Genomic DNA, 111295 nt, shown 5'->3' with positions numbered 1-111295 from the left:
CCAGCGTCAGCCCGGCACAACTGGCCAATTGGCAGGTGCAGATGCAGCAGTCGTTTATCGACGTGCAGGCCGGCACGCGCATAACCGGCGTATATTTGCCGGGGCAGGGCGCGCGGTTTTTTGTCGGGCAGAAATTGCAACATGAGATCGAGGATCCGCAGTTTGCCAAGGCGTTTTTCGATATCTGGCTGGATCCGCGAACACGCAGTCCCGAGTTGCGCGAGCAGTTGTTGGGGGCGAGTCAATAAGATCAGCAGATCGCGTTCCAAATGCAGGAGCTGCTGCAGGCTGCGATCTTTGCTCTTCAAGGCTTCTGGCGAAACGTCTAAGCTGCCGGGTTCCCGTTTTTGTTTCTGGATGTGTGCGTGAAATTCAGTTTGCCCAAAATCGCCACCGCGCCGTTTTGCCCGCCGGAAGTGGCCGGCAGTGTCGCGGTCGATCCGACTGCGTCGTTCTTCAAACGCGTGCTGCGTTTTGCCGGTCCCGGTTTGCTGGTGTCGATCGGCTACATGGATCCGGGCAACTGGGCCACTGCGATCGAGGCCGGTTCGCGTTTTGGCTACAGCCTGTTGTTCGTGGTGTTGCTGGCGAGTCTGGCCGGCATGGTCGTGCAGTGCCTGTGCTCGCGGCTGGGCATCGCCACTGGTCGCGATCTGGCGCAGTTGTCCCGCGAGCGCTACAGCACGCCGACCGCACGCCTGCAATGGGGGCTGGCGGAAATTTCGATCATCGCCACCGACCTCGCCGAAGTGCTTGGCTGTGCATTGGCGTTTCACTTGCTGCTCGGGTGTTCGCTGACGTTCGGCATTGCCTTGACGGCGTTCGACACTCTCCTCGTATTGGCCCTGCAAAACCGTGGCTTCCGCCGCCTGGAAGCGATCATGCTGGTGCTGGTCGCGACCATCGGTGTGTGTTTCTTCGTCGAGTTATTGTTGATCAAGCCGTACTGGCCGGACGTGGCGCAGGGCTTCAAACCTTCGCTGTCGGCCATTGGCGATGCTGCGCCGTTGTATCTGGCGATTGGCATCCTCGGCGCCACGGTGATGCCGCATAACCTTTATCTGCACACCTCGATCGTGCAGACGCGGATGATCGGCAAGGACTTGGCGAGCAAGCAGGACGCAGTGAAGCTGGCGCGCATCGATACGATCGGGTCGCTGGCCCTGGCGCTGCTGGTCAACGCGGCAATTCTGATTCTCGCAGCGGCAGCGTTCCACCAGTCCGGGCACACCGATGTGGTCGACATTCAGGACGCCTATCACCTGCTCGATCCGCTGGTTGGCGGTGCGCTGGCAAGCGTGCTGTTTGGCGTAGCGCTGCTCGCGTCCGGGCAAAGTTCCACATTCACCGGGACCATCGCCGGGCAGGTGATCATGGAGGGCTATCTGAATCTGCGGATCCCGTGCTGGCAGCGGCGTTTGATCACTCGCGGGCTGGCGCTGATTCCGGCGTTCATCGGCGTCTGGCTGCTCGGTGACGGCGCGATTGGCAAGTTGCTGGTGTTGAGCCAGGTCGTGCTCAGCCTGCAACTGCCGTTCGCCTTGTATCCGTTGATCCGCATGACCAACGACCGGCAATTGATGGGGCCGTTCGTCAATCGCTGGCCGACCCGGGTGCTGGCCTGGGGGCTGTTTGTGTTGATCAGCGGGGCGAACAGTTGGTTGATATTGCAGTGGGCGGTTTGATCACTGTGTTGCGGTGACTGGCAGGGCCTATTCGCGAGCAGGCTCGCTCCCACTGGTTGCGCGGGTGATGGCAATCCAGGTGATCAGCCGACGAGGGGTCATCCATCAACTTGTTTCGCAGCGGGCGAGCCTATACTGTATATGCACACAGTAAAGAGCCCGCGCCATGCAAATCATCGACAAGCTGAGCATCCTCGCCGACGCCGCCAAGTACGACGCCTCCTGCGCCAGCAGTGGTGCGCCCAAGCGCAGCTCCGAGGGCAAGAGCGGGCTCGGTTCGACGGACGGCATGGGCATTTGCCACAGCTACACGCCGGACGGGCGTTGTGTGTCGTTGTTGAAAATCCTGCTGACCAACTTCTGCCTTTACGATTGCCAATACTGCGTCAACCGCCGTTCCAGCGACGTGCCGCGTGCACGGTTCACCCCGGAAGAAGTCGTCACGCTGACCATGGATTTCTACCGGCGCAACTGCGTTAGCGGGCTGTTTCTCAGCTCCGGGATCATCCGCTCGGCAGACTACACCATGGAGCAACTGGTGCGCGTCGCCAAGTTGCTCCGCGAAGAGCACGAATTTCGCGGCTACATCCATCTCAAGACCATTCCAGAAGCCGATCCTGCTTTGATCGAAGAAGCGGGGCGTTACGCCGACCGCCTCAGCGTCAACATAGAATTGCCCACCGATGCGAGCCTGCAAACGCTCGCACCGGAGAAGGACATCACCTCGATCAAGCAAGCGATGAACACCATCTACACCGGTGTGCAGACCGTGTTGAACGAGCCGCGCTCGGCGAAGTTCGCCCCGGCCGGGCAAAGCACGCAGTTGATCGTCGGTGCCGATGACACCGATGACAGCACCATCCTGCACAGCGCCCAATCCTTGTACGGCAACTTCCGCCTGCGCCGGGTCTATTACTCGGCATTCAGTCCGATCCCCGACAGCCCGAAAAGCGTACCGCTCGCCGCGCCACCGCTGATGCGCGAGCATCGTTTGTATCAGGCCGATTTCCTCCTGCGCAGCTACGGCTACAGCGCAGACGAATTGCTCAAGGGGCCGGGCAATCTGGCGCTTGATATCGATCCGAAACTGGCGTGGGCGCTGGAAAACCGCGAAGTGTTCCCCTTGGACCTGAATCGTGCCGACGCGGCATTGATCTCGCGCATTCCCGGCATCGGCTTGCGCACTACCGAGCGCCTGGTCGAGCTGCGTCGCCAGCGCCGCATCCGTTACGAAGACGTTGCGCGGATGCGCTGCGTGCTGGCCAAGGCCAAGCCGTTCATCATCACCAGCGATTACCACCCGCAACAGGCTGAAGTCACCAGCCACATGCTCTATCAGCAATTGCGCGACCGGCCGATGCCGCAGCAGATGGGGTTGTGGGGATGATCAGTCTTGATTGCGATGACCTGTTCGACAACTGGCGCCAGCAAGCACGCTGGTTGCTCAGCCATGAAATCGATCCAAGTCTGGTGAGCTGGGCGGTGGAAGGGGTGGGGGATCTGTTTGCCGGTGACGATCACGTGCCCGCTGGGCTGGGACCCTTTCAGGCGCGTATCCCGCGCGCGCTGCTCGACACCCTCGAACAAGCGGCGCGTTATCGCGGCGAGCAACGCTGGAGCCTGTTGTATGAAGTGCTGTGGCGCGTCAGCCATGGCGACCGCACGGCGATGATGGCCGGCGATAAACTCGGCAGCGAACTGCAGCGTCGAATCAAACAGGTCAGCCGCGAAGCCCATCATCTGCATGCGTTTGTGCGCTTTATCGAGCGCCCGAAGGGTCTGCCCGGCCCGCAATATGTGGCGTGGCACGAACCGGCGCATGACATTCTGCACAGCGCCAGCGAGCACTTCATCGGGCGTATGGGCCAGCATCGCTGGTTGATCGCCACGCCACGCGACGGTGTTTATTACGACGGCGAGCAATTGATTCACGAGCGTCAGTGCCCAATTGAATGGCAGCAACTGGCGCAGAACGTTGATGATCCGCATGGCGATTTGTGGTTGACCTACTACAGCCACATCTTCAACCCGGCGCGGTTGAACCCCAGGGTCATGCAAGGACACTTGCCGGTGAGATTCTGGAAGAACCTGCCGGAGGGTGAGTTGATTCCCGGATTGATTACCCAGGCGCGGATGGGCAAACAGCAGAACGGGCAGGCGAGCGGGATTGCCAGTCGAGCCGGAAAGCGGATTGCTTTGAAATAGAAGATCAAAAGATCACAGCCTTCGGCAGCTCCTACAGAGACCGTGTAGGAGCTGCCGAAGGCTGTGATCTTTTGATTTTTTGATTTTCTGTACCCCAACAGAAAAGCCCTCCATCAATCGCTCAATGGAGGGCTTCTTTTCAACATCAAAAACCGTCAGTTCAAACCTTGACGATCCAGCCCGCTGGCGCTTCGATGTCGCCGGTTTGCACTCCAGTCAGCTCCTTGTAGAGCTGCTGGGTCACCGGACCCACCTCGGTTTCGCTATGGAACACATGCAGATGATCGTTGTAGCTGATGCCGCCGATCGGCGTGATCACGGCAGCAGTGCCGCAGGCACCGGCTTCCTTGAAGTCCGCCAGTTTGTCGATCAGCACGTCGCCTTCGACCACTTCCAGACCCAGACGCGATTTGGCCAATTCGATGAGCGACAGGCGGGTGATGCCTGGCAGGACCGATGGCGAGTTCGGGGTGACGAACTTGTTGTCGTGAGTGATCCCGAAGAAGTTGGCCGAGCCCACCTCTTCGATTTTGGTGTGAGTCATCGGATCGAGGTAGATCGCGTCGGCAAAGTTGGCTTTCTTGGCTTTCGAGCCCGGCATCAGGCTGGCCGCGTAGTTGCCACCGACCTTGGCGGCGCCGGTGCCTTGCGGGGCGGCGCGGTCGTAGCTGGAAATCTGGAAGTTGTGCGGAGTCAGGCCGCCCTTGAAGTAGGCGCCGACCGGAATGCAGAAGATCGAGAAGATGAACTCGGGCGCGGTGCGCACGCCGATGTTGTCACCGACGCCGATCACGAACGGGCGCAGGTACAGCGCGCCGCCGGTGCCGTAAGGCGGGATGAAACGCTCGTTGGCGCGAACCACGGCTTTACAGGCTTCGATGAACTGCTCGGTGTCCACGGTCGGCATCAGCAGACGTGCGCAGCTGCGTTGCATGCGCAGGGCGTTCTGGTCCGGGCGGAACAGGTTGATCGAGCCGTCCTTGCAACGATAGGCCTTCATGCCTTCGAAGCACTGCTGGCCATAGTGAAGAGCCGTCGAGCCTTCGCTGATGTGCAGGACGTTATCTTCGGTCAGGGTGCCTTTGTCCCACTCGCCATCGCGAAAGTACGACAGATAGCGTTTGTCGGTCTTGATGTAGTCAAAACCCAGCTTGTCCCAATTGATGCTCTCGTTACCCATGACACCCTCTATCACTGAACAACCGCCGAAACGGTTCAAGGCTTCTGACGTTTTTTTGGATGGGCACAACAATACTTCATTCTTGAGCGGTTTCGCAGCCGGAATTCGCTCCGCTGATCGTTCCCTCGACTGATCGTTCCCACGCTCTGCGTGGGAATGCCTCATCGGACGCTCCGCGTTCGGCTGTTGGGACGCAGAGCGTCCCGGGCTGCATTCCCACGCGGAGCGTGGGAACGATCAATTTGACGGATTTACAGATGCAGCGCATGCCCCAGGGCCCGCAACGCCGCCTCCTGCACCGCTTCGCCCAAGGTCGGATGAGCATGAACGGTGCCGCCGATGTCTTCCAGCCGCGCGCCCATTTCCAGGCTTTGCGCAAACGCCGTGGACAATTCGGAAACCCCGACGCCCACGGCTTGCCATCCGACAATCACATGATTGTCGCGACGCGCGACCACACGGACGAAGCCACTTTTCGATTCCAGGGTCATCGCCCGGCCGTTGGCGGCGAACGGGAAATTTGAAACGATGCAGTCCAGCCCGGCAGCCTTGGCCTCGTCCGGGGTGTTGCCGACCACCACCAGTTCCGGGTCGGTAAAGCACACGGCGGCGATGGCGGTCGGGTTGAATTCACGGCGCTTGCCGCTGATCAGCTCGGCAACCATCTCGCCCTGTGCCATGGCGCGGTGAGCGAGCATCGGTTCGCCGCTGACATCGCCGATAGCGTAGACATTGCGCATGCTGGTCTGGCAATGGCTGTCGATCCTGATTGCCGAGCCGTTCATGTCCAGATTCAGCGCTTCGAGATTGAAGCCTTGAGTGTTGGGTTTGCGCCCGACCGCGACCAGCACCTGATCGGTTTCCAGGTTCAAGGTTTCGCCTTCAGGATCGCGCACCTGCAACGTGCCGTCGAAGCCCAGCACGCTGTGCTTGAGGTAAAGCTTCACACCCAATTGCTTCAACGCGTCGTGCACCGGTTGGGTCAGCTCAGCGTCGTAAGCGGGCAAGATGCGATCCTGCGCCTCGACCACGCTGACCTCGGCGCCGAGCTTGCGGTAGGCGATGCCCAGCTCCAGGCCGATGTATCCACCGCCGACCACGACCAGACGTTTCGGTACAGAGGTTGGCGCCAGCGCTTCGGTGGAGGAAATGATCGGCCCACCGATTGGCAGGATCGGCAGGTTGACGCTGGTCGAACCGGTGGCCAGTACCAGATGCTCGCACTGGATGCGCGTATCGCCGACTTCTACGGTTTTGCCGTCGATGATTTTTGCCCAGCCGTTGACGACCTGAACCTTGTTTTTCTTCAGCAGTGCGGCGACGCCAGTGGTCAGACGATCAACGATACCGTCCTTCCACTCGACGCTTTTAGTGATATCAAGACTCGGCGCGGAAACGCTGATGCCCAGCGCCGAACGCTGATGGTGATGCTGCGTCTGATGGAACTGCTCAGCGACATGGATCAGCGCTTTCGAGGGGATGCAGCCAATGTTCAGGCAGGTGCCGCCCAGAGATTGGCCCTCCACCAGAATGGTCTGGATGCCCAATTGCCCAGCGCGAATCGCTGTTACATACCCGCCGGGGCCACCGCCAATAATCAGCAGCGTGGTGTTCAGAGTCTGCATTGCGTTACTCCACAAACAAAGTGGCAGGTTGTTCGAGCAAGCCCCGAATGGCCTGGATGAAGAGCGCCGCGTCCATGCCGTCGACCACGCGGTGATCGAATGAGCTGGAGAGGTTCATCATCTTGCGAATCACCACTTGGCCTTTGACCACCATTGGCCGTTCGACGATTTTGTTCACGCCGACAATCGCCACTTCCGGCAGGTTCAGCACCGGCGTACTGACGATGCCGCCCAGCGCACCGAGGCTGGTCAGGGTGATGGTCGAACCGGACAATTCATCGCGGCTGGCCTTGCCATTGCGCGCGGCATTGGCCAGGCGCGAGATCTCTGCGGCGCTGTCCCACAGGCTGCGCGCTTCGGCGTGACGCACCACCGGCACCATCAGGCCGACATCGCTTTGCGTGGCGACGCCGACATGCACCGCGCCGAGGCGGGTGATGACTTGCGCTTCGTCGTCATAACGCGCGTTCATTTGCGGGAAGTCGCGCAGGGCGACGACCAGCGCGCGAACGAGGAACGGCAGCAAGGTCAACTTGCCTCGGCTGGCGCCATGTTTTTCATTCAGATGCGCGCGCAGTTCTTCGATCGCGGTGACATCGATCTCCTCGACATAGCTGAAATGCGCGGCACGCTGAGTGGCATCCTGCATGCGCTGGGCGATCTTGCGGCGCATGCCGATCACGGGGATCTGTTCTTCGTCGTTGCGCTGGGCATAAGCGGCACCTGCCGGCGCCGAGGCATTGGACTGACCTTGCGCCAGATAAGCTTCAAGGTCTTCATGCAACACCCGACCGGCCGGGCCGGTGCCGCGCACCAGACGCAGTTGAATACCCAGATCCAGCGCATGTTTGCGCACGGCTGGCGAGGCCAGCGGACGCTCATCGGCTTCACGGGCAACCATCGGGCCTTGGCAAACCGCCGCCGGACGCGGGGCCGCTGGAGCAGGTTTGCTCTCGACAACAGCTTCCACTTTCGGCGCAACGGACTCTTGGGTAGCTACAGAAGTGGCGGACTCTTTGAGGTTGCCAGCCCCTTCAACCTCGATGCTGATCAGCACACTGCCGACCGCCATCACTTCGCCCGGCTGACCGCCGAGGGCGATGACCTTGCCGTGCACCGGCGATGGAATATCGACCATCGCCTTGTCGGTCATCACATCCGCCAGCACCTGATCTTCTACGACCAGATCGCCGACCTTGACGTGCCACTGCGACAGTTCTACTTCTGCGATGCCTTCGCCGATGTCTGGCATCTTGATAACGTGCGTGCCCATTCAGACCTCCATGACCCGTTTCAACGCCGCGCCCACTCGGGACGGCCCTGGGAAATACGCCCACTCCTGCGCGTGCGGGTAGGGAGTGTCCCAACCTGTGACGCGCTCGATCGGCGCTTCCAGGTGATGGAAGCAATGCTCTTGCACCAGCGACACCAGTTCGGCGCCGAAACCGCAGGTGCGCGTGGCTTCATGAACCACCACGCAACGGCCGGTTTTTTTCACCGATTTGACGATGGTGTCCAGATCCAGTGGCCACAGACTGCGCAGGTCGATGACTTCGGCATCCACCCCGGACTCCTCGGCAGCGACTTGCGATACATAGACGGTGGTGCCGTAGGTCAGCACCGTCACGTCCTTGCCCGGACGAGTGATCGCGGCGACGTCCAGCGGCACGGTGTAATAACCGTCCGGCACCTGGGCTTGCGGGTGTTTCGACCACGGGGTTACCGGGCGGTCGTGATGGCCATCGAACGGGCCGTTGTACAGGCGTTTCGGCTCAAGGAAGATCACCGGGTCATCGTTTTCGATGGAGGCGATCAGCAGGCCTTTGGCGTCGTACGGGTTGGACGGCATCACCGTACGCAAACCGCAGACCTGAGTGAACATCGCCTCGATGCTCTGGCTGTGGGTCTGGCCGCCGTAGATGCCGCCGCCGCATGGCATGCGCAAGGTCATCGGTGCGGTGAACTCGCCGGCCGAGCGATAACGCAGACGCGCGGCTTCGGAAATGATCTGGTCGGAGGCGGGGTAGACGTAGTCGGCGAACTGGATTTCGGCGACCGGGCGCAGTCCGTAAGCACCCATGCCGACAGCCACGCCGACGATGCCGCTTTCCGAAATGGGGGCGTCGAACACGCGCGAGGTGCCGTACTTGGTCTGCAGGCCTTCGGTGCAGCGGAACACACCGCCGAAGTAGCCGACGTCCTGACCGAAGACCACGACATTGTCATCGCGCTCAAGCATCACATCCATGGCCGAGCGCAGGGCCTGGATCATGGTCATGGTGGTCGTGGTCATGGCGGTTTCCAGCTGAATATTGTTGTTGTGATCGTTCATGTCAGATCCCCAACTGCTGACGCTGGCGCTTCAAGTGCTCCGGCATCTCTTTGTAGACGTCTTCGAACATGGTCGCGGCGCTCGGAATCTGCCCGCCGGCGAGGGTGCCGTACTGTTCGGCCTGTTTCTGCGCGGCGATGACTTCAGCTTCGAGCTCGGCGCTCACGGCGGCGTGCTCTTCTTCGGACCAGTGGCCGGCCTTGATCAGGTGCTGTTTCAGGCGCTCGATCGGATCGCCGAGGGGGAAGTGGCTCCAGTCATCGGCGGGGCGGTATTTGGATGGATCGTCGGAAGTCGAGTGCGGGCCCGCGCGGTAGGTGACCCATTCGATCATGGTCGGGCCGAGGTTGCGGCGGGCGCGTTCGGCAGCCCAGGCGGAAGCGGCGTAGACCGCGTAAAAGTCGTTGCCATCGACGCGCAGCGAGGCGATGCCGCAACCAACGCCGCGTCCGGCGAAAGTCGTGGCTTCACCGCCAGCAATGGCCTGGAAGGTGGAAATCGCCCATTGGTTGTTGACCACGTTGAGGATCACTGGCGCGCGATAAACGTGAGCGAAGGTGAGGGCGGTGTGGAAGTCCGATTCGGCAGTGGCGCCGTCACCGATCCACGCTGAAGCGATTTTGGTGTCGCCCTTGATCGCCGAGGCCATGCCCCAGCCGACGCCCTGAATGAATTGGGTGGCGAGGTTGCCGGAAATGGTGAAGAACCCGGCGTCCTTGACCGAGTACATGATCGGCAATTGCCGGCCCTTGAGCGGATCGCGCTCGTTGGACAGCAACTGGCAAATCAGGTCGACCAGCGGAACGTCGCGGGCCATCAGAATGCTCTGCTGGCGGTAGGTCGGGAAGCACATGTCATCGATGTTCAATGCCAGGGCCTGGGCGCTGCCAATGGCTTCTTCGCCAAGGCTCTGCATGTAGAACGACATCTTTTTCTGGCGCTGCGCGACGACCATGCGGTTGTCGTAGATGCGCGTCTTGAGCATCGCGCGCATGCCTTTGCGCAGGATCTCGACCGGCACGTTTTCAGCCCACGGGCCGAGCGCATTGCCCTGATCGTCGAGCACGCGAATCAGACCGCGCGCCAGGTCGGCCGTGTCGGCAGGTTCTACATCGATGGGAGGTTTGCGCACCGTACCGGCATCGGTCAGATGCAGGTAGGAAAAATCGGTTTTACAGCCGGGACGGCCCGAGGGTTCAGGGACGTGCAGGCGCAGCGGTTCATACGCTTGGGTCATGGCTTCTACGCTCGATCTTGTGAATTTCTTGTAGTGAGCTGGCAGTCATTCCTCGGTAGAAGAAATCTTGTCCTACAACAATCATAGGCGCGGCCAGGAAGAATATTTCTCTCTGTTTTGTTGCGCTGGCGACCATTTGCAGATAGAAAATCTGCACAAGCATAAAAAACAGGTGATTTTGTCTCATGCGCAAACTGGACCGCACCGATATCGGCATTCTCAATAGCCTTCAGGAGAACGCGCGCATCACCAACGCCGACCTCGCCCGCTCGGTGAACCTGTCGCCCACGCCATGCTTCAACCGGGTCAAGGCAATGGAAGAATTGGGCCTGATTCGTGAACAGGTAACGCTGCTCGACGCGGACTTGTTGGGGCTGCACGTCAACGTATTCATTCACGTCAGCCTGGAGAAACAGGTTGAAGAAGCGCTGCAGCATTTCGAGGAAGCGATCTCGGATCGCCCCGAGGTCATGGAGTGCTATCTGATGGCTGGCGACCCCGATTATCTGATTCGCGTGCTGGTGCCGAGCATCCAGTCGCTGGAACGCTTCATGATGGATTTTCTGACCAAGGTGCCGGGGGTGGCGAACATTCGTTCCAGCTTTGCGCTCAAGCAGGTGCGCTACAAGACGGCGTTGCCGTTACCCGCGAATGGTTTGACGCTGGGCACCTGATCTGTCCGCATTTGGGTGCGGGAGCCTGAGTCATGTTGGGTCGGGTCTTCGCGGCGGGGCCGGCGTATTCTCCAACGGAATGCCCCCCATGAAATCATTGGATTTTTCTTCCCTTCGCTCATGGCGTAGCGTGCCCTTAAAGGACAAGGAGAAACGCCATGACTCAACCCACCGCTGACGCCGCCGGCAAATTCGACACCTCGCGCGCCAACGAGTATGCCCGCCAGAGCCGCATTGCCCTGGCCGGCTACGACGCCTGCCACGACTTGTCCGCCTGCATGCTCGCCGCCAGCCTCGGTCCGTCGCGTTCGGCACGCGTGTTAGTCGTGGGCGCAGGCGGCACTGCACAGGAAATCATTGCCATGGCCGCGCTGGAGCCGGGCTGGGAATTCACCGCGGTGGATCCTTCCGAGCCGATGCTGGAGACCGCAGCCGAGTACTTGCGCGGCAATGATCTGTTGCACAGAACTCAAATACATCTCGGCCATGTCGAAGACTTGCCGGCAGACGCATCCTTCGATGCCGCCACGCTGATCGGCGTGCTTCATCACCTGGGCGGTGACGCGGCAAAGCAGCAAATCTTGCGATCCATTCACGCCCGGCTCAAACCCGGGGCGCCGTTGATTGTGGCCGGCAATCATTACGCTTACGCCAGTCACCCGTTGCTGCTGCAAGCGTGGAGCCAGCGCTGGCGACAGCAGGGCGCAACGGCCGAGGAGGTGCAGGCGAAACTCGGGAAGATTTTGCAAGGTGCTGATCCGCCGCACTCGGAGGCGGCGGTTCAGGCGTTGTTGCATAACGCGGGGTTCGGTGACATGACGCGGTTTTTCAGCAGTCTGTTCTGGGGCGCATGGCTGACATGCCGGGTCGCTTGAACAGCACAGTTCAACTAAGCCTCCGTCCAGTCCACTGCCGCTGTTTCGCGCCACTTGACGTCGGTAATGCCATACCGTTCGGCCTGAGGCTTGGAGACAACTTTCAACGGTGGTTTGCCCGGTTTTGGAATCGGCGCAATACCGGCGTCACAGCTCGCCCAATGCCAGGCATCGGCATTGCGCATGCTTTTGGCGCGGATGACGAAAGATTTTGGCCGGTCGTGATGTTTGTATTCGATGACGAAAATATCGGTGCTACGCATGAGTTCCTCCTTACGCTCATACGTAAATGATTTTGTCCGACAAAAAAAATTCAAAGGATTTTCTGGCCAGATGATCAGCGACACGAAACGCTCTGGAACGCGGTTTTTCGAGGAACCTCAGGAGCCGTAGAACCTGCTCGACGATCAACGCATAAGTGCCGGCGCAGACTCTTCAGGTCGCTCGCAGCACCTGCGCCCGGCAAGTTCCGGGCGCAGCTTTTTCAGGCGTGCAATCAGTCATCCCGGATTGCCGGAATCCAGCGAACCGCATCGCCTGTCGGCCGAAATGTTGCGGTCAGAGCGCCGGCTGGGGCGCTGAACCGAGACCTCTGATAGGCTCTCGCAACCATGATCAATGGAATGAAAAAGATGAATCTGGAAGCGCTACTGCGGGATCTGATTGCCGAGGATCCCGTCCGGATGCACATCCTGCACGCAGTCAGGGAAGTCAACTTGCCGGACAGCTGGGTTGCCGCAGGATGTGTGCGCAGCCTGGTTTGGGATCATTTGCATCAACGCGTTTCTTCGCCGTTGCCCAAGGACATTGATGTCATCTGGTTCGACAAAGCAGCCATCAGTGCGCAAACGGACTTAGCCTTGGAGGCCAAGCTTGCAACGTTGTGTAGCGGCCTGAACGGGTCGTGGTCGGTGAAGAACCAGGCACGCATGCACCAGCGAAACGCCGATGTACCTTATGAATCGTCTGCCGACGCTATGGCCCATTGGCCCGAAACAGCGACGGCGGTTGGGGTCAGGCTCGATCAGCGGGGGGCCATAGAGGTTTCGGCGCCGTTGGGGCTTGAGGATCTGTTTGCGCTTAACGTGCGGCCGACCGCTCGATTTGAAAGTGATAAATACGCGGTGTTTCTGGAGCGCGTGCGATCGAAGAGATGGCTCAAGATCTGGCCGAAGTTGACGCTCCTAACGCAGGGTTGATGCCGCCACCTTCAGGTCAATACGCTGGCGAGAACGCTAGCGCCCACCCGGGCGATTATGGGTCTGCCTCCAATTCCCTTGAAGGAGCGCGCCTGCTCGCGATGGCGCCAGCCCCTTCATCACCAAATAAACAGAAAACACTCAGCCCGTTTAAACAATTACTCAGGCGTCAAGCAAACGGCTACAACACCTTGCGTCATTCCTTACGACTACGCCAGAATCCGCCGGCTTGTGCGTCTGCCGTTTCCTCCGTAACTTGATTCCTGTCACTGCTCACCAGTGATCGGGTCTGCAAGCCCGTCGGAAATCAGTCGCATAGCCCCGTCAAAGGACACTCGTTCGTGTCCGCTCAATGGCTGCTTTGTGCGGGAGACCTTCGGGTCTGCCGGGTTCCTGATTTCCCGGTCTTGCAGACCCGCACACAGCTGCCACCCATCATCTGCAAGTGATGTTGCTGGCCAACGCCAGCGAATCCCTCGGCTCGGCCACCACCATGCTCTACGACTTCGCCGCGCTGCTCGACAACCCGCGCCGCAAAACCCTGCTCGGCATCGCCCAGGTCGTCATGCTCGGCGAAATCGCAGTAAATCAGGCTTTGGATAAGGTCGAAATCGCCAAATAACCCACATCGCGACGAGGGCGAAACCTCGTCGCAACCCACGGCTGCGCCATGGCTGGCACACGGCCACGGCTTGCACCCCCCGGCCTCGACTGTCACCCTTCGGGCCGTTGTTCAAGGATCAGAACAAGGAATCAAGGATTGAGTGGCTATGTTCCAAACCCGCCGAAAAACTACCGCTACGAACAAGCCAAACCCGTCGACTTACACGCCCAACACTGGGCCGAGTATGAGAAACACGGGAAAGAACCTGCGCGCGAGCCTGAGAAAATCGGGATCGCGTTGAGGATTGGGGTGTTCTTTGATGGCACCGGGAATAATGCGAACAACTCTGCTGCGGGGTTGTTGTGCGGTGCTCAGCATCCGATTGCGCCTGAGGATATTCCTCCGAGTTGTCAGCCCTATATGGGAGATCCGGATAGCAGTTACGGCTCTGGCGCAACGAATATCAGAAAATTTGCCGATCTGTATTACGAGGCTCCGATTGCTGCAGGGGAAGGGCCGGTCAGACACGTATCACGCCCCTTATACATCGAAGGTATCGGTACTCAGTCCAACGAGAAAGACAGTATCGTCGGTCAAGGCACGGGACGTGGGGAGACGGGAGTCGCCGGTCGGGTGCAGACTTCGTTTACATTCATCAAACAGGTTGTTGAACACGCCCTTCAAGAAAATCCGAACAGTGAAATTGCCTCGCTAACTTTTGACACCTTTGGATTCAGTCGAGGTGCAGCGGCGGCACGTCATTTCTGCAATGAAATTGTACGGGGCAAGCAGGGGCCGTTAAGGGATCTGCTTAGCCCTTACGCCCATAATTTCAGCCGCACCTTTCTTGATCAATACGGCAGCAATATTCGGATGGGCTTCATCGGTCTGTTCGAGACCGTGCCGTCCATTGCCGGTTTCACGAATATAGGTAGGGTGCAAAGCCCGATTGCTCCGGGCATAAAATTGTATCTCGATCGTCGGTTCTTCCAACATGTCGTTCACTTGGTGGCGCGAGATGAATGTCGGGCTAATTTCGCCCTCAGTAATGTCAATCCCGACTATCCAGAAATTGTTTTTCCGGGCGTGCATTCGGATATCGGTGGTAGCTATCTCGACGAAGTCGAAGAGTGCGTATTGATCAGCCCCATGCAGACACTTGATGTATGGAGTAACACTCACGTCCAGTCTACTTCGATCTTTGAGGACGCCGCGAAGGTGAAAAAACAGTGGGTCGCAAAAGGATGGCCTGCTGGTCTGTTGGAGATCGTAACGCCTCCCGCGCTTGCTCTGCCGGCCGATCCGCAAGATCGTTTCGGGCCTAAACAAAAACGTGTATACGCTGGGCTTCAGCTCAAACGCCCGGTCAGTGGCAAACTGTCAACGGTTTATTTGAGAGTTATGTACCATTTGGCGAAAGAGAAAGGTGTTCCTCTAACCGATATTCCCGGACGCGCTGAGTATGCCGTTCCCCAGGAACTGCAACCGCTCTGTGACAGATTCATCGCCGGTGACTACAGCACTACTTCTGAAGAGGAGCAATTGCTGCAATTGAAATACATCCACACATCTGCCAACTGGAATCACCCGCAAGGAAGACGGGACGGCAGCGGTTTGAAAGCCGTTTATATCAATTCACCAACGGAAGATGGCATTCGCGTGCAACACCCTCATCTAGCTGATTGGAAGCTTTGGTAATGAGACTGCTCTTGGCTTTATTGGGTATTTTGGCCTTCACCGGTTGTCACGCGACAAGCTCCAACTCAGGTGAAAACGATCCCGAATATCCTTGGTGGGAACTGGCGTTCATCAAGCCCAATTTCATGAACGTATGGGTCGAAGACAGCTCTGTGGAAGACATAAACGGTAAAACGTTTCTACGAGCCGGGGGAGGGAACGCCAGCGGCGCGGAACCAAATGACGACAAAGAATCCGCACGCGGTTGGGTAGGTGTGGGAGGTACGGGGAAACCGGTTATCGGCGCAGAGTTGCCCAAGCGAATTTTCGTACGCTGGCAATCTATACCGGAACAAAAAACCTACCGGGCTTGGGTAGATATTCCTGAGGAAGCCAGACGAGTGATGGTGACATCTACCCAGCAGCGCTGCGCTGAAACTCCCGACAAGACAGCACGCTTCATGGCCTCACTCTATTTGGGACTCGCACCTGGCGGCGTGGTCCAGGTGTGGGTGAGGGATCTGTGTCGACGCCCGATCAAAGTAGCCCGCGCCCAAGCTGAGTTGGAACCGCTGGGGCCGGAGTTGGGCAAAAACGGTGGCCAATATGCCTATCCTGTGAGCGAGAAGGCCAAGCGATATATTGATAAGTTCGGCATCCCGTACGGTAGTTGGTAAATGACATGGATGGAGCGCCGCCCACTTTTCATGCGCCAGACTGTTTCAATTTCGCTGAGTCGAATTAGCGGGGCGGTGTCTTGAGAATAGAAAAGGTCGACCGTTTCGATGATGTCGACTACGACGCAGGCTATGAATATCGGGGTTTCAATTACCTGATTCTGGACGGTGTCGATGAGTTTCTCGTCAGAACTTACGATGACCAACCCGGTAGCGCGACGGTTATGCCCCCTGGTATTACCACAAGCACCAAGCTCAGAACGTTGGTGGGATTCTTAAAAACAGAGTTGGAGGCGACTGCGATTTATCTCTACAAGGGGGAAATAGGAAGCTATGCGCAGATAGACCTGGATAGCTTGCGATTTTGTTGATCCAGTATTGAGATGGCGGCGATAAGCGAGATTCACCCGCGAAGCGTTCCGCGACCGCCGCCAACCCTCATACGCCAGCTTTCGCCTCAACCTTCACCGCCGCTTTGCGATACGTCAGCAAAACAATCCCGCTTACGACGATCACTCCGCCCACGATCTGCCCTCGGCTGAGCATCTGATCCAGCACGATCCAGCCCATCAATAACGTCGCCAATGGCTCAATGTTCATCACCGGCGCGTTGCGCGGCATGTCCAGTCGGGGTACGGAAATGAACAGGACGATAAAACCGGTGCCATACAGCACGACAAGCGTGGCGAGGGCCAGCCAGCCGGTCGAGGTGGCGGGCAGGTTGAGTCCGCCGGGGAGGGCGCCGGTCAGGCCGGCCAGATTGACACTGCTGAAGACGATGAAGATGGTCAGCAGGCTGCGCACCGAGCCTCGCACCTGCGACAGCTTGTGGTCGGTGATCCATAGCGCACAGGCGAATACGCTGGCAGCGCAGAAGGCGAGCGCAACGCCCAGCAGCCATTCCGGGCCGACGCTGGCGCTGTCTGAAAGTCGTCCGGGGACATCGAGAACGAACACCAGCCCGACGAGAATCAAGCCCATCAACATCGCGGTGCGTGCGCTTGGTCGCGGGCCGCCCAATGCCCAGGTCAGCAAGGCCAGCAGGATCGGAAATACGTTGGCCACCAGCAGCGCCAAAGCGACCGGGACCCGCGCGACGGCAGAGTACAGGCACAGGCTCTGCGCGGTAATCAGCAGGCCCAACAACAATTGCCAACGCCAGGCGCCCGGCGGCAGACGCAGGCTTTGTCGTTGCCACAGCACCATAATCGCGAGCACCAGCAGGGTCCCGCCGGAACGCATCAGGATCGCCAGCAACACCCCCGCGCCATCATCAAAAGCCACCCGGGCAGCGACGTGGTTGCCGGCGAACGCACAACCCATGCACAACAGAATGATCACGGCGAGATAACGGGGGAAGGGCGGCGGTACGGTCGGTGCGAATTCAGGGCGGGACATGGCAGATCTCAAAAGTGATAGCCACTCGAGGTGGCTCAGGTTTTTATTATGTTGTCGTACAACTTCATGATTTGTACCGTAATCATGCAGGGGCGGCAAGCTCGAATGACCATACTGTCGGCATGGCTTGGGCGATGCTTGGGTTTCAGAGATCGTATGACTGCCGAGGGCGGCAAGCGTGTGCTGTGTTACTCCGGTGAGGATGCCGCCAGCAAAGCCAGGGTTGCAGAGCTGATTGACCAGTTGGGTTTTTATGGCATCGATCTGGGCGGTGTGCAGCAGGGTCTGCTTGCGCAGTTCCCAGGCGGCCCGCTACCGGCCTTGAACCTGATCAAGCATGGTTAACCGTTGAGCCCGGGCGACCGGGCTTCACCGACCAATCGAGGATTCAATAATGTCTGGTTCAGATTCGCAAAATAGCAATCAGCACACGGCTTGGGTTACCTGCGCTGGCATGCAGGCCTGGCTGCAGGCCCGGTAATCGTCAGCGGCGTTGATGTGGCGACAATCAGTGAAGGGGAAATCGTGCGGTTGTGGGTGTTGCTGGACCCGGCTTGAAGCCCAGACGCAGCAGGCAGGTACTTCCTTATTTCGAGCTCGATCAGGCGTGTCTCGCGCAAGCGCTTATACTCGCTCAGGTGCTTGCGCAGCACATTCCCAAACAGACCTGTCAGGGCAGACGATGATCGACAGAACGGACACCCCGCAAGAATCAGTCAGCGAAGAGACGCTGGCTGCCAGGCAACCCGCCGTCGCTCTCAACCTGCGTGGGCTCATTCTGTCTCTGGTATTGCTGTCTGTTCTGGCGACGTTGGGCAACAGCCTTGTCACTGCCTACCGCGTGCAGCGCGATGCCTTGATTGACCATGCGCTGCAATCAAACAGTGCCTATGCAGCAAAGGTCGCTTCGAGCCTCTCCGAATTCATTCATTCGGCACAGAACCATCTGCGTTACAGCGCCAGTGAACTGGGCAAGGCCTGGGGTGACGCGAATGTGATGAGCGCCGAGGCGGTGCGCCTGCAAAAACAGGATGCCGATTTCAACTCGATCGCCGTTATCGATCGCAATGCCAAGGTGCTGAAGGCGTACCCGGACACCCTGCAAATCAATGGTTCGACGTTGAGCTCGGATGCCATTCGCAAGGCCATCGAGGCGCAGCGGCCTTTCATCAGCCCGGCCTACCCATCGAGCGCCGGCAATCTTGTGGTGTTTATCTCCCAGCCCGTTTACGACGCAGCTGAGCGTTACGTGGGCATCATCGGCGGCTCGGTTTATCTGCGCGAAGACAACGCACTGCACACCTTGATCAGCCGTCATTTTCAGCACGAAGGTACTTTCGTCTTTGTCACCGATCAGGACCGCCAACTGCTTTTTCACCCTGATGCGGCGCGCATTGGCGACACCCTGGGCTGGAGCAAAACCGCGGATGCGGCGTTACGGGGCGAGAGCGGTTCAATGACCGTGCGCAATTACAAGGGCGTGGCGATGCTGGCCGGGTACGCTCAAGTGCCGGGCGCCGGTTGGGCCGTGGTCGCGCAGCAGCCGCGCGAGGTCAGTCTGGCGCCCATGAACACCTTGATGCGCGATGTTTTTGAAGGGATGGTGCCTGCCGCTCTGATCGGCTTCGTACTGATCTGGTTCGGCACCTCGCTGGTCTGTCGCCCTCTCAACCAGCTCTCGCGTATTGCCCGGCAATTGTCAGCGCCGCAGGCCACTGAGCAACTTCGCCACGTCAAAGCCTGGTATCAAGAAGCGTTTTCCATTCGCCAGGCGATGCTGGCCGGCGTTCAGTTGTTGCAAGCGAAGCTGGGCCGCCTGAACCAGCAGGTGCTGACCGACCCGATGACGGGACTGGCCAATCGCAGGGCGATGGATGAAGAGTTGCGCGGCCTTGAGCGCGCCGGTCGGACCTATTCGGTCTTATCGCTGGACATCGACCATTTCAAAAGGGTCAACGACACCTTCGGCCACGACAAGGGCGACCTGGCGATAAAGCAGGTCGCACACACACTGCAAACCCACTCTCGCACCGGCGACCTTGCCTGCCGGGCCGGGGGAGAGGAGTTTCTGCTGATTTTGCCGGAAACCGATGTAGCCTCGGCCAGCGTCATCGCTGAGCGGATTCGTCAGGCCATTGCGACCAGCGATATTGAGACGGTGGGGCACATCACCGCTTCGATCGGCGTGGCCACGTGTGAACATTTGCCGACCACCGCAGAGATCGTGCTCAAGAAAGCCGACGAATGCCTGTACCGGGCCAAGCAGGGCGGACGCAACCGGGTGGAGTCGCACCTGTCGCTGCCCTCAGGCACATGCGAATGAGACAACCAATTGATGCATGTCACGGGGCTTTCAACTAATCGGCAGAGTTGTTGATTCTGCTTCGAATCCACGTTAAAAGCAGCAACAGGTGCCGATCAAGCGACCGTCCAGCCATCGCAAAGGCGCGTTACGGGCCAGTTTATTCAGGCGGTGAAATGAAGCGTTCAAAGATCATGCAGCGGGGAATATTGCTGACCGTCCTTGCGGTGATCGTCCCGTTGGGCTTGACCTTCGCGGCAAGCTGGACGCTGTCGATCTACGCGGCCCATGACCGTCTTCAGACACTCGCCGCGATTGCCAACGATCGCGCCAGACAGACATTCGCGCAAGCCTCCCAAGCACTGAAAAGCATTGCCGTCACTGACCTCGAACCCTGCTCGCCACAAGGCATCGAGCAGATGCGCATGATCGCCATGAATACGTTTTCGGTCGAGACGGTGGGCTACGAAGAGGATGTGTTTGCCTGCACGTCATGGGGCGCCACGCCGCCTCGTTCGAGGCAGTGGGCGGAGGATTTCGTCACTGACGACGGGGTGAAGGTATCCATCGATGCGCACGATGACAACGATCTGATCAAGCCGATGCTGGCCTTGCAGTTCGCTGCGTTCAACGTGCTGGTCGACCCGGAACAGTTTCGCGAAGTCGTACTGGATGAAGGCGTCAGGCTGGCCGTCGGCACACGTCAGGGCCGCTTGCTCGGCCCGGCGGACCCGAACATGGCGAGTTTCCTCGCCTTGGTGCATGAGGGGCCTACGCATGGCCTGAAGGACGGCTTCCTCTACACTCTGGTGGCCCAAGGCAACTTCACCGTAATTGCCGCAATCCCTCGACAGCAACTGTTGCGCAGCCTCGGGCGACACGTTCTTTATCTGCTGCCGATCGGTCTTGCCATCACCACAGGCCTGGTCTTCGCGAGCCTGCGCTGGTGGCGTCGCAAGCTGTCTCCGCTGGCCGCACTGGAGCGCGCGGTGCGGCGACAGGAATTCGTCGTTCATTATCAGCCGATCATTGAAATTGAAACCCAACGCTGCATCGGCGCTGAAGCCTTGGTTCGCTGGCAAAAACCCAACGGCATGCTGGTCTATCCGGACATGTTCATTCCACTGGCCGAATCCAGCGGATTGATTGAAGCGATCACTGATCAAGTGCTCCATCGCGTATTCGCAGACCTTGGCGCCATGCTCGCCAGTGATCGTTCGTTGCACGTGGCCTTGAATCTCGCTGCGGCCGACGTGAGTTCTGGGCGACTGATACCCACTTTGTTGAATGAAAGCCGTCGCCTCGACGTGCAGCCCGCGCAGATATGGCTCGAAGTGACGGAACGCAGCCTCGTCGACCTGGCGTGCGCGAAAATCACGCTGGAGCGCGCGCGAAGCGCCGGGTTTGTTGTCGCGCTGGATGACTTCGGCACCGGCTATTCTAGCTTGCAATACCTGCAGCAATTACCGCTGGACGTGCTCAAGATCGACCGATCCTTCGTTGACCAGATCAGCGAAGCAGAGGAGAAGACCCTGCTGGTCACTCACGTCATCCAGATGGGCCACGCGTTGCGGCTGACACTGGTCGCTGAAGGCGTTGAGACTCCGGCGCAGCTCGAATTGCTTCGCGCCAGCCAGGTGCGATATGCCCAGGGATGGCTGTTCGCGAAAGCCATGGAATGCGCACAGTTCAAACAGCACTGTCTGGACAGTCGGCCTCGCACCGACGCAAGCATTGCCCAGGCTCCGATTGCTTCCTGATAAAAACACACTGAAAAACTGCATTGACATATCGAAGAATCTCGATATCCTCGGCGCATGGAACTGATCGAAATCTTCAAAGCCCTCTCGAACCCGACGCGCCTCAAGATCCTTGAAGGCCTGAAGGATCCCGTCAAGAACTTCCCCCCGCAGGATGAGGGTGATGTGCTTGTTGAGGGCGTCTGCGTCAGCAGCATCCAGGAAGGTATCGGCCTGTCGCAGTCGACGGTGTCGAGTTACCTGGCCACGTTGCAGCGCGTGGGGCTGGTTGAAGTGCGACGCATCGGTCAATGGACCTACTACAAACGCAATGAGGCTGCTATCAGCGCGCTTGCAGAGATCATAGGGAAAGAGCTGTAATTTTTTTACTTTAGGATATCGAGAATTCTCGATATCCCTCTTTGTCGATACGAGGTTTTGCCATGAAAGCGATGATTTTGAAATCCTTCGGCGGTCCTGATTCGTTCGAACTCAACGATGTGCCCAAACCGGTTCCGCAAGCGGGCCAAGTGCTGGTCCGAGTGCACGCCACTTCCATCAATCCGCTGGATTATCAGGTTAGGCGCGGTGACTATCCCGATCTGGTGCCGCTGCCGGCCATTACCGGTCACGACGTGTCGGGCGTGGTTGAAGCCATCGGGCCGGGCGTCAGCGCTTTCGCGCCGGGCGACGAAGTCTGGTACACCCCGCAGATATTCGACGGGCAGGGCAGTTATGCCGAGTACCACGTCGCGGCCGAAAGCATCATCGCCAGAAAGCCTGCCTCGCTGAGTCACCTGGAGGCGGCCAGTCTGAGTCTGGTCGGCGGTACTGTGTGGGAAGCGCTGACCGTGCGCGCCGTGCTCCGCGTGGGCGAGAGCATTCTGATCCATGGCGGCGCGGGCGGGGTCGGTCATGTGGCGATTCAGGTGGCCAAGGCCATGGGCGCCAGAGTGTTCACCACCGTGCGCGAGGCCAACGCCGAGTTCGTCCGCAGCCTGGGCGCTGATGTGGTGATCGATTACACCCAGGAGGATTACGTCGAAGCGATCATGCGCGAGACCGCAGGCCACGGCGTCGATGTGGTGTTCGACACCATCGGCGGCGATACCCTGTCCCGCAGCGCCGACGCGCTCGCCCAGCTTGGTCGCGTCGTCTCGATCGTCGACATTGCGCAGCCACAAAACCTTGTCCAGGCCTGGGGCAAGAACGCCAGCTATCACTTCGTCTTCACCCGCCAGAACCGCGGCAAGCTTGATGAACTGAGCGCGTTGGTCGAGCGCGGCCAGTTGCGGCCCCACGTTGGCGCGGTGTACTCGCTCGCCGACATCCCGCTCGCCCATGCCCGACTGGAAAGCGCCAACAACGGTCTGCTGGGAAAAATCGCCATCGCCGTCGAGCCTTCGCTCATCGTCTGAATTTTGGAGAAACATCATGGTTTACGAGATCGCTGTGCTGCCCGTTCACCCACAACAGACTGAAGCCTTCCGAAGGGCATTTGCCGAAGTCGAACCGTTGCTCACTCGCGCCAAAGGCTACGGCGGCCACTTGCTGGCGCAAGGTATTGAAACCCCCGAGCAATTCAATTTGATCGTGCGCTGGCAATCGCTTGAGGATCACTCGCCGGGGTTTGAAGAAAGCGAAGACCACCAGCGGTTCATGCTGGGGCTTGAGGATTATTTTTCGGCAGAACCTAGGGTCTATCACATTGAGGGTGGTGCTTTTCCGGGGGGCGACTTTGGCGTACCGGACAGCGGTGCCAGCGTAGGCATCTGAGGGAGTATGTGGCTGTTCGCCACAAGCGGCTGTGGCTGGTCGAGCACTGCTTGTGATGAATTGCCACTTTAATTCCGCTTTGGCCTGTTCATGGGGCAGGGGTGGCAGGCAAAATGCGCCGTTTTCCATATGTCTCGTACTGCTGCTCATCCAAGGAAGGCCACTTGAAAGTCACTCCCCACGCTTCCCTGCGCCCTGAAATCTGGCCAGCCGTTGTTCTATTGTTGCTGGCAAGCCTGATCACGACCGGCTGCACGCGCTCCCATTCTCCAAGACCGGTGGAGCGCGATCCTTGTCTGGATGCCGGTCCAGCGCATACAAAGGCCTACGCCAAATGCATGAGCGAGCGGAAAGAGCGCCAAGCTGAAGCGCTCAGAATACTGCTCAGTGATGATCCTGCTGACAATCCGCAACGGCAAGTGGCCGTGCCAGGCGACAGCGATTTCCAACCGTCTGATTTTCCTGACGAGCCAATGCCAGCGAGTTTTCGCATGCCTTCCGACCTGAATCTCAAGGATACCCAAGCGTTTCCTTACAAGGCTCGCATCAGCTGGAAATACGTGTCGGATCGCTTCCTGCCGAGTTCAAAGGAATCCGCGCGGATGATGCAGGTGGACCGCCTGATTAAGGCGGCTGTAACGGCGGATGAGTTCGCAAAGTGGGGGTGCACGGTCACCGGCGGAAAGCGTCAAGTGTGGGTTTTCTACACCCTGGACGACGCGGCCTTTGTCAGCCGTGTGCAGGCAGCTCTGGCGCAGACCGGGCCTTATCCGATTGAATTCAGCAGCCGTAAACAGGCAGATGTCAGTGCTGAGGTGCCGAACACCGAGCAAACTCGACTGACGCCCAAGCGATGCCTGGAGTGAAGACTCTCAACGGATAACCTCTTGAAACGGACTTCTCTCATCGCAAGGAGTCCGTAGCCGTAGTCGCTTCAGAGGCGTTCGTTGCGGCGCAGCGGCCATCTCCTGCCGCGGATTACAGCCATGCGCCCGCCAGATGTCCTTCTCGAGAACCTCGAGCCGATCCTGTTGCCCGGGGCCCCGGCCCTCCAGCCTGATCACTCCTCCATCACCTCAACCAAACCGCGATCTTCACCGAGGAAGCCACCGCTCTGGTGCTGCCACAGCCGCGCATAGGTGCCGTTCTTCTCCAGCAGTTGCGCGTGGGTGCCTTGTTCGATGATGCGACCTTCGTCCATGACGATCAGCCGGTCCATCGCCGCAATGGTCGACAAGCGGTGGGCGATGGCGATCACGGTTTTGCCCTGCATCATTTCATCCAGGCTTTCCTGGATCGCCACTTCGACTTCCGAGTCCAGCGCGCTGGTGGCTTCGTCGAGCAGCAGGATCGGCGCGTTTTTCAGCATCACCCGGGCGATGGCGATGCGTTGGCGCTGCCCGCCCGAGAGCTTGATGCCGCGTTCGCCGACCAGCGTGTCGTAGCCGCTGTGGCCCTGCTTGTCGCTCAACTGGCTGATGAACCCGTCTGCCTGGGCGTTCACCGCCGCGCGGTGGATGTCTTCGTCGGTAGCGTCCGGGCGACCGTAGGCGATGTTGTCGCGGATCGAGCGGTGCAGCAGCGAGGTGTCCTGGGTGACCATGCCGATCACGCTGCGCAGGCTGTCCTGGGTGACCTCGGCGATGTTCTGCCCATCGATGCGGATTTCGCCGCGATCAACGTCATAGAAGCGCAGCAGCAGATTGATCAACGTAGATTTGCCTGCACCGGAGCGGCCGACCAGGCCGATTTTTTCGCCGGGGCGGATCTGCAGCGTCAAGCCGTCGAGCACCTGACGTTCACCGTTGTAGTTGAAGCTGACATTGTCGAATACCACTTCGCCGCCGGCAGGCTCAAGCACCTTGGCATTCGGCGCGTCCTGGACTTTCGGGCCGCTGGTCAGGGTAGCCATGCCGTCCTGCACAGTGCCGATGTTTTCGAACAGCGAAGTCATCTGCCACATGATCCAGTGCGACATGCCATTGATGCGTAACGCCATGGCGGTGATCGCCGCGACGGCGCCGGTGCCGACTTCGCCCTGATGCCACAGCCACAATGCATAGCCGCCGGCACCCAGAATCAACGCGACCACCAGCGCCTGATTGACGATTTCAAACTGGCTGACCAGCCGCATCTGACGGAATCCGGTGAGCTTGAAATCTTCCATCGCCGCTCGGGCAAAGTGCGCTTCACGCTTGGAGTGCGAGAACAGTTTGACTGTGGTGATGTTGGTGTAGGCGTCGGCAATCCGTCCGGTCATCGAGGAGCGTGCGTCGGCCTGCTCCTGGCCGACCTTGCCCAGACGCGGCACGAAATACACCATCGCCAGCCCGAACAAAACGATCCACGCCAGAAACGGCAGCATCAGTTTCAGCGCAAAGCCACCGGCCAGCGCAATGATCGCGATGAAGTACACGCCGATACCGGGGAGGATTTCGATCAGGGTGAACAAGACCTCGCGAACCGACAGCGCGGTCTGCATCACTTTGGTGGTGACTCGCCCGGAAAACTCGTCGGAGAAGAACGACAGGCTTTGCCGCAGCATCAACCGGTGAAAGTCCCAACGCAGGCGCAGCGGCAAATTGATCGCCAAGATCTGGTGCTGAACCATCGTGCGCAGCGCCACCAGCCCGATGCTGACTACCAGCACAATGCCGATACCCCACAGCACACGGCTTTCCTCATCACTCGCGGTGCCGCCCGATTGCCAGGTCGAGAGCAGATCCACCACTTGCCCGAGGAAGGAAAACAGCCACGCCTCGTAGATCGACACGCTGGCGCTGAGCAGGGCGAAGGCGAGGATGTAACCGCGCGCACCCCGGGTGCAGGCCCACAAAAAACGCATCAGGCCGACTGGCGGTGGCGGCGCCTCGTCGGGCGGGAAGGGGTCGAGCCTTTCTTCAAACAGGCGAAGCATTGCGGTCTCCGAAGTGATCAGGGTGTGGGGATTCTGCCATCTATCGACGTTGTTGCGGGTTTCAGCGTCGTGTTCTAAATAAAAGCTAGTGCCTTGTCTTGACCGCGGCCAGGCGCAGAAGCTCAACGCAATCTCGCCAGGCGCAACCTTTCGTCGGTGATCCAGGCCAGACGTTGCACGCTCATCAACCTCTTTGAACTCTCGCGCAAGCTGCTCCGTCCTTTTCTATGTGGGGGCTCGAGGCAATGTTGCCGTGTAGCTCCGTTTTTTCCGTTTCCAGTCAGAACGCGAGGGGCCACATGAACACTTCAGACAGCAGGGCAGGCTTTGAATCAGGTGATCCGAACAGCAAGCCTGGACAAGGTTTTGAACATTTGAAGGACGACGTCAATGAAGCGCTGGGCGGTGCGCGGCAACAGGCCGATGCGCAGTTCGGCCAGTATCGCGATACGGCGGCCGAGCAGATCGAAGCCTTGGCGCAAGGGGCTAAAAGTTTCGTCTCGGAACTGCAGGACAAGGACACGCTGGGCATGTCCGATTACTTGACTGACATGGCGGATTCCATGACCGGGCTGGCGGGCAATCTGCGCGGCAAGAGTGCCGAACAGCTGCTGCACGATGCAGCGGATCTGGCGCGCAGCAACCCGGGCTTGTTTATCGCCGGCAGCATTGCCATCGGCTTCGGCCTGTCGCGGTTTCTCAAGGCAGGCACGGCTGCGGCGGCGACGGTCAGCGCCGAACACGATCCGGCGCAGGGCACGACATCGACGCCACCGTCAGCCGATTACGGCGCGCAGCGGCCCTATGAATCGTCAATGCCGCCATCGAGCCAGGCCAATCCGGGACTGGCCACCGGCATCACCCCGACTTCACCCGATGAACATGATCACCCCGCTGATTTTGCGGGAGCTTCCGTACCGCATGCACCCGACACCAAAGGAGAACTGTGATGAACAGAGATGAATCTGATCTGAGCGGGGCAAGGCCCCTTGGCCAAACGGATGACGCTTCGGTGGTCGGCCTGTTGCGGCAACTGTCTCGCGAGGTCCCGGCGTTGTTCACCAAGGAACTGGCACTCGCCAAAGCCGAATTGCAGAACAGCCTCAGCACGCTGAAGGCAGGCATCGGTGCGGTTGCCGGCGGCGCCATTGTGTTCCTCGCCGGCTTCATCATTCTGCTGATGTCGGCAGTGTACGGCCTGAGCCTGTTCATGGCGCCGTGGCTGGCCGCGCTGATCGTTGGCGTGGTGGTGATGATCATCGGCTTCGCCATGCTGCAATCCGGGAAGAAACAATTCGAGCCGTCTCACTTCAAACCTGATCGCACCCTCGACGCCTTGAACAAGGATCAGGAAGCGCTGCGGAGGAAAGTCTCATGAAAAGCGAACTGGATATCGAAGCGGAAAAAAGTCCGGAGCAGATCGAGCGCGAAATCGATGCGCAACGCGCGAGCATCGGCAATATCGTCGATCAACTGGAAAGCAAGTTTACCCCCGGGCAGATGATCGATCAGGCCTGGGGAATGATGCAGAGCAATGGCTCGACGTTCTTCACTAACCTGGGCACCAGCGTGCGCAATAATCCGGTGCCGGCGGTGCTGACCTCCGTGGGGCTGCTCTGGCTGATGATGAGCCAGAATCGTCCACCCGTGCCGCAACCGACCTATCGCAGCGGACCGGATCAGGACAAGGCTGGTGAATGGGCCGATGGTTTGGCGGACGGCATCGACAGCGCTCGTGCCCATCTGCACTCCACCACTGACTCGCTGAAGGGCGGCTATCAGTCGCTCAAAGGCAAGGCCAGCCACCTCGGGGACAACGTCGGGGCCGCCAGGGAAAATCTGAGCCATGCGATGCATGACGCCGGCGATCGGTTGTCGCGCAATTCGCAAGTGCTCGGGCAGCAATTCAGCCACATGCTCAAAGAGCAGCCGCTGATGGTCGCTGCTGCCGGGGTCGCCTTGGGTGCCTTGCTCGGTGCGGCGTTACCGACGACCTCCACTGAACAGCGCTACATGGGCCGCACCAGCGCCGGGATGGTCGACAAAGCCAAACAGAAAGCCCAGGAGGGCTACGATGCGGTGCGCGACACGGTGACCCGAACCACCGAGCAAACCGAGGTTGAAACCAAAACCGATCCAGCGCGGCCATCTTCGTCGGATCTGTCGCAGGGTCTGGGCACGTCGTGAAGGTGAGAAACAAGGGAGGCCTGTAATGGCCTCCCGTTTTGTTGCGCAACGGTCAGGTCGATGCTTCGTTCTGCAGGCCTTGCAGATACTCCACCAACGTCTGCGCACACGCCTCAATCGCGCCGTCGACCACCAGCTCGAAACCGTGGGTATTTTCCGTCGGGATCGCAATGCAGCCGGCCTGGGCGCTGATACCTGAGCTCATCACCGCACTGGCGTCGGAGGCGAAATCCAGCAGCAGGGCAAACTGCGGATCGAAGCCGCAACGCTTGGCCGCGTCGGCCAAAGCCATGACCACGCCGCGCGAGTAATAGCCTTTCTGGTCGCCGGTATCGATGATCGGGTCGACACTCAATCGCGTTGCGTATTCGCTCATCACCGGGCCGACTTCCACAGCAATCGTGGTGTCACCGGGCACGTGCGCGGCGGCATACATCGCGCCGGCGTTGCTTTCTTCCTCAAGCGTGGTGAAGACGAAGTAGGTGTCGTGCCGCAATTCGATGGGGCTGTGCTTGAGTTGCTCGGCAGCGAGGAGCATGGCGACGACTGGCGCGCGGTCATCGAGAAAGTGCGCCGCAGTGGCGTCACCCACCCGGAACGGCGTACGCCAATGCTGGCTGAGCACAACGCGCGTGCCGGGCCGCACGCCCATGGCTTGCAAAGTCTGCTGATCATGGCGGGTGATGATGTGCACGTCTTTCCACTCGACCGCGCCGCTCATCACATCCTGGCCCTGTGGCGAGCCTGTCGTCGCGTGCATCGAACCGAACGACAGCACACCGGGCAGCGTTTGCGCGTCGCCAAGAATATTCACCGGGCAGACACCGAAATTCACCGGATTGGCGCCGCCCAAAGCCACCACCCGCAACGTGCCGTCCGGCTCGACGCGTTTGACCACCATGGCGATCTCATCCATGTGGCCCATGATGCGCACGGCGTGCTGCCCGTCTGGATCGGGTTCGCGGCCCTTGCGCAAGCCGATGACATTGCCGGCCCGGTCGGTCCAGACCTTATCGCAATGGCGCTGCAATTCTTCCAGACAGATCGCTCTGACTTCGTCTTCCTGACCGCCGGGGCCGCGCGCCATGAGCAAACGGCTCAATAGCGTCTGGGTGGATTGCTGAGTATTGCGCGGCGAAGGCGCCTGGTTATCCGACATGCGTGCTGACCCTCCTTACATCGACGAACGTGTATCGCCCGTTCAGAGTTTTAGGGGGCAGATCGGCAGGAAAATTCACATCGGAATACGACGAAGATGCTTGATTTGATCTCGAATATTGTGGGAGCGGGCTTGCTCGCGAAAGCGGTGCATCAGGCAATGACGATGTTGAATGTGCCAACCCCTTCGCGGACAAGCCCACTCCCACAGGGATCTTGGTCGCGCTGAAGATGGTCGATTTGCCTCCGGACCAATGTGGGAGCGGGCTTGCTCGCGAATGCGGTGCATCAGGCAATGATGATGCTGAATGTGCCAACGTCTTCGTGGGCAAGCCCACTCCCACAGGGATTTTGGTTGCACTGAAGATGGTCGATTTACCTCCGAACCAATGTGGGAGCGGGCTTGCTCGCGAAAGCGGAGTGTCTGGCAATGATGATGCTGAATGTGCCAACGCCTTCGCGGGCAAGCCCACTCCCACAGGGATCTTGGTTGCGCTGAAGATGGTCGATTCGCCTCCGGACCAATGTGGGAGCGGGCTTGCTCGCGAATGCGGTGCATCAGGCAATGATGATGCTGAATGTGCCGACGCCTTCGCGGGCAAGCCCACTCCTGGAGGGGTTTCGTTTGCGCTGAAAACTGGATTGGATCCTGCGTTTACAGGGAGCTCACTTCCACAGGAAATCGGTGTTGGGCTCGGCGCATATTGGTGTCAGCGGTTGTACTTCAGCGCTTCGACGAAAGCCGCAAACGCCGCCGAGCCCTGGCGCCTGTTCGGGTAATACAGGTGATAGCCCTGAAAGGTCGGGCACCAGTCGCTTAACACCTCCACCAGTCGCCCGTCGGCCAGATACGGCGCGACCAGTTGCTCGGGCACGTAGGCCACGCCGATGCCATCCACGGCGGCATTGAGCACATGCATGATGCTGTTGAACACCAATTGCCCGTCGACCTTCACGCTGAAATCCTGACCCTTGTGCGCGAACTCCCAGGCGTAAATCGCGCCGGCTGGTTGGTGGCGGATGTTGACGCAGGTGTGCTCCATCAACTGATGCGGCGTGGAGGGCGCCGTGTGGCGGGCGAAGTATTCGGGCGAAGCGACCACGGCCAGGCGCCAGTCCGGACCGATGCGCACGGCGATCATGTCCTTGCTGATCGACTCGCCGAGACGGATGCCAGCATCGAAGCGTTCCTTGACCACATTGGTAAATCCGTAATCGACGTAAAACTCCAGGATGATGTCTGGATAGTCCTGCAAAAACTGCGCAAGCATCGGCCGGATGCACAATTCAATCTGATCGTCCGTGCAGGAAATGCGGATGGTGCCGCTGGGCTTGTCGCGCAGTTCACCGAGGGCCTCAAGCTCGGCGCTGATCTGCTCCAACAGCGGCGCAATAGAATGCATCAAGCGATCGCCTGCCTCGGTGGGTGAGACATTGCGCGTCGTACGAGCGAGCAAGCGGATACCCAGACGCTGCTCCAGCGCGCGGACCGTATGACTCAGCGCGGACGGCGTTACGCCGAGGCGGGCGGCGGCTTTGGTGAAGCTCTGCTCCTGGGCCACCGCCAGAAACGCCTGCAGGTCATTGATTTTGCCGCTACTCATTGCTGAATTTTTCTCAAAAGCACATGAAGATTATCGCTACTAATCAAGTTAAGCCTGATCCGTCAAGCTTTGCAGCCTGAGTAGCGGGGTAGAAATGCCTCGATGATTTCTTCTTCAAGACAGGTTTTCGCATGACGGCTCAAGCAATCGATAACCCGACGGCCCAGGCCAAGGGCGTATCTGCAACTGGCGAACAACCGGCGTATTGGAGCGGCGTGTTCGCGATGACCTTGTGTGTCTTCGCCCTGATCGCCTCCGAGTTCATGCCGGTCAGTCTGCTCACGCCAATGGCCACGGACTTGCACATCAGCGAAGGCTTGGCCGGCTATGGCATCGCCATCTCCGGCGCGTTCGCGGTGCTGACCAGCCTGACGATCACCAGGCTCGCCGGCTCGATGGATCGCAAGCGCCTGTTGCTGCTGTTGACGGCGCTGATGTGCGCGTCCGGTCTGGTGGTCGGCCTGGCGCCCAATTACACGGTGTACATGATCGGTCGCGCATTGATCGGCGTGGTTATTGGCGGCTTCTGGTCGATGTCGGCGGCGCTGGCCATGCGTCTGGTGCCATCCGCCAGCGTGCCCAAGGCGCTGGCCATTTTTAACGGCGGCAATGCACTGGCGACCGTTGTGGCGGCACCTCTGGGCAGTTATCTGGGCAGTGTGATTGGCTGGCGCGGTGCGTTCTTTTGCCTGATTCCAGTGGCGTTGATTGCGCTGCTCTGGCAGTGGATCAGCTTGCCCGCGCTTCCCGCTGCGCCGCGCAAGGCCAGCGCAGGCAATGTCTTTGCTTTGTTCAAAAGCCGCCGGGTGGCGTTGGGCATGGTTAGCGCCGGCCTGTTCTTCATGGGCCAGTTTGTTCTGTTCACGTACCTGCGACCCTTTCTGGAAACCGTGACCCAGGTCTATGTTCCGCTGCTGTCGATGATGCTGCTGGTCATTGGTGTGGCCGGGTTTATCGGCACCGTGATCATTGGGTCGGTGCTGAAGTCAGGTCTGTACAGAGTGGTGATCGCCATTCCACTGCTGATGGCGATGATTGCGGTGGCGCTGATCGGGCTGGGCAGCTCGCTGATCGCGACGTTCGTGTTGCTGGGTTTGTGGGGGTTGATCGCGACGGCGGCGCCGGTGGGCTGGTGGTCGTGGCTGGCACGCACGTTGCCCGACGATGCCGAAGCGGGCGGAGGGCTGATGGTTGCGGTAGTGCAGTTGTCGATTGCTGCGGGTTCTACCGTTGGCGGTCTGCTGTTCGACGGCAGCGGTTATCGGCTGACGTTTTCCGCCAGCGCAGTGTTGCTCGTGCTGGCGGCGTTGATGACCTGGCTGACGTCGCGACAGAAAGGCTGATTCAGCTTTCGGTGTGTTCGCCCGCCGCCTGCGCGGCGTCTGCTTCCAGCTTCAGGCGATCGGCCTTGCAGATGTACTTGGGCTTTTTCGGCGCCAGTTTGGCGTTGGCCTTTTTAGCCTTTTCCTTGAACAACTGCTGCAGCTTCTTTTGACGGTTCATGACTTTTCGATCGCGGGTGGAGAGGGTGGGAATCCTGAAGCAAGGCCGAGTGGTCAGCAAGAAGAAATCCACTAAGCTGAGCACATTCCCCCATACTCAAGAGCATCCCCCCAACCCGAAGGAATCGCACATGAGAAAAGCTCGCAAATTGATTGTCGCGTTGTCTTGCCTCGCGCTTGTAATCGGCAGCACGACGGCACTGGCCGACCCCGGCAATGGCAAGGGACAAGGGGGGCAAGGCGGCCAAGGCAACGGCAAGGGCAAACCGCAGAACATGCAGGACCACGGGAAACAGGGTGGAAGCGGTCAAGGCAACGGCAACAAAGGCCAGCCATCCTCCGGTAATCGCGGCGGCGGACCTAGTGTTGATCACGGCAATATTCTTGGCATCGTCGGCGGCTATCGCGGCGAATACTGGAATCCGGGGCCGCCCCTGCCGCCGGGCATTCAAAAGAATCTGGCGCGGGGCAAACCGCTGCCTCCGGGTATCGCCAAGAAGCTGGACGGGCGTCTGCTCGGCCATTTGCCCCACTATGACGGCTATGAATGGCAACAGGTGGGCACCGATCTGATCCTCGTTGCGCTGGCTACCGGGCTGATTTACGAGGTACTTAACGGCGCGTTCGATTGATCTACCCGTAAGGAGTGGCAGCAAGTGTCGCTCCTTTTTTGTGTCTGCATAGCTGCATCAGGTGCAGTAATGAACTGCATTCAGCCTGCCTTGTTCGTCGAGCGTTGAGCTTTCAGACTCCGATCAACGCTTAATGACTGAAAGGAGATGAGCATGACCAGCGCAATTCGCTTGACCGAAACGGGCGCTCCGAACGTCCTGGCGTTGCAAACAGTCAATGAGCAGTCCCCCGGCCCCGACGAGGTCTGGCTGGAGCAAGAGGCGATTGGCGTCAATTACCTCGATGTGACCCAGCGCAAAGGTGCGGTGCCGGTTGCATTGCCCTCGGGGCTGGGGCTTGAGGGCGCCGGTCGGGTGGCGGCTGTCGGCGCCGGTGTGAGCAATGTCCGCGTGGGTGATCGAGTCGCTTATGCCACTGGACCTTTGGGCGGCTACGCGTCGGCGCGGCTGTTCCCGGCCGAGCGTCTGGTGAAAATCCCCGATGAGTTGTCGTTCGAAGACGCGGCGGCGGTGTTGTTCAAAGGCATCACCGCGCAGTACCTGCTGAAGGCGACTTACCCGGTCGGGCCGGGCACGACGATGCTGCTTTACGGCGTCGCGGGTGGTCTGGGAGAAATCATGGTGCCGTGGGCCAAATACCTTGGCGCAACGGTGATCGGCGTGGTGTCGAAGCAGGCCAGCGTTTACAAGGCTCGCGCGTCGGGCTGTGACGACGTGCTGGTATTCGACGCCGAAACCCTCGCCGCCGATGTGTTGCGTATCACCGAGGGGCGCAAGGTCGATGTGGTGTATGACCCGATTGGCCGGGTGTCTTTTCAAGCCTCGCTGGACAGCTTGCGCCCACGCGGACTGATGGTTTCGTTCGGTGCACAGACCGGGGCGCCGGCAGCGGTAGAAATGGCCACGCTCAATGCCAAGGGCTCGCTGTTCCTGACCCGTCCATCGCTGGCCGCGCATACCGCCACGACAGCCGAATATCAGGAGCGTGCGCAAGACGTGCTGGCCGCTGTTGCCGCCGGTATCATCACGCCGCAAATCCGCGCGCGTTATGCATTGGCCGACGCGGCACTAGCGCATGCCGATCTCGAATCGGGGCGATCATCAGGGGCGATCATTCTAAAACCATGAATCTGGATGTTCTGAGCAATCCGCACAGCGATGAGATCGCAGCCTTTCTCGCCGTCGCCGCGCAAGGCTCGTTTGTCGCGGCGGGCCGCTTGTTGCAGCGTCATCCGACCATCGTTTCCAAGCGCCTGGCGGCGATGGAAAAACGTTTGGGTGTGCGGCTGGTAGAGCGCTCGACACGGCACGTGCGCATCACCGAGGCTGGCCTGCAACTCGAACAACGTTTGCGCGCGGCCGTCGAACTGATGAACGAGGCGCAACAGCAAGCGGTGCAGGGCGCCAGCGAAGTGCGCGGCACCTTGCGCCTGGCTTTGCCGGCGGCGATGGGGCGGTTGTGGCTGGGGCCGTTGCTGCCGCAATTTCTCAAGGCACATCCGCACGTCTCGCTGGTCGCCGATTACAGCGAAGGCCTCGTCGATATCATCGAGCAGGGCTTCGACGCGGCCATCCGTATCGGCGAGCTGGACGACAATCGGCTGATCGCGAAAAAGCTCAGTGACCATCGACGGATTCTCTGCGCATCGCCAGCCTACATCGAGGCCCACGGCATGCCGCAAACCCCGCACGACCTGCTGCAGCACAATTGCCTGCGCTTCAGCGGGCTGGCATCGTTCCCGCTGTGGCGCCTGCATCGCGGCGATGAACTGCAAACCATCACGCCACACGGCAACCTGACCGCCAGCGACAGCGAATCCCTACTCGCAGCAGCCCGGGCCGACGCCGGCATACTGGGTGCCGGCGACTGGCTGATGAGCCGCGATCTGGCGGCCGGACGGTTGATTCGCGTGCTGCCTGACTGGCATCTGGATTCGGCGGGCGGCGTTTATCTGATCAGGCCGTCGTCGCGGTTCCCGGCAGCGGCAGTGGTGGCGTTCAAGGAGTGGATTGAAGCGAAATTCGAGCTCGGGCCACCCTGGGCCCTCTGAGCAAAACCAGCATTTGCTGTCGCCACCGTCCCTGTAGGCGTGCTCGCCTTTGCGTCAACACAGAAATCGATGTCGGCGCACAAAAAGGCCCGGCATCGCTGCCGGGCCTCTGTGTATTCAATACTTTACGCAGCGATATTGTTGGCCGCCATTTCCTTTTTATGGCTCGCTTTCATGGCTTCCATCTGTGCGCCCAGTTCCTCGAGCTTGGCCTTGCCCAAAAGCTTTTGGGCTTTCGGGAACATTTCCTCTTCTTCCTCTTCGATGTGGTGCTCGAGCAACTCCTTGACCACTTTGACCCGACCGGCAAATTCCGGCGTGCCCGGATCGGTCTCTTTCAGATCAGGCAGTACCAGCGAATCCACGGTGCGGTGCTCTTCCTTGGCTTCGTGGTACATGATCTCTTCTTCCTTGCTGCCGGCTTCCTTGAAAGCAGGGTAAAGGATCTCTTCTTCGAGGCGGGTGTGGAGGGTGATTTCCATCTCCAGTTTGCCCAGCAACTCCACGCGTTTTTTCAGCGCGCGCTCGGTGGATTCACTCAGTTGGCTGAGGATCGCTTTTACTTTTTCATGGTCGGCTTTGAGAAGGTCGATGGCATTCATTTTTTTAAGGCCTCTGCTTTTCACGGATTGAACACAGCGTTCTTTTTTTCGCGCTGCTGTGTATTCAGGAAGAGGCTATCGCATGACTCATGCCAACTCGCCGAGCAAGCGCAAGCCACGTAAATCAAGGGCTGGCGCACAAGAAGGCATAACGCCTTCGTGCAGGCTGCAAGATCTCAGCTGGCGCGACATTGCATATAACAAGCCCGGCAAAAGCCGGGCTGTGAGTGATACTTGAGTCGCCCCTGCGACAGCGTTTACCGATTCGCCTGGGAAGGGGAACCGCGACCGATATGCTTGGGCCCCGCCAACGCCCAGGCGATCAGGCCGAACAGCGGCACGAACACGATCAGCACGATCCACACACCTTTATTACTGGATTTCCCCTCGCTTTTACGCACCCGGTTGATGGCCCAGAGCTCGATCAGCACGAGAATGACCGCCAATACGATCCACACGGTTTCGATTTGCATAGGCTTACCTCCTGATGGTCTGTGCGTTAGGCGACAAGCGGGGCGTTGGGTTCATTCTTTTTGCCCGGGACGCGAGGACGCGGCGATACCCGATTGCAAAATAGATGTCTGATCGCCGCTGCGGCCTATATCCTCTGCGCCACACGTTTGGGCAGGAACAGGAACAGGGACAGGGACAGGCAATGGCATTCAGGGTGATGGTCGTCGGTGGTTACGGCAATTTCGGCAGCATCGTTTGCCGGCATCTGGCACAAATGCCAGAAATTGATCTGCTGCTGTCGGGCCGTGATGCGCGCAAGTTGCAGCGCAAGGTCGACGAGCTGCAAGTGCAATCGGGGCGTACGTGCCAAGGCTGGTGCGGCGATGCAATGGGCGCAGATTTTCAAGCGGCGTTGCGCGAGTTGAACGTCCAGTTGGTGGTGCACACCGGTGGGCCGTTTCAGGGGCAATCCTGCGCAGTCGCTGAAAGCTGCATCGGTGCCGGGGTCAATTACTGCGATCTGGCTGACTGCCGCACCTTCGTCAACGGCATTGATGTGCTTGATGCCCGCGCCAGACAGGCCGGTGTGGCCGTGCTCAGTGGTTGCAGTTCAGTGCCGACCTTGTCTTCGGCCATCATTGATCAGCAGCGCGAGCGCTTCGCCCGAATCGATTCGATCGAACATGGCATTTCTTCCTCGGCGAAGATGCCGGGGCTGTCAACGGTCGAAGGCGTGCTGGCCTACGCCGGCAAACCGATCAGGCAATTAAAGAATGGCCAGGTGCACGAAGTATTGGGCTGGCTCGACCTGACCTTGCGCAGGATGCCGCAACTGGGCACGCGGGTGCTGGCCAATGTCGATGTGCCGGACATGGATATTTTCGCGCGCCGCTATGGCGCGCAGACGCTGCGCTTCAAGGCTGGCGCCGGTCTGAAACTCGGCGGTGTCGCCAATGCTTTGCTGGCGCAAGCCTTGCGCGTGGGTCTGGTGCGCGATCATGTGCGCTGGGCGGCGCGCCTGCATCGACTGGGTACGCGGTTCGAGCGTTTCGGGGATGGCAAAAGCGCGATGTACATCGATGTTTGCGGCATCGGTGTCGACGGCCAGCCGCTGAGCATGACCGCGCAACTCACCGCGTTGAATGACAAGGGCCCGGAAATCCCCAGCTGCGCCGCCGTCGCCCTCGCAACCAAAATGGCCCGCGGCTATGTACCGCAGGCCGGCGCGCGACCGTGTGTGGGCGAAATCAGCGTTGAGGAATATCTGGCGGCGATCAACGATCCGGGTAACTTGAGCCTGTCGGTCCAGTTCGCCGATGGGCAGCGTTGAGATGCTCTATCTCTGTCTGAAGTATTTGCATGTGATCGCAGCGGTTTTCCTGTTCGGTTTCGGCATGGGCTCCTACCTGTACCTGATCGCCGCCAGCCGCACCGGCAACCCGCAAGTGGTCGCCCATGTCGCGCGGATGGTGGTGCGTTTCGATACGTGGATCACCACGCCGGCCGGGTTTGTGCAGGTTGTTACCGGCTATCTGCTGATGCGGCTCTCGGGGCTTCCGATGAGCACCGAATGGCTGCTGACTTCGCTGATCATTTTCTTCTGTGTCGGCGCGTTGTGGCTGCCGGTGCTGGTATTGCAAAAGCGTTTGCAGAGCATGGCGCTGAGCGCGGGCGAAGGTTGCCTGCCTCTGGATGCTCGCTACGCGAGCACGTACCGCTGGTGGTTCTGGATGGGCGTCGCCGGGTTCGCCGGAATGTTTGTCATCGTGCTCATGATGGTGACGAAGATGACGCCGCTGCAACTGATCGGGTCAGCCGTGGGCTTTTAGAAAACGGCTTTCGTGATCCGCAGTCGGCAGCAGGCAAGTGTTGTACTTGCCGAACAGCCGATAGCGGTTCAGCGCGATGCGATCGTAAGCCCAGTCGCGCAGACGACGCGGGAAAATCCGCAGCAGTTTCAGCGGCTGCCAGCGCCCCGGCAGTTGCCCGACCACTTGCAGGAATGCATCCGAGCGCTCCCAGTAATGCTGGTCGCGGATCACCGCCATGGTGTCGAACTCGTCCAGCGGCAAACCGGCCCACGCCAGCAAGGCCTGGCCCTCGGGCGATTGCACCGCTGCCAGCCGCACACGGCGCTGGCGATCATGGCGAATCAAAAAGCGCGCCCAGCCGTTGCACAGCTTGCACACGCCGTCGAACAGCACCACGGTTTCGCCGGGCTTGAGCAGTGGCGCGGGGTCAGGGCGGGTTTTCATGGCTGGCATCGGCATGTTCCTGGCGGCGGTTGTCGCGATGATAACCCCGATCAACAGGCGCTTGTTCCATAGCCGCGGATCGCGGCGGTATTGCCCCGGCGAGATTCCATGCACGCGGCGGAACGCAGCGCCAAAAGCCGCGTCGGACAGATAGCCCAGTGAAGCTGCGATGGTCGCGACATTGAGCCTGAATCGGGCCGCAAAGGCATTGCCAAATGGGCGGCGAATGCTGAGTTGGCTGAGCAACTCTGGGTGTTGTCGGAGCCGTGGACGGGGCTCAAGGTGGCGTGAATCGAGTCAGATGTCAAAAGTCCCTCAGCTCAGCTCAGCCCAGCCCACTGCCTCGGATGAGGGCTGGGGCGATGGACAGTTGCGCCGCTGCAACCAAGTCGAACCCGAACAAGACAACCCGGCTAAAGGCGCGTCACGTCTGTTCACCCCCCTCGCGCTTCACTCCTCGACAAAACATCTTCCGATAGTCCGACGGCGACGTCCCCAAGTGCGCTGCGAACTGCTGCCGTAACGACAGCGGCGTGCCAAACCCGGCTTCCCCGGCGATGCACTCGACCGATAAATCCGTGGTTTCCAACAATGCCTGTGCTCTGACCACGCGTTCAGCGTTGAGCCATTTAGCAACCGTAGTACCGGTCGTTTCCTTGAATCGCCGGGTAAACGTGCGGCGACTCATCCGGGCTTTCTCTGCCAACAGATCCAGCGACAGATGTTCACCCAGATGCATGCGCGCCCAAGCCAGAACCGCAGCCAGATGCGTTTCGCTCGACAGTTGTGGCACCGGGTGCTCGACGTATTGCGCCTGGCCTCCTGGCCGGTGCGGTGGGGTGACCAGCATTTTCGCCGTGTGATTGGCCACGTCAGCACCGAAGCGCTGGCGCACCAGATGCAGGCAGCAGTCGATAGCCGCTACGGTGCCTGCCGAGGTCATCAGATTATCGTCGGTGACATACAGCACCTCGGGACGAAAGCGAACCTTGGGAAAGCGCCGCGCAAACTCGTCGCGCGCCGCCCAGTGCGTCGTTGCCTGTTTGCCATCAAGCAGTCCGGCATCTGCCAGCACAAAGGCGCCCAGGCATAACCCGACGATCAGTTTCCCTGCGGCGTGGGCTTGTTGCAGCGCTTGTACAAGCCCTGCCGACGCGGTGATCGATTGATCGCCCCATGCCGGAATGATGATGACGTCGGATGCCGCCATCAGTTCCAGGCCATGGTTTATCGCCAGGCCGATTCCTTGGTCACTGCTGACCATGCCAGGTTCTTCTGCGCAATAACTGATTTGGTAACGCGGCTCAGTGGACGCCAGATTCGCCGTCGCCAGAACGATGCCCGGCACGGACAGGTGGAACAGGCTGACGCCGTCAAATGCCAGAACGGCAACATGGATGGGGGACATAAGACAGATCTCGGTTTCGCGGTGTCAGGATGGCCCGATTATAACGATACATGTCATTCAGGCCACTGTTCGCTGCGCCGGGCCTCAGCCAAAATGGACGCATTCACCAACGAACAGGATGATTCACATGACACTCAAGACTCTACCATTTGCCCTGAGCATGGCTTGCGCCGCTGCGACTGTTCCAGCCTTCGCGGAGACAGAAACCCGCTCAAACCCTGAATCTGCGCACAAGCTTGATCTGCAGCAGGTGCGTAACGCTACCGTGAAAATCACCTACGGCGACACGACCTTTCTGATCGATCCGATGCTGGCGAAAAAAGGCGCATACCCTGGGTTCGAAAATACTTACCGCAGCAACCTGCGTAATCCGCTGGTGGATTTGACCGAGTCCCCTGAGCAAGTGATTGCCGGCGTCGATGCCGTGATCGTTACCCATACGCATCTGGACCACTGGGATGACGCGGCACAAAAAGCACTGCCAAAAGACATCCCTCTGTTCGCCCAGCATGAAGAAGATGCGCAGTTGATCCGCTCGCAAGGCTTCAAAAATGTGCGCGTGCTGAAGAATGAAGCCGAGTTCGGCGGCGTGAAAATCAGCAAAACCGGTGGTCAGCACGGCACTGACGAAATGTATGCCGTGCCGGCCCTCGCCAAACCGCTGGGCGAAGCCATGGGCGTGGTGTTCCAGGCGCCTGGCTACAAAACGCTCTATCTGGCCGGCGATACCATCTGGCGCAAGGAAGTCGATCAGGCCATCGAGAAATTCCAGCCTGAAGTCATCGTGCTCAACGCCGGCAAAGCGAAAATGAGCGGTTACGAAGGCTCGATCATCATGGGTGAGGAAGATGTTCTGCGAGCTGCGCAGGCGGCCAAAGACGCGAAGATCGTTGCCGTGCACATGGATGCGATCAACCACATGTCGCTGACTCGTGAAGAATTGCGCAGCTATGTGCAAAAGCACGGCATCGAGAGCCGCGTGGACATTCCGGCAGACGGTGCATCGCTGCAATTCTGATGGATTCAGACCTGCCCGGGCGTACCGTTGGCACGCCCGGGCTCCCGGGTTTGGTGGCGCATTACTCCCCCAGCTTCGCCCAGAATTCCTCCGCCGAAGGGCTGATTGGTGCCGTCGGGCGAGTCAGATGAATTTCCAGCGCAATGTCCCAGCTTTCATCCAGGGCCCTGACCAGACGCCCGTCGGCCATTTCCTGTTCGGTCAGGCTTTTTGGCAGCCAGGCGACGCCTTTGCTTTCCAGCGCCATCGACATCAGCACTGCTGCCAGATGGCTGCTGAACAGCGGTTTCAAATGCAGGTAATCTGCCTTGCCATGCAGCCTGTGGGAGACGATTCGGCCCAGACCGGATTCGTGGGTATAGGCCAGATAGGGCAGGGTTTCGGGCGAAGTGCCAAATTGCGCCGAAGCGCTCGCCAGCGGCACGAGCACATCTTCGCCGACCTTCTTGCCAATGAACTGATCAGGCGCCAGTAATGGCGGAACGTCGGGGTGGCGATGGCACAAGAGAAATTGCACCTGACCATGAATCAGCATCTGCTCGCACACGGCCATGCTGTCGGAATGCAGGCGAACCGCATCGATTGGCGCGCCATTTTCGGCGCTGCGCAACCAGCGTGGGAAGAAGGTGAATGACAACGAATGAGTGGCGGCAAACTGCAAGGTTTTCGCAGCCATGCCAGCCACTTCCTGCGCCTCGGAGCGCATGCGGTACAGGCGTCTGGCTGCTTCCTGGGCACTGGGCAAAATTTGCCTGCCGGCCTCGGTCAACGTCGCGCCTTGCGGGGTGCGCACGAACAATTCGACACCCATCCAGTTCTCCAGCGAGCGCACTCGGCGACTGAACGCCGGCTGCGTCACGTGGCGCGCTTCAGCGGCCCGGACGAAGCTGCCGTACTCGGCCAGCGCTGAAAAATCCTCAAGCCAAACCAGTTCCAAGGGCAATGCCTCCTGTGCATAGGGCGCGGCATTAATAGCATTGGGCGGGTGTCGTCGCAAAGCATAACGTTGGGTCACCACAACAAGAGGAACCCGTCATGCGTATCGTCGATATCCGTGAAAAAACCGTCTCCATCGCTTCCCCGATCGCCAATGCCTACATCGATTTTTCGAAGATGACCTGCTCGGTCGTCGCGGTCATTACCGACGTGATTCGCGACGGCAAACCGGTCATCGGTTACGGCTTCAACTCCAATGGTCGCTACGGCCAGGGCGCGTTGATGCGCGATCGTTTTCTGGCGCGGATCACTGAAGCCGACCCGCAAACACTGATCGATCACGAAAACAATAACCTCGATCCGTTCGCCATCTGGAAAACCCTGATGACCAACGAAAAACCGGGCGGGCATGGCGAGCGTTCGGTAGCGGTCGGCACCATCGATATGGCGGTGTGGGACGCGGTGGCCAAGATCGAAGGCAAGCCTTTGTATCGGCTGCTCGCCGATCGTTATCGCAACGGCGTCGCCGATGACAAAGTCTGGGTGTACGCGGCGGGTGGTTATTACTACCCGGGCAAGGACCAGACCAAGCTCAAGGCCGAAATGCAGAGCTATCTGGATCGTGGCTATGACGTGGTCAAAATGAAGATCGGCGCGGTGCCGCTGGACGAAGATATTCGCCGCATTGAAGCGGTGCTGGAAGTGGTGGGCGACGGCCAGCGCCTGGCGGTCGACGCCAACGGCCGTTTTGATCTGAAGACCGGTATCGCGTATGCCGAAGCGATCAAGAAATACAACCTGTTCTGGTACGAAGAAGTCGGCGATCCGCTGGATTACGCGCTGCAGGCCGAACTGGCCAATCATTACGAACTGCCGATGGCCACCGGTGAAAACCTCTTCTCTCACCAGGACGCCCGCAACCTGTTGCGCCACGGCGGCATGCGCCCTGACCGTGATTATCTGCAATTTGACTGCGCGCTGTCCTACGGTCTCGTCGAGTACATGCGCACCCTCAAGGTGATGGAAGAGCTGGGTTGGTCTTCGCGCCGCGTGGTGCCGCATGGTGGTCACCAGATGTCGCTGAACATCGCCGCCGGTCTGCATTTGGGCGGCAATGAATCCTACCCGGATGTGTTCCAGCCGTTCGGAGGTTTTGCCGATGGCATCCGCGTCGAAAACGGCTACGTCGGTCTGCCGGATATCCCGGGTGTCGGCTTCGAAGCCAAATCTGCGCTGTATGCCGTCATGCGTGAACTGGGCGAGGGCTGATTCAGTTTTATCGGCGGTCTCGGTTGCCGAGGCCGCACCCTCAGGCGTCATCGTCGACGCCCACACCACATGCCCACCACAACAATAAAATGAGGTGCTTTCGTGGAAACTTCAAAATCGCGCTGGTACAGCCAGCTCTATGTGCAGGTGCTGATCGGTATCGTCATCGGTGCTGCGATCGGTTATTTCGTACCGGACATCGGTGCCAAGCTGCAGCCGTTTGCCGATGGTTTCATCAAGCTGATCAAGATGCTTCTGGCGCCGATCATTTTCGGCACGGTAGTGGTCGGTATCGCCAAGATGGGCAGCATCAAGGAGGTCGGGCGCATCGGTGTGAAAGCGCTGATCTACTTCGAAATCCTCTCGACCATCGCCTTGGTCGTCGGGCTGATCGTAGTCAACATCGTCAAGCCTGGCGTTGGCATGAACATCAACGTCGGAACGCTCGACAGCAGCGCGATCAACAAATACAGCCAGGCCGCGAGCGAGCAGGGCGGTACTGTCGATTTCTTCCTCAATATCATTCCGCATACCTTTCTCGGCGCCTTCTCCAACGGCGTCATGCTGCAGGTGATTCTGCTGTCGGTGTTGATGGGGGTTGCCCTCGTGCAGATGGGCGAAACCAGCAAGCCGCTGATCAACACCATCGATCTATTCCTGCAGGGCCTGTTCAAAATTGTCGCGATGGTCATGCGCCTGGCGCCGCTGGGTGCGGGAGCGGGCATGGCGTTCACCATTGGCAAATACGGCATCGGCACTTTGCTGTCGCTTGGGCAGTTGCTGGTCGCCCTGTACATCACGACGTTGATTTTCATCGTGGTGATCCTGGGTGCGGTGGCACGATGGTCAGGCATGCCGCTGATGCAGTTTCTGCGCTACTTCAAGGATGAAATTCTGATCACGCTGGGCACCTGTTCGACCGAAGCGGTGCTGCCGCGAATGATGGTCAAACTGGAAAAGCTCGGCTGCAAAAAATCCGTGGTCGGCATGGTCCTGCCGACGGGCTACACCTTCAACGCAGATGGCACCTGCATCTACCTGACCATGGCGGCGATTTTCATTGCCCAGGCAACCAACACGCCGCTGACCTTCATGGATCAGATGATTCTGCTCGGCGTGTTCCTGCTGACCTCCAAGGGCTCGGCCGGTGTGGCGGGGGCAGGATTTGTGACCCTGGCGGCCACGCTCACCACCATTCATTCGATACCTCTGGTGGGCCTGGTGTTGCTGTTGGGCATCGACCGTTTCCTCAACGAGGCCCGAGCGGTAACCAACCTGATCGGCAACGGCATCGGCACCATTGCCATTGCCAAGTGGGACAATTCCTTCGATGCCGAAGCGTGCGAGCGGGAAATCGCTGCCATGAAACACGAAAAGGCTGCACGCAAGGCGCTGCTGGCGCACAAGTAATCGGCGCAGCGTAGCGGACGTTCCTGCATCTCTCACGGGCATGGATTGGCACTGAAGTTCACAGACACCGCAAGCGATCAACCCTCTGTTGACGATCTGGATCGCCGACAGAGGTGCTGATCAGCACTGCGCGACCTTTCTCGGTTGACACTTCTAACATTCTCATGAAATATATAGTGCACTATACAATAGCGAACTATGAAATGAGTCCGAACCGAAATCAGGTGGGAACGCAGCTGTCGTTTTCACTCTACGCCGCGGCCAACCGGGTCGTGCGTTTGCACAAGCCGTATCTGGAACCGCTGGGCTTAACCTTTCCGCAATACCTGGTGATCCTTCAGCTTCTGGATGGTGCGCCACTGTCAGTGGGCGAACTCGGCGCTTACCTGGCAATGGACGCAGGAACCATCACGCCGCTGCTCAAACGTCTGGAGAGCGCCGGGCTGGTCACGCGCAAGCGCGATCCGGCAGACGAGCGTCGTGTGCTGATTGACCTGACCCCCGAAAGCCGGGCCATGGAAAACGACATCAGAGCCATCACCGGCAAAATCAAATCTGCCTGTCAACTCGATGAACAGGGGATTGAGGCGCTTCGTCTCACGCTCGATGCGCTTGGCCATCCGGCCGCAGACTGAGTTCACAACTCAATCCAGAAGCGCGCTCAACCGGGCGATAACACACGTACCAAGAGAGGGTATTGAAATGAACATCGGAATCATCGGCGCCGGCCACATCGGTGCGACGCTGGCGCGCAAGCTGGCGGCGTGCGGCCATCAGATCAAACTGGCCAATTCGAAAGACCCGCAAAGCATTCAGACGCTCGCTGACGAAGTCGGTGCCAAGGCGGTAACCAAAGAGCAGGCCGTGGCCGACGTCGACGTGATCATCCTGTCGATCCCTTTCGCCCGATACCCTGATCTGAAGCAGACGCTGAGCCAGGTTCCCGAGCAGGTCGTGGTCATCGATACCTCCAATTACTACCCGCAGCGTGACGGGGCAATCAGGGAAGTGGACGAGGGCAAACCCGAAAGCGTCTGGGTCAGCGAGCAGATCGGCCGTCCCCTGATCAAGGCGTGGAATGCTGTGCTTGCCGCTACGCTGGCCGATCAAGGCCAACCTGCTGAATCCGCGAATCGTATCGCTCTGCCCGTCGCCGGTGATGATCCGAGGGCTGAGGCAATCGCTCAGGATCTGGTTGAAGAAACGGGCTTCACTGCGCTCGCGGCAGGTGGTCTTCAGGACTCATGGCGTCAACAACCGGGCACGCCGGCTTACTGCACCGAGTTGACCTTGCCGGCGTTGAAGCTCGCCCTCGAAGCGGCGGACAAGGCCCGCGCACCGCTGAACCGCGACGCCTTGATGGTCCGATTCATGGCGCCGGACAGCGAGTTCACCCGCGAGCAAATGGTTGCAATCAATCGGGAGATGACGGCCTGATTGGCCAGCCGACGCCTTCAGGTTTACAGTCGACTCGAAGTTCCACGGCCATTGGAGAGGGGCGATGAGAATAGGCGAACTGGCAAAAATCAGCGGACTGGCGCCGTCACGCATTCGTTTCTACGAGGCCAGCGGCCTGATCTGCTCTGTCGCGCGTACCGCCAATGGCTACCGGGACTATGCGCCAGACACAGCGTCGGTATTGCAGATCATTACCGGCGCGCAGGCCGCCGGTTTCTCGTTGGAAGAAATCCGTCAGTTGATGCCGATGAATGCCGGCGGCTGGCAGCATGAAGAACTGCTCCGCGGGCTCAAGCACAAGGTGGCAGAAATCGAACTGCTGCAAGAACGCCTGGCGCAAAACAAGGCTCAGCTTCAACAAGTGATCAAGGGCATCGAAAACAAGCCCGAAGGCATGGCCTGCGCCGACAATGCACAGCGGGTGCTCAATCGTCTGCGTGAAGAAGGGCCTGTGAATGCGCCTGTCAATCGCGTTGCAACCGTTTCCCGCCCCGGCAAACCTGCGCCTCAGTAGATAACTGACGCAACACAAATCCCAGGCAACCCCCCGTAAACCTGTGGGAGCGGGCTTGCTCGCGAAGGCGTCGGCACATTCAAGATCATCATGGCCTGACACACCGCTTTCGCGAGCAAGCCCGCTCCCACAGTAGATCGCCTACACACTGAAGCTCCCTGGCCGATTCTGAATACCGGTGAAAGCATTCAAAAAGTCATTGACCTTCAACCTCACTTCAATCTTAAGGTGCCCCGACTGACCTGAGGATTGCCCCATGAATGTCTTCGATACGCTACGACTTCCCAACGGCTCGACCATCAACAACCGCATCGCCAAAGCCGCGATGGAAGAAAACATGGCGGATGCCGAGCAAGCGCCGTCCGATCAATTGATGCGCCTCTATCAGGCGTGGGCCGATGGAGGTGCCGGGCTGCTTATCACCGGCAACGTGATGGTCGATGGCCGTGCGATGACCGGTCCGGGCGGCGTGGTGCTGGAGGACGATCGACTACTGGACAGGTTCAAGCGCTGGGCGCGGATCGGCCGATCCGGCGGTGCGCAGTTCTGGATGCAGATCAATCATCCCGGGCGGCAAATGCAGGCCAACCTCGGCCAGCCAACCTGGGCCCCGTCAGCGGTTTCTCTGGAACTGGGCAACCTGTCCAGGCGCTTCGCCACGCCTCAGGCGATGACCGCCGAAGTGATCAAGGACGTTATTCAACGCTTTGCCAACACCGCTCGCCTTGGCGAACAAGCGGGATTCAGCGGTGTGCAGATTCATGCAGCCCATGGTTATCTGTTGAGCCAGTTTCTTTCGCCGCTGACCAATCTAAGAACGGACGAGTGGGGCGGTTCGCTGGACAATCGTGCGCGCCTGTTGATCGAGATTGTCAACGCGGTCAGAGCTGTGGTTTCCAGGGATTTTGCCGTGGCTGTCAAACTCAATTCCGCAGACTTCCAACGAGGCGGGTTCAGCGTTGATGACGCCAGGCACGTGGTGCAACTGCTCAATGAGCTGGATGTCGATCTGGTCGAATTATCCGGCGGCAGCTACGAAGCGCCAGCCATGCAGGGTGAGGCACGCGATGGTCGAACGCTGGCTCGCGAAGCCTACTTCGTTGAATTTGCCCGAGATATTCAGACCGTTGCGAACATGCCAGTGATGGTCACCGGCGGCATTCGTCGTCGGGCGATTGCTGAACAGGTCGTTCACAGTGGAGTGGACATGGTAGGGATCGGAACGGCACTGGCCATTGATCCTGACCTGCCGCGTGACTGGCTGGCGGGCAAGCATAACGCCCCGCAAATGCCACCGATCACCTGGAAAAACAAAGTCGTCGCTTCGCTGGCGAACATGGCGGCGGTCAAGTTTCAGCTGAGCAAACTCAGTCGCGGTCAACGACCCGATCCGAACGTCTCGCCGTTACGCGCACTGCTGTCGCAACAGTTGGCGATGTTCTTTCGGACGCGACAATACAAGCACTGGATCGCGAAGCGCTCGATGTAAGACATCAGGGCTTTACTGCGTACCTGGTAGAGGTTCATCCGGTGGCAATGGCGCGGTCGTCTCGCAAGCCCACAGTTGCAGGAACGGGTGGCTGCTTCTGGCTGGGCCAACCCATCGGCTGATGAACTCGCACCTCCCATCAATGCATAGCTGATAATCACCGGCCTCCGGGGTTCGGCCCAATCGCAGTGGTTGCAGCGGCGGCAAATGGCGCCGGAAGTGCCAACTGCCGTTTTCCAGCCGTGCGTCGTCGGGTATCTCCATACCAGCACCGTTTCCGCGTACCCGGGCCTGCTCCAGAACCAGCCCTTGGGCCGTGACGCTGTAGTCTTCCTCCCAACGGATTTTTTCGATGCTGTGGTTCCATGCCAAGGTGAAGTGCGCGACGGGCAACTGCGCCCAAATGCTGCCGGCCAGACCCAGGCACAAACCGATCATGCATTGGCCGCTGCGGCGCGCCGCGAGCGCCAGACGTGTTGCACGATGACCAGGATCCCCAGTGCGAAGCCGAGTTCGTCGGTCACCGGCAGTGCCACGATCAGCAGGGCGCCGGCGACGAGACTGAGCACCCGCTCCCAGATCAGCATTTTCATTTGCAGAAAACCGGTAGACGCCATGCCCCAGAGACCCACCGCCAGAAGAGTCTTGATCAGCATGTAGGCAGTCGCCCACAGGTTGTCGCCTTGCAGCATCAGCGCCGGGTTGTAGACCGCCATGAACGGGATGACAAAACCTGCCAGCGCAATTCGCACCGCCCATAAACTGATTTTGAAGCCGCTTTCCTTGGCGATCGGTGCGGCGGCAAAACAGGCGAGGGCGACCGGCGGGGTCAGGTCGGCGAGGATGCCGAAGTAGAACACGAACATGTGCGACACGATCAGTGGCACACCCAGCTCCAGCAGGGCAGGCGCGGCGATCGAGCTGGTGATGATGTAGTTGGGAATGGTCGGGATGCCCATGCCCAGCACCAGGCAAGTGATCATCGTCAGGATCAGCGACAGCAGCAGGTTGTCGCGGCCGATGGCGAGAATGTAGCCCGCAAACGTCGAAGCGACACCGGTGAGCGAAACGATTCCGATAATGACGCCGACCAACGCGCAGGCGATTCCCACCGGTACCGCGTGGCGCGCGCCCTCGACCAGCGCATGCAGGCAGATCTGCAATGTTTCGCGGCCGCCCTTGATGAACCAGCACACCAGCACCAGTACCGCGATGACCGCAAAAATCACCCCGATACCGAGCTGGAAAAAACCTGTGCACAGCACACCCAGTGCAATCCAGAACGCACAGCGCAGGCCAAAGCTGTGCACCCGGAAAATGATCGCCGAGCCGAGAATCACGATGGCGGTCAATGCCAGGCCGACCATTCCCGAGAACAACGGCGTGCGCCCGGAAAACAGCAGATAAACCAGAACCAGCAGAGGAATCAGCAAATACCAGCGAGCCTTTACCGCGCCCCATGCGCTTGGACATTGGTCTTTGGGCAAGCCCTTGAGGTTGGAGCGCTTGGCTTCCAGGTGGACCATCCAGAATACCGAACCGAAATACAGCAGGGCGGGTATCAGCGCCGCCTTGGCGATTTCGACGAAGGGCACATTGATGGTTTCGGCCATGATGAATGCGACTGCGCCCATCACCGGAGGCATGATCTGGCTGCCCATGCTGGAGGTGGCTTCAACACCACCAGCGAACGCGGCGCGATAGCCAAAGCGCTTCATCAGCGGAATGGTGAATTGCCCGGTGGTCACCACGTTGGCAATCCCGGAGCCTGTGATCGTTCCCATCAACGCTGAGGAGGCGACCGCCACTTTGGCCGGGCCGCCGAGTTTGTGGCCGAATAACCCCATGGCGAAGTCGGTGAACAGCTTGATCATGCCGGCCTGTTCGAGGAAGGCGCCAAACAGAATGAACAGGAAGATGTAGGTTGCCGACACATAGGTCGGCGTGCCGTACAGCCCTTCGGTGCCGAATGACAGTTGATTGATGATCTGATCGAAACCATAGCCGCGATGGGCCAGTTCGCCGGGCAGGTATTGCCCGAACAGGCCGTATGCCAGAAACAGCCCGCAGATCACTGGCAGCGCGATGCCCATGACCCGTCGCGCGGCTTCGAAAACCAGAGCGATCAACACGATGCCGATAACCAGGTCGGCCGACGTCAGGTCACCGGAACGCTGGATCAGATCGGCCTCGAACACCCATTGATACAGCGCGGTAGCGATGGCGGCCAAGCTCAGCAGCCAGGCCAGCGGTTGCCACGGACGGTCTGTGCCGTGTGCCGGATAACTGAGAAACACCACCCACAGAAGAAAACCGACGTGCACCGCACGCAGCACCTGGCTGGAGAGAGGAGAAAAGGCTGCGGTGACGATCTGGAAAATCGAGAACAGCAACGCTACGTAAAACAGGCTTTTTGGCCAGTCTCGCGGGTTCGCGGAAATACCGTGATGCTCGTCACTCATTGGCTGCCTTCCTCATGACCACGCAAAGGAATCGACGCTGCAGCGGCTGTCACGCCACTGCGCATAAGCGCTTATAAGGCGCCTTTTTCCTTGTAGTAGCGCTCGGCGCCAGGGTGCAGCGCGATCGGCAGGTTTTTCGCGGCCGCTTCCAGTTTGATGTCCTTGGCCGCTGAATGGGAGTTACCCAAACGCGTCAGGTTGTCGAACAGCAGCCGGGTCATGTCGTAGACGACGTCATCAGGCAGGTCGGCGCGAGTCACCAGAATATTGGTGATTGCCACGGTGGGCACGGCTTCGGCCTGTCCGTCGTAGGTGTTGGCCGGGATCATTGCGCTCTGGTAGGCCGGATTGCCGATCTTTGTCACCACCTCGCTCGGGATCGCCACGTAGTTCAGCGGCATCACCGACGACAGGTCACGAATGGCGGCCATGCCCAATCCAGACGACTGCAGGGTGGCATCCAGTTGCCGGTTCTTGATCAATTCCACCGATTCGGCAAACGGCAGATATTGCACCTTGCCCATGTCCTCGTAGGTCAGGCCGGCCGCTTTGAATATCGCCCGCGCATTCAATTCAGTCCCGGATTTAGGCGCGCCGACCGAGATGGTCTTGCCCTTGAGATCGGCGAGGGTTTTGATCCCCGACTCTTTGCTGGCGACGATCTGAATGTAATTGGGATAGGCACCGCCCAAGGCGCGCAATTTTGTCAGTGGTGCTTTGAAACCGGCGTCCTCCACGCCGTTTTTGGCGTCGGCCACTGAGTCGCCCAAGGCCAGGGCCAGCTCGCCGCGTCCGGCCTGCAGCAGATTGAGGTTTTCTACCGACGCTTTGGTGGCCTGCACCGATGTCTTCGAACCGGCAATGCCGTCGCTGTAGATTTGCGACAAGCCGACGCCGATCGGGTAGTAAACCCCGCTGGTTCCGCCGGTGAGAATATTGATGAACACGGGCGCGGCCTGCGCAGCGCTGCTAAGGGTCAGCGTGGCGGCGGCCAGCAGGGCAAAACGTGTTTTGACTCGCATGGGGGCATTTCTCCGTCTTGTTATGGTTTTAAGCAGAGTGATTGCACTCTGGTCGGTCCCGGCTGAACGTGATCGCCACTTCAGTTCATCCCCAGCCAGGTCGGCAGCACCAGTGAAATCCAGGGCACGTAGGTGATCAGCACGAGGAACAGCAGCAGAATCATCAACCAGGGCATGGCGGCTTTTACGGTGGCGGGCAAGGACATTCCCGTCACCGCTGAAGTCACGAACAGGTTCAGGCCCACGGGTGGCGTAATCAGGCCGATCTCAAGGTTGACCACCATGATGATGCCGAGGTGAATCGGGTCGATGCCCAGTTTCATCGCGATAGGGAAAAGGATTGGCGCGAGGATGAGGATGATCGCTGACGGTTCCATGAACGCGCCGGCAATCAACAGCACGATGTTGACCATCAGCAGGAACGTCACGGGCGTCAGGCCGGCTTCTATTACCCAGGCAGTGATTTGTTGGGGTAATTGTTCGGTGGTCAGCACGTGGGCGAACAGCATGGCGTTGGCAATGATGAACATCAGCATGATGCTCAGCTTGGCCGAGTCCAGCAGAACCTTGGGTGTCTCGCGAAAGGTCAGATCCTTGTAGACGAACAGAGCGATGAAGGCCGAATAGACGGCTGCCACTGCGGCAGCTTCGGTCGGGGTGAACATGCCCGAATAGATGCCGCCGAGGATGATCACCATCAGCAACAAGCCCCATATTGCCTTGCGCGCCGTACTCAAGAACTCGCGAAGGGTCGCACGCGGCAAGGCGGGGAGGTTTTTCTTCACCGCGACGATGTAGATCGCCACCATCAACGCCGTTCCCAGCAGCAGGCCAGGTACCACGCCGGCCATGAACAACTTGCCGACGGAGGTTTCTGTAGCAGCGGCGTAGACCACCATCACAATCGAGGGCGGGATGAGAATGCCCAGCGTCCCGGCATTGCAAATGATCCCTGCGCCGAAGGCCTGCGGATAGCCGGACCGGACCATGCCGGCGATCGCAATCGAGCCCACCGCCGCGACCGTTGCGGGACTCGAACCGGAGAGGGCGGCGAACAGCATGCAGGCCAGCACCGCCGCGATGGCCAGGCCGCCGCGAATATGCCCGACACAGGCGTTGGCGAAGTCGATCAGCCGGCGGGCAACGCCGCCAGTGGTCATGAAGGCCCCGGCCAGCAGGAAAAAAGGAATCGCCAGCAGCGTGTAGTGTTCCGAGGTCTCGAACAGTTTGATCGCCAGCGAGCGGACCGAATCGGGACTGAAGAAAATGATCGTCATCGAGCCGGCAAGCCCCAGAGAAATGGCAATCGGCACGCCGATGAACATCAAGGCGAACAGGGCCACGAACAGGAAGGCAATGGTCATGGCTTGTCATCCTCGTGTTCGGCGAGTTTCAGCGCGTCGGCCGCTTCATCGGCCAGCCCGAGGCCGGTCTGACGGTTGAGCAGGATGCGCAGCAGAATTTCAGCGAAGCGGATGAACACCAGCGCAAACCCCAGCGGCACGATCAGTCCGATATGCCACTGCATGACGCCGAAATGGCCGAGATCCTCGGCGCCGATACCGGCGTTCATCAACGTTTCAATCCATTCGAAGCTGGCGACGCCCAGCAGCCCGGCATAGGCCAGACAGCACAGGCAGGCCAGAATGCCGATGTAGCGCTGCACCGATCGCCGCGCCAGTTTGACCAGTGCGTCGACACCGATATGCCCGGCGGTGCGCACGCCGTAAGCCAAGCCGAAAAAAATCAGCCAGCCGAACAGCGCTTTGGTCAGGGCAGTGCTCCAGGTCATGGCCTGCGCCATGCCCATGATCTGATCGCCAACGGCGAACAGCGGAACACTGGCCGCCGGCCAATGATCGGCGAGCCAGTAAAACAGACTGTAGAAATTGTTGAGGATCACGTAGACAAACGTGACGAGGGTCATGGCCGCCAAGAGGAAGACGATGAAGCCTTCCTCGAAGTGTTCCCAGATTCGCCGAAGCGCTTTCATGGATGGCAATCTCACGTCGGTGGAAGACGGGCAGGTTCCGCCCCGGCGGCGCCTGCCGTGCGATTATTGCGCCTGGTTCGCGGCTTCGGCGGCAGAGATCAGCTCAGGACCGATTTCGCCTTCGAACTTCTTCCACACCGGTTTCATCGCATCGCGCCATTGCGCACGTTCTTCTGGGGTGAGCGTGATGATTTCCGTGGTTTTGGCTGCAAGGATGCGTTGCTTGTCACCCTCGTTCAGTTGCTGGGCTTCCTTGTTCACGTGAGTGGTGACTTCCACGACGATCTTGTCCAGTTCGCTGCGCACGTCCGGTGGCAGGCCGTTCCAGAATTTGGTGTTGGTGATCAGCATGTAGTCCAGTACACCGTGGTTGGACTCGGTGATGTATTTCTGCACTTCATGCATTTTCTGGCTGTAGATGTTCGAGTAGGGGTTTTCTGCACCGTTGACCACGCCGGTCTGCAGCCCCTGATACACCTCGGCAAAACTCATCTTGCGCGGATTGGCGCGCACTGCCTTGAACTGCTCCTCCAGTACCGCCGAGGCCTGTACCCGGAACTTCAGGCCGCGCGCATCAGCCGGTACACGCAGTGGCTTGTTGGCCGACAGTTGTTTCATGCCGTTGTGCCAATAAGCCAGGCCGGTGATGTTTTTGCTTTCCATGGATTTGAGCAGACCCTGACCCTGCGGGCTCAGCTGAAAGCGATCGACAGCGTTGATGTCATCAAACAGAAAGGGCAGGTCGAAGAGCTGGACGGTCTTGGTGTATTGCTCGAATTTGGCCAGCGATGGCGCAATCATCTGCACATCGCCGAGCAACAGTGCTTCCATTTCCTTGCCGTCACCAAAGAGCGAGGAGTTAGGGTAGACCTCGACCTTGACCTTGCCTGGCAAGCGTTCTTCCACCAGTTTCTTGAACAGCAACGCACCTTGACCTTTGGGCGTCTGGTCAGCGACGACATGCGAAAACTTTATGATCACCGGGTCTGCCGCCATGGCCGGGTTCATGCTGCTTACCGCCAAAGCGCAGGCAAGTGCGCTGAACAGAGATCTGAGCATCTGGGTTATTCCTCTTTTTTTATTGTAGTAACAGCTCTATGCGCGGGACGCGTTCGAATGCCGGGACATGCTCAAGTCTAGGCAGAAATATCTGATTTGCCGGGAAAACTGGCGAGAAAGCGCAAAACATCAACGCAGGGTTGGTCTCGCGCCTTCAACCAGGAACTCTTCAGGACATGGCATGCGTCCAGTCGCTGCCCGTTCCTCGTGACATTGCGCCACGCGGCTTGCATTTCGAGATCCGGTTTAACTCATCAAGGCGAGGCTCAGCGCTCAATGTTTCACAATATTTCCGATGAGCTCATCCCATGTCGTAGTTGCTGGGAACAGTTCAAGCAAAAACGCCGTGAACGCTTTGACATTCGGGCTACCGCAGTCCCCGTTGCGAGGTCAGCACATGTTCAAGCTGATGCTCGAGCACGGCTCTGTACGCGGCCAATAGATGTGCCTGCGCCCACTCAAGATCCGGGCGCAACCATTCCAGCGCATCCTGAGCAGTGAACGCCAACAGACGCTGTCGTTTCATCTCGGCATCTTCATGGGTGATCAGTGCCAAGCCATCACAACTGTTATAGGTTTTGCTGACCTGAGCGAGCGCTGCGAGAAAAATCGGCCGAGGCTCGCGCGCTGTGGTGTAGGCAAGGTTGCGCGAATGGATCGACATTCCGGTGTCGAGGGCCTCATACCAGCCTTCCACTGCGACGAGCATGCGCCCGTTGTGTTTGACTCGGTCAAACACCCTCGAACGCATGACCAGATGCAGCGGCAGATGAGTCAGCGGTGGCAGCGTGCCCATCGACCAGTTGGGTGACCACCCCCAGCGTACCGGCAAGCAGTCCAGAGTCCCGTCGCGGCGATAGATGCCATGGACCCGCATACCCGGTTTGATCAGATTACGCCGCTCAGGTGGTGCTTCGCCTGAAGTGTCGTCTTCTGCCAACCCGACTTGTGCATCTACGTTCGCCGTCTCACCGGTGACCAGAAGAAAAGCCATTTGGTGCGCTGCGGCGTGTTGAACGATGTACTCACACATGGCGAATCTCCTGGTCGGCAGGGCTTTGTGCACTGCACGCACCTCGGGCGTTTTTGATGTTGTGCTGCTCTGGGACAGGCGGGCGGCGCAGGATATTCATATCGCCAGATCCTCGTCCCAGCACACCGCCTTCGACTCGTGCCATTGCACCTCGGTGACGCCGAAACGCTCGGCCATGGGTTTCGAGAACCGTTTCAACGGAGGCCGGCCGGGCTTGGGAATCGGCGTCAACCCGGCGTCGCAACTTGCCCACTGCCAGGCATCCGCGTTGTTCATCAATTTGGCGCGGATAATGAAGGATTTGGGCACACCGTGGAGTCGGTACTTGATCATGTACAAATCTGTCTGGCTCATGAGGCTCTCCTGTTGCTCATGAAAGAGGGATGCCCCTCGTGCCAGGAAATTCATAGATTTTTCTAACAACTCGACATGCGTTCGTATCGGTTGAAAATAAGTTATACAGACCGCGCTTCTGGTATAAGGAACTTTTGTTTTTCACTGAGCTAGTTTGTGGAAAGAAGCTAAGCGGAACGACAAAATCAAATGAAGTTAGATGCCGATGGTGGCATTTAAAGATTATTTTTCTTCATGATGAATATTGCTGCGTTTATTAAGCAGAACCGTGCAATTTCGCAGTTGATACAACTAAGTTGGCACGCAAGTGCAAGTACTCTGAAGGTTCTGTTAATCAGGAAGTCTTGCAAACGAAGCGGCAATCGAAATTTTTTCTATACAAGTTTAATTCGCCTCATGTAATGGTTGATGACCCGATTGTGCCTTGACAGGAAGAAGGGCCATGGAAAACGACGACCTGCGTCAAACTTGTACAAATTGCAATAAGCTGTACAAAACCTCGCTGCAAGCAGAACGTTACAAGGCAAGCGCCGGCCATGCGGGGCTTTGTGAGACCTGTCTCCAAACCGAACAGGAGCGGGTGATCGACGAGCGTTTGGCCCTGTGCGCCGCGAAGATGCTGGTGATTGACCGTCAGTTCAAGCCCCCGGCGAAGCGCTGATGTCGGCTTTCAAGTAAAGCGGGGCGCCGGACATGCCGATGCCCATCAGTTTTGATTTGTCGTTTTATTGATCACTGTTGGTGCTGCGATCAATCAGCCAAGCAATAAAAACCACGAAGGGCTTCCACAAGATTGCTCCGCCAATTATTGCTGTCCAACCCAGGCAAAGCCACGCTCACCCTTGAACCCCCCGCCGCTCAATAACCCAGTACAAAAACGCCTATGCGATGGGCCAGTAAATCAATAATGTAATCCACGACATCGCTGTCAACGCCGCGCCGTGCGCGTACTCACATCCACCCAGACCGCCAACACCAGAATGCTGCCCTTGACGATCATCTGCCAGTAGCTATCCACATCGAGCATCGACATGCCGTTGTCCAGGCTGGTGATCACCAGCGCGCCGAGGAGGGCGCCGTAAACGGTGCCGGAACCGCCGCGCATGGAGGTGCCGCCGATAAAGCAGGCGGCGATGGCGTCGAGTTCGCCCATGCTCCCGGCGGACGGTGAGCCGGCGGCGAGGCGTGCGGTGTTGACCACGCCGGCGAGGGCGCACATCACGCCCATGATGCCGAAGATCCACAGCTTGACCGCCTGCACATTGATCCCCGACAGGCGCGTTGCTTCCATGTTGCTGCCGACCGAGTAGACCCGGCGGCCGAACACGGTCTGGCTGGTGACGTAGCTGAACACCCCGAGCAGGATCAGCAACAGCAGCACCGGCACCGGAATGCCGTCGTAGCTGTTGAGGGTCTGGACGAAACCGGCGAGCACCGCGCCGATCACCAGCACGCGAACAACATCACGCACCAGTGAATGCGCCGCCAGGCCATGCAGGGCGCGATTGCGCCGTTGTTTCCAGGTCAGAAAAATCGTCAGCACGAACAGCACAATACCCAGGCCAGTGCCGATCGCGTGGGGCAGATAACCCTGGCCGACGTAGACCAGCTCCGGCGAGACCGGGGCAATGGTGGTGCCGCCGGTAATCCCCAGCAAAATCCCGCGAAACGCCAACATGCCGCCCAGGCCGACGATAAAGGACGGGATGCGCAAGTATGCCGCCATGTAGCCGTTGGCGAGGCCGATCATCAGGCCGCACAGGGCGACCAGACTCAGATTCGCCAGCAGCGGAATGTGATAAACCACGTCGAGTATTGCCGCCAGACCACCGAGCAGGCCTAGCAATGAGCCCACCGACAAATCGATCTCGCCACTGATGATCACCAGCACCATGCCGCAAGCCAGGATTCCGGTGATCGACATCTGCCGCAGCAGGTTGGAAAGGTTACGCGGGGTGAGGAAGCCGCCCTCGGTCTGCCAGCTGAAGAACAGCCAGATCAGCACCACGGCAAATACCAGCGCGAGCATCTTGTAGCGGGTGAACAGTTGTTTGACCTGATTCATTTACGCGGTTTTCCAATCGTTATTGTTATGGCTGCCGGGCTGGCTGAGCGCGGCGGCGAGTACTTGTTCCTGGGTCAGCTCATGGTTGACGAAGTCACCGCGCAACTGGCCCTCGCCGATCACTAATACGCGGTCGGACACGCCGAGCACTTCGGCCAGCTCCGACGAAACCATGATGATCGACACGCCTTCGGCGGCCAGCGCGCCCATCAACTTGTAGATCTCGTACTTGGCGCCGACGTCCACGCCTCGGGTCGGCTCGTCGAGAATCAGCACGCGCGGTTTGGCCAGCAGCATTTTCGCCAGAACGGCTTTCTGCTGGTTACCGCCCGACAGGCTGGTGATCGGCAGGGACGGACTTGCGGTCTTCAGATGCAGACGGGAGATTTCCCGGTCGATGCAACCCAGCTCGGCTTCGGCATCGATGCGGGTCATTTTCGAATAACTCTCGAGCACGGCGAGGGTGATGTTCTGGCCGACGCCGAGGTCGGGAATGATGCCCTGGCGCTTGCGATCTTCAGGGACCAGGCACAGGCCGGCGCGGATCGCCTTGAGCGGCGTGCGCGTGTCGATCGGTTGGCCGTCCAGCCAGACGTCGCCTTCGTGACGCCCGGGGTAAGCGCCGAACAGCGCAGTCACCAATTCGGTCCGGCCGGCCCCGACCAGCCCGGCAATCCCGAGAATTTCGCCACGTTTGAGGCTGAAGGAAATGTCGTCGACCCGTTTGCGCCTGGGGTTGTCGACGTCGTAGCAAGTGACGTGGCGCGCCTCGAAAATCACCTCGCCGATCTCATGCGGCTCGCTGGGGTAAAGATTGCTCATTTCGCGGCCGACCATCTGCGTGATGATCTGTGGAATATCCATGTCTGTCATGGCGGTGGTGGCGATGTGTTTGCCGTCACGGATCACCGAAATGGTGTCGCATACGGCGGCGACCTCATCGAGTTTGTGCGAGATGTAGACGCAGGCAACGCCCTTGGCTTTGAGGTCGCGGATGATGTCGAGCAGCACTTCGATTTCCGAGCGGCTCAGGGCCGAGGAGGGCTCATCGAGAATCAGCAGACGCGCCTGTTTGTTCAGGGCCTTGGCGATTTCCACCAATTGCTGGTAGCCGCCGCCGTACTGCGAAACCGGCAGCGACACGTTCATGTCCGGCACTTTCAATTCACGCATCAAGGCTTCGGCACGGTGGATCATCGCCGGGTAGTTCATGCGCCCGCCGGGCAGCGTCAGCTCATGGCCCATGAAGATGTTTTCGGCCACCGACAGATCGGGCACCAGGGTCAGTTCCTGATGGATGATGACGATGCCGGCGGCTTCGGTTTCGCTGATTGATTGCGCCCTGAGCGGTTGGCCGTCCCAGAGGATTTCGCCGTCCCAGGTGCCATGGGGATAGACCGCCGAGAGGATCTTCATCAGCGTCGACTTGCCGGCACCATTCTCGCCACACAGACCCACGCATTCGCCGGGCCGAACCTTGATGTCGATGCCGTTGAGCGCTTTGACACCGCCGAAGGTCTTGACGATGCCGTTCATTTGCAGCAGATAGTCGGACATAACCAGGGCTCGTATTCCAGGGGCTCAGAAAACACGGAACCTGTCGGAGCGAGCTTGCTCGCGAAGGCGTCAGCACATTCGTTCACGATGCAAGCTGAACCAGCGTCTTCGCGAGCAAGCTCGCTCCCACAAGGTTCCTCATAACCAAAGGATCACTGCCCGGCAATCTGTGCCTTGGTGTAGAAGCCGTCCTGTTCGAGCAAGTCGATGTTGTCCTTGGTCAACGGCGTGGGTGTCAGCAGGATGGTGTCGACCTTTTTGCTGCCGTTGTCGTACTGCGAGGTGTAGGCCGGTTTCTCGTTGCGTGCCAGTTGCACCGAGAGCCTGGCCGCTTCGGACGCGATGAGTTTCAGTGGTTTGTATACGGTCATGGTTTGCGTGCCGGCGATCACGCGTTTGACCGCCGCGAGGTCAGCGTCCTGCCCGGAAATCGGCACTTTGCCGGCCAGTTGCTGGGCGGCCAGCGCCTGAATCGCACCGCCGGCGGTGGCATCGTTGGAGGCGACGATGCCGTCGATTTTGTTGTTGTTACGGGTCAGGGCGTTTTCCACAATGCTCAGCGCTTCGGTCGGGTTCCATTCCTTGACCCATTGCTGGCCGACAATCTTGACATCGCCCTTGTCGATGGCCGGTTGCAGCACCTTCATCTGGCCTTCACGCAGGATCTTGGCGTTGTTGTCGGTCGGCGCACCGCCTAGCAGAAAGTAATTGCCCTTGGGCGCTGCTTTCAGCACTCCGCTGGCCTGCATTTCGCCGACCTTTTCGTTATCGAAGGAAATGTAGGCGTCGACATCGGCGTTGAGAATCAGCCGGTCATAAGACACCACTTTGATCCCGGCTTTCTTCGCTTCGGCCACCGCGTTGGTCAGCACCGTGGCGTTGAATGGCACGATGACAATCACATCGACGCCGCGAGAGATCAGGTTTTCGATTTGCGAAATCTGCTTCTGCTCGTTGGCGTCCGCCGATTGCACGAAGACTTTGGCGTCCATTTTTTCCGCCGCCGCGACGAAGTAATCGCGATCGCGCGACCAGCGTTCCAGGCGCAGGTCATCAATCGAGAAACCGATTTTCGGGTGGGTAGCGTCAGCCATTACCGGCAGGGCCAGCAGCGCCAGGGCACTGGCCAACAGCGTACGTTTCAGGTTCTTCATGGTGGTGCGTCCTTTTATTTTTGTTGGAAAGACACGGCCTGACGATGAATCGGGCTGGTAGAACTGTAGAGAATCTGCCGGCGCAGCAGGCACAGAATTGTCGTGCAATTGTCACAGCGTCGTTGCGTCGGCAGAGGGTCTCGGCAATCAGCGATAGAGGTAACGGTTGACGATATTTTCGAGCATTTCCTGGCGGCCACTGACGGCTTGCGGGTTCAACTCGTTGGTGAACGCGTGCTCGGCCAGCGACTCAAGATTGAAATCGCCTGCCATCACCGCTTGCCCGAACGGCTGACGCCAGCCGGCGTAACGTTGATCCTTGAGGGTTTGCAGTTGATCGTTCTCAACCATCGCGGCGGCGCGTTCCAGCGACAGGGCAAGGACGTCCATGGCGCCAACGTGACCGTGGAACAGGTCGATCTCGTCGAGGCTCTGACGGCGCACCTTGGAGTCGAAGTTGAAACCGCCATTCTTGAAGCCGCCGGCCTTGAGAATTTCATAGGTTGCCAGGGTCATTTCTTCGACGCTGTTGGGGAATTGATCGGTGTCCCAGCCGTTCTGTGGATCGCCACGGTTGGCGTCGATGCTGCCGAAAATCCCCAGCGAGGCGGCGGTGGCGATTTCGTGATGGAAGCTGTGACCGGCCAGGGTCGCGTGGTTGGCCTCGATGTTGACCTTGATTTCCTTCTCCAGGCCGTACTGCTGGAGAAAGCCGAACACCGTGGCGCTGTCGTAATCGTATTGGTGCTTGGTCGGCTCCTGCGGCTTGGGTTCGACCAGCAGGTCGCCGGTGAAACCGATTTTGTGCTTGTGTTCGACGACCATGCGCATGAAGCGCCCGAGTTGTTCGCGCTCGCGTTTCAAATCGGTGTTAAGCAGGGTTTCGTAGCCTTCGCGGCCACCCCACAGTACGTAGTTGGAGCCCTTGAGGCGATGCGTTGCGTTCATGGCACTGAATACTTGTGCGGCAGCGCAGGCGAATACTTCCGGATCCGGATTGCTCGCAGCACCGGCGGCAAAACGCGGATTGCTGAAGCAGTTGGCCGTGCCCCAGAGCAACTTGATGCCGCTCTGTTCCTGATGCTGCTCTAGGCGATCGACCATTTGCGCGAAGTGTTCGCGGTACTCCTTCAGCGAGTTGCCTTCGGGGGCGACGTCCGTGTCGTGAAAGCAGTAGTAATCGATGCCCAGTTTGCTGAAGAACTCGAACGCCGCTTCAGCCTTGCCGATGGCCAGTTGCATCGGCTCGCCGCTGCGTTGCCAGGGGCGTTTGAAGGTGCCGGCGCCGAACACATCGGAGCCCGGCCAGACGAAGGTGTGCCAGTAGCAGGCGGCCATGCGCAGGTGTTCGCGCATGGGTTTGCCGAGGATCAGTTTGTCGGCGTCGTAGTGGCGGAAAGCGAGGGGCGAATCACTGTTCGGGCCTTCGTAGCGAACCGGCTCGATATGGGGGAAATACTGCATGGACGTTGTCCTTGTTGTTCTTGGCGGTGTCTCGATACTAGCAACGGCCCCGCACCTGCTGATTATGAAAAGCCTCAACAGCGAGTGCGATTTTGCGTATTGAGATTCGGCGGCTTCGCGCCTAGTCTGTGTCCATCGTCGCCGCGACAAGGCGGCCCGGAACAGCCTAAAAACAATGAAAAGCTTACCGCCCGTGCACCGCATTGCCCTGTTGTTCAACGGCAGCAAGATCTACGACCGTGGAATCATCAGCGGCATCGGCAACTACCTGAGCAGCACCCGCGCTTCCTGGGACTTGTTTCTGGAGGAGGATTTTCTCTGCCGCTTGAAGGGCATCGAGCGCTGGCAGGGTGACGGCATCATTGCCGACTTCGACGATCCGCTGATCGGCGAGGCGCTGGCCGATATTCATTTACCGGTGGTGGCGGTGGGCGGCTCCTACGAGGATGCGCGCGCCTATCCGAAAGCGATTCCCTACGTCGCCACCGATAACAATGCCTTGATCAGCCTGGCGTATTCGCATCTGGTCGAGGCGGGGCTGCAGCGCTTTGCCTGTTTCAGCCTGCCGCAGGCGCAAGCCAATCGCTGGGCGCAGGAGCGGGAAAAAGCCTTTCGTAAACTGATGCAGCGCGACGGCCTGCACGCTGAGGTCTATCGCGGCATGGGCACCAGCGCACCGCTATGGGACAGCGCCGTCGAACAACTGATCGCCTGGCTGCACAGCCTGCCCAAACCGATCGGTATCATCGCCGTCAGCGACGCCCGCGCTCGGCAGTTGCTGCAAGCCTGCCTGACCGCCGGCATCGCCGTGCCGGAGCAGGTCGCGCTGATCGGCATCGACAACGACCCGCTGACCCGCAGCCTGACGCGTGTGCCGCTGAGCTCGGTGATTCAAGGCACCGAAACCATGGGCCGCACCGCCGCGCAGCTGCTGCACCAGATGCTCCACGGCATGCCGTCCACCGGCACGCAAATCCTGGTTCCGCCGGACGCGGTCAATGTGCAGGTGTCGAGCCTGCATCAGCCGCTGGGCAATCCCTACGTGATGCAAGCGCTGCTGTTCATCCGCCAATATGCCTGCCAGGGCATCAAGACCGCGCAAGTGGCGGCCTATGTCGGCGTGTCGCGCTCATCACTGGAAGCGCATTTTCGCGCCGAGCGCGGTTGCAGCGTGCATGACGAAATCTTGCGTTTCAAACTGGCGGCGGCCACCAGTGGTTTGAAAAACACCGATGCTGCGATTGCCGACATTGCCCAGGCCTGCGGCTTCAAGTCTGCGCAATATCTGCACACGGTGTTCCGTCGCGAGTTCGGCTGCACGCCCCGCGAATATCAGCAGGGCGGGGCGTAGCGCTGCGAAGACTTACGCCAGCGCAGCGGCACTGGCTCTGGAGCGCCAGGCAAACGCCAGCACCATCAGCAGGCCCAGAGCGGCCATCGCCGCCCCGGCCAGAGAAATCGCCGGATAACCCAGCCCGGCATTGATCACCGCGCCACCCAGCGCCGCGCCGATCGCGTTGCCGAAATTGAACGCACCGATGTTTACCGCCGAAGCCAGATTCGGCGCGTCCTTGGCCGCTTCCATCACGCGCATCTGCAGCGGCGGCACCAGAGCGAAGCTGGCGAAACCCCAGATCAGAATGGCGACGGCGGCCGGCAGCGGCCAGCGCATCAGCACAGTGAACGCCAGCAACACTACAATCAATGCGCTCAGCGACACGATCAGGGTGCGGTCGATCGACCGGTCAGCCGCCTTGCCACCCCACATGTTGCCCAAGGTCAAACCGACGCCGAACAGCACCAGCATGGCGGTGATGAACGCGGCGGAGGCGTGGGTTTCGCTGCTGAGAATCGGTGCGATGTAGGTGAACACGGTGAACATCGCACTTGAGCCGACCACGGTCAGGGCCAGCGCGGCCAGCACCGGACCTCGGCCCAATACACGAATTTCCGCCAATGCACCGGCGCCTTGCTCTGCTTTCAGATTGGGCAGGGCGAACCACAACGCGACTATGGTCAGCACGCCGAGGCCGGTAATGCCCCAGAACGCGGTGCGCCAGCCAAACAGCTCACCAAACCAGGCCGCCAGCGGCACACCGCCGATAGTCGCCAACGTCAGGCCCATGAACATTGCCGCCACGGCGCCGGCACGTTTTTGCGGCGCGACCACGCTGGCGGCAACTACGGAGCCGACGCCAAAGAACGCACCGTGATTGAGCGAGGTGATCACCCTGGCGACCATCAGGCTGTAGTAATCGGTGGCCAGCGCCGACATCAGATTACCCAGGGTGAAAATCGCCATCAGCCCGATCAGCAGGTAGCGCCGGGGGATCTTGCCAGTGGTCAGGGTCATCAGCGGCGCGCCGAGCAGCACGCCCAAAGCGTAGGCACTGACCAACAACCCCGCAGCGGGAATGGAAACGCCGAGATCGGCAGCGATGCCGGGCAACATGCCCATCGGCGCGAATTCGGTCACGCCGATGCCGAAGGCGCCTACAGCGAGTGCAACAAGTGGTGGATTGATACGCATGGAAAGTCTCCTCATCTATGCCGCCAATGCTACGATCCATCGTTTTAAGGCGGTAGATAGCGATTTTGGCAATCACCTTTGCGCAAGAGGCACGAATGGACTTCAACGGCAGGTCAGGCGAAATGAGCGTGTTCGTCACCGTGGCGCAGGAGGGCAGCTTATCGGCGGCCGCGCGCGCATTGGGGCTGACACCCTCGGCGGTCAGTCGCATCATCGCCCGCGCCGAACAGCGACTGGGCACGCGTCTTTTGTTGCGCACCACCCGCGCACTGACTTTCACCGCCGAGGGCGAGGCCTTCCTGCGCGGTGCCCGGCGGATTCTGGCCGATATGGACGAAGTGGAAGGGGCCATTACCGATCAAGGCGTACCCAAGGGCCGCTTGCGTGTCAGTGCCGCCCTTGGCCATGGACGGCTGACCATTGTGCCGCTGGTCGCAGCCTTCACCGCCCGCTACCCGAACATCGTCGTCGACCTCAGCCTTGGCGACGAAGTCGTCGACATCCTCGCCGGTCAGGCGGACGTTGCCATCCGCTTCGGCCATCTGCCCGACAGCCCACTCACCGCGCGCCGGCTCGGCCACACCGGCCAGGTCGTGGTGGCATCGCCTGACTATCTGCAACGCCACGGCACGCCTCAGCAACCCGAAGACCTGCTCAAACACAACTGCCTGCGCTTCAACTTCCGCCGTGCCGAAGCCAACTGGCCGTTCATCCGCGACGGCAAGGAATTTTCCCTGAAGGTCAGCGGCAACATTGAATGCAGCAGCGGCGAAGCACTGGCCCAGTTCGCCCGACTCGGCGCCGGCATTGCGCGCATTGGCGAGTTCACCGTCAGGGAGGATTTGCAGCGCGGCACGCTGATCCCGCTGCTGCAAACGTTTAACCCGGGCGATGAGGAACCGATTCATGCGGTGTTCGTCGGCGGCGCAGCGATGCCGGTGCGGGTGCGGTTGTTTGTGGATTTTTTGCTGGAGCAGCATCGGATATAGGCGTGCTGCGCGGCATTTGCTTTCACTCGTTCGCAAGATTTTCCCGCGCCCACTGCTCGGCCGTCGTGACCTGTATCGTCTGCTGCTCATTGAACGTACCCGCTTTCGGCCACGCCACACCTCGACCTTGGGCAAACACCGCGCGGTACTTTTTGATGTGATGCGTAGGGTCTTTTTCCAGTTCCTGCATCAGGTGCGGCACTGTCCAGACGTTACGCTTGAAGGGCCGCCCGAGCACGCGTTCGAGAAGGCTCGCAACCTGTCCATAGGTCAGCGTGTCGCCAGACAGATACACGATCTCGTTGCGCAAGCGCGGCTCGAAAAAAACGATTTCTGCGGTCAGCTTACCGATGTCGCCCGGGGTCGTGAGCGTCACGCTGGTGTCCAGGCTGCCCAGGGCGTTGACAGCGCCATTCTCAAAATCAACGACTTCAAACACTGGCTCAAACAGGAAACTGGTGAACATGCCGGTCGAGATGATCACCCATTCGGTTTTGTCCTGCGCGCGCAGCAGTTCGCGCACGTCGAGCTGAGCATCGAACAGATCCTGCGGACTGCCCCGGCCGATCACCTCGAAATCTACGCCAAACTGCCAGGGAAAGTAGCGCTTGATGCCGGACTTGAGCGCGGCGGTCGCCAGCTTCATCGGCGTCTCGCGACCGGCGACCATGCCGGCGCAGCCGATGACGGTATCGAACGGTGCGAAGACTTCGGCCAGTTGTTCGATCGAATCGTTGACCAGATCTGCCGCCACCATGTGCACGCCGAGCCTGCGCAGTTCATCGATTTCGGCTTTCTTTTCCGGCACCTGACTGTCGATCGTCGAGGCCCTGAGCAGGACGCTGATCGTGCTGCCGGGCGAGCGCTTTGCCACGCGCGCAAGGTTGCGCAACACCGGCAGGCCGAGCTCACCTGCGCCCAGGACGAGAATGGATTGCGGGGAAGGGGTGGTCGATTCGGTCATGATGTCTCCTGGGATCTGCATGTAAGATCGGCAAATGCTGGCACGATCGGGCGGCATTCAGAAGAAGGCACACGCGTGATACCAGGTGAAGAAATGACTGATCAGCAAGCGCTCAGTGAGGCAGAAGCGATCTGCCAGACGCTCAGACGAGACGATGATGGCGTGCGTCGCGAAGTTCTCGCTCACGCCGGCAGCCGTTGGTCTCTGGGCATCCTCCATGCTCTGGGTGTGTACGGCACGATGCGCCATGCCGAGATCAAACGGCAGATGACCGGCGTGACTCAGCGCATGTTGACCAAAACCCTTCGTGCGCTGGAACGCGACGGCCTGCTGACCCGGCGAGAGCTCGACCAGGTGCCGCCGCACGTCGAGTACGAACTCACGCCATTGGGTATGGGACTGCTGGTGCGGATGTCGCCGATCTGGACCTGGGTGGTGGAAAACGTCGAGGGGTTCCGTGAAGCACGACGTACATTCGATAGCCAGACCGGCAGGAAACCTTCCTGGCAAATTCCTGTGCAGGCGCGGGACGCTGCTGAAGCGTCAGACTGATGGTTCGCGCTTTAACTCGTCGGCACGGCGAACACGGCACTGGCGCGCGCGACCGTTCGCTCACCGACATGCAGACTGACGCCAGCAAACGCCAGTTGACGTCCTTTTCTGGAGTACTCAAGACGCACTTCGAGCCATTCGTTGATGTGCACCGCGCCGAGATAATCCAGGGTCATGCTCGCCGTGATCAACGGCTGCGGCGGATCGCTGGAGAAGGCCATGGCGTAGCCCATGCCGACATCGGCCAAAGTCGCCAATACACCGCCATGCAAAGTACCGCGACCATTGGCGTGGCGGGAGTCGGTCAGCAAGCCCAGTTCCAATTGCAGCCCCTGACCCCTTGCGTAGATCGGGCCGAGCAGATCCAGCAACGGGCTGCTGCGGGTGAATGGAGTGAAGCCTTCGGCAATGGCCGTGATGTTCATGTTCCCATCCTGCTACGGGGGACTGACCTGTGCGATTGAGCGAGGAATCGCAAGACGGGGCAAGCACTATGCGTATGTGGAATTTACTGCGATAAGTGCGCGAGACATGACACTGACAGGCAAGGAGCCACGGGTGAATATTCAAATTCAAATCGCAAAAGATGCGGATGCGCCGGCTATCAGTAAAACGATCATCAAGACGCTCCGTGAGAGTAATGCTGGCGACTATCCAGCCGAAATCCTTGATCGAGTGATGGAAAGTTTTTCGCCCTCGAAGATCCTTCGCTTGTTGGCTGAACGTCAGGTGCTGGTCGCTGCGCTCGACAGTCAAATCGTCGCAACGGCGAGTCTCGATCGAGACGTTGTTCGAAGTGTATTTGTCGACCCGAACTTTCAGGGAATGGGTATTGGCAGGCAATTGATGGAGCGCATTCAGTCCCTGGCCGTGGACGCTGGTTTCGAACTGCTGCGCGTTCCTTCCTCAATCACCGCAGAAGGCTTTTATGCTTCGCTTGGCTTCAAGAAGATCAGAGATGAACTTCATCAGACGGAGCGCACGATCATCATGGCGAAAACGTTGAAACGTTAGACCGTCAATGCGACGACACAAACGGCGAAGCAGTCGTCGGTGCCGGCAGCGCATAGGCCTGTTTCATCCACGCCACTTCCGCGAGCGGCGTGCGGCCGAAGAGGCGTTTGAAGTCGCGGCTGAATTGCGAGGCGCTTTCGTAGCCGACCGGAAAGGCAGTTTTTGCCGCAGTCAGGTCGTTACGCAGCATCAGCAGTCGCGCCTGGTGCAATCGCGTCGACTTCAAATACTGCATCGGCGAGGAATCGGTGACCTTGCGAAAGTGCAGATGAAAATTCGGCATGCTCATCTGCGCTTCCTCGGCCAGGGAGGCGATCCCCGGCATGGTGATATGACGCTGTTGGACTATGCCGGATCGGATCGAAGTATTGCCTGATCCTATCAACAAGGTTCTGAATCCAGTTGTTTAGCGCTGGCGCCCAGAAAGCGGGAAAGTCCTGCAGGTCTCAAACCCGCAGGACTTTCGCCTCTTGGCAACACGCGCTTAGGCTGCGCGACGACCCGGTGTGCGGTCCGATCCATCAGCGGCCAGAGCCTCACCCAATGGGGTGCGGTCTGAGCCGTCGGCAGCGATGGCCTGGCCTTGCGGGGTCTTGTCATAACCGTCTTCAGCCACCGCCTGGCCCTGGGGCGTACGCTGCGAACCATCGGCGGCAAAGGTCTGCTGTGGTTCGCTGACCCGGGTGAAGAAACGCTCTTCCTGATTGCTCGGTAGGGCGAATGCGCTGGCGCTGAGGGCGAAGGCCGCGACGGCGATCAGTCGGTTTACAGTTTTCATGGCGGTGACTCCGGTCAAATGGGATTGAGGTCCGGGTCGTTCAGATCAGTCTCTGGTTAACCCGTTGCAGTGGTGTGTTCTGCATGGGTTCAGATTAGGGGGCAGGACGCCGGTGGCGTTAGGCGGATACTGTTGGCGATTTGCCTGATTCTGCCTGATTGAAAACAGCCATCGATTTCAAATCGTAGATGTGCTGACTGCAGAACTTGCAGGGTAACGTCAGATTCAGCCTTCTACCCACCCCGCATGTAACTGCACAAACCGCACCTGCAGCCATTCGATAAACATCTGTACCTGCGCCGGCAAATGCGTGCGGCTCGGGTACAGCAGCGATACTGGCCGAGGCGCGGGGCGCAGCGGTTGCAGGATCTCTACCAATGCTCCGCTGGCCAGATGCTCGGCCACCGCGATACCCGGTGCCTGAATAATGCCGAAGCCCGACACGCCACACTGCACATAGGCGTTCGACTCGGTGACGGTAATGCCTTTGCGGCTGACGCAGGTTTTCTGCTTGCCCTCAACTGAAAACTGCCAGGGCAAGGTGCGGTTGTTCTGGCCAGACAAAAAGTTAACGCCTTGATGGTTCGCCAGCTCTGCAAGCGTTTCGGGTGTGCCGTGCTCGCGCAGATACTCGGGCGCGGCGCAGGTGACCATGGTCGCCTGCGCGATGGGGCGGGCGATCAGGGTTGAATCAGGCAACTCGCCGATGCGCAGCGCACAATCAATGCCTTCGCCGACCAGATCAACCGTGCGATCGGTGACGCCCAGCACCATGTCGATGCCGGGGTAGGCGTCGGTGAATTCGCGCAGGCTTTTGATGAATTCCAGCTGCGCGAACGCGGTGGGGATATCGATACGCAGTCGGCCGGACAGCGTGGCTCCGGTGCGATCGAACATCGTGGTGGCGGCGGTGATCTCGGCCAGGATTTCCTGTACCCGCTGATAGAAAAGTTCACCCTCGGCGGTGAGTGCGACTTTCCTCGTAGTGCGCTGGAACAGGCGCACGCCGAGTGAGGTTTCCAGCTCCTGAATATAGCGAGTGACCTGCGGCCGGCCGATATCCAGTGACTGCGCCGCTTTGGTGAAACTGCCCAGCTCCGCCAGTCGGGCGAACAGGCGCATCGATTGCAGTAATTCCATGACTTTCCCGGTGAGCTTCAGTGTCTGGCTTTGTTGCCTCAGAGTAGAACAATCCTGTCTGTTTCCAAGCATTTATTGCGTTGGCATAAAAGCCAATCATGGGCCCAAGGCAAACCTGCTCAGGGTTTGTGGCCAATAACGCGTTTGGAGACTCATCATGAAAGCGTGGTTACTGAAAGATTTCGGGCTCGACAATCTGCAACCGGGCGAGACGCAAACGCCGCAGCCCAAGGCTGGCGAACTGCTCGTCAAGGTCGGCGCGGTCTCGCTGAATTTTCGCGACAAGGCCATCGTTGACGGCATCTATGAGCCGCACCTGGTGCCGAAACCGCTGATCCCGGTAAGCGATGCCGCTGGTACCGTGGTTGCCATCGGCGACGGCGTTACCCGCTTCAAGATTGGCGACCGGGTCAATTCGCATCTGTATTCGCGCTGGCTGGACGGCGAGCCGGGACCGAATGAGCCGGATTATTGCTTCGGCTCGCCGCTGCCCGGAGGCCTCGCCGAATACATGATCATCCACGAGGACAGTGCCGTCGGCGCGCCGGCCAACATGAGCGATGAAGAGGCGGCGACGCTGCCGATCGCCGCGCTCACCGCGTGGTACGCACTGGTCGATTTCGGTGCCATCCAACCGGGCCAGACCGTGTTGGTGCAGGGCACCGGCGGCGTATCGATTTTCGCCGTACAGATCGCCACGGCGCTGGGCGCCAAAGTCATCGCAACCTCAAGCAGCGATGACAACCTGCATGCGGTAAAACGTCTGGGTGCTGTCGCCGGTATCAACTACCGCACCACGCCGAACTGGGCGGACGAGGTGCTGAAACTCACTGACGGCAAGGGTGTGGATCTGCTGCTCGATGTGGCGGGAGGCAATGGCATCAATCAGTCGGTAGCAGCGACCAAGGCCTCGGGGCGGATTGCGCAGATCGGCTTTCTCACAGGGCAGACAGTCGAGCTGAACCTGATGCCGCTGATCTTCCGCCAGACCACGATTCGCGGCATCGCGGTAGCACCGCGTTCATCGTTCGACCGGATGAACGTGTTCCTCGCCGAGCACGACATTCGCCCGGTGATCGACCATGTGTATCCGTTTGAACAAGCGCGCGAGGCCTATGAGCATCTGGCGAAAGGGGCGTTTGGCAAGGTTGTGATCAAGGTGGGCTGAAGCAAGTGAGGCGCCAGGGAAGGCGCCTTTTTTCTCGTTTCAGGTTTGCGGTTCGCCGGGCTCAACCATCGCGCGCCATTGCTGCACACTCGGGCGTTGCTGCATGCGCGCGTGCCATTCGCGCAGTGCTGTGCAGTCTTCGGGGACTTCCAGCTCAACCAGCGCCGAGAAGATCATTGCGCCCAACACGGCAATATCGGCCATGGAAAAACTGGTGCCGGCCACGAGCGGCTGATGACGAGGGGACATTGCATTGTTTGATGAATTGATCGGCAGCTACGAAAGCGCTGGGCTGATGTCGGCGGATTTCGCCAAGTAGCTTGCCAGTCGTGCCGAGATCCACTGCCGGCTGTAAGCCAGCACATGGTCAGCAGTGGCTGTGGGGAAGTGAATGAACCCATGCGGACACTCCGGCAGCCTATACATTTCCACCGGCGCCGTGTGTTGCCAGCGCTCGGCGATGAGCAGCGTGTCATCGCGCAGCGGATCGAGCTCACCGGCAAACAGCAGCGCTGGTGGCAGCCCACTGAAGTCGCCATACAGCGGCGACAGCGGGGGCTGACGTCGTTGTTCATCGCTGATATCGGGGGTAAGCAGGCGTAACGCTTCGACCATTCCCGGGCCGTCAAGCACCAGAGTATCGGCCGGCGCGGTGCGCACACTGGGCGTGCCGGTCAGGTCATAGACGCCGTAGTAGAGCAGCGCACCGCAGATCCGTTGCAGCAGCTGCGGCGAAGATTTGAGGGCGAGCAGGGTGGCCGCTGCCAAATGCCCGCCAGCCGATTCACCGACGACAACTACGGGCAAACCCGCAAACTCACCACCGTTCAAAATGCCGCGAGTGGCGCGCAGGCAGTCTTCCAGCAAGCCCTCGATCGGCGTCGACACGGCCAGCCGATAATCAACCGACACCACCGCCACGTCGCAGGTGTTGACGATGGCAATGTTGAAGTTGTCGTCCATCTGCGCATTGCCGATCACCCAGCCGCCACCATGGAAATCCAGCACCACGCCTTTGGCTTTGCCCTTGGGGCGGATAATCCGCACCGGCACCGTGTCGATGGTCTTGCACTCAGCCGCCAGCCCATGCTGGCGCAGCCTGCGGCCACCACCCACCTGACCCGCGCGCAGCAACGCCTGGATCAGCCGTGGCGTGAGCCGGTTGCGGATCTTGAACCGCGGCAGCCAGGCGAGCTTTTTGTTGAACGCACGAATCTGCGCCAGCTCGCGCTCGCCTTGTGGCCATGGAAAATCGCTCACAGGCGATTCTTCATCAGGATCGAGCAATTCAGCGCCGCCGCGACGCTCAGCCATGCCAGGTACGGGAATAGAATCAGCCCGGTGACCACGTCAAGTTGCAGGGCGAGTACCACCATCACCGCAACCACCACCCACAGCACCGCCAGAATCACCAGCGCCGCCAGCACCTGATGTGCACCGAAGAACACCGGCGTCCACAGCGTGTTCAGGGCGATTTGCGCGGCCCACAAGGCCAGCACCGTTTGGCTGCCGGGGATCAGGCTCAGGCGATAACCGGCCCAGGCCAGCAGCAAGTAGATGATCGTCCACGCTACGGGAAAGGCCCAGTTGGGCGGGGTGAAAGAGGGTTTAGTCAGCGATTCGTACCACGGGCCGGGTTTGAACATCACGCCGGTGGTTGCCGCCGCCGCGCAGGCCAGAAGGAAAATGAAAAAGGTCATTGCCAGTCCTTAGCTGTGATCAGCTGTTATGGAGAGTTAAGAAGAGGACGCTTCGCTGCGCAAAAAGTTTGTTTGAACATGCAATTTGGCAGCGAGGTTGAACTAAAAGCTGACTGCTGCGTCAGGATAAACACTGCCATTTACCCACCGACGCGGACGACATCATGTACACCCATCACATCGAATATCGATTCAACGGCGAGCCTCGTACTTATCTGCTCGAACTCAAGGAAGCGCAACTGGCCGAGCACGATGCAGCGATGCATCTACTGGAACTGCATCTGGGCGATGCGGAGAACAGCCTGGTCATGCCCACGGCAGACTCGACGCCAGAGCAGGTTGTTGAGCAGGCTGAGCGCGTCGGTTTGACGGATATTCGGGTGATCAGCCGGACTGCTTGACCTTCACGGCCCTTCGCATTCCAGGCCGCTGTCCCCGCCACTGCAATAGCGATCCCGCCCTCGTTGCTTCGCTGCATAGAGCATCTTGTCAGCCGACTCGATCAGGGTGGCGGGGGTGACGTGCTCGTCTGCAGGCTTGGCCACTGCAATGCCTGCACTGGCAGTGACGTGACCCAGCGGATGCGCCTTGTGCTCGAGCGCCAGGGATCGAACGGTTTGAAGTATGTCCTGAGCCACAAGCGCCGCCCCTCGAATATCGGTGTTGGGCAGCAACACGGAAAACTCCTCGCCGCCATAGCGCACGGCCAGATCACCCGGTCGCTTGACCGCTCGCGCAATCGCTTGGCCGACAGCGGCCAGGCAGTCGTCACCTGCCGCATGCCCGTAGGTGTCGTTGTAGAGTTTAAAGTGATCAACGTCGAGCATGATCAATGAAATCGACGAACCCTGGCGTCTGGCCAGGCGAATCTCGTCGGCCAGCGCAGTGTCCAGACGGCGGCGGTTGGCCAGTCCGGTCAGGCTGTCGGTCAGCGCCATGTCCTTCATCGCCTGGTGCGCCTTGCGCAGATCCTTTTCCATCACCATCCGTTGGCGCAGTTGCCTCAGAACAATCAATCCGAAAACCGTGAACGCGGTGATCACCGACAACAGCACGAATCCGGTTTTGATCAAGTCCCAACGCCATGGCGCAATGATCGATTCGCGAGAAAGTCCGGTTTCCACCACCAGTGGGTACGTGGTCAAGGCTCGGTAGCCATACAGACGCGGGGTGCCATCGACGATGGCCCGGACCTCGGCAATACCTTGGTTGGATAAGGGCAGGTAGCGCTTGAACACTTCACTGTCGGCGAGACTCTGACCGATCACCGAGGCGATGAAGGGCCGACGTACGAGGATGGTGCCATTGCGCAACGCCAGTACCAGTGCACCCTTGTCATCAATCTTGAAATCGCCGTAATAGTCGACGAAGTAACTGACCTTGATCGTTCCCAGCAGCACGCCGGCGAACGAGCCGTCCGGGTTATTCAAGCGGCGGGAAATCGGGATGATCAGGTCATCCGTGGATTTGCTTTTGACGACATCACCGATGCGCACGCTTCGATCGGTGTGGGTGCGGTGGTACTGGAAATAATCGCGGTCGGCGTTGTTGGCCGGGTCCGGGATAATTTCCTTATCGGTGACAATCCACTGCCCGTCCGGGCCGTAGATGAACAGGCCGTGCAACTGCGGCATCAGTTTGGCTTGCTGGACCAGCAGCTTGTGAATGCGAGGCACGTTGATGTTTTGTAAGCCATCGCCTTCCACGCGCTCGCCCAGCGCGGCGGTCAACACGTCTACCTGGCGAATGGCGTCCTCGGCATGCTGCGCCGTTGCCCGAGCGAGGTTGGTGACCGAATTGCGGGCAGACGAAAACGCAGAATGGTAGTCACGCCACGTCCGCCATCCTTCGACACCCAGAAACGCCAGAATGACCGTCAGCATGAAGATCACGGTCAGGCGGAAAGCGGCTATCTCGCTGGAAGCTTTGATGGGAGCGGGTTGTGCGGCGTCATGCCCTTTCGTGTCGGGCAGTTTGCAACCGAGCATTTGAAGATCCTTATGCTTGTCATCTCGCATCTCTGAAAGATGACCTTCCTTCTCCCCTTGGAATTCAATCTATTGCCCTGGCCAAGCGGCGGCCGTTGGATCGTTCCAAGCCTTGTCGGGTCTATATCTCCAATGGAAGCGCTCTTTGAGGTGAGACTTGTGAGTGGAATCATCACGGCCCGTGACTTGAACATCGATCTGCAAAACCCCAGCGAAACCGGCCTGTTCAAATGGTTGCTTGCCAGTTTTCTGATGGGCAAGAGGATTCAAGGTGCGATCGCAGCGAAGGCGTATCAAGTCATAGTAGAGCAGCATCACAAAGACACGCCGCAAAAGCTTGCGCAGTGTACTCACCGTCAACTGGTGTCAATGCTGGGGCAGGCGCGTTACGTGCGTTACGACGAGAGCACGGCGTCGCGATTACTCGCGTTGGCAGACAAGCTCAACAGCGAATACGCCGGTAAGGTCGGTCACATCGTGGCGGCAAGCGCGGATCGTAAGGCGCTGGAGAAGCGCCTGTCCGAGTTCGAGGGGATAGGGCCGAAGACCGTCGAGATCTTCATGAGGGAAGCGGCTGCTGTGCTGTTCTGAATGTGCGAATTCTCTACGCCCGACGCCGCGACGCCAGGATCACGGCGCAATGAGTTTCCCCGCCAGTTCGCTCATCATGATCAGCGTTCCGCCGGCGAATATCGCGCAGCCCAGCACAAACTGGAGTCCAGGGGCGACGATCGGCATGAAGGGTGACTTCCGGTTTTCAAGCGTTTTCATGTAGTCCTCCCGTTAACGATGAAATCCTTCAGCCACGTCGAGTGATCGGGTGCGCGCCGCCAATGCGCGCCTGGCAACCACTGGCATCGTGGGCGAGGCGTCGTCGATTGTTGCTGGCTCGTCGGAAGGCGGAACTTCGGTCTCGTCGGCGAAGTTATTCGGCAGCAGCGTACCCAAGCCGAATACATTCACCGCCATGCTGACTTTCATTCCTCGACAGGCCTGTTTGCAGTCGAGCTCAAAACCAGCGTACGCGTGCTCCATCAAGCGTTGAAAATGTTCAGAGGTCAGTGCCGTGACTTTGCTGCTTTTCATGTTGTTCACCTTGAGCAAGTGGCGACCCCGGTCCGGGGCCGCCGGGCCGGGTTCAGACATCTTTGCCCTGTACGTAACCTGAGCCCAGATCAGCACCGGTCACCGGTTCGCTGAGTGGGTCGGAGGCCGTGCGGATCTTCATCGCCTCAAGCACTTGTTCATCTTCAGCTGGAAGGTTGACGGTCGCCAGACCATCACCGCCGTCGACTGCCGGCTGTGGATTTTCCACGTATTCCCACGCACCGCCTTCATTCCAGGGACCACGAACGTTGGGTTCGCCGGACATGTTGAAGTACTTGTGGGTGAACTCAGGCATCCCGGGCAGTTTGCCCTGCGGGAAGTTGGGCTGGATCGAATGCAGGGCCTTTTCGAAGGACTGTTGATGCGCAATTTCCCGCGTCATCAAGAAGCCAAGTGCCTCTTTCACACCCGGATCATCAGTGATGTTGATCAGGCGCTCGTAGAGGATCTTCGCCCGCGCTTCGGCGGCGATGTTGGAACGGAAGTCGGCGGTCGGCTCGGTGATCGAGTCAACGTAGGCCGCTGTCCACGGCACCCCGGCCGAATTGACCAGCGGTGCGCCTGCACCGTAAAGCAGGCTGGTGATATGCGAGTCATTACCGGCGCCGTTCAGCGCGCGGTACAACTCGCCTTCCTCTTGCACGCCTTCGGCCATCTGGCCCTTCGCACCCTTGTTGAGCATCACGATGATCGAGCCGACCACCTCCAGATGGCTCAACTCCTCGGTGGCAATGTCCAGCAGAAGGTCTTTACGGCCCGGATCTTCCTCGGCCAGGGCTTGCGTGAAATAGCGGGCCGCTGCCGCCAGCTCGCCATTGGCACCCCCGAATTGTTCCAAAAGCAGATTGGCCAGACCCGGATTGGGCTCGGCCACGCGAACGGTGTACTGAAGTCGCTTGTTATGTATGAACATTCAAATTTTCCTCAGACCAGGCTATCGCGCCTTGACCCTTTTGGGCGTTGGCGCATGCATAGTTTGTGAGGAGGGCGCGCGGCAGAAATTTCGTTTTTTGCACAGTGGCTGGACGGGCGGCAGAGCGCGGAAAGTTCCGCTAACAGGACGGTTGGCTCAACCCTGCCGGGAGCAACCCCGCGCTCACAGGATCTCTAACGTCGAAGATTATGGACAGATCACGCACCTCACGGCCCATTCGCGCGGCCATTTTATTGCCATCCGAAACTGTCATATTTCCTCCCGCTCGCCTGCGCATAGTGACCAGCCCAACGCTGATTTCATGAGGCTGCACTGTGTTCCAACGTCTTCTGTGTTCGCTGTCCGTTCTGAGCCTGTCCATTGCCGCTGCGCACGCGGGCGAGCCAGTAACCCTCGATACGCCGCGATTGTCCGGCATCGACAATTTTCGCGACCTTGCCGGCACCACTATCGCGTACTCCACAACCCACGACGGCACGATGCGCAGCGGCGTGTTCTACCGCTCCAATGCGCTGACTCCTTCGGCGGCGGATCTGGCCACGCTCAATGGCCTCGGCATCAAAGCCATTTACGACTTGCGCACTCCCAGCGAAATCGCCGCTACGCCTGACACGATGATCACGGGAGCGGCTTATCGCAACATCGACATCATCGGTAGCACCACCTCAGGTGCGAACATCACCGACATTTCTTTCCATAGCGCCGCCGAAGCCGTGGCGATGATGGAGCAAACCAACCGTGCTTTCGTCAGCGATGCCGGCATGCGCGGGCAGTTCGGCCAGTTGTTCAATGAACTGGCGAGTGTCGACGCCGCGCAGTTGTTCCACTGCACCGCCGGCAAGGACCGCACCGGCTGGACCGCCGCCGTGTTGCAGAGCATTGCGGGGGTCGATGACGCGACGATCATGGCCAATTATCTGGCGACCAACGACTACACCGCCGCCCGTGTCGCTGCGACGTTGAAAGCCTTGCCGCCGAGCATGGCCGCCGTTTACGAGCCGCTGCTCGGCGTGCAGGCCAGTTACTTGCAGGCCGGCCTCGACCAGGTCGCCGCCGAGTACGGCAGCATGGACAACTACCTCAAGCAGGGCCTCGGTCTGTCGCAGGAAACTATCTATGTGCTGCGCGGCAAACTGGTCGAATACAACAACTTGCCGGGGCAGGCCGGGCTGATCGGCAATGCCGCTGCGGGTGCCGAGTTGCTGCGCCAGTTGCAGAGCAGCGAGCTGTCCGGCACCTACAGCGCTTACAACTATTACCTGCAATCGGCGATCGATGCCGGCACCTTGGGCGGCGTCGAATCCCAGGTCGGCGGTCAGGTTCACGCCGATGCGGCCAGCTACCTGCTGCGCCAGAGCGCGATGATCGAACAGGCCGCCGCAGCATTCGCCAGCGGCAGCGATTTGAAGGTCGGCCAACACCGTCTCTGGAGCACAGCACTCGCCAGCTACCTGGGCACCGACGGCTCGGCCCACGCCGACAGCAGCAACGAACACAGCCAGGGCTTGATGCTCGGCATCACCCAGCGCTTCAGCCAACAACTCAGCGCGCGCGGCGGTTTCGGTTACAGCAAGGGCAGCGTGGGCGGGGCGGGGGGCGAGGCCGATACAGACTTCACCTTCATCAACCTCGGCGCGCGTTATGGTTTTACCAGCCTGGAGCGCGGCGTGTTTGTCGACGCCAACGCCAGCGCCGGTTATGTCGACTACGACAGCAAACGCGAGCTAGGCGGCGGCCTCGGCACAGCCAGAGGCGATACTCACGGCAACCTCACTGGCGCGACACTGGCGTTGGGTTATCGCGCGCCGCTCAGTGGCATGACACTTGAACCGAGCCTGGGCTTTCGCATCAGTCATCTCGACTTGCAGGGCTTCCAGGAGAAGGGCAGTGAACTGGCCCTCGACGTCAACGGCATCAAGCAGACTCGTCGCAGCGCGGTGGCCAATCTCGATGTCGCGTTCACACCGATGACAATCGGTGCGTGGCAGCTGGTGCCGGGGCTGCGCGTAGGTTACGAGCGTGCGCTGGGCGATCAGCAAGTCGACAGTGAAAGCCACCTGCTGGGGCTGGATATCGAGCAGCGCGCGGCGTTCGATAATCGCGATCAGTTCAGCGGCGGCGTTAATCTGATGGCCAGCCTCGGTGCCCTGAGTGTGGGCGCCGAGGTCGGGGCCAACGGTGGCGGTGACAGCCATGGATTTAATGGCGGTCTCAAGGCCAGTTACGCGTTTTGAACGACACGAGCCCGGCAGATTACCGGGCTCCTCAGCTCAGGCATGCTGCGCACGCGACGGTTGCTGTGTGCGTGCCGGCTGCGCGGTGGGTTCGGGCAGCGAGGCAACGTGCACCGTGCGCGCCGGGAAGGCGAATGTCGCGTCCAGTTCGCTTACCGCCTCCATGATTGCCAGATTGATGCGTTGCTGCACATCCATGTAGACGTTGTAACTGGCGTCCAGAACGATGTACACCGTCTCGAATTCCAGCGCGCTTTCACCAAAACTGCGGAAATGGCAGCGGTCGAAGCGCGCCTGTTTTTCGTTCTTGATGATGCTTTCTACACGTTGAGTGATCTGGCGAATCTGTTCGGTCGAGCACTCGTAAGTCAGACGAAATTCGAACACCACCCGTCGTTCCTGCAAGCGCTTGTAGTTCTGAATGGTGCTGCCGATCATGTCGGCGTTGGCCATGACAATCTGCTCACCGCCCAGACTGCGGATGCGCGTGGTCTTCAGGCCGACGTGTTCGACCGTACCGGCCAGCGTGCCGACCACGATGAAATCACCCACCTCAAACGGCTTGTCGACGGCAATCGACAGCGAGGCGAACACGTCGCCAAGAATGTTCTGCACCGCCAGTGCCACAGCGATACCGCCGACACCAAGGCTGGCGACAAACGCCGTGATGTTGACGCCCAGGTTCGACAGCATCGCCAACAGAATCACTGCCCACAGCAACACTTTGACGCCCCACAGGCTCAGGGTCGCCAAAGCGCTCGCCTGAAAAGTACCGGTCGCGTTATGCCGCGAAAAATAGCGGTGCAGCCCCAGCGCCAGCGCGCGGTTGGTCCATAGGCCGACCTGTAGCGCCGCAACCACGAACCACAAACTGCTGACCCGTCCGAGCCAGCGCTGCGGCAAATCCAGCAACCCGATGCCGACCAGAATCGACGCCAACAGCAGCAACGTGGTGCTGGTCGCCGCCAGCACTTCGCTGGCCATATACGTCAGATGCCCGTTGCCAGCGCTGGCCCGCGCCTGCACCTTGCGGAAAACAAAACGGATCGCGGTGGTGGTCAGCAGATAACTGAGCGTCGCGGCGAGAAACGCCAGCACCCAGTTCGCCAGTGAAATTCCTAAAATCGTGTGCGCTGTGAAAAATCCGATGAAATCCTCGGTCATTGAAACCCCCTTTTTCGCCACGTGGCCTGTCTGGGGTTAGTCGCCCTGAGATTCCTGCTGTTCCATCAAATGCAGATTTCACCGGATCGAATGGTCAACGCCTGGCTTTCAACTGCGCTGGGCTCACACCGTAAGCACTTTGAAAATACTGACAAAAGCGCCCGACATTGCTGAAGCCAAAACGCAACGCCACCTCCGTCACCGAGCCCGCATGACCACGCTTTAACGCTTCATAAGCGCGCTGCAAACGCACCTGACGCTGATAGGCCACGATCGACATCCCGACAAAACGCCGAAAACCTTCCTGCAACGCGCGCTGACTGACATGACTCAACCGGGCCAGATCCACACCACTGACCAATTGTTGCGGATGTGCCTGAATAAACTCCATCGCCACCTTCACATGCCGCGGTGCCACACACGGCGCCGGCCGGCGCAACGCCTCGGTGAAATTGTGCGGCCACGCCTCCAGCACCGCATCGATCAGCATCTCGCGCAAGCGCGACGGCATCAACGTGCCGCTGTTGATCAGCGCATCGAACTCAGTGCCCGTGGCCAGGTCGATCAACGCCTTGAGGCCATGAAACGCCGGCGTATCCAGATCCACGCTCGGCTCAAACACGATCTTCTGCACGATCGGTTGCTCCAGCAGCGCCGCCAAACGTTCGGTGAGCTGCTGGCGATTGATCGAAATGCCGTGATGCGCGTGATCGTCAACAAACCGCATCGAACGGATGTCCGCCTTGTCGATCGCCAGACCGACGTGCGACATGCCAATGGATTGAGTGGCGTGGTTGAAAACGATCTTGCCGGCGGTGGGAATGACGAAGGTGATTTCATTCTGCGGGTCGGGGAGCGTGACGCTGAAGTCGCCGTGATAATGCATGCGCCGGAAACTCACCCCATCGTGCCGCCCATAGACACCGCCGATGATGATATGGGAGGGCGGCGGCGGGGTGTCAGCGTAACGGTTGCCGAAAAGCCTGGAGAAGAGGGCGCCGAAGTCGCAGGAGGTGAGGTTGTCGGAGCGCAGGACGATTTTCTGACGGGTTGCGGATGTTGTGGCGATCGGCGGCATTTTGGAATGCGGGCTCTTGGGGCGACGGTGGAGACGGGAAGATTAGGGGGTGGGCGTGACTGTCTGGTGACAAGGCTTGGCAATCGTCTGCTTTCGGCCAGTAGCGGACATCCATTCCGTTACTGGCCAATCAACAGCTCCTCACATCCGGTCCTTCAATTGATCTTGTTCAGCTGCGGTAGCTGCCACTTGCCCGAAAGAGCATCCTGCGATGGTTGATACAGACGTAACATCACGTAGAAACCGCCTTCGGGTGCGGGTAACCAGTTAGCAGCATGCTCTCCCTGGGGTTTTTTGTGGGAAATGGGAATGGTGATAGAACCATCCGCCGCGACTTTTAACCCCGGCGTGTCGGAGCCGACCTTGTAGCGACCGATTTCGTTGTCGACCAGCATCTTGTTGCTCGCGTCATACAGGGTCAGCGACCAGAACGCATTCACCGGCGGCGCCGAAGCCAGTTTGATTTCGTATTGACTGGCGCCAGTGAGTGGTTGGTTTTTGCTGTCGGTAAAGCGCAGCGGATACATCGCTTCATGCTCACCCTGACCGCCCAGATAAGGCCCGGCCACCATGGCGCGCAGCGGATAGTTGAAGCCAAAGCTGTCGAGACCCGTCACCCAATTCCAGCCGTTGCGCACTTGCGACGTGCTGGCCAACGACGCAATCGCCACGTAGGGCGCGTCTTTCAAACCTTCCTCAAGGCCTTTGCGAGTGGCCGGATTGAGCTTGTCGGGTGAAAAGCCGCTGTCCGTTAGCCCAATGCGGGCGAACTGGGCAAACAATGCAGCATCGGCAGGTTTGACCGGATTGTTCTTTAGCGCCAAGGCCAGTTCGGTAAAGAAGCCCAGCGGGTCGTCGCCAGTCTTCGGTAAGGCTGGCAAGGATTCATCCGTGTGCGACTTCCCACTCAGCGGCACGACACTGAATTGTTTTTGCAGCGCCAGGATCGGCGCGACATCTTCGCCCTGCTTGACGTGGATACGCCCCCACAGCCAGATTTTCTTGGTTGAAACGTCGAGACGCGTCGCATCTTTTGGCAGCTCGCCCTTCCAGCCAGGTGGCACCAGCACATATTTGCCGGCCTTGGTGCCGGTCGTGCGCCGTCCGACATAGTGTTCAAGCTCTTGCCACATGTTGAACACATCGACCACGTAATAGCGGTCATGTGTATCGGGCACGGTCAAAACGTAGGGCTCGGTCAGATCCAGCACCGCACTCATGTAGTAGGTGTCATTGTTGGCGGTGGGCATGTCCTTGGCGGACGGTGACGCCAGCGAAGTGGCCCAGCCGATCTGGTTCAGGCCTGCTCGATAGCTGGTGTCGGGTTTTGGCGAGGGGACGGTTATGTATTCACGAACCACTCTTTCCATGCGCACAAGCGGATAGCCCCAGTTATAGGCAGAAATCGCCAGGCTGTACCCATCAGCATGCATGCCTTTTTCCACGGCATCGGGAGTGGCAGGTGTGGTCAGGAGCAAGTCCGGCGTACTGGCTTGTGCATTCATTGCACTGCCGAGCGCAGCACACAGGGGCAAGACACAGAGAAACCACTGGCGAGATGAATTCATAACGAGCGTCCTTTCACGAGGAAGTGCGCCGGGCAAACCCGACTCGAGCACTGACCTGACGGCTGAATGTCTGCAAGCACCCTAGGCACAGAGTTGCTTGGCGTCAAACAGGCATGCCAGCCCCAGTGGTTCAGCGGTTGGCTATAGTGTTGATCGCTTGTTGGAATTCAGGGATCAATAGCGGGGATTAACCGATGCCCAACAACGGAGTGCTTAACGTCAGCCTGCTGGACTTAGCGATGCTGGCCAACCCGCATCCGGCCCTCGCCCAGACGAGCATCGAAACGCAGGGTGGACAACCGCCTCCCGGTTCGCACAGTTCCATTGTGGACTTCGACTACCAGATCAAATATCAGCGCGCTTTTGAAGCCGTGCTGTGGAATATGCCGGCGATCGCCATCTACAGTTTCAGACGCGCGGCTTTTGACAATCTTGGGGTCAAGGACAACGACATCATTGCCTATTCGGCGCCAGCGACACCGAAGCTGGAAGCCATCACCGCCAACAGCAGCACGCCTTACATCACCGCATTCACCGACCTGCAAAAAGACCCGGTGGTTCTGGAACTCCCTGCCGCCGGCGAAGACGGCAGCGTCTATGGCCAAGTCGTTGATGCCTGGCAGTTGACCATCGCCGACGTTGGCCCCTCGGGTCTGGACAAGGGCAAGGGTGGAAAATTGCTGTTCACGCCTCCGGGGTTTAACGGTGAAATACCCGCTGGCTACATTCACGTTCCATCACCCAATTACCGCATCGCCCTCGCATTTCGCTCTGTGCGCGCGCCCGGCAAAAGTGCCGCTGATGCCTATCAGTATGCAAAGAAGCTGCGCATGTATTACCTGGCCGAGGCGAGCAATCCGCCGCCGCAACGCTTTATCGACCCGATCGACAAGGTTTACCCGACCCTGCCTTTCTATGACGAGCGCCATTTCGCGGACATGCATGCGGTCATGAGTGTCGAGCCTGCACGCCCGCAGGACAAGGTGATGCTCGGGATGTTGCGTTCGCTGGGGATCGAGAAAGGCAAGCCGTTTGCCCCGGACGAGGTGACCAAAAAAGCCATGCGCCAGGCGGCCATTGATGCCTGGTTTTACCTTCAGCACTGGTTCGATAACCTGCCAAAAGACAAATTCTACTGGCCAGATCGGCACTACGCGTCTCTGCTGATGACCGATGAAAACAAGCGCTTCTCGTTCGAGTACGAAGACAATATTGATCTGATCGGACGCGCGACGGAGTACTTCTGGTGCACCTATATGCCGAAGGAGTTAAGCGACTCGCCGGCAACGCAATACCTGATGGCCATGGCCGATAAAAACGGCAAGCCACTTGAAGCTGGCAAGACCTACAAAATCGACGTCCCGGCAAAAATGCCGGTCAAGCAATTCTGGGCGTTGACTGTTTATAACCGCGACACCATGTCGTTCATTTACAGCGAGACCAATCGTACAACCCTGTCCTCGTACGACCTGGAAGCAATGAAGAAAAACGCCGACGGCAGCGTCACGATCTACATCGGTCCCAAAGCGCCCGCCGGGCTGGAAAGCAACTGGATTCCCACAGCGGGCAAGCGGCCGTTACCGGCCATGCGCTTTTACGGCGGCACGGAGGCACTGAACGACAGGAGCTTTGAATTGCCGGATTTCGAATTGTTTGAGTGAACCCGCTATCCGACCCTGCGTTGAGAGTTTCTCGATGTCAGCTATCGGCCGGATAGCGACGGTCTGGCTCAGACCGTCGCAGTGTTGGTTAAACCTCGGTCTGCTCTGCCGTTTCCAAAGCATCATCGACCTCGATACCCAGGTTTCATTGAAGCTTGTGCGATCAACCCAGAAGACCAGACTTCTGTCCAGGCAAGTGATCATCCTCTCTGGAATCAGGAATTACGTTAAGACGTCACGTGGCACCCATTCAAAGGTTTTTTTTTCGAATCGGCAAATCAGAGAAAAACCGAGCGCCGCAGTCCAGGTTATGACTCGTTCACCGGCGCAACCATCATCTTGAGGCACTTCAAAAACAGCGGCCGATATTCCTCCGGCAAGCGTTCCAGCAGTTTCCTTTCCACTTCCGCATCACGCGGCAGCACGCGATCCAGTAATTCGGCACCCTCGGTGCCGAGGTACAGCTGGTAGGCGCGTTGGTCGGTTTTGGCGCTGGTGCGGATCAGCATGCCATTGGCGCACAGGCGTTTGACCATTTCGGCGACGGTGTTGCGATCCATGAACAGGTGACCGGCCAGTGCGTTCTGGGTCAGGCCGGGGTGTTGCGATACCACGATCAGTGCTGCTTTCTGTCGCGGGGTGATCGATTCGCCGGAAAACTCTGCGTTGAACAGTTCTTCCGCGACGAAGTGCGCCCGCCGCAGCAGGTGGGAAACGATGTCTTCCAGGTGAAACTGGTCGACGAGTGTCTGGCTTTGGGAAGAAAGTTTCGCGGGTTCTGGCGTGCGTGAGGATGGCATTGGACGTCCGGTCATTCCTTGCGGTGGCGATCCTTGGGGATCAATCATAAGTACGTGCACGTACTATTTGTCAGGCAAATCAGCCAGTTAAGTATTGGTGTTCCGGTACGGCGATACAAGCCTGCCAATAACCACTGTGCACGTACTATTTTTTTCCGGGGGTCGGCTCAAAAAATCGTTGACAGCCTGGATAGTCAGTCATAGCATCGGCCTCATAAAGGACGTATACGTACTTAATGAGAATAACAAGATGATCTGGTCAACGACCCCGGCAACGGCTGTTACATGGACTCCTCTGGTCAGCCGCGCCTTGCCTGCGCCGCATTTTGCCTATAGCCCTGTGGTACGGGCGGGCGGCTTCGTTTACGTCTCGGGAATGGTCGGTCTCGATCCGGCTCACGGCGGATTGGTAGACGGCGGTCTGGCCGCAGAGGTGCAGCAGATCCTGATCAACCTCAGCGAAATGTGCAAGGAGCTGACGATCGGACTGGAGCAATTGATGTTGGTGCGGATCTATTGCGCTGACTTCAGCCAGTTCGGCGTGCTCAATCAGCATTGGCAAGCCTTCTTCGAAGGGCGTACTCCACCTGCGCGGACTTCGCTAGGGGTGGCGGCGCTGCCGCTGGGGGCGTTGGTTGAAATGGAATTTCAGTTCGCGATTGATTCTTCACTGCCCTGATGCAACACAAAAAGAACAGGAGAAGCGACATGGCAAACGGTGAAATTATCAGCGGGTTTCTGGCCCCTCATCCTCCGCACATTCTGTATGCAGAAAACCCACCCCAGAACGAACCGCGCTCCCAGGGCGGTTGGGAACAATTGCGCTGGGCCTATGAGCGCGCGCGCGCCAGTGTCGAGGCGTTGAAGCCGGATGTATTGCTGGTGCACTCGCCGCACTGGATCACCTCCGTGGGGCATCACTTCATCGGCGTCCAGCACCTGGCCGGGCGCTCGGTCGACCCGATCTTTCCCAACCTGTTTCGCTTCGACTACTCGATAAAATTCGACGTCGAACTGGCCGAGGCCTGCTGTGAAGAAGGCCGCAGGGCAGGGCTGCAGACCAAGATGATGCGCAACCCGCGTTTTCGCGTCGACTACGGCACCATCACCGCACTGCATATGATCCGCCCGCAGTGGGACATTCCGGTGGTGTCGATCTCGGCCAACAACACGCCTTATTACCTGAGCATGGAAGAAGGCCTGGTGGAGATGGATCTGTTGGGCAAGGCCACCCGCGAAGCGATCGCCAAATCGGGCAAGCGCGCGGTGCTGCTGGCATCCAATACCCTGTCGCACTGGCACTTTCATCAAGAGCCGGAGCCGCCGGAAGACATGACCCAGGAGCATCCGCAGAGCCAACTGGGCTATCAGTGGGACATGCGCATGATCGAGCTGATGCGGCGCGGGGAAATGCATGAAGTCTTTCGCCTGCTGCCGCAGTTCATCGACGAGGCGTTCGCCGAAGTGAAGTCCGGTGCGTTCACCTGGATGCACGCGGCCATGCAGTACCCGCAACTGGCGGCGGAACTGCACGGCTACGGCACGGTGATCGGCACCGGCAACGCGGTGATGGAATGGAATCTGCTCAAGGCCGGCCTCGCCCGCGCCGCAGCAGAAGCCGCCTGAACCTCGCGACTCGCAGACCTCTTTTCAAGGTGAACAACCATGACGCTTGTATCGGCTTTTCTGGTCCACGGTAGCCCACTGCCGCAACTTTGCCCTGATGTGCCCAATTGGCAGCGCTTTCAGCAGGCCATGCAACAGGCCGGCGCCGCCTTGCGTGCCTCTCGGCCCGACGTGGTGCTCGTCTATTCAACGCAATGGTTCGCCGTGCTCGATGAGATCTGGCTGACCCGGCGGCGCAGCGACGATATTCATGTCGACGAAAACTGGCACGAATTCGGTGAGCTGCCCTACGACTTGTACAGCGATGTGAGCCTGGCCAACGCCTGTATCGAGGCCTGTCGTGGCCACGGCGTGAATGCCCGTGGCGCCGATTATCAAGGCTTTCCGATCGACACCGGAACCATCGTCGCCAGCACCGCGCTGGGTGTCGGCAGCGAAGCGTTGCCGCTGGTGGTGGCGTCGAACAACCTCTACGACAACGCCGAAGCGACCGAGAAGCTGGCGGCGATTGCCGTGGCCTGCGCTGCCGAACAAGGCAAACGCGTGGCGGTGGTGGGCGTCGGTGGCTTGTCCGGGAGCCTGTTTACCAAACCCATCGAAGCGCAGGACGACCGCATCGTCCACGCAGAAGAAGACGCCTGGAATCGCAAGATTCTGGCGCTGATCGAGGCGGGCAATGTCGATGCGCTGCGCGAAGTGTTGCCGGCCTACGCCGCCGAAGCGCGGGTAGACATGGGTTTCAAGCATTTTCACTGGTTGCTCGGCGCACTCGGCGGGCGTTTCCGGGGCGCCACAGTGCATCACTACGGCGCGTTGTATGGCAGCGGCGCCGCTGTCGTGGAGTTCAACCCCTGAGGGGCTGAACGAGCAGGTGCGCGATCTCGCTCGAAACCGCTGCTGAAGCGCGCCGCATCAATCTTTTTCCGTAGACCGTTTGCGTTGCCGGTGCAACGCAAGCCGTGCATGCCTGCGCCCGCGATTTGTCGGGCCGGGCCTCTGCGAATTCGCGAGCCGGCCACAGGTTCGCCGTCAGCCGTGTCATTGAGGTCAGTCATGAAAAACTATCGAAATTTTGTCAATGGTCGCTGGGTAGAGAGCCCGCGCACCTTCGAGGACATCAGCCCGGTCGACGGCTCCGTCGTCGCCGTGGTCCACGAGGCTGGCCGCGAGCTGGTGGACGAGGCGGTCAAGGCTGGCCACCGCGCCGTCGCTGGCGCCTGGGGCCGCACCAGCGCCGCAGAACGTGTCGATGTTCTGCGCCGGATCGCTGACGAAATGGAGCGCCGCCAGGCCGATTTTCTCGCCGCCGAAATGGCCGACACCGGCAAACCGCTGGCGATGGCCTCGGTGATCGACGTGCCACGCGGCATCGCCAATTTCCGTACTTTCGCTGACATTCTCGCCACCGCGCCGCTGGACAGCCATCGCCTGGACCTGCCAGACGGTGCCTACGCGCTCAACTATGCCGCCCGCAAGCCACTCGGCGTGGTCGGGGTGATTTCCCCGTGGAACCTGCCGTTGCTGTTGCTGACCTGGAAGGTCGCGCCGGCCCTGGCGTGTGGCAACGCGGTGGTGGTCAAACCCTCCGAAGACACCCCCGGCACCGCGACGCTGCTCGCCGAAGTGATGCAAGCCGCCGGTGTGCCGGATGGCGTGTTCAACCTGGTGCACGGTTTCGGTCCGGACTCGGCCGGCGAATTCATCTCCCGGCACCCGGACATCAGCGCCATCACCTTCACCGGCGAATCACGCACAGGCACCACCATCATGCGTGCTGCCGCCGAAGGGGTTAAGCCGGTGTCGTTCGAGCTGGGCGGCAAGAACGCGGCGATCATTTTCGCCGACTGCGACTTCGACAAAATGATCGACGGCATGATGCGCGCGCTGTTTCTCAACAGCGGTCAGGTGTGCCTGTGCTCTGAGCGGGTTTATGTCGAACGACCGATTTTCGAGCGTTTCTGCACGGCAATTGCCGAGCGCATCAAGGCGATGAAAATCGACTGGCCGCACGACCCCGCCACCCAGATGGGGCCACTGATTTCGGCCAAGCATCGCGACAAGGTGCTGAGCTACTTCGAACTGGCGCGCCAGGAGGGTGCGACCTTCATCGCCGGTGGTGGCGTGCCGCATTTTGGTGACGCACGCGATAACGGCGCATGGGTCGAGCCGACCGTCATTGCCGGGCTGTCCGACGACGCCCGTTCGGTGCGCGAAGAGATCTTCGGGCCGATCTGCCACGTGTCGCCGTTCGACAGCGAGCGTGAAGTCATCGCCCGCGCCAACGACACCCGCTACGGCCTCGCAGCCACCATCTGGACCACCAACCTGAGCCGCGCGCACCGCGTCAGCGAGGCCATGCGCGTGGGCATCAGTTGGGTCAATACCTGGTTTCTGCGCGATCTGCGTACGCCGTTCGGTGGCGCTGGATTGTCCGGCATCGGCCGTGAAGGCGGCATGCACTCGCTGAACTTTTATTCGGAACTGACCAACGTCTGCGTACGCATTGACCAGGAGAGCGAGCAATGAGCGAACAACTTCAACGGGTCGCCGATCTGCTCGACCAGGCGGCCACAAGCGGCGAACCAGTGCCGCCGGTGCGTGACCAGTTGGCCTCGATTGCCGACGCCTACCGGGTGCAGCAGCTCAACACCCAGCGCCAGGTGCACGCCGGGCGGCGTATCACCGGGCGCAAGATCGGCCTCACGTCGCGCGCAGTGCAGCAGCAACTGGGCGTGGATCAACCGGACTTCGGCACCTTGTACGACAGCATGGAGGTCACCGACGGCGAGGCGATCGCCTGGCCACGCCTGATGCAGGCCAAGTGCGAGGCGGAAGTGGCGCTGGTGCTGGAGCGCGATCTGGACCGCGACAACATCGTGCTGAGCGATTTGCTCGCGGCCACCGCCTATGCGCTGCCGGCGATTGAAGTGGTCGGTAGCCGCATCGCCAACTGGAACATCAGCATTCTCGACACCATCGCCGACAACGCCTCGGCGGGTCTCTACGTGCTCGGCCAGCGGCCAGTGAAACTTGCCGATCTGGACTTGCGTCTGGCCGGCATGGTCATGGAGCGCCAGGGTGAGCCGGTATCTTTCGGCGTCGGTGCGGCATGCCTGGGTCACCCCTTGAATGCCGCGTTGTGGCTGGCACGCACCCTGGTCGAAATGGGGACGCCACTGCGGGCCGGCGACGTGGTGCTCAGCGGTGCCCTGGGGCCGATGGTCAGTGTCGCGCCCGGTGATGTTTTCGAGGCACGCATTCAGGGTCTGGGCAGCGTCCGGGCCTGTTTCGAACCCGCCAATTGAGGTGATCCGCATGAAAATCCAACGTATTGCCCAGCGCCTCGATGAGGCGGCCCGGCTCGCTCAGGCGACCCTGCAACTCAGCGGTGAAGACACCGTTACGCTGGACGAGGCCTATCAGGTGCAGCGCCAGTTGATCGAACAACGACTTGCCCGTGGCGCGCGTCAGGTGGGCATGAAAATGGGCTTCACCAGCCGCGCGAAAATGGCCCAGATGGGTGTTTCCGATCTGATCTGGGGGCGCTTGACTTCGGACATGTGGATCGAGGAGGGCGGCAGCATCGATTTGTCGCGGTATGTGCACCCGCGTGTCGAGCCGGAGGTGTGCTTTCTGCTCGGCAAGCGCCTGCAAGGGCAGGTGACGCCGTTGCAGGCATTGGCCGCAGTCGAAGCCGTCGCGCCGGCGCTTGAGGTGATTGACTCGCGCTACCGCGACTTCAAGTTTTCGCTGCCTGACGTGGTCGCCGACAACGCGTCGTCGTCCGGTTTCGTCGTCGGTGGCTGGCAGCGGCCCGACACCGATCTCGACAACCTGGGACTGGTGATGAGCTTCGACGGCCGAGCGGTGGAGATGGGCAGCACGGCGGCGATTCTCGGGGCCCCGGTGCGTGCGCTGGTGGCGGCGGCGCGCCTGGCTGCACAGCACGGCGAAGCGCTGGAGCCCGGCAGCCTGGTGCTGGCCGGTGCAGCGACGGCAGCCGTGGCGTTGCGTCTGGGCGTCGCGGTGCGTTGTGAATTCCAGCATCTGGGCAGCGTGGCGTTCCAAACGCTGCGCGAGGAGTAAAGCCATGAGTGACAAAGCGCAAACCCGTGCCCGCGTGGTCGAGGGCAAAGCCACCCCGTTGGGCGCCTTTCCACACGTCAAACGCGCCGGTGACTTTCTGTTCGTTTCCGGCACCAGCTCGCGACGCCCCGACAACAGCATCGCCGGTGCCGAGCTGGATGCGACAGGGCGCGTGCGCCCGTGCATTGAAGTGCAGACCCGCGAGGTCCTGAACAACATTCGCGACATTCTGCGCAGTGTCGATGCCGACCTCGAAGACGTGGTTGAGGTCTGCAGCTATCTGGTCAACATGAATGATTTTGCTCAGTACAACCAGGTCTACGCGCAGTTCTTCGACGCCGACGGCCCGACGCGCACCACGGTAGCCGTGCACCAGTTGCCCCACCCGCACCTGGTCATCGAAATCAAGGCCGTGGCTTACAAGCCATTGCGCTGAACCCACTCACCGAGTACGGGCCGCCGCCTCGGCTGCGGCCTGCACTCGACAGGAGAAGAACAGATGTCATTTGCTCGCATTCCCGTGGCAATCATTGGCTCGGGCAACATCGGCACCGATCTGATGATCAAGATCCTGCGCAATTCCGACATGCTCGAAGTGGCTGCCATGGTCGGCATCGACCCGACCTCCGACGGTCTGGCCCGTGCCGAACGTCTCGGCGTGCCCACCACCGCAGAGGGCATCGAGGGCCTGCTCGCGTTGCCCGATTTCAAGAAAATCCGCATCGCCTTTGACGCCACTTCGGCAGGTGCGCACAAGGTGCATGACGCCAGACTGCGCGACCACGGTGTACGCGTCATCGACCTGACCCCGGCCGCGCTTGGGCCTTTCGTGATTCCGGTGGTGAACTTCGCCGAGCATGCCGAGGCGCCGAACCTGAACATGGTCACCTGCGGTGGCCAGGCGACCATCCCGATCGTGCATGCAGTGGCGAGCGTGGCGCCGGTGCATTACGCCGAAATCGTCGCGGCGATTTCCAGCAAGTCCGCCGGCCCGGGCACCCGCGCCAATATCGATGAGTTCACCGAGACCACCTCTCGCGCCATCGTCGAAGTGGGGGGAGCCGCCCGTGGCAAGGCGATCATCGTCCTCAACCCGGCCGAGCCGCCGCTGATCATGCGCGACACCATCTACTGCTTCGTGCCGCCGGATGCCGACACCCAGGCAATCGCCGGCGCCGTAGAAGCACGCGTCGCTGAAGTGCGTGGTTATGTGCCGGGTTATCGGCTCAAACAACACGTGCAGTTCGAGCATTTTGGCGATGACAACCGGCAGAACATTCCCGGTCTGGGCTGGAGCACCGGCATCAAGGTCGCGGTGTTCCTCGAAGTGGAAGGTGCCGGGCATTACCTGCCGGCGTTCGCTGGCAACCTCGACATCATGACCAGCGCGGCGTTGACCGTCGCCGAACGTATTGCCCAAGCGCAACTCGCCGCTGAAGGGGTGGGAAAATGATCGACAAGAATAGAAAAATCCACGTTTGCGACGTCACCCTGCGCGACGGTATGCATGCCGTGCGTCACCGCTACAGCCTCGAACAGGTGGCACGGATCGCGCAGGCGCTGGACGACGCCGGTGTCGACAGCATTGAAGTTGCGCACGGCGATGGCTTGCAGGGTTCGAGTTTCAACTACGGCTTTGGCGCACACACCGATCTTGAGTGGATCGAGTCGGCGGCGGCGGTGGTCAAGCGCGCCCGCATTGCCACGCTGTTGCTGCCGGGGATCGGCACCGTGCACGACCTCAAGGCTGCCTACAACGCTGGCGCGCGTATCGTACGCGTGGCCACTCACTGTACCGAAGCCGACGTGTCCCGCCAGCACATCGAATACGCCCGTTCGTTGGGTATGGACACCGTCGGTTTCCTGATGATGAGCCACATGCAAACCCCCGCCGGGCTCGCCGCGCAAGGCAAGCTGATGGAAAGCTACGGCGCGCAGTGCATCTACGTGGTGGACTCGGGCGGGGCGATGAACATGTGGGACATTGCCGAGCGCTTCAAAGCCCTCAAGGACGTGCTCGACCCGGCTACCGAGACCGGCATGCATGCCCATCACAACCTCAGCCTCGGCGTGGCCAACAGCTTGATTGCCCTCGAAAACGGCTGTGATCGCATCGATGCCAGCCTCACCGGTATGGGCGCCGGAGCCGGTAACGCACCGCTGGAAGTGTTCATCGCCGCGGCCCAGCGTATGGAGCTGAACCACGGCTGTGATGTGAAAAAGCTGATCGATGCCGCCGAAGACATCGTCCGCCCGTTGCAGGAGCGAGTGGTGCGGGTCGACCGCGAAACGCTCGCGCTGGGTTATGCCGGGGTTTATTCAAGCTTCCTGCGCCACGCCGAAGCGGCCGCCAGCAAATACGGCTTGTCGGCTTTCGACATCCTCGTCGAGTTGGGCAAGCGCCGGATGATCGGCGGCCAGGAAGACATGATCGTCGACGTCGCCCTGGACATGCTCAAAAAGACCTGAAGCGCTATTCGCACGTTGTTCCGACAAGGCCCGCAGGTGATGCGGGCCTGACCGAGGGGCGGCTGCGCTTTTGAAAGGTATGCGCCTGCCTGGTTTTTTCGCCAATCAATGGGTAGACACGATGAACAATAACAACAGTAATGTAAGCCCATCTCTCGTCACCGCACGGCTGTTGTTGGGTTGCTCGCTGACCGCGCCGGCCGCGCTGACCCTCGCCACTGAAGGTGGCGGCTCCATGTACCCTATGGGTGCCGAGAACTACTTGTCCGGCGCAATGCCGCCACCGGGCCTGTATGGCACCGTCTACGCCCAGCATTACCGCGCCGACCGTTTGCGCGGCAATGACGGGCGGCAGCTGCCCGTGGACTTCCGCCTGCGCGCCGATGTCATCGCGCCGCGCGTCGTGTGGGTCACCGAGCAGAAGGTGTTGGGCGGCAGTCTGGCGTTCCATGCCATCGCGCCGCTGGTCGAGCTGAAGGTCTCGCTCGATGGCGCCAGTCAGCGCAAGCGCGAGCTGGGCGACATCACGTTCGGCCCCGGCCTGGGCTACCACTACAGTGAAAAAATGCATGCCGCCTATGGCATCGATTTCTTCGCGCCCACGGGACGTTTTGACCGCGACGATCTGGTCAATATCGGCCGTAATTACTGGACCGTGCAACCGGTGGCGGCCTTCAGCTACGTCGATCCGGACGGGCTGAACATCGACATCAAGACCATGTACGACTTCAACCTGCGCAACCGCGCAACCGATTACCGTTCCGGCCAGGAGCTGCACGCCGACTATGCCATCGGCTGGGGCTTGCGCAATGGCTGGGTGCTCGGTGTGGGCGGCTACGTGTACCGGCAGACCACCGACGACGATGTCCGCGGTGAGCGGGTCGAGGACAATAAAGGTCGTGCGTTCGCCATCGGCCCATCGATCAAATACAGCAGTCAGCAAGGTTGGTTTGTGACTGCAAAGTGGCAGCAGGAGCGCGCGGTGCGCAATCGCGCCGAAGGCGACGCCTATTGGCTGAAGCTGGTTTTTCCGTTCTGACCTCTTGGCGAACGATTGCCAATGGCGCTGGCCCCCAAGAACTTCCCGGAGCATGCCGTATGAAAACCCCGATCTACCAACGTTTTACCTCGACGGCGCAGCTTGACGAGCAGTACGACATCGAGGCCTCGGTCAAGGACTTCGATGGCTATGTTCAGCAATTCATCGAGCAAAGCCAAATCGCACGCGCCCAACTGCCCAATAGGCTGGATGTGCCCTACGGCCCGACCCTGGACGAAACCTTCGACGTGTTTTTCCCCCAACAGGCAACCCCCGAAACCTTGCGCCCGGCAGTGTTCTTCGTTCATGGCGGTTACTGGCGGGCGACCACCAGCAAGGAGTGGAGCTTCGTGGCCAAGGGCTTGGCCGCGCTGGGCGTGGTGACGGTGGTCGAGAACTACACCCTGGCGCCGAAAGTCACCATTGCCGAGATCGTACGCCAGCATCGCGCGGCGTTCTGCTTCCTGTGGCGCAACGCCGAGCGGTTCGGGATTGATCGCGAGCGCATCGTGGTGGTCGGGCATTCGGCTGGAGCCCACGGAGTGGCCGAGCTGCTGGCGACCGATTGGGTGGGCGACTATGGCCTGCCGGCCCAACCCTACCAAGGCGCCATCGCTGTCAGCGGGGTGTTTGACTTGCGTCCGCTGCCGCATACCTTCCTGGCCTCGACAATTGATTTCACCTGGCAATCGGTCGAGTCGCTGAGCCCGATATTGCACATCCCGGCGCAGCTGCCGCCCCTGATGCTGGCCTACGGGCTGCGCGAAACGGACGAATTCCGCCGCCAGACGACGGACTATGCCTGCGCCTGCAGAGAGCACGGTGCGCCGGCCGAGCTGCTCGCGCTGGACTCAGACCATTTCAACATTCTCGACGACCTGGCGGCAGGCAGCGGGCCCATGGTGCAGTGGATCAAGCGGTGGCTAAAGCTGGACGCTCGGGCCTGAATCCGAGAGCGATTTCTGCCTGGTTGTAACTGTTCATTTGCACCTGAGCGCTTTGGCTCGTTCCAATTGATGCTCTGCGAAACCGACTCAAGAACAACCTGGCTGTGAATTTCAAATCAACAAAAGGTAGGGTTCCCAATGAAAAGCAAAATTGCCGTGTCGGTATTGCTGGCCTCTGTGGCCTTCGGTGTTCAGGCCGCAGAGAACAATGTTGTCTGCGAAAAACCACTGCCGCTGTCGGCGCCTCAGGATGAATGGTCACTGTTTCAGGAAACGGTCAAGCGCGCGCCCGCGGTCATGGGCGATGTGCACCGTGAATATTATGGCAAAGGCCTGGATAACTTCGGCGACCTGCGTTTACCCAAAGGCAAAGGGCCGTTTCCGGTTGTAGTGGTGGTTCACGGTGGACGCTGGAGCGCTGATGTCAGCCTCGACTACATGGCGCCGGTCGCTGATCTGCTGACCAAGGCAGGTTTCGCGACGTGGAACATCGAATACAGCCGTGTGGGCAGTTATGGCGAATGGCCGAACTCTTTCAAAACGGTCGCGAGCGCGGCGGACAAGTTGCAGGAGCTGGCGAAGACGTACCCGTTGGACTTGAAGAAAACAGTCACCATCGGTCATTCATCGGGGGGCCATTACGCGCTGTGGCTGGCCGGTAGAAGTCTGTTGAAACCAGAGTCCGAACTGTATGCCGCGAACCCGTTGAAAATCTCCGGCGTGGTCGTGCTCGATGGTGTGGTCGACCTGGCCTGGTATGCGACCCTGCCCCGCGGCGATGTTCAGGCCAAGGTGCTTGGCAACATTCAAGGTGAGGCGCTGCAGAAGCGTTTGCAGGAAGTCTCCCCGGCGCAAATGCCACTGGTAAAAGTCCCGCAGGTATTCATCACCAATCAGAGTGACCGCTTTGCCTCCGTTCGCGATTACGTGAAGCGCGCAACAGCTGCCGGCGTGCAGTCGCGGTATGACGCGCTGTGTGATTCCAATCACTTTGCGCCCGTGAACACGGCCAACGCCGAGATGGCAGAGAAGCTGGTCAAGTACGTGTCCGAACTGTCCCGATAAAGTCTTGGTTAAGTGACTTTCGGTCGCTTCGTAACAATCCGCTATCGGCATATAAAAATAATAAAAGTTGAGGGTTATCCCTATGTGGCTTCCTGTAAAGAGTGGAGCTGTGCTGGCGTGTGTCTTGCCGGGCATGCTACTGAGTGTTGAAGCGCTGGCGGAGAGTTCCGACAGCGGTTTTTTAAAGGGAAGTTCTCTGACCCTGGATACCCGGCACTGGTATTCCAAAGAGATCGGCAGGCGAGACACGGTCTACCGTTATCGTACCGATGATGGGCCACGGGTTTCGCATGACCGAGTTGCCTGGCAACAGGGCTTCAAGCTGGGGTTTATCTCTGGGTATACACCTGGGACGGTGGGCGTGGGGCTTGATCTCGCTGCGTATTCGGTCGTTGCACTGGAGCGCAATCCCGCTGATGCGGCAGGCGGCAGTAACCGCATGCTGGTCAACAGCGACGGTGATGTCGAGCCGAGCTGGAGCCGCCTGGGCGTTGCCGCGCTGAAGTTGCGAATGGCTGAGTCGGAATTGAAAATCGGCCGTCATCAAGTGGCCAATCCCGTGATGAACTTTTCCGATACGCGTACCGTACCGGCGTCTTTTGATGGATGGTCGTTCGAAAACTCATCCATCAAAGGTCTGGTATTGAAGTCCGGTTATTTCTCGAAAATGGCGCCCCGCTATGCGGCCGGCACAGAGCCTATAGGGCTTCAATATGCAATGCGCCCGGTCAGCAGTGACTGGACCGCCTACGCGGGGGGTGATTACACCAGTGCGGGCGGGTTGAAGAGCAGTGTCTATGTTTCCCGTATTCAGGATATCTGGGACCGGGAATATCTAGGCATAGGCCGGGACTTCAAGACAGGAGAGATAAAAACCTCCGTCAAGTTGTCGGCTTACAACACTCAATCCAGCGGAAAACAAGAGGCCGGTTATATCGATCAGCAGGCCTATGGCCTGACGGTTATCCCCAGCTTCAAGAACCATACCGTCGAGTTTGGGCTGCAGAAAATAGTCGGCGATGAGTTCTTCGATTACGTCAAAGAATCGAATGCCATTTCGTTGCCCAATACCATGGTTTCCTATTTCAACGGGCCGAACGAAACCTCGTTTCAGGTCAAATATATCAACGACTGGGCGGCTTACGGCGTGCCGGGCTTCAAAAGCATACTTTGGCATACACGTGGCTGGGGCATTGACGGCACGGGTTACAACGCAGGCAGCAAAGGTGTTTATACCGCTTCACCGCTTCAGGATAACGAGCACCATAATGAAACCGGTGTTTTCGCCAGTTATACCGTCCAGGCAGCCGAACTGAAGGGGGCCAATATCCTTGCCGGCGACGCCTGGCATCGCGCGAGCAGTCATCAGGTCGAGGGCAACTTTGACGAGCTGCGGGTCATCGCGAAAATACCGGTGTCGTTGTTCTGAGATTCCACCGCGTCGCGCTTGGCCTGGTGGATATGCATCCTCCTGCCGCGCCTCTTCGGGTGCGCGGCAGGATGGTTATCGAAGGCTGCAATCAATCAAAGGGGGGACGCCCGCGACCAGCAGCTTTTGGCCGGAAGCGGTCGTTTGCGCTGGGTAAAAAAAGGCGCGACGCCGATGGAAAATTACTCCGCCAACCAGGATTTCATTTTTTATATCTGAAAAAAAACGGGCGCATTCCGGGCCCGTTTTTCATTTTTTTCCTCGATTTATTCTTTTAGGCTGTTCTACGTTTCGTTGATATTGACCCAGCAGACGCCTGTGACGATACCCCAATTACCCTTCTCGTTAGGCCTCCGCCAGTAAGCCTTGGGTTGGGCTCTCAAATACGCAAGTGCTTGTTCATAGTCAGCCATTTTACGCTCGTCTCCTTTGGGCCCTACGGTAAATCCTCCGGCGCTTTTTAATGTCGGCGAGAAGATGGAGCCATCTTTTGCTTTCGGTACCAAGAGAGACGAGGACACTACTTTTTTGATTCGATTACCTGGTCTTCTTCCTCGAACGGAGTGATCGTTTCTGCAAGCAATGCCTCACCAAATCCGAGAATTTCGGCGTAGCGCTTGCGAAGTAAACCCTCCCTCGCATCCAGGAAATCCCGGAAGCGCTCGATTTTGTAAAGCTCCGGCTCGGCCGGAATCGAGTGCTGATTAATGAACTCAGGGCTGCGGTCTGCCAGCCAAACTTCAAAAGCTGTATCCGATTTCTCGATGTTGTCGAGGTAAGGCAACAATTGCAGATTGCTTAACCGGTCTTTTCCGTGAAGGTAAGCGTCCACCTCCGACTCGGGAATACCTTGGCTCAGCAGCTTCGCCTTGGTCAGGCTGCCCTGAGGAAAGATGTGGTCGATATGGTATTGCGAGGTCCCCCAGCGGGTATCCGGATGCAGGAGGGAAATGGCGAAAAAGCAGGTCCATTCCTGATAGGTCAGGGACAGCAGATCGTCCAGGCTACGAGGGTCGGTGAAATCAATTTGGCTCTGCCTGCGTAGACCGATGAGCAACGCTTGTTCCGGGAAATCACTGGAGGTGGCCATGCTCTCCTGAATGATCTTTCGTGACTGACTGATGGTCCCGTCGGACGACCCGCCGAATGTACTTGCCAGCAATGCCTTGACGAGCCATCGGTGCATGGCGCGGACGGCGCCTACGTGAGTGGATTCGGTGGAATTGAAACGCATGGAAGTCTGGAAAAAATAATAAGCGATCGGCAATAGAGCGTTGGCGCTTGTCAGTGTCTCGCGATCAATGCCGAAGTCGTTGGTAAGGCGCACTGTCATTTCGAGGGCGGTTTTGATTCTGCCCCAGTTCTCGCGGATCAGATCCAGATTTTTCTTGGTAAAATTGGACACCTTGTACGCGTTCGGCAAATCCGACAACACCAGACAGGCCTTCATGACCCAGTCTTTGTCGAAATTGTTGTTGCGGGCCAGACCGGTGTTCAGGTAATCCACAAACCCATAAATTTCTTCCCGTGCGTTGAGATCTCCCCATGTCGTCGTAATGGTCGACAGCAACAAGTCGGACTTGCTGAGCTTGGTACCGCCTTCATTGGCACGGACAAAAATGTCCAACACTCGCTCCAGGGATCGACTGCTTTCGGTAAAAAAGGCGATGGATTCGTCCACCCAAATGGCGTGGTAGAGCTTCTTCAAGTTTCGCTCGACGATCTTGCGATCCACACGACTGATGTCTTTCTCTTCCAGCGTTTCCAGAGTTTTTTCCAGGTAAGTGTCGAATTGATCCTTGTCCGCAAACTGCATAATGCTGCTGACAGGGAACCAGTGCGCATTTTCCCGATCGGTCGGTGGCGAGGTGAAGAATGACAAGCCGAAGGACACATCAGATTCGGCCTCCTCGTCGCTGGCATCCTTCATCAAATCGAGGTATAGATTTTGTCGTACCCAAGAGTCGGGGTTTTGCCAGCGCTTCCCCTTGAGCTTGACCTTGTAACTGCCCCGCAATCCAATTAGCAGTGACGTCAGTCGTTGCTGACCGTCCAGTACCAACGTCAGGTGTTGGTCGTTGATCTTGGCCTCTTCGTTATGGAAGTCACCAAATTTGAAATCTTCGACAAACTTATAAATATCGAGTTTCTCAGCTTGAGAAGGATCTATATCCCAGAAAAGAAAAGAACTGATGGGGTAGCCTTTAAGCAAGCTGTCGAACAGGCGAACAATCTGTTCCGGTGTCCATACGTAGGGACGCTGAATAGCTGGCAGGTAGTAGTCACGATTCAAGCGGCGGATGACGGCCGCAATGGTGCTGGATTTGTAGGCCATAGTTCGTCCTTGGAGTGCACGTGAAGCGGAAGAGGCAAAGGGAGGGTGAGACTCTGGATCGACGTTAGCTCAGACACTTGAAGGCCGCAACAGAATGGGTTGTGAGAGTGCTCATTCATTTTTTCGCATTTATGCAGGCGATGTGATGTTTGGGAGTTGGGCTCGAAAGAATTGAGGAAGACAAATACGAAGGGGAGATATCTTTTATGGACAATAAACTGACATCTAAAGTCGCGGTCATTACAGGTGCGGCTCAAGGGATTGGCGCCGCAATTGCTCGAGGTTTCATAGAACACGGCTGCTTTGTTTACCTCACTGACTTAAACGACGAACTGGGGACAGCGGCTGCGAGCGCATTGGGAAAACGTGCCGCTTATCTGCATCTTGATGTGCGGTGTGAAGAAAATTGGCAGCGAGTAACCACCCAAGTCGTGGAGACACACGGCAGCCTTGATGTATTGGTAAATAACGCGGGCATTACCGGGTTTGAGCAGGGGGTTGTCCAGCATGACCCCGAGCATGCGCGTCTGGAGGACTGGCGTGCCGTGCATGAGACTAATCTCGATGGGGTGTTTCTCGGCTGTAAATACGCCATTCGCGCCATGCGCCGTACCGGGGCTGGCTCCATTATCAATATTTCCTCTCGCTCCGGGCTGGTCGGAATTCCTGGCGCGGCTGCCTATGCATCGTCCAAAGCTGCCGTTCGCAATCACACCAAAACGGTGGCGCTTTACTGCGCCGAGCAGGGATTGAAAGTTCGATGCAACTCGATCCACCCGGCCGCCATCCTTACTCCAATGTGGGAGCCAATGTTGGGCACTGATGCAGGTCGTGAAGAGCGAATGGCTGCACTTGTTCGAGACACTCCTCTCAGAAGATTCGGAATGCCCGAAGAAGTCGCGGCGGTGGCCCTGTTATTAGCCTGCGATGAAGCTGCGTACATCACCGGTAGTGAGTTCAACATTGATGGCGGTCTGCTGGCGGGGTCAGCAGCGACGCCAATAGCGTCGGATGACAGCGAACGCTGAAACTGGAGATGGGAACGCGCGCTCCTGCAGCTCAGGGAGGCTGGAGCTTCTGGATAAGATGCTCACGATTTGCGCGCGATTTAGAAGGTCTGCATGCAGGTGAACTGGCGACGGCTGGAACGACTCGCTATGCCCGCAAGTCGTACCTGTTTACGAACATCTCAAGGTACGGCGCAATGGATAAGACAATCACCGTGGATCAACTGGCTACCACCGATCTGGGATCAATCAACGAGATATGGCTCGGCGGAACTCATACCCAGTTATGTCTGTGGCGCGCTGAACAAGTCTTCACCCATGAGATGCTCAGCGAGGGTACCCATGATCAGAATGTTCAACGCCTGTGCTTGCAATTAGTTAATCCTGACGATCGCGACGCGGTGGCCCGTGTTGAAGCGATCGCGCGCGAACGGCTAAAAGAAATGGGCAAGCAGGGCGAGTTTTATCCGGCCGAGAACGCGGACACTCATCAATAGTCGCGCTGCATCTGCTAAAGAATAGGGAGGCGCTAGTGCGCTGTTGCCAAAGCAGCGCCTCAAGCGTGTTCTTCAACCCTGCGCACATCACCCAACGAATCACGCTGCATCGACTGCAGATTCTTTTCGATGGTTTCGCACAGTGCTTCCATTTGAATCTGGTGTTCGCTGTGGCGAAACGGGCTTTGCAGATCGGTGCCGATGCGCTCGATGGCCAGCAGCATGAATCCTACGACGGTCGAGGCCAGCGGCGTGAACCAGCCCAGAGATTCGACCAGGCCCACCGGTACGATCAGGCAGAACAGCGAAATGAACAGTCGTGGAAAATAAACGTAAGGGTAGGGCAGCGGGGTATTGGCGATCCGCTCCATGCCGCCCTGACTGTTGGACAGGTCCACCAGCGTGGACTCAAGCCGTGCCAGGCGAATACTGTCGAGATGCCCGGCCTTGTATTCCCGAGCAAGCAACGTCGCCGAGCCGGTAAGAATGTCGTTGGCAAAGTTGTTGGTCGTGCCACTGCGGGCGAACTCTTCGGCGGGAATGAAAGCCCGTACCTCATCGGGACACGGTTGGCCCTGCAGATGCGCTGCGAGGCAATTCACATAGGCAACGTGACGACGCAAAAGGGTCGACTTGACCGGATTCACCTCGCTGCCGGCATCGTCCAGCAGCGTCAGCACCTGCCGGGCGAAGCTACGGGAATTGTTGATCATCGACCCCCACAGCGTCCGCGCTTCCCACCAGCGGTTGTAGGCGCTGCTGTTGCGAAAGCTGATCAACACGATCAGCGCCGAACCGAGCAAGGTCAGTGGCATCAGCGGCAGGTTCAACTTGGTGTTGAGAAACAGCATGAAGTCTACGGTGACGGCGATGTCCCAGAGCAGCAACCAGAACAAAGCCCAGCCTACGTAGCCCAGGGTCTTGATGATCAGACGGTATTTTTTGACGATGGCAGCTCTCAAACGGAAACCTCGCGGCGAGCAGTTTGCTTAAACGCTTAAGCTCGGACGATGTCTGGCACCGGCAGTTCCGTAGTGCAGCAGTCAACCGTCAGTCAATGTGCGAAGCCTGGCCATTCGAGTTGCCAATGCTGGAGAGAAAGATTCGGGTATCCCGATTAGATCGCAGATGAACCACACGGCAAGCTGACGGCGCCGTTAACGCGAATTGGCGCATGTGGGCCCGTGATGTGTTTCTCGTCTGCCACATGAACCTGAGAAACTTTGGCAGGTTCGCCAGCCGTTCGGGGCAGTTTTCCGGCAAATCTGCCCGAGACTGACCACGATGAAGCAGCGTTCTGCGCAGCACGCGCAAGAAGCGAAGCGTCGCCGACCGGTCGATCCAGATCAGTAGATCGGCACGGGCCACGCGGTTTTCCCAAGTAGTTGAATGGCCACCCTCGAATATCCAGCGATCGCGCGCCTCGACCTCCAGGCATAATCGCGTCTTCTCATCCCGGCTTCTTTCGATCCAGCCTGGCTGCCAATGGATCGTGTCGATATGCACCACCGGCAAACCCGTGCGCTCACTGAGCTTACGCGCCAATGTACTTTTGCCAGACCCTGGTTGACCGACAATCATCACGCGTTGCATCGAAGCTCCTTCTCGCTCTGCAAGCTGTATTTTGGGGCGGGCGATTCTACGGCAATGGCTGTCTCGGTCAATGCCGTGCCGAACCTGCTGGATTACTCACAATGAGCCGAGTGCCGCTGCCGTAGTGCCTGGGTTAGCTTTCGTATCTGTTTACATTTTCGCGACCACAGCCATGACTGATCGTCAGATCATTGTTCCAGACAGCATGAAGTTGCTTTGCGAGCGTGCCGGTCATGCGCCCGCTGTAAAGGTCGGGTACCGAGTCGGCAATTTTCAGAACTCCGTGCCAGTGCGCCTCATCACTGATTTTGAACTTTGCTTTGCGCGCCATTTCCATTGTTTGAGGTGACAAGCATCCAGCTCCGCGCACCGCAGCTGACTATCACACCTGAACCAAGGAATGAACGTGACTGCTCCCACTCATAAACCTTCTCTGCGCCGGGCCATTACTTTCCCGATGCTGTTTCTGTTTATTCTCGGCGATGTACTCGGCGCGGGTGTTTATGCACTCGCCGGCACGATCGCAGGAGAAGTGGGTGGCGCAATCTGGGTGCCGTTGCTGATTGCACTGTTCTTCGCCATGTTGACGGCGGGTTCCTACGCAGAGCTGGTGACCAAGTACCCCCACGCTGGCGCGGCTTCGGTTTTCGCTGAAAAGGCATTCAAGTCACCGCTTGTTTCATTCCTTGTCGGTTTTTGCATGCTGGCGGCTGCGGTCACCAGCGCAGCGGGTTTGTCGCTGGCTTTTGCCGGCGATTACCTCAACGCCTTCGTCGACGTATCACCGCAGATTGCAGCCCTGGTGTTTCTTCTGGCTATTGGCCTGCTCAACGCGCGGGGGATCAAGGAGTCGCTCGGGGCGAATCTGGTGATGACCGTGATTGAGCTGTCCGGGTTGATTCTGGTGATCGTCGCGGCTGTCTGGTATTTGCGCACGGGGGAGGCGGATCTTGGCCGAACGCTCACGTTCAAACCTGGCGTGAGTCCCATGCTGGCGGTGCTGGGGGCGGCATTGTTGGCGTTTTATTCCTTCGTCGGTTTCGAAACTTCGGCCAACCTGGCCGAGGAAATCAAGGACGTGCGCAAGGTCTACCCGCGCGCCTTGTTCGCCGCTTTGCTTACCGCTGGTGTGGTTTACATGGCGGTGGGTGTGGCGGCTTCGTCGGTTTTGCCTACCGAGAAGTTGGTGGCCACGTCGGCGCCTTTGCTCGAAGTTGTCCGCGCATCGACCCTCGCAATCCCGCCGGCGCTGTTCTCCTTTATTGCGCTGATCGCTGTGGCCAACGGTGCGCTGTTAACCATGATCATGGCCAGTCGATTGACGTATGGCATGGCCAATCTGGGGCTGTTGCCGGGCGTTTTGGGTGCGGTGCTGCCTGAGCGAAAAACCCCGTGGGCGGCCATTGTCGCAACCACCCTTGTGGCCATTGCCCTGACGCTCACGGGTACTTTGGCAACGCTGGCAGAGACGGTGGTTTTGTTGTTGCTGTTCGTGTTTCTGAGTACCAACGTGGCGGTACTTGTCCTTCGGCGCGACAGGGTCGAGGAGGATCACTTTCGTGTGCCGACCTTTGTCCCGGTGCTTGCGATCGTGTCGTGTCTGGTGTTGCTCAGTCAGCAGGGTTGGGAGACCTGGTTGCGGGCGGGGGCGTTGATCATTGTCGGGATGTTGCTGCACGGCTGTTCTCGCATCAATTTTTCCGCGATCAGTAAGGCCGGGTAGTGCGGCGGTCTGATGGATTGGTGTCGTTTGTGCGAGCGTCTCCGCGAGCAGGCTCGCTCCCACAGTGGTGGGCGGGCTGGCAACATTCATGAACCAACACTCATTGTCAGTCTGCGGGCGTGTGAGTAAGCTGCCGACATGAATCAGACCTCCGCTTCCCCATCATTTCCCGGCCCGCGTGGTCCCGTCGATCACGACATTCGCGATCAGATTGTCGCGGCCGCCAACGAGCACTTCAGCCAGTACGGCTACGCCAAAACCACGGTGTCCGATCTGGCCAAGGCCATTGGTTTCTCCAAGGCGTACATTTACAAATTCTTCGATTCCAAGCAGGCGATTGGCGAAGCCATCTGCGCGAACTGTTTGGGGCAGATCGTTGCGGCGGTCGAGATAGCGATCAACGAAGCGGGCCTGACGCCCACCGAGCGCTTTCGCCGGCTGGTAAAAACCGTGATCGCCACCGGGGTGAACCTGTTCTTCAACGACCGCAAGCTTTACGACATCGCAGCCTTTGCAGCGGGTGAGAATTGGCCGAGTGCGCAGCGTTACGATGCGCAGATCAAACGCTTTATCACCGACATTGTGCGTGAAGGGCGCGAGGCCGGTGAGTTCGAGCGCCGCACGCCGTTGGACGAGACTGTCGAATCGATCCACTTGGCCCTGCGGCCCTTCGTCAATCCGCTGCTGTTGCAACACAACCTCGATTTTGTCGAAGTGGCGCCCGCGCTGACTTCCAACCTCATCTTGCGCAGCTTGATGCCTTGACCCTCTGCTGATCCGAATACTCGGATCAGTCGCCCCACACCCGTTCCCGTCTTGATGCGTCGGCTTCGAGAAAACCTTCAAATGGCCAGAGCGTGACTATTGACTGATATGGTCACTCGGATAGCATGGCCGCTGCTGTGCAGATATTCCATTTCCGAGACAACCCTAGAGTTCACACAATGAAAAAAACAATGCTCAAGCGCCCGGTTGGGCTGGCTGTTGTTCTTGCGTCCTCCAACATCATGGCGGGCGGTTTCGCACTCAATGAACAAAGCGTCAGCGGCATGGGATCGGGTTTTGCCGGTCGCTCTTCTTCGGCGGAAGACGCCAGTACCGTTTTCGGCAATCCGGCGGGCATGGCGCGGCTCAAGCGCAAGCAGGCGAGCGTGGGGCAGGCCACGCTGTTCGCGAAGTCCGATATCAGCCAGACCCGCAGCACGTTTGGCGGCCAGGAAGACGGCGACATGGTGCCGACCACCACGGTGCCGATGGGTTATTACGTCAAGCCGATCGATGAGCACTGGGCGTTCGGCGTCGGATTCTACGTGCCGTTTGGTCTGATCACCGACTATGGCAGTGGCTTCGCGGGCCGCTATTACGCCAATAAAAGCGAAGTCACCACGTTGACGTTCCAGCCGACCATCAGCTATGCCTTCAACGACAAGGTGTCCATCGGCTTTGGCCCGACCATCAATCGCATCAGCGGCGAGCTGTCGGGGATGGTGGCCAATCCGCTGAGCCCCGGGCGCAATGACGGCAAAGTCAAAAGCACCGGCGACGATACCGCGCTGGGCTTTAACGCAGGCGTCATGGTGCAGGCGACCGGGCAGACCCGCTTGGGCCTGACCTATCATTCCAAGGTCAGTTACCACCTCGATGCGAAAACCAAACTTACCGATGGCATCTTCAACGTGCTCGGCGTCAGTGGCCGCAGCTATGACGCATCGCTGGACGTCGACACCCCCGAGTCTGTGGACTTCTCGGTGACTCATCAGCTCAATCACGACTGGACGCTGTATGCCGGCAGCACCTGGACGCGCTGGAGTCGCTTCAAAGAGCTGACGATCGAAAACAGTGGATTGCCGCCGCTGCTCAGCGGCCAGTTGGGGACGATCAGCGAAGAGCAGAACTGGCACGACACCTGGGCCCACGCCATCGGCGCGGCGTACCGGTTGAACAATCAATGGGTGCTGCGTAGCGGATTCTCGGTTGATCAGTCTCCGGCGAACAACACCAATCGGGGGCCGCGTATCCCAACGGGCGATCGCAAGGTCTTCAGCCTCGGCGCCGGTTGGACGCCAGCGGAGAATGTCACCGTCGATGTCGCCTACTCTTATCTTTGGGAAGAGAGCGTTGAGATCAATGACAGCTCGACAGGCAAAGGTTCGTACAGCGCCAAATACAAAAACAGCGCCAGCGGCCTCGGTACTTCTGTCAGCTATCGCTTCTGATTCAGCGCAAAAAAACGAGCCTTTAGTGACTGTTGACGTTATCGGTCACAAGACTGAGAATATGATGATCATCCTATTTTCAGTAAAGGAATTCCATGCGCCGGCTCCGACCTTTCCCCCTCGCGGTATGTTTGTTGCCCTTGGCCCTGACGGCGTGCGGGGATTCTTCCAACGCAAAAGATCCGCGCACCTTGGCGCCCATTGTCAGATCGGCGCCGGTGCAACCGGCAGAAAATGGATCTCGATCATTCACCGGCGTCGTAGCGGCGCGCATCCAGGGCGATCTGGGCTTTCGTGTCTCGGGCAAGGTGCTCGAGCGGCTGGTCGATACCGGTCAAACGGTCAAGCGCGGCCAGCCGCTGATGCGCCTCGACCCGATCGACCTTGGCCTTCAGGCGCGAGCGCAGCAAGAGGCCGTTGCGGCCGCTCGCGCCCGCGCCAGACAGACCGCCGATGACGAAGCGCGCAATCGCAAACTCGTCGCCGCCGGCGCTATTTCGGCATCGGCCTACGATCAGTTCAAAGCCGCCGCTGACACCGCCAAGGCGCAACTCAATGCCGCTGTGGCGCAAGCGGACGTAGCGCGCAACGCCTCGGGTTACGCGGTTTTGGTGGCGGATGCTGACGGCGTGGTGGTGGAAACCCTCGCCGAGCCCGGGCAGGTCGTCAGCCCGGGTCAACCGGTGGTTCGCTTGGCACGCGCCGGCCAGCGTGAAGCCATCGTCCATTTGCCCGAGACCTTGCGTCCCGCAGCAGGCTCCACCGCCCAGGCCAAACTGTATGGCGATACGTCGGCTGCGGTCAGCGCAAGGCTGCGATTGCTTTCCGATTCGGCCGACCGCACCACCCGCACCTTTGAGGCGCGCTATGTGCTGGAAGGCAAGCTGGCCTATGCGCCGATCGGCTCGACGGTCACCGTCGAAATTGCCCAGGGTTCTGCGCCAGAACAGGCGTTGAAAGTGCCCATCGCCGCCATTTACAACCCGGGCAAAGGCCCCGGCGTGTGGGTCATCGCCGGCACACCGGCAAAAGTGAGCTGGCGCCCGGTTGAGGTCCTGGGCCTTAGCGATGACTCGGCTCGGGTTGCCGGCGCGCTCCACATCGGTGAGCCGATTGTGGCGCTGGGTGCGCATCTGCTGCGCGATGGCGAAGAAGTGCGCTTGTCAGCGCGCGACGATGGTCAGGTTGCCGGGAGCCGTCCATGAGCGAGGGCCGGTTCAACCTCTCTGCTATCGCCGTTCGCCAGCGCGCGATCACGGTGTTCCTGATTTTTCTCATCGCCGTTGCCGGCGTCCTGTCGTTCTTCAAATTGGGCCGGGCGGAAGATCCGCCGTTCACGGTCAAGCAGCTAACGGTGATGACCGCATGGCCCGGAGCGACCGCGCAGGAGATGCAGGACCAGGTCGCCGAACCCCTCGAAAAACGCTTGCAGGAACTGAAGTGGTACGACCGCTCGGAAACCTATACCCGCCCAGGGCTGGCGTTCACCGTAGTGTCGTTGCTCGACAGCACACCGCCGTCGCAAGTGCAGGAAGAGTTTTATCAGGCACGCAAAAAGCTCGACGATGAAGCGATCAGGCTGCCGGCGGGTGTTATCGGGCCGATGGTCAACGATGAGTTTTCCGATGTGACCTTCGCGCTGTTCGCCTTGAAAGCCAAGGGCGAGCCGCAGCGCTTGCTGGTGCGCGACGCGGAAACATTACGCCAGCGCCTGTTGCACGTTCCCGGGGTGAAGAAGGTCAACATCATCGGCGAGCAGGCCGAACGGATCTTCGTCTCGTTTTCCCATGATCGGTTGGCGACGCTGGGCCTGTCGCCGCAGGACATCTTCGCCGCGCTGAATAATCAGAACGTACTGACGCCCGCAGGGTCCGTCGAAACCAAAGGCCCAGAGGTGTTTCTACGCGTCGATGGTGCGCTCGACACGCTGCAGAAAATCCGTGACACGCCAGTTGTCGCGCAGGGGCGAACGCTCACGCTGTCTGACGTGGCCACGGTTGAGCGCGGTTATGAAGACCCCGCGACCTTTCTGGTGCGCAACAATGGCGAAGAAGCGCTGTTGCTTGGCGTAATCATGCGCGAGGGCTGGAACGGTCTTGATCTGGGCAAGGCGCTGGATGCCGAGACGGTCAAAATCAATGGGGAAATGCCCCTCGGCATGACCCTCTCCAAAGTCACCGATCAGGCGGTGAACATCGACTCGGCCGTGGGCGAGTTCATGGTCAAGTTCTTTGTCGCGCTGCTGGTAGTCATGCTCGTGTGCTTTCTGAGCATGGGCTGGCGTGTCGGCGTAGTGGTAGCAGCGGCGGTGCCGTTGACCCTGGCGATCGTGTTTGTGGTGATGGCGGCCACCGGCAAGAACTTTGACCGGATTACCCTGGGGTCGCTGATCCTCGCGCTCGGGCTGCTGGTAGACGATGCAATCATCGCCATTGAAATGATGGTGGTGAAAATGGAGGAGGGCTACGACCGCATCAAGGCCTCCGCTTATGCCTGGAGCCACACGGCGGCGCCGATGCTGGCCGGTACGCTGGTGACGGCGATTGGCTTTCTGCCGAACGGCTTTGCGCAGTCCACGGCGGGCGAGTACACCAGCAACATGTTCTGGATTGTCGGCATCGCGCTCATTGCTTCGTGGGTCGTCGCCGTGGCATTTACGCCTTACCTTGGGGTGAAGCTGTTGCCCGACATCAAAACAGTCGAGGGCGGGCATGCGGCGATCTACGACACGCCGCGCTACAACCACTTTAGGCGGATTCTGGCGTGGGTGATTACGCGCAAATGGCTGGTGGCGGGCATGGTGGTTGCGCTGTTTGCGGTTGCGATTCCGGGCATGGGGCTGGTGAAAAAACAGTTCTTTCCCACCTCTGACCGCCCCGAAGTGATGATCGAAGTGCAGATGCCCTACGGCACGTCCATCGAGCAGACCAGCGCCGCAGCGGCCAAGGTCGAGGCCTGGCTGCAAAAGCAGGATGAAGCGAAAATCGTCACGGCCTATATCGGCCAGGGCGCGCCGCGGTTTTTCCTGGCGATGGCGCCGGAGTTGCCGGATCCATCGTTCGCCAAAATCGTTGTGCTGACCGACAACCAGGACGCTCGTGAAACCCTCAAGTTGCGCTTGCGCGAAGCGGTGGCCGAAGGTCTCGCGCCAGAGGCTCGCGTCAGGGCAACGCAGATCGTGTTCGGGCCGTATTCGCCATTTCCGGTGGCCTACCGGGTGACGGGGCCTGATCCGGCGAAATTGCGCGACATCGCCGAGCAGGTCAGGGCGGTGATGCAGGCCAGCCCGATGATGAGAACCGTCAACACCGACTGGGGCCCGCTGACGCCGACGCTGCATTTCAACCTGGATCAGGATCGTTTGCAGGCAGTGGGGCTGACGTCCAGCGCAGTCGCCCAACAATTGCAATTTCTGCTCAGCGGCGTGCCGATCACGGCGGTGCGCGAGGATATCCGTTCCGTGCAGGTCGTTGGCCGTGCGGCGGGCAATATCCGTCTGGACCCGGCGCAGATCCAAGGCTTTACGCTGGTCGGTGCGGCGGAGCAGCGCATCCCGTTGTCGCAGATCGGCCAGGTCGAAGTGCGCATGGAAGACCCGATCCTGCGCCGCCGCGATCGCACGCCGACCATCACCGTGCGTGGCGACATCGCCGAAGGCCTGCAGCCTCCGGACGTCTCGGGCG

General features: G+C 59.4%; 109 protein-coding genes and 4 pseudogenes (2 of these 113 only partly in view). 64 read left to right on the top strand and 49 right to left on the bottom strand.

All coding sequences use genetic code 11. From position 1 onward, the window contains the following. The 4 genes from ACIGDJ_RS03170 to ACIGDJ_RS03155 form a co-directional block, all read left to right on the top strand. A protein-coding gene (locus tag ACIGDJ_RS03170; protein WP_101162571.1) for a chalcone isomerase family protein crosses the window boundary here: on the top strand, window positions 1-248 show its end. Its footprint begins 289 nt before the window's first position; only the last 248 of its 537 coding nucleotides appear in the window; the start codon falls outside the window, past its left edge; it ends in the stop codon at window positions 246-248. A gap of 117 nt (window positions 249-365) precedes the next feature. Further along, window positions 366-1685: an Nramp family divalent metal transporter gene (locus tag ACIGDJ_RS03165; protein ID WP_285410364.1), complete on the top strand. Its 1320-nt coding sequence runs from the start codon at window positions 366-368 to the stop codon at window positions 1683-1685. A 166-nt stretch (window positions 1686-1851) separates the two neighbouring features. Next, window positions 1852-3072, top strand: coding sequence for a putative DNA modification/repair radical SAM protein (locus ACIGDJ_RS03160; RefSeq protein ID WP_101162566.1), 1221 nt, complete (start codon window positions 1852-1854; stop codon window positions 3070-3072). Continuing rightward, window positions 3069-3890, top strand: a complete 822-nt coding sequence (locus ACIGDJ_RS03155; RefSeq protein WP_397478304.1) for a TIGR03915 family putative DNA repair protein — start codon at window positions 3069-3071, stop codon at window positions 3888-3890. Before ACIGDJ_RS03160 ends, ACIGDJ_RS03155 begins: the two co-directional genes overlap by 4 nt. Window positions 3891-4050: 160 nt before the next feature. On the opposite strand, the gene ACIGDJ_RS03150 is transcribed toward ACIGDJ_RS03155, so the two are convergent. The 5 genes from ACIGDJ_RS03150 to ACIGDJ_RS03130 all read right to left on the bottom strand — a co-directional run bounded on the left by ACIGDJ_RS03150 (window position 4051) and on the right by ACIGDJ_RS03130 (window position 10264). Beyond that, entirely contained in the window at window positions 4051-5070 is a 1020-nt protein-coding gene (locus ACIGDJ_RS03150) for a branched-chain amino acid aminotransferase (protein ID WP_039762213.1), read from the bottom strand. Between the two features lie 251 nt (window positions 5071-5321). After that, entirely contained in the window at window positions 5322-6695 is a 1374-nt protein-coding gene (gene lpdA, locus ACIGDJ_RS03145; RefSeq protein WP_397478303.1) for a dihydrolipoyl dehydrogenase, read from the bottom strand. Window positions 6696-6699: 4 nt separating this feature from the next. Continuing rightward, entirely contained in the window at window positions 6700-7968 is a 1269-nt protein-coding gene (locus ACIGDJ_RS03140) for a dihydrolipoamide acetyltransferase family protein (RefSeq protein ID WP_101162560.1), read from the bottom strand. Continuing rightward, window positions 7969-9027: an alpha-ketoacid dehydrogenase subunit beta gene (locus ACIGDJ_RS03135; protein ID WP_064390582.1), complete on the bottom strand. Its 1059-nt coding sequence runs from the start codon at window positions 9025-9027 to the stop codon at window positions 7969-7971. A gap of 1 nt (window position 9028) precedes the next feature. Beyond that, window positions 9029-10264 (bottom strand): 3-methyl-2-oxobutanoate dehydrogenase (2-methylpropanoyl-transferring) subunit alpha, encoded by a 1236-nt coding sequence (locus ACIGDJ_RS03130; protein WP_397504510.1) that lies wholly within the window; start codon window positions 10262-10264, stop codon window positions 9029-9031. 185 nt (window positions 10265-10449) lie between these two features. Here ACIGDJ_RS03130 and bkdR point away from each other — a divergent pair, with 185 nt between their 5' ends. Both bkdR and ACIGDJ_RS03120 read left to right on the top strand, forming a co-directional pair. Continuing rightward, window positions 10450-10938 (top strand): Bkd operon transcriptional regulator BkdR, encoded by a 489-nt coding sequence (gene bkdR, locus ACIGDJ_RS03125; protein ID WP_039762201.1) that lies wholly within the window; start codon window positions 10450-10452, stop codon window positions 10936-10938. 158 nt (window positions 10939-11096) lie between these two features. Continuing rightward, complete coding sequence (locus ACIGDJ_RS03120; RefSeq protein ID WP_397478301.1) at window positions 11097-11813, top strand: class I SAM-dependent methyltransferase; 717 nt, start codon at window positions 11097-11099, stop codon at window positions 11811-11813. 14 nt (window positions 11814-11827) lie between these two features. Here ACIGDJ_RS03120 and ACIGDJ_RS03115 read toward each other — a convergent pair whose 3' ends face one another. Further along, window positions 11828-12076: a DUF6555 family protein gene (locus ACIGDJ_RS03115; RefSeq protein WP_101162552.1), complete on the bottom strand. Its 249-nt coding sequence runs from the start codon at window positions 12074-12076 to the stop codon at window positions 11828-11830. A 369-nt stretch (window positions 12077-12445) separates the two neighbouring features. Between ACIGDJ_RS03115 and ACIGDJ_RS03110 the strand changes: the two genes are divergently transcribed. The 5 genes and pseudogenes from ACIGDJ_RS03110 (at window position 12446) to ACIGDJ_RS03090 (ending at window position 16341) form a co-directional block, all read left to right on the top strand. Continuing rightward, window positions 12446-13012, top strand: a complete 567-nt coding sequence (locus tag ACIGDJ_RS03110) for a nucleotidyltransferase family protein (protein ID WP_397478372.1) — start codon at window positions 12446-12448, stop codon at window positions 13010-13012. A 451-nt stretch (window positions 13013-13463) separates the two neighbouring features. After that, window positions 13464-13634 (top strand): annotated as a pseudogene (locus ACIGDJ_RS03105) (DUF6124 family protein); the annotation flags it as partial. A 138-nt stretch (window positions 13635-13772) separates the two neighbouring features. Further along, window positions 13773-15314 (top strand): phospholipase effector Tle1 domain-containing protein, encoded by a 1542-nt coding sequence (locus ACIGDJ_RS03100; protein WP_397478300.1) that lies wholly within the window; start codon window positions 13773-13775, stop codon window positions 15312-15314. Then, on the top strand, window positions 15314-15970 hold the full coding sequence (locus tag ACIGDJ_RS03095; protein ID WP_101162548.1) for a DUF2931 family protein: 657 nt from the start codon (window positions 15314-15316) through the stop codon (window positions 15968-15970). Before ACIGDJ_RS03100 ends, ACIGDJ_RS03095 begins: the two co-directional genes overlap by 1 nt. Before the next feature lie 80 nt (window positions 15971-16050). Further along, entirely contained in the window at window positions 16051-16341 is a 291-nt protein-coding gene (locus tag ACIGDJ_RS03090; RefSeq protein WP_397478299.1) for a hypothetical protein, read from the top strand. Window positions 16342-16408: 67 nt separating this feature from the next. Here ACIGDJ_RS03090 and ACIGDJ_RS03085 read toward each other — a convergent pair whose 3' ends face one another. Continuing rightward, window positions 16409-17368 carry an EamA family transporter gene (locus ACIGDJ_RS03085; RefSeq protein ID WP_397478298.1) on the bottom strand — a complete coding sequence of 320 codons (960 nt, stop codon included), beginning with the start codon at window positions 17366-17368 and terminating at the stop codon, window positions 16409-16411. Between the two features lie 162 nt (window positions 17369-17530). Between ACIGDJ_RS03085 and ACIGDJ_RS03080 the strand changes: the two are divergent. The 7 genes and pseudogenes from ACIGDJ_RS03080 to ACIGDJ_RS03050 form a co-directional block, all read left to right on the top strand. Further along, window positions 17531-17713: pseudogene (locus tag ACIGDJ_RS03080) on the top strand (NADP oxidoreductase); the annotation flags it as partial. A 337-nt stretch (window positions 17714-18050) separates the two neighbouring features. Further along, a complete protein-coding gene (locus ACIGDJ_RS03075) occupies window positions 18051-19691 on the top strand; it encodes a sensor domain-containing diguanylate cyclase (RefSeq protein ID WP_312999488.1) in 1641 nt (546 codons plus the stop codon). 155 nt (window positions 19692-19846) lie between these two features. Next, the gene (locus ACIGDJ_RS03070) at window positions 19847-21430 is read left to right on the top strand and encodes an EAL domain-containing protein (protein ID WP_397478297.1); all 1584 of its coding nucleotides are present in this window, start codon (window positions 19847-19849) and stop codon (window positions 21428-21430) included. Window positions 21431-21487: 57 nt separating this feature from the next. Beyond that, window positions 21488-21790 (top strand): helix-turn-helix transcriptional regulator, encoded by a 303-nt coding sequence (locus ACIGDJ_RS03065; protein ID WP_024012559.1) that lies wholly within the window; start codon window positions 21488-21490, stop codon window positions 21788-21790. A gap of 62 nt (window positions 21791-21852) precedes the next feature. Then, window positions 21853-22827: a zinc-dependent alcohol dehydrogenase family protein gene (locus tag ACIGDJ_RS03060; RefSeq protein ID WP_397478296.1), complete on the top strand. Its 975-nt coding sequence runs from the start codon at window positions 21853-21855 to the stop codon at window positions 22825-22827. 16 nt (window positions 22828-22843) lie between these two features. Further along, a complete protein-coding gene (locus ACIGDJ_RS03055) occupies window positions 22844-23185 on the top strand; it encodes an antibiotic biosynthesis monooxygenase (protein WP_101162539.1) in 342 nt (113 codons plus the stop codon). Between the two features lie 164 nt (window positions 23186-23349). After that, window positions 23350-24051 carry a DUF695 domain-containing protein gene (locus ACIGDJ_RS03050; protein WP_157830936.1) on the top strand — a complete coding sequence of 234 codons (702 nt, stop codon included), beginning with the start codon at window positions 23350-23352 and terminating at the stop codon, window positions 24049-24051. Window positions 24052-24245: 194 nt separating this feature from the next. On the opposite strand, the gene ACIGDJ_RS03045 is transcribed toward ACIGDJ_RS03050, so the two are convergent. After that, on the bottom strand, window positions 24246-26102 hold the full coding sequence (locus ACIGDJ_RS03045; RefSeq protein WP_101162535.1) for an ABC transporter ATP-binding protein: 1857 nt from the start codon (window positions 26100-26102) through the stop codon (window positions 24246-24248). A gap of 299 nt (window positions 26103-26401) precedes the next feature. Here ACIGDJ_RS03045 and ACIGDJ_RS03040 point away from each other — a divergent pair, with 299 nt between their 5' ends. Genes ACIGDJ_RS03040 through ACIGDJ_RS03030 form a run of 3 tightly spaced genes read left to right on the top strand, consistent with a single transcriptional unit; the run spans window position 26402 to window position 28289 of the window. Then, a complete protein-coding gene (locus ACIGDJ_RS03040; protein WP_312998551.1) occupies window positions 26402-27052 on the top strand; it encodes a hypothetical protein in 651 nt (216 codons plus the stop codon). Further along, window positions 27052-27480, top strand: a complete 429-nt coding sequence (locus tag ACIGDJ_RS03035; protein ID WP_101162531.1) for a phage holin family protein — start codon at window positions 27052-27054, stop codon at window positions 27478-27480. The genes ACIGDJ_RS03040 and ACIGDJ_RS03035 overlap by 1 nt, the downstream gene beginning before the upstream one ends. After that, window positions 27477-28289 (top strand): DUF3618 domain-containing protein, encoded by an 813-nt coding sequence (locus tag ACIGDJ_RS03030; protein ID WP_397478295.1) that lies wholly within the window; start codon window positions 27477-27479, stop codon window positions 28287-28289. The genes ACIGDJ_RS03035 and ACIGDJ_RS03030 overlap by 4 nt, the downstream gene beginning before the upstream one ends. A gap of 52 nt (window positions 28290-28341) precedes the next feature. Here the strand turns inward: ACIGDJ_RS03030 and ACIGDJ_RS03025 are convergent, their stop codons facing one another. Together ACIGDJ_RS03025 and ACIGDJ_RS03020 are read right to left on the bottom strand one after the other, a co-directional pair. Next, window positions 28342-29448 (bottom strand): M28 family peptidase, encoded by a 1107-nt coding sequence (locus tag ACIGDJ_RS03025; RefSeq protein ID WP_397478294.1) that lies wholly within the window; start codon window positions 29446-29448, stop codon window positions 28342-28344. A 709-nt stretch (window positions 29449-30157) separates the two neighbouring features. After that, window positions 30158-31051, bottom strand: a complete 894-nt coding sequence (locus ACIGDJ_RS03020) for a LysR family transcriptional regulator (protein WP_397478293.1) — start codon at window positions 31049-31051, stop codon at window positions 30158-30160. A 131-nt stretch (window positions 31052-31182) separates the two neighbouring features. Here ACIGDJ_RS03020 and ACIGDJ_RS03015 point away from each other — a divergent pair, with 131 nt between their 5' ends. Further along, entirely contained in the window at window positions 31183-32394 is a 1212-nt protein-coding gene (locus ACIGDJ_RS03015; protein WP_397478292.1) for an MFS transporter, read from the top strand. A 1-nt stretch (window position 32395) separates the two neighbouring features. Here the strand turns inward: ACIGDJ_RS03015 and ACIGDJ_RS03010 are convergent, their stop codons facing one another. After that, window positions 32396-32554, bottom strand: a complete 159-nt coding sequence (locus tag ACIGDJ_RS03010; RefSeq protein ID WP_101162523.1) for a DUF2986 domain-containing protein — start codon at window positions 32552-32554, stop codon at window positions 32396-32398. 130 nt (window positions 32555-32684) lie between these two features. Here ACIGDJ_RS03010 and ACIGDJ_RS03005 point away from each other — a divergent pair, with 130 nt between their 5' ends. From ACIGDJ_RS03005 to ACIGDJ_RS02995, 3 genes are all read left to right on the top strand, one after another. Continuing rightward, window positions 32685-33185, top strand: coding sequence for an anti-virulence regulator CigR family protein (locus ACIGDJ_RS03005; RefSeq protein ID WP_101162522.1), 501 nt, complete (start codon window positions 32685-32687; stop codon window positions 33183-33185). Window positions 33186-33338: 153 nt separating this feature from the next. Continuing rightward, window positions 33339-34313: a quinone oxidoreductase family protein gene (locus ACIGDJ_RS03000; RefSeq protein WP_397478291.1), complete on the top strand. Its 975-nt coding sequence runs from the start codon at window positions 33339-33341 to the stop codon at window positions 34311-34313. Next, the gene (locus tag ACIGDJ_RS02995) at window positions 34310-35236 is read left to right on the top strand and encodes a LysR family transcriptional regulator (RefSeq protein ID WP_397478290.1); all 927 of its coding nucleotides are present in this window, start codon (window positions 34310-34312) and stop codon (window positions 35234-35236) included. The genes ACIGDJ_RS03000 and ACIGDJ_RS02995 overlap by 4 nt, the downstream gene beginning before the upstream one ends. A gap of 125 nt (window positions 35237-35361) precedes the next feature. On the opposite strand, the gene ACIGDJ_RS02990 is transcribed toward ACIGDJ_RS02995, so the two are convergent. Further along, window positions 35362-35838 (bottom strand): hemerythrin domain-containing protein, encoded by a 477-nt coding sequence (locus tag ACIGDJ_RS02990; RefSeq protein WP_101162516.1) that lies wholly within the window; start codon window positions 35836-35838, stop codon window positions 35362-35364. Between the two features lie 257 nt (window positions 35839-36095). Continuing rightward, complete coding sequence (locus tag ACIGDJ_RS02985) at window positions 36096-36311, bottom strand: PLD nuclease N-terminal domain-containing protein (protein ID WP_101162514.1); 216 nt, start codon at window positions 36309-36311, stop codon at window positions 36096-36098. A gap of 182 nt (window positions 36312-36493) precedes the next feature. Between ACIGDJ_RS02985 and ACIGDJ_RS02980 the strand changes: the two genes are divergently transcribed. Further along, window positions 36494-37621 (top strand): saccharopine dehydrogenase NADP-binding domain-containing protein, encoded by a 1128-nt coding sequence (locus tag ACIGDJ_RS02980; RefSeq protein ID WP_397478289.1) that lies wholly within the window; start codon window positions 36494-36496, stop codon window positions 37619-37621. A gap of 1 nt (window position 37622) precedes the next feature. Next, window positions 37623-38120 (top strand): DUF2269 family protein, encoded by a 498-nt coding sequence (locus tag ACIGDJ_RS02975; RefSeq protein ID WP_397478288.1) that lies wholly within the window; start codon window positions 37623-37625, stop codon window positions 38118-38120. Here ACIGDJ_RS02975 and ACIGDJ_RS02970 read toward each other — a convergent pair. Beyond that, a complete protein-coding gene (locus tag ACIGDJ_RS02970; protein ID WP_397478371.1) occupies window positions 38103-38555 on the bottom strand; it encodes a thiol-disulfide oxidoreductase DCC family protein in 453 nt (150 codons plus the stop codon). The two genes, ACIGDJ_RS02975 and ACIGDJ_RS02970, sit on opposite strands and share 18 nt — an antisense overlap. A 415-nt stretch (window positions 38556-38970) precedes the next feature. Continuing rightward, window positions 38971-39954, bottom strand: a complete 984-nt coding sequence (locus ACIGDJ_RS02965) for a GlxA family transcriptional regulator (protein ID WP_397478287.1) — start codon at window positions 39952-39954, stop codon at window positions 38971-38973. Between the two features lie 127 nt (window positions 39955-40081). On the opposite strand from ACIGDJ_RS02965, the gene ACIGDJ_RS02960 reads away from it, so the two are divergent. Then, window positions 40082-40972 (top strand): MBL fold metallo-hydrolase, encoded by an 891-nt coding sequence (locus ACIGDJ_RS02960; RefSeq protein WP_397478286.1) that lies wholly within the window; start codon window positions 40082-40084, stop codon window positions 40970-40972. A gap of 61 nt (window positions 40973-41033) precedes the next feature. Here the strand turns inward: ACIGDJ_RS02960 and ACIGDJ_RS02955 are convergent, their stop codons facing one another. Further along, a complete protein-coding gene (locus tag ACIGDJ_RS02955; RefSeq protein WP_312998590.1) occupies window positions 41034-41909 on the bottom strand; it encodes a LysR family transcriptional regulator in 876 nt (291 codons plus the stop codon). A 98-nt stretch (window positions 41910-42007) separates the two neighbouring features. Here ACIGDJ_RS02955 and ACIGDJ_RS02950 point away from each other — a divergent pair, with 98 nt between their 5' ends. From ACIGDJ_RS02950 to ACIGDJ_RS02925, 6 genes are all read left to right on the top strand, one after another. Then, window positions 42008-43177 carry a mandelate racemase/muconate lactonizing enzyme family protein gene (locus ACIGDJ_RS02950; protein ID WP_101162503.1) on the top strand — a complete coding sequence of 390 codons (1170 nt, stop codon included), beginning with the start codon at window positions 42008-42010 and terminating at the stop codon, window positions 43175-43177. Between the two features lie 102 nt (window positions 43178-43279). Next, window positions 43280-44587 (top strand): C4-dicarboxylate transporter DctA, encoded by a 1308-nt coding sequence (gene dctA, locus ACIGDJ_RS02945; protein WP_397478285.1) that lies wholly within the window; start codon window positions 43280-43282, stop codon window positions 44585-44587. 203 nt (window positions 44588-44790) lie between these two features. Continuing rightward, window positions 44791-45222, top strand: coding sequence for a MarR family winged helix-turn-helix transcriptional regulator (locus ACIGDJ_RS02940; RefSeq protein ID WP_101162499.1), 432 nt, complete (start codon window positions 44791-44793; stop codon window positions 45220-45222). After that, the gene (locus ACIGDJ_RS02935) at window positions 45158-46024 is read left to right on the top strand and encodes an NADPH-dependent F420 reductase (protein WP_371918400.1); all 867 of its coding nucleotides are present in this window, start codon (window positions 45158-45160) and stop codon (window positions 46022-46024) included. Before ACIGDJ_RS02940 ends, ACIGDJ_RS02935 begins: the two co-directional genes overlap by 65 nt. 64 nt (window positions 46025-46088) lie before the next feature. Continuing rightward, window positions 46089-46559: a MerR family transcriptional regulator gene (locus ACIGDJ_RS02930; protein ID WP_397478284.1), complete on the top strand. Its 471-nt coding sequence runs from the start codon at window positions 46089-46091 to the stop codon at window positions 46557-46559. 256 nt (window positions 46560-46815) lie between these two features. Then, window positions 46816-48048 (top strand): NADH:flavin oxidoreductase/NADH oxidase family protein, encoded by a 1233-nt coding sequence (locus ACIGDJ_RS02925; protein ID WP_101162494.1) that lies wholly within the window; start codon window positions 46816-46818, stop codon window positions 48046-48048. Window positions 48049-48060: 12 nt separating this feature from the next. Here the strand turns inward: ACIGDJ_RS02925 and ACIGDJ_RS02920 are convergent, their stop codons facing one another. The 8 genes from ACIGDJ_RS02920 to ACIGDJ_RS02885 all read right to left on the bottom strand — a co-directional run bounded on the left by ACIGDJ_RS02920 (window position 48061) and on the right by ACIGDJ_RS02885 (window position 55971). Continuing rightward, window positions 48061-48486 (bottom strand): DUF1850 domain-containing protein, encoded by a 426-nt coding sequence (locus tag ACIGDJ_RS02920; RefSeq protein ID WP_101162492.1) that lies wholly within the window; start codon window positions 48484-48486, stop codon window positions 48061-48063. Further along, entirely contained in the window at window positions 48483-50510 is a 2028-nt protein-coding gene (locus ACIGDJ_RS02915; RefSeq protein ID WP_101162490.1) for a TRAP transporter permease, read from the bottom strand. The genes ACIGDJ_RS02920 and ACIGDJ_RS02915 overlap by 4 nt, the downstream gene beginning before the upstream one ends. A gap of 71 nt (window positions 50511-50581) precedes the next feature. After that, window positions 50582-51532 carry a TAXI family TRAP transporter solute-binding subunit gene (locus ACIGDJ_RS02910; protein ID WP_101162488.1) on the bottom strand — a complete coding sequence of 317 codons (951 nt, stop codon included), beginning with the start codon at window positions 51530-51532 and terminating at the stop codon, window positions 50582-50584. A gap of 80 nt (window positions 51533-51612) precedes the next feature. After that, window positions 51613-52896, bottom strand: coding sequence for a C4-dicarboxylate TRAP transporter large permease protein DctM (gene dctM / locus ACIGDJ_RS02905; protein ID WP_397478283.1), 1284 nt, complete (start codon window positions 52894-52896; stop codon window positions 51613-51615). Beyond that, the gene (locus ACIGDJ_RS02900) at window positions 52893-53525 is read right to left on the bottom strand and encodes a TRAP transporter small permease (protein WP_101162485.1); all 633 of its coding nucleotides are present in this window, start codon (window positions 53523-53525) and stop codon (window positions 52893-52895) included. The genes dctM and ACIGDJ_RS02900 overlap by 4 nt, the downstream gene beginning before the upstream one ends. A gap of 63 nt (window positions 53526-53588) precedes the next feature. Further along, window positions 53589-54584: a C4-dicarboxylate TRAP substrate-binding protein DctP gene (gene dctP / locus ACIGDJ_RS02895; RefSeq protein WP_101162483.1), complete on the bottom strand. Its 996-nt coding sequence runs from the start codon at window positions 54582-54584 to the stop codon at window positions 53589-53591. A 367-nt stretch (window positions 54585-54951) separates the two neighbouring features. Continuing rightward, window positions 54952-55617 (bottom strand): SOS response-associated peptidase family protein, encoded by a 666-nt coding sequence (locus ACIGDJ_RS02890; RefSeq protein WP_101162482.1) that lies wholly within the window; start codon window positions 55615-55617, stop codon window positions 54952-54954. 96 nt (window positions 55618-55713) lie between these two features. Next, window positions 55714-55971, bottom strand: coding sequence for a DUF6555 family protein (locus tag ACIGDJ_RS02885; protein WP_101162480.1), 258 nt, complete (start codon window positions 55969-55971; stop codon window positions 55714-55716). A 442-nt stretch (window positions 55972-56413) separates the two neighbouring features. On the opposite strand from ACIGDJ_RS02885, the gene ACIGDJ_RS02880 reads away from it, so the two are divergent. After that, the gene (locus ACIGDJ_RS02880) at window positions 56414-56632 is read left to right on the top strand and encodes a hypothetical protein (protein WP_101162478.1); all 219 of its coding nucleotides are present in this window, start codon (window positions 56414-56416) and stop codon (window positions 56630-56632) included. Between the two features lie 267 nt (window positions 56633-56899). Here the strand turns inward: ACIGDJ_RS02880 and ACIGDJ_RS02875 are convergent, their stop codons facing one another. From ACIGDJ_RS02875 to xylA, 4 genes are all read right to left on the bottom strand, one after another. Further along, window positions 56900-58036 (bottom strand): sugar ABC transporter permease, encoded by a 1137-nt coding sequence (locus tag ACIGDJ_RS02875; protein WP_101162477.1) that lies wholly within the window; start codon window positions 58034-58036, stop codon window positions 56900-56902. Next, window positions 58037-59593: a D-xylose ABC transporter ATP-binding protein gene (gene xylG / locus ACIGDJ_RS02870; RefSeq protein WP_101162475.1), complete on the bottom strand. Its 1557-nt coding sequence runs from the start codon at window positions 59591-59593 to the stop codon at window positions 58037-58039. It abuts the gene before it with no gap. A gap of 152 nt (window positions 59594-59745) precedes the next feature. Then, on the bottom strand, window positions 59746-60747 hold the full coding sequence (xylF, locus tag ACIGDJ_RS02865; protein WP_101162473.1) for a D-xylose ABC transporter substrate-binding protein: 1002 nt from the start codon (window positions 60745-60747) through the stop codon (window positions 59746-59748). A 147-nt stretch (window positions 60748-60894) separates the two neighbouring features. After that, window positions 60895-62211 carry a xylose isomerase gene (gene xylA, locus ACIGDJ_RS02860; RefSeq protein WP_397478282.1) on the bottom strand — a complete coding sequence of 439 codons (1317 nt, stop codon included), beginning with the start codon at window positions 62209-62211 and terminating at the stop codon, window positions 60895-60897. A gap of 175 nt (window positions 62212-62386) precedes the next feature. Here xylA and ACIGDJ_RS02855 point away from each other — a divergent pair, with 175 nt between their 5' ends. After that, the gene (locus ACIGDJ_RS02855; protein ID WP_397478281.1) at window positions 62387-63562 is read left to right on the top strand and encodes a XylR family transcriptional regulator; all 1176 of its coding nucleotides are present in this window, start codon (window positions 62387-62389) and stop codon (window positions 63560-63562) included. 12 nt (window positions 63563-63574) lie between these two features. On the opposite strand, the gene ACIGDJ_RS02850 is transcribed toward ACIGDJ_RS02855, so the two are convergent. Continuing rightward, window positions 63575-64741: an MFS transporter gene (locus ACIGDJ_RS02850; protein WP_397478280.1), complete on the bottom strand. Its 1167-nt coding sequence runs from the start codon at window positions 64739-64741 to the stop codon at window positions 63575-63577. 95 nt (window positions 64742-64836) lie between these two features. On the opposite strand from ACIGDJ_RS02850, the gene ACIGDJ_RS02845 reads away from it, so the two are divergent. Continuing rightward, window positions 64837-65730, top strand: coding sequence for a LysR family transcriptional regulator (locus ACIGDJ_RS02845; protein WP_397478279.1), 894 nt, complete (start codon window positions 64837-64839; stop codon window positions 65728-65730). Window positions 65731-65752: 22 nt separating this feature from the next. On the opposite strand, the gene ACIGDJ_RS02840 is transcribed toward ACIGDJ_RS02845, so the two are convergent. Then, on the bottom strand, window positions 65753-66694 hold the full coding sequence (locus tag ACIGDJ_RS02840) for an aromatic alcohol reductase (RefSeq protein WP_312998637.1): 942 nt from the start codon (window positions 66692-66694) through the stop codon (window positions 65753-65755). Window positions 66695-66787: 93 nt separating this feature from the next. On the opposite strand from ACIGDJ_RS02840, the gene ACIGDJ_RS02835 reads away from it, so the two are divergent. Continuing rightward, complete coding sequence (locus ACIGDJ_RS02835) at window positions 66788-67246, top strand: winged helix-turn-helix transcriptional regulator (RefSeq protein WP_397478278.1); 459 nt, start codon at window positions 66788-66790, stop codon at window positions 67244-67246. An 11-nt stretch (window positions 67247-67257) separates the two neighbouring features. Here ACIGDJ_RS02835 and ACIGDJ_RS02830 read toward each other — a convergent pair whose 3' ends face one another. Further along, entirely contained in the window at window positions 67258-67671 is a 414-nt protein-coding gene (locus ACIGDJ_RS02830; protein ID WP_101162459.1) for a PaaI family thioesterase, read from the bottom strand. Window positions 67672-67804: 133 nt separating this feature from the next. On the opposite strand from ACIGDJ_RS02830, the gene ACIGDJ_RS02825 reads away from it, so the two are divergent. Continuing rightward, on the top strand, window positions 67805-68260 hold the full coding sequence (locus ACIGDJ_RS02825) for a GNAT family N-acetyltransferase (protein WP_101162700.1): 456 nt from the start codon (window positions 67805-67807) through the stop codon (window positions 68258-68260). 4 nt (window positions 68261-68264) lie between these two features. Here ACIGDJ_RS02825 and ACIGDJ_RS02820 read toward each other — a convergent pair. The 3 genes and pseudogenes from ACIGDJ_RS02820 to ACIGDJ_RS02810 form a co-directional block, all read right to left on the bottom strand. After that, window positions 68265-68576 (bottom strand): annotated as a pseudogene (locus tag ACIGDJ_RS02820) (helix-turn-helix transcriptional regulator); the annotation flags it as partial. A 168-nt stretch (window positions 68577-68744) separates the two neighbouring features. After that, a complete protein-coding gene (locus ACIGDJ_RS02815) occupies window positions 68745-69038 on the bottom strand; it encodes a hypothetical protein (protein WP_101162457.1) in 294 nt (97 codons plus the stop codon). A 225-nt stretch (window positions 69039-69263) separates the two neighbouring features. Further along, window positions 69264-70178 (bottom strand): LysR family transcriptional regulator, encoded by a 915-nt coding sequence (locus tag ACIGDJ_RS02810; protein WP_101162455.1) that lies wholly within the window; start codon window positions 70176-70178, stop codon window positions 69264-69266. A 157-nt stretch (window positions 70179-70335) separates the two neighbouring features. Between ACIGDJ_RS02810 and ACIGDJ_RS02805 the strand changes: the two genes are divergently transcribed. Further along, on the top strand, window positions 70336-71346 hold the full coding sequence (locus ACIGDJ_RS02805) for an NAD(P)-dependent alcohol dehydrogenase (protein ID WP_101162453.1): 1011 nt from the start codon (window positions 70336-70338) through the stop codon (window positions 71344-71346). Between the two features lie 39 nt (window positions 71347-71385). Here ACIGDJ_RS02805 and ACIGDJ_RS02800 read toward each other — a convergent pair. From ACIGDJ_RS02800 to ACIGDJ_RS02790, 3 genes and pseudogenes are all read right to left on the bottom strand, one after another. Further along, window positions 71386-71586, bottom strand: a pseudogene (locus ACIGDJ_RS02800) (glutathione S-transferase family protein); the annotation flags it as partial. Window positions 71587-71622: 36 nt separating this feature from the next. Further along, window positions 71623-72660: an alpha/beta hydrolase gene (locus ACIGDJ_RS02795; RefSeq protein ID WP_397478277.1), complete on the bottom strand. Its 1038-nt coding sequence runs from the start codon at window positions 72658-72660 to the stop codon at window positions 71623-71625. Beyond that, window positions 72603-73046 carry a TspO/MBR family protein gene (locus tag ACIGDJ_RS02790; protein ID WP_312998651.1) on the bottom strand — a complete coding sequence of 148 codons (444 nt, stop codon included), beginning with the start codon at window positions 73044-73046 and terminating at the stop codon, window positions 72603-72605. The genes ACIGDJ_RS02795 and ACIGDJ_RS02790 overlap by 58 nt, the downstream gene beginning before the upstream one ends. A gap of 164 nt (window positions 73047-73210) precedes the next feature. Here ACIGDJ_RS02790 and ACIGDJ_RS02785 point away from each other — a divergent pair, with 164 nt between their 5' ends. Further along, window positions 73211-73447 (top strand): hypothetical protein, encoded by a 237-nt coding sequence (locus tag ACIGDJ_RS02785; RefSeq protein WP_101162447.1) that lies wholly within the window; start codon window positions 73211-73213, stop codon window positions 73445-73447. A 3-nt stretch (window positions 73448-73450) separates the two neighbouring features. Here ACIGDJ_RS02785 and ACIGDJ_RS02780 read toward each other — a convergent pair whose 3' ends face one another. After that, window positions 73451-75034 (bottom strand): sensor domain-containing diguanylate cyclase, encoded by a 1584-nt coding sequence (locus ACIGDJ_RS02780; protein WP_101162445.1) that lies wholly within the window; start codon window positions 75032-75034, stop codon window positions 73451-73453. 132 nt (window positions 75035-75166) lie between these two features. On the opposite strand from ACIGDJ_RS02780, the gene ACIGDJ_RS02775 reads away from it, so the two are divergent. Next, window positions 75167-75625: a DNA methylase gene (locus ACIGDJ_RS02775; protein WP_397478276.1), complete on the top strand. Its 459-nt coding sequence runs from the start codon at window positions 75167-75169 to the stop codon at window positions 75623-75625. 39 nt (window positions 75626-75664) lie between these two features. Here the strand turns inward: ACIGDJ_RS02775 and ACIGDJ_RS02770 are convergent, their stop codons facing one another. Genes ACIGDJ_RS02770 through ACIGDJ_RS02760 form a run of 3 tightly spaced genes read right to left on the bottom strand, consistent with a single transcriptional unit; the run spans window position 75665 to window position 77054 of the window. After that, a complete protein-coding gene (locus ACIGDJ_RS02770) occupies window positions 75665-75805 on the bottom strand; it encodes a hypothetical protein (protein ID WP_397478275.1) in 141 nt (46 codons plus the stop codon). A 12-nt stretch (window positions 75806-75817) separates the two neighbouring features. Next, entirely contained in the window at window positions 75818-76120 is a 303-nt protein-coding gene (locus tag ACIGDJ_RS02765) for a hypothetical protein (protein WP_101162443.1), read from the bottom strand. 52 nt (window positions 76121-76172) lie between these two features. After that, window positions 76173-77054 (bottom strand): manganese catalase family protein, encoded by an 882-nt coding sequence (locus ACIGDJ_RS02760; RefSeq protein ID WP_101162441.1) that lies wholly within the window; start codon window positions 77052-77054, stop codon window positions 76173-76175. 335 nt (window positions 77055-77389) lie between these two features. On the opposite strand from ACIGDJ_RS02760, the gene ACIGDJ_RS02755 reads away from it, so the two are divergent. Continuing rightward, on the top strand, window positions 77390-79309 hold the full coding sequence (locus ACIGDJ_RS02755) for a tyrosine-protein phosphatase (RefSeq protein WP_397478274.1): 1920 nt from the start codon (window positions 77390-77392) through the stop codon (window positions 79307-79309). 36 nt (window positions 79310-79345) lie between these two features. Here ACIGDJ_RS02755 and ACIGDJ_RS02750 read toward each other — a convergent pair whose 3' ends face one another. The 3 genes from ACIGDJ_RS02750 to ACIGDJ_RS02740 all read right to left on the bottom strand — a co-directional run bounded on the left by ACIGDJ_RS02750 (window position 79346) and on the right by ACIGDJ_RS02740 (window position 83155). Then, a complete protein-coding gene (locus ACIGDJ_RS02750) occupies window positions 79346-80473 on the bottom strand; it encodes a mechanosensitive ion channel family protein (protein ID WP_101162438.1) in 1128 nt (375 codons plus the stop codon). 94 nt (window positions 80474-80567) lie between these two features. After that, window positions 80568-81551 (bottom strand): AraC family transcriptional regulator, encoded by a 984-nt coding sequence (locus ACIGDJ_RS02745; protein ID WP_397478273.1) that lies wholly within the window; start codon window positions 81549-81551, stop codon window positions 80568-80570. A 155-nt stretch (window positions 81552-81706) separates the two neighbouring features. Continuing rightward, window positions 81707-83155, bottom strand: coding sequence for a DUF1254 domain-containing protein (locus ACIGDJ_RS02740; RefSeq protein ID WP_397478272.1), 1449 nt, complete (start codon window positions 83153-83155; stop codon window positions 81707-81709). 203 nt (window positions 83156-83358) lie between these two features. On the opposite strand from ACIGDJ_RS02740, the gene ACIGDJ_RS02735 reads away from it, so the two are divergent. Next, window positions 83359-84780 carry a DUF1254 domain-containing protein gene (locus ACIGDJ_RS02735; protein ID WP_397478271.1) on the top strand — a complete coding sequence of 474 codons (1422 nt, stop codon included), beginning with the start codon at window positions 83359-83361 and terminating at the stop codon, window positions 84778-84780. A gap of 308 nt (window positions 84781-85088) precedes the next feature. Here ACIGDJ_RS02735 and ACIGDJ_RS02730 read toward each other — a convergent pair whose 3' ends face one another. After that, complete coding sequence (locus ACIGDJ_RS02730) at window positions 85089-85580, bottom strand: MarR family winged helix-turn-helix transcriptional regulator (protein ID WP_101162431.1); 492 nt, start codon at window positions 85578-85580, stop codon at window positions 85089-85091. A gap of 250 nt (window positions 85581-85830) precedes the next feature. On the opposite strand from ACIGDJ_RS02730, the gene ACIGDJ_RS02725 reads away from it, so the two are divergent. The 13 genes from ACIGDJ_RS02725 (at window position 85831) to ACIGDJ_RS02665 (ending at window position 98241) form a co-directional block, all read left to right on the top strand. Then, complete coding sequence (locus ACIGDJ_RS02725; protein WP_101162429.1) at window positions 85831-86259, top strand: RidA family protein; 429 nt, start codon at window positions 85831-85833, stop codon at window positions 86257-86259. A 29-nt stretch (window positions 86260-86288) separates the two neighbouring features. Then, window positions 86289-87206, top strand: a complete 918-nt coding sequence (locus tag ACIGDJ_RS02720) for a tRNA U-34 5-methylaminomethyl-2-thiouridine biosynthesis protein (RefSeq protein WP_397478270.1) — start codon at window positions 86289-86291, stop codon at window positions 87204-87206. 39 nt (window positions 87207-87245) lie between these two features. Next, complete coding sequence (locus ACIGDJ_RS02715) at window positions 87246-88061, top strand: tRNA U-34 5-methylaminomethyl-2-thiouridine biosynthesis protein (protein ID WP_312998681.1); 816 nt, start codon at window positions 87246-87248, stop codon at window positions 88059-88061. 198 nt (window positions 88062-88259) lie between these two features. Continuing rightward, the gene (locus tag ACIGDJ_RS02710; protein WP_397478269.1) at window positions 88260-89732 is read left to right on the top strand and encodes a 2-hydroxymuconic semialdehyde dehydrogenase; all 1473 of its coding nucleotides are present in this window, start codon (window positions 88260-88262) and stop codon (window positions 89730-89732) included. Next, window positions 89729-90511: a 2-keto-4-pentenoate hydratase gene (locus ACIGDJ_RS02705; protein ID WP_101162421.1), complete on the top strand. Its 783-nt coding sequence runs from the start codon at window positions 89729-89731 to the stop codon at window positions 90509-90511. The genes ACIGDJ_RS02710 and ACIGDJ_RS02705 overlap by 4 nt, the downstream gene beginning before the upstream one ends. A 10-nt stretch (window positions 90512-90521) precedes the next feature. Further along, window positions 90522-91292, top strand: coding sequence for a 2-keto-4-pentenoate hydratase (locus ACIGDJ_RS02700; protein ID WP_397478268.1), 771 nt, complete (start codon window positions 90522-90524; stop codon window positions 91290-91292). Between the two features lie 4 nt (window positions 91293-91296). Then, complete coding sequence (locus tag ACIGDJ_RS02695) at window positions 91297-91728, top strand: RidA family protein (protein WP_397478267.1); 432 nt, start codon at window positions 91297-91299, stop codon at window positions 91726-91728. Window positions 91729-91791: 63 nt separating this feature from the next. After that, the gene (locus tag ACIGDJ_RS02690) at window positions 91792-92745 is read left to right on the top strand and encodes an acetaldehyde dehydrogenase (acetylating) (RefSeq protein WP_397478266.1); all 954 of its coding nucleotides are present in this window, start codon (window positions 91792-91794) and stop codon (window positions 92743-92745) included. Continuing rightward, on the top strand, window positions 92742-93761 hold the full coding sequence (gene dmpG / locus ACIGDJ_RS02685; protein WP_397478265.1) for a 4-hydroxy-2-oxovalerate aldolase: 1020 nt from the start codon (window positions 92742-92744) through the stop codon (window positions 93759-93761). Before ACIGDJ_RS02690 ends, dmpG begins: the two co-directional genes overlap by 4 nt. 121 nt (window positions 93762-93882) lie before the next feature. Further along, window positions 93883-94800, top strand: a complete 918-nt coding sequence (locus ACIGDJ_RS02680) for a transporter (protein ID WP_312998691.1) — start codon at window positions 93883-93885, stop codon at window positions 94798-94800. 59 nt (window positions 94801-94859) lie between these two features. Continuing rightward, the gene (locus ACIGDJ_RS02675) at window positions 94860-95747 is read left to right on the top strand and encodes an alpha/beta hydrolase (RefSeq protein WP_312998696.1); all 888 of its coding nucleotides are present in this window, start codon (window positions 94860-94862) and stop codon (window positions 95745-95747) included. Between the two features lie 138 nt (window positions 95748-95885). Further along, window positions 95886-96812, top strand: a complete 927-nt coding sequence (locus ACIGDJ_RS02670; protein WP_101162409.1) for a S9 family peptidase — start codon at window positions 95886-95888, stop codon at window positions 96810-96812. Window positions 96813-96894: 82 nt separating this feature from the next. Further along, window positions 96895-98241, top strand: coding sequence for an OprD family outer membrane porin (locus ACIGDJ_RS02665; protein WP_397478264.1), 1347 nt, complete (start codon window positions 96895-96897; stop codon window positions 98239-98241). Between the two features lie 520 nt (window positions 98242-98761). Here the strand turns inward: ACIGDJ_RS02665 and ACIGDJ_RS02660 are convergent. Further along, window positions 98762-100576 (bottom strand): DUF262 domain-containing protein, encoded by a 1815-nt coding sequence (locus ACIGDJ_RS02660; protein ID WP_312998707.1) that lies wholly within the window; start codon window positions 100574-100576, stop codon window positions 98762-98764. Between the two features lie 206 nt (window positions 100577-100782). Between ACIGDJ_RS02660 and ACIGDJ_RS02655 the strand changes: the two genes are divergently transcribed. Beyond that, window positions 100783-101604, top strand: coding sequence for a glucose 1-dehydrogenase (locus tag ACIGDJ_RS02655; RefSeq protein WP_101162403.1), 822 nt, complete (start codon window positions 100783-100785; stop codon window positions 101602-101604). A gap of 176 nt (window positions 101605-101780) precedes the next feature. Then, window positions 101781-102080, top strand: a complete 300-nt coding sequence (locus ACIGDJ_RS02650) for a hypothetical protein (protein WP_397478263.1) — start codon at window positions 101781-101783, stop codon at window positions 102078-102080. A gap of 59 nt (window positions 102081-102139) precedes the next feature. On the opposite strand, the gene ACIGDJ_RS02645 is transcribed toward ACIGDJ_RS02650, so the two are convergent. The 3 genes from ACIGDJ_RS02645 to ACIGDJ_RS02635 form a co-directional block, all read right to left on the bottom strand. After that, the gene (locus tag ACIGDJ_RS02645) at window positions 102140-103042 is read right to left on the bottom strand and encodes a bestrophin family protein (protein WP_101162399.1); all 903 of its coding nucleotides are present in this window, start codon (window positions 103040-103042) and stop codon (window positions 102140-102142) included. A gap of 88 nt (window positions 103043-103130) precedes the next feature. Next, window positions 103131-103673 (bottom strand): AAA family ATPase, encoded by a 543-nt coding sequence (locus tag ACIGDJ_RS02640; protein ID WP_397478262.1) that lies wholly within the window; start codon window positions 103671-103673, stop codon window positions 103131-103133. A 133-nt stretch (window positions 103674-103806) separates the two neighbouring features. Then, entirely contained in the window at window positions 103807-104025 is a 219-nt protein-coding gene (locus ACIGDJ_RS02635; protein ID WP_312998722.1) for a hypothetical protein, read from the bottom strand. Between the two features lie 48 nt (window positions 104026-104073). On the opposite strand from ACIGDJ_RS02635, the gene ACIGDJ_RS02630 reads away from it, so the two are divergent. The 5 genes from ACIGDJ_RS02630 to ACIGDJ_RS02610 form a co-directional block, all read left to right on the top strand. Next, window positions 104074-105396 carry an APC family permease gene (locus ACIGDJ_RS02630; RefSeq protein WP_101162397.1) on the top strand — a complete coding sequence of 441 codons (1323 nt, stop codon included), beginning with the start codon at window positions 104074-104076 and terminating at the stop codon, window positions 105394-105396. A 138-nt stretch (window positions 105397-105534) separates the two neighbouring features. Beyond that, window positions 105535-106161 carry a TetR/AcrR family transcriptional regulator gene (locus ACIGDJ_RS02625; protein ID WP_101162395.1) on the top strand — a complete coding sequence of 209 codons (627 nt, stop codon included), beginning with the start codon at window positions 105535-105537 and terminating at the stop codon, window positions 106159-106161. A 179-nt stretch (window positions 106162-106340) separates the two neighbouring features. After that, window positions 106341-107612, top strand: a complete 1272-nt coding sequence (locus ACIGDJ_RS02620; protein ID WP_397478261.1) for an OmpP1/FadL family transporter — start codon at window positions 106341-106343, stop codon at window positions 107610-107612. A 95-nt stretch (window positions 107613-107707) separates the two neighbouring features. Further along, window positions 107708-108817, top strand: a complete 1110-nt coding sequence (locus ACIGDJ_RS02615; protein WP_312998733.1) for an efflux RND transporter periplasmic adaptor subunit — start codon at window positions 107708-107710, stop codon at window positions 108815-108817. After that, window positions 108814-111295, top strand: the 5' portion of a protein-coding gene (locus tag ACIGDJ_RS02610; protein WP_101162389.1) for an efflux RND transporter permease subunit. Its footprint extends 608 nt past the window's final position; 2482 of the gene's 3090 nt are visible here — the first part of the coding sequence; it begins with the start codon at window positions 108814-108816; its stop codon lies beyond the right edge, outside the window. The genes ACIGDJ_RS02615 and ACIGDJ_RS02610 overlap by 4 nt, the downstream gene beginning before the upstream one ends.

It is taken from the genome of Pseudomonas sp. NPDC079367, assembly GCF_044542195.1.
GTDB lineage: Bacteria > Pseudomonadota > Gammaproteobacteria > Pseudomonadales > Pseudomonadaceae > Aquipseudomonas.
The sequence above is the reverse complement of the archived record's forward strand: the minus strand, read 5'-3'. Positions and strand labels throughout refer to the sequence as shown.

Excerpts from the sequence above, each read along its gene's own strand:
- ACIGDJ_RS02900 (WP_101162485.1), bottom strand. The coding sequence starts at position 53,525 with ATGAAAGCGCTTCGGCGAATCTGGGAACACTTCGAGGAAGGCTTCATC.
- ACIGDJ_RS02830 (WP_101162459.1), bottom strand. The coding sequence starts at position 67,671 with ATGAACATCACGGCCATTGCCGAAGGCTTCACTCCATTCACCCGCAGC.
- ACIGDJ_RS02655 (WP_101162403.1), top strand. The coding sequence starts at position 100,783 with ATGGACAATAAACTGACATCTAAAGTCGCGGTCATTACAGGTGCGGCT.
- ACIGDJ_RS02770 (WP_397478275.1), bottom strand. The coding sequence starts at position 75,805 with ATGAAAACGCTTGAAAACCGGAAGTCACCCTTCATGCCGATCGTCGCC.
- ACIGDJ_RS02660 (WP_312998707.1), bottom strand. The coding sequence starts at position 100,576 with ATGGCCTACAAATCCAGCACCATTGCGGCCGTCATCCGCCGCTTGAAT.
- ACIGDJ_RS02630 (WP_101162397.1), top strand. The coding sequence starts at position 104,074 with ATGAACGTGACTGCTCCCACTCATAAACCTTCTCTGCGCCGGGCCATT.
- ACIGDJ_RS03060 (WP_397478296.1), top strand. The coding sequence starts at position 21,853 with ATGAAAGCGATGATTTTGAAATCCTTCGGCGGTCCTGATTCGTTCGAA.
- ACIGDJ_RS02735 (WP_397478271.1), top strand. The coding sequence starts at position 83,359 with ATGCTGGCCAACCCGCATCCGGCCCTCGCCCAGACGAGCATCGAAACG.
- ACIGDJ_RS02985 (WP_101162514.1), bottom strand. The coding sequence starts at position 36,311 with ATGCAAATCGAAACCGTGTGGATCGTATTGGCGGTCATTCTCGTGCTG.
- ACIGDJ_RS02805 (WP_101162453.1), top strand. The coding sequence starts at position 70,336 with ATGAAAGCGTGGTTACTGAAAGATTTCGGGCTCGACAATCTGCAACCG.
- ACIGDJ_RS03130 (WP_397504510.1), bottom strand. The coding sequence starts at position 10,264 with ATGACCCAAGCGTATGAACCGCTGCGCCTGCACGTCCCTGAACCCTCG.
- ACIGDJ_RS03040 (WP_312998551.1), top strand. The coding sequence starts at position 26,402 with ATGAACACTTCAGACAGCAGGGCAGGCTTTGAATCAGGTGATCCGAAC.
- ACIGDJ_RS02995 (WP_397478290.1), top strand. The coding sequence starts at position 34,310 with ATGAATCTGGATGTTCTGAGCAATCCGCACAGCGATGAGATCGCAGCC.
- ACIGDJ_RS02665 (WP_397478264.1), top strand. The coding sequence starts at position 96,895 with ATGTGGCTTCCTGTAAAGAGTGGAGCTGTGCTGGCGTGTGTCTTGCCG.
- ACIGDJ_RS02890 (WP_101162482.1), bottom strand. The coding sequence starts at position 55,617 with ATGTGTGAGTACATCGTTCAACACGCCGCAGCGCACCAAATGGCTTTT.
- ACIGDJ_RS02690 (WP_397478266.1), top strand. The coding sequence starts at position 91,792 with ATGTCATTTGCTCGCATTCCCGTGGCAATCATTGGCTCGGGCAACATC.
- ACIGDJ_RS02810 (WP_101162455.1), bottom strand. The coding sequence starts at position 70,178 with ATGGAATTACTGCAATCGATGCGCCTGTTCGCCCGACTGGCGGAGCTG.
- ACIGDJ_RS02620 (WP_397478261.1), top strand. The coding sequence starts at position 106,341 with ATGAAAAAAACAATGCTCAAGCGCCCGGTTGGGCTGGCTGTTGTTCTT.
- ACIGDJ_RS02720 (WP_397478270.1), top strand. The coding sequence starts at position 86,289 with ATGGCAAACGGTGAAATTATCAGCGGGTTTCTGGCCCCTCATCCTCCG.
- xylG (WP_101162475.1), bottom strand. The coding sequence starts at position 59,593 with ATGTCCGACTATCTGCTGCAAATGAACGGCATCGTCAAGACCTTCGGC.
- ACIGDJ_RS02960 (WP_397478286.1), top strand. The coding sequence starts at position 40,082 with ATGACACTCAAGACTCTACCATTTGCCCTGAGCATGGCTTGCGCCGCT.
- ACIGDJ_RS02850 (WP_397478280.1), bottom strand. The coding sequence starts at position 64,741 with ATGCGTATCAATCCACCACTTGTTGCACTCGCTGTAGGCGCCTTCGGC.
- ACIGDJ_RS02705 (WP_101162421.1), top strand. The coding sequence starts at position 89,729 with ATGAGCGAACAACTTCAACGGGTCGCCGATCTGCTCGACCAGGCGGCC.
- ACIGDJ_RS03110 (WP_397478372.1), top strand. The coding sequence starts at position 12,446 with ATGAATCTGGAAGCGCTACTGCGGGATCTGATTGCCGAGGATCCCGTC.
- ACIGDJ_RS02885 (WP_101162480.1), bottom strand. The coding sequence starts at position 55,971 with ATGAGCCAGACAGATTTGTACATGATCAAGTACCGACTCCACGGTGTG.
- ACIGDJ_RS03020 (WP_397478293.1), bottom strand. The coding sequence starts at position 31,051 with ATGAGTAGCGGCAAAATCAATGACCTGCAGGCGTTTCTGGCGGTGGCC.
- ACIGDJ_RS02950 (WP_101162503.1), top strand. The coding sequence starts at position 42,008 with ATGCGTATCGTCGATATCCGTGAAAAAACCGTCTCCATCGCTTCCCCG.
- ACIGDJ_RS02780 (WP_101162445.1), bottom strand. The coding sequence starts at position 75,034 with ATGCTCGGTTGCAAACTGCCCGACACGAAAGGGCATGACGCCGCACAA.
- ACIGDJ_RS02650 (WP_397478263.1), top strand. The coding sequence starts at position 101,781 with ATGGATAAGACAATCACCGTGGATCAACTGGCTACCACCGATCTGGGA.
- ACIGDJ_RS03045 (WP_101162535.1), bottom strand. The coding sequence starts at position 26,102 with ATGCTTCGCCTGTTTGAAGAAAGGCTCGACCCCTTCCCGCCCGACGAG.
- ACIGDJ_RS02725 (WP_101162429.1), top strand. The coding sequence starts at position 85,831 with ATGATCTGGTCAACGACCCCGGCAACGGCTGTTACATGGACTCCTCTG.
- ACIGDJ_RS03065 (WP_024012559.1), top strand. The coding sequence starts at position 21,488 with ATGGAACTGATCGAAATCTTCAAAGCCCTCTCGAACCCGACGCGCCTC.
- ACIGDJ_RS02990 (WP_101162516.1), bottom strand. The coding sequence starts at position 35,838 with ATGAATGCCATCGACCTTCTCAAAGCCGACCATGAAAAAGTAAAAGCG.
- ACIGDJ_RS02935 (WP_371918400.1), top strand. The coding sequence starts at position 45,158 with ATGAACAGGGGATTGAGGCGCTTCGTCTCACGCTCGATGCGCTTGGCC.
- ACIGDJ_RS02845 (WP_397478279.1), top strand. The coding sequence starts at position 64,837 with ATGGACTTCAACGGCAGGTCAGGCGAAATGAGCGTGTTCGTCACCGTG.
- ACIGDJ_RS02700 (WP_397478268.1), top strand. The coding sequence starts at position 90,522 with ATGAAAATCCAACGTATTGCCCAGCGCCTCGATGAGGCGGCCCGGCTC.
- ACIGDJ_RS02920 (WP_101162492.1), bottom strand. The coding sequence starts at position 48,486 with ATGATCGGTTTGTGCCTGGGTCTGGCCGGCAGCATTTGGGCGCAGTTG.
- dctM (WP_397478283.1), bottom strand. The coding sequence starts at position 52,896 with ATGACCATTGCCTTCCTGTTCGTGGCCCTGTTCGCCTTGATGTTCATC.
- ACIGDJ_RS02760 (WP_101162441.1), bottom strand. The coding sequence starts at position 77,054 with ATGTTCATACATAACAAGCGACTTCAGTACACCGTTCGCGTGGCCGAG.
- lpdA (WP_397478303.1), bottom strand. The coding sequence starts at position 6,695 with ATGCAGACTCTGAACACCACGCTGCTGATTATTGGCGGTGGCCCCGGC.
- ACIGDJ_RS02680 (WP_312998691.1), top strand. The coding sequence starts at position 93,883 with ATGAACAATAACAACAGTAATGTAAGCCCATCTCTCGTCACCGCACGG.
- ACIGDJ_RS03075 (WP_312999488.1), top strand. The coding sequence starts at position 18,051 with ATGATCGACAGAACGGACACCCCGCAAGAATCAGTCAGCGAAGAGACG.
- ACIGDJ_RS02785 (WP_101162447.1), top strand. The coding sequence starts at position 73,211 with ATGTACACCCATCACATCGAATATCGATTCAACGGCGAGCCTCGTACT.
- ACIGDJ_RS02940 (WP_101162499.1), top strand. The coding sequence starts at position 44,791 with ATGAGTCCGAACCGAAATCAGGTGGGAACGCAGCTGTCGTTTTCACTC.
- ACIGDJ_RS03030 (WP_397478295.1), top strand. The coding sequence starts at position 27,477 with ATGAAAAGCGAACTGGATATCGAAGCGGAAAAAAGTCCGGAGCAGATC.
- ACIGDJ_RS02910 (WP_101162488.1), bottom strand. The coding sequence starts at position 51,532 with ATGCGAGTCAAAACACGTTTTGCCCTGCTGGCCGCCGCCACGCTGACC.
- ACIGDJ_RS03120 (WP_397478301.1), top strand. The coding sequence starts at position 11,097 with ATGACTCAACCCACCGCTGACGCCGCCGGCAAATTCGACACCTCGCGC.
- ACIGDJ_RS02675 (WP_312998696.1), top strand. The coding sequence starts at position 94,860 with ATGAAAACCCCGATCTACCAACGTTTTACCTCGACGGCGCAGCTTGAC.
- ACIGDJ_RS02715 (WP_312998681.1), top strand. The coding sequence starts at position 87,246 with ATGACGCTTGTATCGGCTTTTCTGGTCCACGGTAGCCCACTGCCGCAA.
- ACIGDJ_RS02875 (WP_101162477.1), bottom strand. The coding sequence starts at position 58,036 with ATGAATCAGGTCAAACAACTGTTCACCCGCTACAAGATGCTCGCGCTG.
- ACIGDJ_RS02880 (WP_101162478.1), top strand. The coding sequence starts at position 56,414 with ATGGAAAACGACGACCTGCGTCAAACTTGTACAAATTGCAATAAGCTG.
- ACIGDJ_RS02710 (WP_397478269.1), top strand. The coding sequence starts at position 88,260 with ATGAAAAACTATCGAAATTTTGTCAATGGTCGCTGGGTAGAGAGCCCG.
- ACIGDJ_RS03005 (WP_101162522.1), top strand. The coding sequence starts at position 32,685 with ATGAGAAAAGCTCGCAAATTGATTGTCGCGTTGTCTTGCCTCGCGCTT.
- ACIGDJ_RS03015 (WP_397478292.1), top strand. The coding sequence starts at position 31,183 with ATGACGGCTCAAGCAATCGATAACCCGACGGCCCAGGCCAAGGGCGTA.
- dmpG (WP_397478265.1), top strand. The coding sequence starts at position 92,742 with ATGATCGACAAGAATAGAAAAATCCACGTTTGCGACGTCACCCTGCGC.
- ACIGDJ_RS03150 (WP_039762213.1), bottom strand. The coding sequence starts at position 5,070 with ATGGGTAACGAGAGCATCAATTGGGACAAGCTGGGTTTTGACTACATC.
- ACIGDJ_RS03035 (WP_101162531.1), top strand. The coding sequence starts at position 27,052 with ATGAACAGAGATGAATCTGATCTGAGCGGGGCAAGGCCCCTTGGCCAA.
- dctP (WP_101162483.1), bottom strand. The coding sequence starts at position 54,584 with ATGCTCAGATCTCTGTTCAGCGCACTTGCCTGCGCTTTGGCGGTAAGC.
- ACIGDJ_RS02970 (WP_397478371.1), bottom strand. The coding sequence starts at position 38,555 with ATGCCAGCCATGAAAACCCGCCCTGACCCCGCGCCACTGCTCAAGCCC.
- ACIGDJ_RS03160 (WP_101162566.1), top strand. The coding sequence starts at position 1,852 with ATGCAAATCATCGACAAGCTGAGCATCCTCGCCGACGCCGCCAAGTAC.
- ACIGDJ_RS03070 (WP_397478297.1), top strand. The coding sequence starts at position 19,847 with ATGAAGCGTTCAAAGATCATGCAGCGGGGAATATTGCTGACCGTCCTT.
- ACIGDJ_RS02640 (WP_397478262.1), bottom strand. The coding sequence starts at position 103,673 with ATGCAACGCGTGATGATTGTCGGTCAACCAGGGTCTGGCAAAAGTACA.
- ACIGDJ_RS02840 (WP_312998637.1), bottom strand. The coding sequence starts at position 66,694 with ATGACCGAATCGACCACCCCTTCCCCGCAATCCATTCTCGTCCTGGGC.
- ACIGDJ_RS02695 (WP_397478267.1), top strand. The coding sequence starts at position 91,297 with ATGAGTGACAAAGCGCAAACCCGTGCCCGCGTGGTCGAGGGCAAAGCC.
- ACIGDJ_RS02815 (WP_101162457.1), bottom strand. The coding sequence starts at position 69,038 with ATGAAAACTGTAAACCGACTGATCGCCGTCGCGGCCTTCGCCCTCAGC.
- ACIGDJ_RS02855 (WP_397478281.1), top strand. The coding sequence starts at position 62,387 with ATGAAAAGCTTACCGCCCGTGCACCGCATTGCCCTGTTGTTCAACGGC.
- ACIGDJ_RS03115 (WP_101162552.1), bottom strand. The coding sequence starts at position 12,076 with ATGCGTAGCACCGATATTTTCGTCATCGAATACAAACATCACGACCGG.
- ACIGDJ_RS02730 (WP_101162431.1), bottom strand. The coding sequence starts at position 85,580 with ATGCCATCCTCACGCACGCCAGAACCCGCGAAACTTTCTTCCCAAAGC.
- xylF (WP_101162473.1), bottom strand. The coding sequence starts at position 60,747 with ATGAAGAACCTGAAACGTACGCTGTTGGCCAGTGCCCTGGCGCTGCTG.
- ACIGDJ_RS02795 (WP_397478277.1), bottom strand. The coding sequence starts at position 72,660 with ATGGCTGAGCGTCGCGGCGGCGCTGAATTGCTCGATCCTGATGAAGAA.
- ACIGDJ_RS02925 (WP_101162494.1), top strand. The coding sequence starts at position 46,816 with ATGAATGTCTTCGATACGCTACGACTTCCCAACGGCTCGACCATCAAC.
- ACIGDJ_RS03140 (WP_101162560.1), bottom strand. The coding sequence starts at position 7,968 with ATGGGCACGCACGTTATCAAGATGCCAGACATCGGCGAAGGCATCGCA.
- ACIGDJ_RS02775 (WP_397478276.1), top strand. The coding sequence starts at position 75,167 with ATGGAAGCGCTCTTTGAGGTGAGACTTGTGAGTGGAATCATCACGGCC.
- ACIGDJ_RS02765 (WP_101162443.1), bottom strand. The coding sequence starts at position 76,120 with ATGAAAAGCAGCAAAGTCACGGCACTGACCTCTGAACATTTTCAACGC.
- ACIGDJ_RS03135 (WP_064390582.1), bottom strand. The coding sequence starts at position 9,027 with ATGAACGATCACAACAACAATATTCAGCTGGAAACCGCCATGACCACG.
- xylA (WP_397478282.1), bottom strand. The coding sequence starts at position 62,211 with ATGCAGTATTTCCCCCATATCGAGCCGGTTCGCTACGAAGGCCCGAAC.
- ACIGDJ_RS02965 (WP_397478287.1), bottom strand. The coding sequence starts at position 39,954 with ATGTCCCCCATCCATGTTGCCGTTCTGGCATTTGACGGCGTCAGCCTG.
- ACIGDJ_RS03085 (WP_397478298.1), bottom strand. The coding sequence starts at position 17,368 with ATGTCCCGCCCTGAATTCGCACCGACCGTACCGCCGCCCTTCCCCCGT.
- ACIGDJ_RS02835 (WP_397478278.1), top strand. The coding sequence starts at position 66,788 with ATGACTGATCAGCAAGCGCTCAGTGAGGCAGAAGCGATCTGCCAGACG.
- ACIGDJ_RS03010 (WP_101162523.1), bottom strand. The coding sequence starts at position 32,554 with ATGAACCGTCAAAAGAAGCTGCAGCAGTTGTTCAAGGAAAAGGCTAAA.
- ACIGDJ_RS02615 (WP_312998733.1), top strand. The coding sequence starts at position 107,708 with ATGCGCCGGCTCCGACCTTTCCCCCTCGCGGTATGTTTGTTGCCCTTG.
- ACIGDJ_RS03025 (WP_397478294.1), bottom strand. The coding sequence starts at position 29,448 with ATGTCGGATAACCAGGCGCCTTCGCCGCGCAATACTCAGCAATCCACC.
- ACIGDJ_RS03055 (WP_101162539.1), top strand. The coding sequence starts at position 22,844 with ATGGTTTACGAGATCGCTGTGCTGCCCGTTCACCCACAACAGACTGAA.
- ACIGDJ_RS02915 (WP_101162490.1), bottom strand. The coding sequence starts at position 50,510 with ATGAGTGACGAGCATCACGGTATTTCCGCGAACCCGCGAGACTGGCCA.
- ACIGDJ_RS02930 (WP_397478284.1), top strand. The coding sequence starts at position 46,089 with ATGAGAATAGGCGAACTGGCAAAAATCAGCGGACTGGCGCCGTCACGC.
- ACIGDJ_RS02790 (WP_312998651.1), bottom strand. The coding sequence starts at position 73,046 with ATGACCTTTTTCATTTTCCTTCTGGCCTGCGCGGCGGCGGCAACCACC.
- ACIGDJ_RS02750 (WP_101162438.1), bottom strand. The coding sequence starts at position 80,473 with ATGACCGAGGATTTCATCGGATTTTTCACAGCGCACACGATTTTAGGA.
- ACIGDJ_RS02670 (WP_101162409.1), top strand. The coding sequence starts at position 95,886 with ATGAAAAGCAAAATTGCCGTGTCGGTATTGCTGGCCTCTGTGGCCTTC.
- bkdR (WP_039762201.1), top strand. The coding sequence starts at position 10,450 with ATGCGCAAACTGGACCGCACCGATATCGGCATTCTCAATAGCCTTCAG.
- ACIGDJ_RS02975 (WP_397478288.1), top strand. The coding sequence starts at position 37,623 with ATGCTCTATCTCTGTCTGAAGTATTTGCATGTGATCGCAGCGGTTTTC.
- ACIGDJ_RS03000 (WP_397478291.1), top strand. The coding sequence starts at position 33,339 with ATGACCAGCGCAATTCGCTTGACCGAAACGGGCGCTCCGAACGTCCTG.
- ACIGDJ_RS02745 (WP_397478273.1), bottom strand. The coding sequence starts at position 81,551 with ATGCCGCCGATCGCCACAACATCCGCAACCCGTCAGAAAATCGTCCTG.
- ACIGDJ_RS02980 (WP_397478289.1), top strand. The coding sequence starts at position 36,494 with ATGGCATTCAGGGTGATGGTCGTCGGTGGTTACGGCAATTTCGGCAGC.
- ACIGDJ_RS02625 (WP_101162395.1), top strand. The coding sequence starts at position 105,535 with ATGAATCAGACCTCCGCTTCCCCATCATTTCCCGGCCCGCGTGGTCCC.
- ACIGDJ_RS03155 (WP_397478304.1), top strand. The coding sequence starts at position 3,069 with ATGATCAGTCTTGATTGCGATGACCTGTTCGACAACTGGCGCCAGCAA.
- ACIGDJ_RS03095 (WP_101162548.1), top strand. The coding sequence starts at position 15,314 with ATGAGACTGCTCTTGGCTTTATTGGGTATTTTGGCCTTCACCGGTTGT.